Source organism: Micromonospora sp. NPDC047793, assembly GCF_040642635.1.
In the GTDB taxonomy this organism is placed as follows: Bacteria; Actinomycetota; Actinomycetes; order Mycobacteriales; family Micromonosporaceae; genus Micromonospora.
The window spans coordinates 168,607-281,333 of the sequence record NZ_JBEYSG010000002.1; the positions used below are offsets into that span (position 1 = coordinate 168,607).

Annotated in this window: 117 protein-coding genes, 1 tRNA gene and 2 pseudogenes (2 of these 120 only partly in view); 50 read left to right on the plus strand and 70 right to left on the minus strand. The window is 72.0% G+C overall.

What is annotated here, in order from left to right:
• The 43 genes from ABZ738_RS05445 to ABZ738_RS05655 form a co-directional block, all read right to left on the minus strand.
• Positions 1-210: the start of a hypothetical protein gene (locus ABZ738_RS05445; protein WP_357211241.1), read on the minus strand. The gene continues 306 nt to the left of window position 1, outside the view; 210 of the gene's 516 nt are visible here — the first part of the coding sequence; it begins with the start codon at positions 208-210; its stop codon lies beyond the left edge, outside the window.
• Between the two features lie 3 nt (positions 211-213).
• A complete protein-coding gene (locus ABZ738_RS05450) occupies positions 214-1,494 on the minus strand; it encodes a metallophosphoesterase family protein (RefSeq protein WP_357211243.1) in 1,281 nt (426 codons plus the stop codon).
• A gap of 1 nt (position 1,495) precedes the next feature.
• Entirely contained in the window at positions 1,496-3,427 is a 1,932-nt protein-coding gene (locus ABZ738_RS05455; RefSeq protein ID WP_357211246.1) for a hypothetical protein, read from the minus strand.
• Between the two features lie 164 nt (positions 3,428-3,591).
• Positions 3,592-5,712: a hypothetical protein gene (locus tag ABZ738_RS05460; protein ID WP_357211249.1), complete on the minus strand. Its 2,121-nt coding sequence runs from the start codon at positions 5,710-5,712 to the stop codon at positions 3,592-3,594.
• Between the two features lie 2 nt (positions 5,713-5,714).
• Entirely contained in the window at positions 5,715-5,885 is a 171-nt protein-coding gene (locus ABZ738_RS05465) for a hypothetical protein (RefSeq protein ID WP_357211252.1), read from the minus strand.
• A 17-nt stretch (positions 5,886-5,902) separates the two neighbouring features.
• Positions 5,903-6,280: a hypothetical protein gene (locus tag ABZ738_RS05470; protein ID WP_357211255.1), complete on the minus strand. Its 378-nt coding sequence runs from the start codon at positions 6,278-6,280 to the stop codon at positions 5,903-5,905.
• 3 nt (positions 6,281-6,283) lie between these two features.
• Entirely contained in the window at positions 6,284-6,796 is a 513-nt protein-coding gene (locus tag ABZ738_RS05475; protein WP_357211258.1) for a hypothetical protein, read from the minus strand.
• A gap of 3 nt (positions 6,797-6,799) precedes the next feature.
• Positions 6,800-7,213: a radical SAM protein gene (locus ABZ738_RS05480; RefSeq protein WP_357211260.1), complete on the minus strand. Its 414-nt coding sequence runs from the start codon at positions 7,211-7,213 to the stop codon at positions 6,800-6,802.
• A 13-nt stretch (positions 7,214-7,226) separates the two neighbouring features.
• The gene (locus tag ABZ738_RS05485) at positions 7,227-7,961 is read right to left on the minus strand and encodes a hypothetical protein (protein ID WP_357211261.1); all 735 of its coding nucleotides are present in this window, start codon (positions 7,959-7,961) and stop codon (positions 7,227-7,229) included.
• A 3-nt stretch (positions 7,962-7,964) separates the two neighbouring features.
• Positions 7,965-8,306, minus strand: a complete 342-nt coding sequence (locus tag ABZ738_RS05490) for a hypothetical protein (RefSeq protein WP_357211264.1) — start codon at positions 8,304-8,306, stop codon at positions 7,965-7,967.
• Position 8,307: 1 nt separating this feature from the next.
• Entirely contained in the window at positions 8,308-8,730 is a 423-nt protein-coding gene (locus ABZ738_RS05495) for a hypothetical protein (RefSeq protein ID WP_357211266.1), read from the minus strand.
• On the minus strand, positions 8,730-9,608 hold the full coding sequence (locus ABZ738_RS05500; protein ID WP_357211269.1) for a hypothetical protein: 879 nt from the start codon (positions 9,606-9,608) through the stop codon (positions 8,730-8,732). Before ABZ738_RS05500 ends, ABZ738_RS05495 begins: the two co-directional genes overlap by 1 nt.
• Entirely contained in the window at positions 9,601-10,689 is a 1,089-nt protein-coding gene (locus ABZ738_RS05505; RefSeq protein ID WP_357211272.1) for a hypothetical protein, read from the minus strand. Before ABZ738_RS05505 ends, ABZ738_RS05500 begins: the two co-directional genes overlap by 8 nt.
• 10 nt (positions 10,690-10,699) lie before the next feature.
• Positions 10,700-11,113, minus strand: coding sequence for a hypothetical protein (locus ABZ738_RS05510; RefSeq protein ID WP_357211275.1), 414 nt, complete (start codon positions 11,111-11,113; stop codon positions 10,700-10,702).
• Entirely contained in the window at positions 11,070-11,831 is a 762-nt protein-coding gene (locus ABZ738_RS05515) for a hypothetical protein (protein ID WP_357211278.1), read from the minus strand. Before ABZ738_RS05515 ends, ABZ738_RS05510 begins: the two co-directional genes overlap by 44 nt.
• Positions 11,824-12,552, minus strand: a complete 729-nt coding sequence (locus tag ABZ738_RS05520) for a glycosyltransferase family A protein (RefSeq protein ID WP_357211281.1) — start codon at positions 12,550-12,552, stop codon at positions 11,824-11,826. Before ABZ738_RS05520 ends, ABZ738_RS05515 begins: the two co-directional genes overlap by 8 nt.
• Positions 12,545-12,790, minus strand: coding sequence for a hypothetical protein (locus ABZ738_RS05525; RefSeq protein ID WP_357211283.1), 246 nt, complete (start codon positions 12,788-12,790; stop codon positions 12,545-12,547). The genes ABZ738_RS05520 and ABZ738_RS05525 overlap by 8 nt, the downstream gene beginning before the upstream one ends.
• An 86-nt stretch (positions 12,791-12,876) precedes the next feature.
• Positions 12,877-14,322 (minus strand): phage major capsid protein, encoded by a 1,446-nt coding sequence (locus ABZ738_RS05530; protein ID WP_357211286.1) that lies wholly within the window; start codon positions 14,320-14,322, stop codon positions 12,877-12,879.
• Complete coding sequence (locus ABZ738_RS05535; protein WP_357211288.1) at positions 14,319-15,137, minus strand: HK97 family phage prohead protease; 819 nt, start codon at positions 15,135-15,137, stop codon at positions 14,319-14,321. Before ABZ738_RS05535 ends, ABZ738_RS05530 begins: the two co-directional genes overlap by 4 nt.
• On the minus strand, positions 15,115-16,461 hold the full coding sequence (locus ABZ738_RS05540; protein WP_357211290.1) for a phage portal protein: 1,347 nt from the start codon (positions 16,459-16,461) through the stop codon (positions 15,115-15,117). The genes ABZ738_RS05535 and ABZ738_RS05540 overlap by 23 nt, the downstream gene beginning before the upstream one ends.
• Positions 16,458-16,625 (minus strand): hypothetical protein, encoded by a 168-nt coding sequence (locus ABZ738_RS05545; protein ID WP_357211293.1) that lies wholly within the window; start codon positions 16,623-16,625, stop codon positions 16,458-16,460. Before ABZ738_RS05545 ends, ABZ738_RS05540 begins: the two co-directional genes overlap by 4 nt.
• Positions 16,622-18,022, minus strand: a complete 1,401-nt coding sequence (locus ABZ738_RS05550; RefSeq protein WP_357211296.1) for a hypothetical protein — start codon at positions 18,020-18,022, stop codon at positions 16,622-16,624. The genes ABZ738_RS05545 and ABZ738_RS05550 overlap by 4 nt, the downstream gene beginning before the upstream one ends.
• Positions 18,023-18,059: 37 nt before the next feature.
• Complete coding sequence (locus ABZ738_RS05555) at positions 18,060-18,491, minus strand: hypothetical protein (RefSeq protein WP_357211298.1); 432 nt, start codon at positions 18,489-18,491, stop codon at positions 18,060-18,062.
• A gap of 168 nt (positions 18,492-18,659) precedes the next feature.
• The gene (locus tag ABZ738_RS05560) at positions 18,660-18,959 is read right to left on the minus strand and encodes a hypothetical protein (protein ID WP_357211300.1); all 300 of its coding nucleotides are present in this window, start codon (positions 18,957-18,959) and stop codon (positions 18,660-18,662) included.
• Positions 18,960-19,428: 469 nt separating this feature from the next.
• Positions 19,429-19,653 (minus strand): hypothetical protein, encoded by a 225-nt coding sequence (locus ABZ738_RS05565; RefSeq protein WP_357211302.1) that lies wholly within the window; start codon positions 19,651-19,653, stop codon positions 19,429-19,431.
• A 70-nt stretch (positions 19,654-19,723) separates the two neighbouring features.
• Positions 19,724-19,906: a hypothetical protein gene (locus ABZ738_RS05570; RefSeq protein WP_357211305.1), complete on the minus strand. Its 183-nt coding sequence runs from the start codon at positions 19,904-19,906 to the stop codon at positions 19,724-19,726.
• A 59-nt stretch (positions 19,907-19,965) separates the two neighbouring features.
• On the minus strand, positions 19,966-20,328 hold the full coding sequence (locus tag ABZ738_RS05575; RefSeq protein WP_357211307.1) for a hypothetical protein: 363 nt from the start codon (positions 20,326-20,328) through the stop codon (positions 19,966-19,968).
• 33 nt (positions 20,329-20,361) lie between these two features.
• The gene (locus tag ABZ738_RS05580) at positions 20,362-21,021 is read right to left on the minus strand and encodes a hypothetical protein (protein WP_357211308.1); all 660 of its coding nucleotides are present in this window, start codon (positions 21,019-21,021) and stop codon (positions 20,362-20,364) included.
• A gap of 10 nt (positions 21,022-21,031) precedes the next feature.
• A complete protein-coding gene (locus tag ABZ738_RS05585; protein ID WP_357211310.1) occupies positions 21,032-22,264 on the minus strand; it encodes a hypothetical protein in 1,233 nt (410 codons plus the stop codon).
• A gap of 10 nt (positions 22,265-22,274) precedes the next feature.
• Positions 22,275-22,712, minus strand: a complete 438-nt coding sequence (locus ABZ738_RS05590) for a hypothetical protein (protein ID WP_357211312.1) — start codon at positions 22,710-22,712, stop codon at positions 22,275-22,277.
• The gene (locus tag ABZ738_RS05595; protein ID WP_357211313.1) at positions 22,709-23,017 is read right to left on the minus strand and encodes a hypothetical protein; all 309 of its coding nucleotides are present in this window, start codon (positions 23,015-23,017) and stop codon (positions 22,709-22,711) included. The genes ABZ738_RS05590 and ABZ738_RS05595 overlap by 4 nt, the downstream gene beginning before the upstream one ends.
• A 166-nt stretch (positions 23,018-23,183) precedes the next feature.
• The gene (locus ABZ738_RS05600) at positions 23,184-25,979 is read right to left on the minus strand and encodes a hypothetical protein (protein ID WP_357211315.1); all 2,796 of its coding nucleotides are present in this window, start codon (positions 25,977-25,979) and stop codon (positions 23,184-23,186) included.
• A 79-nt stretch (positions 25,980-26,058) separates the two neighbouring features.
• A complete protein-coding gene (locus ABZ738_RS05605; RefSeq protein WP_357211318.1) occupies positions 26,059-26,706 on the minus strand; it encodes a hypothetical protein in 648 nt (215 codons plus the stop codon).
• A 32-nt stretch (positions 26,707-26,738) separates the two neighbouring features.
• The gene (locus ABZ738_RS05610) at positions 26,739-27,815 is read right to left on the minus strand and encodes a hypothetical protein (protein ID WP_357211321.1); all 1,077 of its coding nucleotides are present in this window, start codon (positions 27,813-27,815) and stop codon (positions 26,739-26,741) included.
• Positions 27,812-29,200 carry an AAA family ATPase gene (locus ABZ738_RS05615; protein ID WP_357211323.1) on the minus strand — a complete coding sequence of 463 codons (1,389 nt, stop codon included), beginning with the start codon at positions 29,198-29,200 and terminating at the stop codon, positions 27,812-27,814. Before ABZ738_RS05615 ends, ABZ738_RS05610 begins: the two co-directional genes overlap by 4 nt.
• Entirely contained in the window at positions 29,197-29,592 is a 396-nt protein-coding gene (locus ABZ738_RS05620; RefSeq protein ID WP_357211326.1) for a hypothetical protein, read from the minus strand. Before ABZ738_RS05620 ends, ABZ738_RS05615 begins: the two co-directional genes overlap by 4 nt.
• Positions 29,589-29,750, minus strand: coding sequence for a hypothetical protein (locus ABZ738_RS05625; protein WP_357211329.1), 162 nt, complete (start codon positions 29,748-29,750; stop codon positions 29,589-29,591). The genes ABZ738_RS05620 and ABZ738_RS05625 overlap by 4 nt, the downstream gene beginning before the upstream one ends.
• Positions 29,747-30,091, minus strand: coding sequence for a hypothetical protein (locus tag ABZ738_RS05630; protein WP_357211331.1), 345 nt, complete (start codon positions 30,089-30,091; stop codon positions 29,747-29,749). Before ABZ738_RS05630 ends, ABZ738_RS05625 begins: the two co-directional genes overlap by 4 nt.
• Positions 30,088-30,363 carry a hypothetical protein gene (locus ABZ738_RS05635; protein WP_357211333.1) on the minus strand — a complete coding sequence of 92 codons (276 nt, stop codon included), beginning with the start codon at positions 30,361-30,363 and terminating at the stop codon, positions 30,088-30,090. Before ABZ738_RS05635 ends, ABZ738_RS05630 begins: the two co-directional genes overlap by 4 nt.
• Positions 30,360-31,094, minus strand: a complete 735-nt coding sequence (locus ABZ738_RS05640) for a hypothetical protein (protein WP_357211335.1) — start codon at positions 31,092-31,094, stop codon at positions 30,360-30,362. The genes ABZ738_RS05635 and ABZ738_RS05640 overlap by 4 nt, the downstream gene beginning before the upstream one ends.
• A gap of 102 nt (positions 31,095-31,196) precedes the next feature.
• Positions 31,197-31,661 carry an HNH endonuclease signature motif containing protein gene (locus ABZ738_RS05645; protein ID WP_357211338.1) on the minus strand — a complete coding sequence of 155 codons (465 nt, stop codon included), beginning with the start codon at positions 31,659-31,661 and terminating at the stop codon, positions 31,197-31,199.
• Positions 31,658-31,861, minus strand: coding sequence for a hypothetical protein (locus tag ABZ738_RS05650; protein WP_357211340.1), 204 nt, complete (start codon positions 31,859-31,861; stop codon positions 31,658-31,660). The genes ABZ738_RS05645 and ABZ738_RS05650 overlap by 4 nt, the downstream gene beginning before the upstream one ends.
• Positions 31,858-32,106: a helix-turn-helix transcriptional regulator gene (locus ABZ738_RS05655; protein ID WP_357211342.1), complete on the minus strand. Its 249-nt coding sequence runs from the start codon at positions 32,104-32,106 to the stop codon at positions 31,858-31,860. The genes ABZ738_RS05650 and ABZ738_RS05655 overlap by 4 nt, the downstream gene beginning before the upstream one ends.
• Before the next feature lie 102 nt (positions 32,107-32,208).
• On the opposite strand from ABZ738_RS05655, the gene ABZ738_RS05660 reads away from it, so the two are divergent.
• The 8 genes and pseudogenes from ABZ738_RS05660 to ABZ738_RS05695 all read left to right on the plus strand — a co-directional run bounded on the left by ABZ738_RS05660 (position 32,209) and on the right by ABZ738_RS05695 (position 38,359).
• On the plus strand, positions 32,209-32,766 hold the full coding sequence (locus ABZ738_RS05660) for a helix-turn-helix transcriptional regulator (protein ID WP_357211344.1): 558 nt from the start codon (positions 32,209-32,211) through the stop codon (positions 32,764-32,766).
• 26 nt (positions 32,767-32,792) lie between these two features.
• A complete protein-coding gene (locus ABZ738_RS05665) occupies positions 32,793-34,220 on the plus strand; it encodes a recombinase family protein (protein WP_357211346.1) in 1,428 nt (475 codons plus the stop codon).
• 19 nt (positions 34,221-34,239) lie between these two features.
• Positions 34,240-35,229 (plus strand): annotated as a pseudogene (locus tag ABZ738_RS05670) (TadA family conjugal transfer-associated ATPase); the annotation flags it as partial.
• Positions 35,226-36,431: a hypothetical protein gene (locus ABZ738_RS05675; protein WP_357211349.1), complete on the plus strand. Its 1,206-nt coding sequence runs from the start codon at positions 35,226-35,228 to the stop codon at positions 36,429-36,431. The pseudogene ABZ738_RS05670 and the gene ABZ738_RS05675, both read left to right, overlap by 4 nt.
• Positions 36,432-36,586: 155 nt before the next feature.
• Positions 36,587-37,396: a type II secretion system F family protein gene (locus ABZ738_RS05680; RefSeq protein ID WP_357211769.1), complete on the plus strand. Its 810-nt coding sequence runs from the start codon at positions 36,587-36,589 to the stop codon at positions 37,394-37,396.
• 62 nt (positions 37,397-37,458) lie between these two features.
• On the plus strand, positions 37,459-37,587 hold the full coding sequence (locus ABZ738_RS05685) for a DUF4244 domain-containing protein (RefSeq protein WP_155217386.1): 129 nt from the start codon (positions 37,459-37,461) through the stop codon (positions 37,585-37,587).
• Between the two features lie 47 nt (positions 37,588-37,634).
• On the plus strand, positions 37,635-37,952 hold the full coding sequence (locus ABZ738_RS05690; protein ID WP_176095624.1) for a TadE family type IV pilus minor pilin: 318 nt from the start codon (positions 37,635-37,637) through the stop codon (positions 37,950-37,952).
• Complete coding sequence (locus ABZ738_RS05695) at positions 37,949-38,359, plus strand: Rv3654c family TadE-like protein (protein ID WP_357211352.1); 411 nt, start codon at positions 37,949-37,951, stop codon at positions 38,357-38,359. Before ABZ738_RS05690 ends, ABZ738_RS05695 begins: the two co-directional genes overlap by 4 nt.
• Before the next feature lie 254 nt (positions 38,360-38,613).
• Here ABZ738_RS05695 and ABZ738_RS05700 read toward each other — a convergent pair whose 3' ends face one another.
• The 3 genes from ABZ738_RS05700 to ABZ738_RS05710 all read right to left on the minus strand — a co-directional run bounded on the left by ABZ738_RS05700 (position 38,614) and on the right by ABZ738_RS05710 (position 42,124).
• Positions 38,614-39,192 carry a hypothetical protein gene (locus ABZ738_RS05700; RefSeq protein ID WP_131057193.1) on the minus strand — a complete coding sequence of 193 codons (579 nt, stop codon included), beginning with the start codon at positions 39,190-39,192 and terminating at the stop codon, positions 38,614-38,616.
• A gap of 71 nt (positions 39,193-39,263) precedes the next feature.
• Positions 39,264-39,470 (minus strand): hypothetical protein, encoded by a 207-nt coding sequence (locus ABZ738_RS05705; RefSeq protein WP_131057191.1) that lies wholly within the window; start codon positions 39,468-39,470, stop codon positions 39,264-39,266.
• A 107-nt stretch (positions 39,471-39,577) separates the two neighbouring features.
• On the minus strand, positions 39,578-42,124 hold the full coding sequence (locus ABZ738_RS05710; protein ID WP_357211356.1) for a DEAD/DEAH box helicase: 2,547 nt from the start codon (positions 42,122-42,124) through the stop codon (positions 39,578-39,580).
• A 138-nt stretch (positions 42,125-42,262) separates the two neighbouring features.
• On the opposite strand from ABZ738_RS05710, the gene ABZ738_RS05715 reads away from it, so the two are divergent.
• The 6 genes from ABZ738_RS05715 to topA all read left to right on the plus strand — a co-directional run bounded on the left by ABZ738_RS05715 (position 42,263) and on the right by topA (position 50,320).
• Positions 42,263-42,604 carry an STAS domain-containing protein gene (locus ABZ738_RS05715; RefSeq protein ID WP_131054046.1) on the plus strand — a complete coding sequence of 114 codons (342 nt, stop codon included), beginning with the start codon at positions 42,263-42,265 and terminating at the stop codon, positions 42,602-42,604.
• Positions 42,601-43,038, plus strand: coding sequence for an ATP-binding protein (locus ABZ738_RS05720; protein ID WP_131054045.1), 438 nt, complete (start codon positions 42,601-42,603; stop codon positions 43,036-43,038). Before ABZ738_RS05715 ends, ABZ738_RS05720 begins: the two co-directional genes overlap by 4 nt.
• A 383-nt stretch (positions 43,039-43,421) precedes the next feature.
• Complete coding sequence (locus ABZ738_RS05725) at positions 43,422-45,803, plus strand: sodium-translocating pyrophosphatase (RefSeq protein WP_131054044.1); 2,382 nt, start codon at positions 43,422-43,424, stop codon at positions 45,801-45,803.
• Positions 45,804-45,918: 115 nt separating this feature from the next.
• The gene (locus ABZ738_RS05730) at positions 45,919-46,461 is read left to right on the plus strand and encodes a hypothetical protein (protein WP_131054043.1); all 543 of its coding nucleotides are present in this window, start codon (positions 45,919-45,921) and stop codon (positions 46,459-46,461) included.
• Positions 46,452-47,165 (plus strand): hypothetical protein, encoded by a 714-nt coding sequence (locus ABZ738_RS05735; protein ID WP_357211359.1) that lies wholly within the window; start codon positions 46,452-46,454, stop codon positions 47,163-47,165. The genes ABZ738_RS05730 and ABZ738_RS05735 overlap by 10 nt, the downstream gene beginning before the upstream one ends.
• A gap of 302 nt (positions 47,166-47,467) precedes the next feature.
• Positions 47,468-50,320, plus strand: a complete 2,853-nt coding sequence (topA, locus tag ABZ738_RS05740) for a type I DNA topoisomerase (protein ID WP_357211772.1) — start codon at positions 47,468-47,470, stop codon at positions 50,318-50,320.
• A gap of 115 nt (positions 50,321-50,435) precedes the next feature.
• On the opposite strand, the gene ABZ738_RS05745 is transcribed toward topA, so the two are convergent.
• Positions 50,436-51,770 carry a D-arabinono-1,4-lactone oxidase gene (locus ABZ738_RS05745; protein WP_357211361.1) on the minus strand — a complete coding sequence of 445 codons (1,335 nt, stop codon included), beginning with the start codon at positions 51,768-51,770 and terminating at the stop codon, positions 50,436-50,438.
• Positions 51,771-51,993: 223 nt separating this feature from the next.
• Here ABZ738_RS05745 and ABZ738_RS05750 point away from each other — a divergent pair, with 223 nt between their 5' ends.
• Positions 51,994-52,641: a TetR family transcriptional regulator gene (locus tag ABZ738_RS05750; RefSeq protein ID WP_176095627.1), complete on the plus strand. Its 648-nt coding sequence runs from the start codon at positions 51,994-51,996 to the stop codon at positions 52,639-52,641.
• 121 nt (positions 52,642-52,762) lie between these two features.
• Here ABZ738_RS05750 and ABZ738_RS05755 read toward each other — a convergent pair whose 3' ends face one another.
• Positions 52,763-53,971 carry an amino acid deaminase/aldolase gene (locus tag ABZ738_RS05755; RefSeq protein WP_131056974.1) on the minus strand — a complete coding sequence of 403 codons (1,209 nt, stop codon included), beginning with the start codon at positions 53,969-53,971 and terminating at the stop codon, positions 52,763-52,765.
• 402 nt (positions 53,972-54,373) lie between these two features.
• On the opposite strand from ABZ738_RS05755, the gene tmk reads away from it, so the two are divergent.
• From tmk to ricT, 6 genes are all read left to right on the plus strand, one after another.
• On the plus strand, positions 54,374-56,470 hold the full coding sequence (gene tmk / locus ABZ738_RS05760; RefSeq protein WP_131056976.1) for a dTMP kinase: 2,097 nt from the start codon (positions 54,374-54,376) through the stop codon (positions 56,468-56,470).
• A complete protein-coding gene (locus ABZ738_RS05765; RefSeq protein WP_357211364.1) occupies positions 56,470-57,729 on the plus strand; it encodes a DNA polymerase III subunit delta' in 1,260 nt (419 codons plus the stop codon). Before tmk ends, ABZ738_RS05765 begins: the two co-directional genes overlap by 1 nt.
• 159 nt (positions 57,730-57,888) lie before the next feature.
• On the plus strand, positions 57,889-58,218 hold the full coding sequence (locus ABZ738_RS05770; RefSeq protein ID WP_357211367.1) for a YbaB/EbfC family nucleoid-associated protein: 330 nt from the start codon (positions 57,889-57,891) through the stop codon (positions 58,216-58,218).
• Position 58,219: 1 nt separating this feature from the next.
• On the plus strand, positions 58,220-58,525 hold the full coding sequence (locus tag ABZ738_RS05775) for a type VII secretion target (RefSeq protein WP_176092378.1): 306 nt from the start codon (positions 58,220-58,222) through the stop codon (positions 58,523-58,525).
• A complete protein-coding gene (locus ABZ738_RS05780; RefSeq protein WP_131054207.1) occupies positions 58,525-59,220 on the plus strand; it encodes a hypothetical protein in 696 nt (231 codons plus the stop codon). The genes ABZ738_RS05775 and ABZ738_RS05780 overlap by 1 nt, the downstream gene beginning before the upstream one ends.
• Positions 59,221-59,543: 323 nt before the next feature.
• Positions 59,544-60,410, plus strand: coding sequence for a regulatory iron-sulfur-containing complex subunit RicT (gene ricT, locus ABZ738_RS05785; protein ID WP_176092380.1), 867 nt, complete (start codon positions 59,544-59,546; stop codon positions 60,408-60,410).
• 81 nt (positions 60,411-60,491) lie between these two features.
• On the opposite strand, the gene ABZ738_RS05790 is transcribed toward ricT, so the two are convergent.
• Positions 60,492-62,234 carry a metallophosphoesterase gene (locus ABZ738_RS05790; protein WP_236145827.1) on the minus strand — a complete coding sequence of 581 codons (1,743 nt, stop codon included), beginning with the start codon at positions 62,232-62,234 and terminating at the stop codon, positions 60,492-60,494.
• 221 nt (positions 62,235-62,455) lie between these two features.
• On the opposite strand from ABZ738_RS05790, the gene ABZ738_RS05795 reads away from it, so the two are divergent.
• Positions 62,456-62,529: transfer RNA gene (locus tag ABZ738_RS05795), tRNA-Thr, on the plus strand.
• Positions 62,530-63,602: 1,073 nt separating this feature from the next.
• On the opposite strand, the gene ABZ738_RS05800 is transcribed toward ABZ738_RS05795, so the two are convergent.
• A complete protein-coding gene (locus ABZ738_RS05800; RefSeq protein ID WP_131054203.1) occupies positions 63,603-63,857 on the minus strand; it encodes a hypothetical protein in 255 nt (84 codons plus the stop codon).
• A 292-nt stretch (positions 63,858-64,149) separates the two neighbouring features.
• Here ABZ738_RS05800 and ABZ738_RS05805 point away from each other — a divergent pair, with 292 nt between their 5' ends.
• Entirely contained in the window at positions 64,150-64,569 is a 420-nt protein-coding gene (locus tag ABZ738_RS05805) for a VOC family protein (RefSeq protein ID WP_176092388.1), read from the plus strand.
• Here ABZ738_RS05805 and ABZ738_RS05810 read toward each other — a convergent pair.
• On the minus strand, positions 64,557-65,177 hold the full coding sequence (locus ABZ738_RS05810) for a pyridoxamine 5'-phosphate oxidase family protein (RefSeq protein ID WP_357211373.1): 621 nt from the start codon (positions 65,175-65,177) through the stop codon (positions 64,557-64,559). The genes ABZ738_RS05805 and ABZ738_RS05810 overlap by 13 nt on opposite strands.
• A 168-nt stretch (positions 65,178-65,345) precedes the next feature.
• On the opposite strand from ABZ738_RS05810, the gene ABZ738_RS05815 reads away from it, so the two are divergent.
• From ABZ738_RS05815 to ABZ738_RS05825, 3 genes are read left to right on the plus strand one after another with little or no spacing between them, the layout of a single operon-like run.
• Positions 65,346-65,852, plus strand: a complete 507-nt coding sequence (locus ABZ738_RS05815; RefSeq protein WP_131054201.1) for a DUF2231 domain-containing protein — start codon at positions 65,346-65,348, stop codon at positions 65,850-65,852.
• On the plus strand, positions 65,849-66,367 hold the full coding sequence (locus ABZ738_RS05820) for an Hsp20/alpha crystallin family protein (protein WP_357211376.1): 519 nt from the start codon (positions 65,849-65,851) through the stop codon (positions 66,365-66,367). Before ABZ738_RS05815 ends, ABZ738_RS05820 begins: the two co-directional genes overlap by 4 nt.
• A gap of 9 nt (positions 66,368-66,376) precedes the next feature.
• On the plus strand, positions 66,377-67,483 hold the full coding sequence (locus ABZ738_RS05825; RefSeq protein WP_131054199.1) for a glycosyltransferase family 9 protein: 1,107 nt from the start codon (positions 66,377-66,379) through the stop codon (positions 67,481-67,483).
• Between the two features lie 58 nt (positions 67,484-67,541).
• Here the strand turns inward: ABZ738_RS05825 and ABZ738_RS05830 are convergent, their stop codons facing one another.
• Both ABZ738_RS05830 and rfaE2 read right to left on the minus strand, forming a co-directional pair.
• Positions 67,542-68,408, minus strand: a complete 867-nt coding sequence (locus ABZ738_RS05830; RefSeq protein WP_131054198.1) for a glycosyltransferase family A protein — start codon at positions 68,406-68,408, stop codon at positions 67,542-67,544.
• A gap of 257 nt (positions 68,409-68,665) precedes the next feature.
• Positions 68,666-70,396 (minus strand): annotated as a pseudogene (gene rfaE2, locus ABZ738_RS05835) (D-glycero-beta-D-manno-heptose 1-phosphate adenylyltransferase); the annotation flags it as partial.
• A gap of 137 nt (positions 70,397-70,533) precedes the next feature.
• On the opposite strand from rfaE2, the gene ABZ738_RS05840 reads away from it, so the two are divergent.
• Complete coding sequence (locus tag ABZ738_RS05840) at positions 70,534-71,082, plus strand: type 1 glutamine amidotransferase domain-containing protein (RefSeq protein WP_131057131.1); 549 nt, start codon at positions 70,534-70,536, stop codon at positions 71,080-71,082.
• 114 nt (positions 71,083-71,196) lie between these two features.
• On the plus strand, positions 71,197-72,873 hold the full coding sequence (locus ABZ738_RS05845) for an MDR family MFS transporter (protein ID WP_357211381.1): 1,677 nt from the start codon (positions 71,197-71,199) through the stop codon (positions 72,871-72,873).
• 86 nt (positions 72,874-72,959) lie between these two features.
• On the opposite strand, the gene ABZ738_RS05850 is transcribed toward ABZ738_RS05845, so the two are convergent.
• The 6 genes from ABZ738_RS05850 to ABZ738_RS05875 all read right to left on the minus strand — a co-directional run bounded on the left by ABZ738_RS05850 (position 72,960) and on the right by ABZ738_RS05875 (position 78,364).
• Positions 72,960-73,451, minus strand: coding sequence for an NUDIX domain-containing protein (locus ABZ738_RS05850; RefSeq protein ID WP_131056843.1), 492 nt, complete (start codon positions 73,449-73,451; stop codon positions 72,960-72,962).
• Positions 73,452-73,692: 241 nt separating this feature from the next.
• Positions 73,693-74,703 (minus strand): NADPH:quinone reductase, encoded by a 1,011-nt coding sequence (locus ABZ738_RS05855; RefSeq protein WP_176092393.1) that lies wholly within the window; start codon positions 74,701-74,703, stop codon positions 73,693-73,695.
• Positions 74,704-74,830: 127 nt separating this feature from the next.
• On the minus strand, positions 74,831-75,484 hold the full coding sequence (locus ABZ738_RS05860) for an HAD family phosphatase (protein WP_131056847.1): 654 nt from the start codon (positions 75,482-75,484) through the stop codon (positions 74,831-74,833).
• Positions 75,485-75,618: 134 nt separating this feature from the next.
• On the minus strand, positions 75,619-76,437 hold the full coding sequence (locus ABZ738_RS05865) for a hypothetical protein (RefSeq protein ID WP_357211775.1): 819 nt from the start codon (positions 76,435-76,437) through the stop codon (positions 75,619-75,621).
• 48 nt (positions 76,438-76,485) lie between these two features.
• The gene (locus ABZ738_RS05870; protein WP_357211385.1) at positions 76,486-77,133 is read right to left on the minus strand and encodes an FKBP-type peptidyl-prolyl cis-trans isomerase; all 648 of its coding nucleotides are present in this window, start codon (positions 77,131-77,133) and stop codon (positions 76,486-76,488) included.
• 193 nt (positions 77,134-77,326) lie between these two features.
• Positions 77,327-78,364 (minus strand): Ku protein, encoded by a 1,038-nt coding sequence (locus tag ABZ738_RS05875; protein WP_131054480.1) that lies wholly within the window; start codon positions 78,362-78,364, stop codon positions 77,327-77,329.
• A gap of 87 nt (positions 78,365-78,451) precedes the next feature.
• Here ABZ738_RS05875 and ligD (ABZ738_RS05880) point away from each other — a divergent pair, with 87 nt between their 5' ends.
• Positions 78,452-79,393: a non-homologous end-joining DNA ligase gene (ligD, locus tag ABZ738_RS05880; protein ID WP_131054481.1), complete on the plus strand. Its 942-nt coding sequence runs from the start codon at positions 78,452-78,454 to the stop codon at positions 79,391-79,393.
• Positions 79,383-80,297 (plus strand): non-homologous end-joining DNA ligase, encoded by a 915-nt coding sequence (gene ligD, locus ABZ738_RS05885; RefSeq protein WP_357211388.1) that lies wholly within the window; start codon positions 79,383-79,385, stop codon positions 80,295-80,297. Before ligD (ABZ738_RS05880) ends, ligD (ABZ738_RS05885) begins: the two co-directional genes overlap by 11 nt.
• A 52-nt stretch (positions 80,298-80,349) precedes the next feature.
• Here the strand turns inward: ligD (ABZ738_RS05885) and ABZ738_RS05890 are convergent, their stop codons facing one another.
• Positions 80,350-81,258 carry an aminoglycoside phosphotransferase family protein gene (locus ABZ738_RS05890; RefSeq protein ID WP_357211391.1) on the minus strand — a complete coding sequence of 303 codons (909 nt, stop codon included), beginning with the start codon at positions 81,256-81,258 and terminating at the stop codon, positions 80,350-80,352.
• A 49-nt stretch (positions 81,259-81,307) separates the two neighbouring features.
• Between ABZ738_RS05890 and ABZ738_RS05895 the strand changes: the two genes are divergently transcribed.
• A complete protein-coding gene (locus tag ABZ738_RS05895) occupies positions 81,308-82,060 on the plus strand; it encodes a TIGR03089 family protein (protein WP_357211393.1) in 753 nt (250 codons plus the stop codon).
• A gap of 74 nt (positions 82,061-82,134) precedes the next feature.
• On the opposite strand, the gene ABZ738_RS05900 is transcribed toward ABZ738_RS05895, so the two are convergent.
• Positions 82,135-83,814: a DNA repair helicase XPB gene (locus ABZ738_RS05900; RefSeq protein ID WP_357211395.1), complete on the minus strand. Its 1,680-nt coding sequence runs from the start codon at positions 83,812-83,814 to the stop codon at positions 82,135-82,137.
• Positions 83,815-84,261: 447 nt separating this feature from the next.
• Between ABZ738_RS05900 and ABZ738_RS05905 the strand changes: the two genes are divergently transcribed.
• Positions 84,262-84,501, plus strand: a complete 240-nt coding sequence (locus ABZ738_RS05905; RefSeq protein ID WP_357211398.1) for a hypothetical protein — start codon at positions 84,262-84,264, stop codon at positions 84,499-84,501.
• 34 nt (positions 84,502-84,535) lie between these two features.
• Here the strand turns inward: ABZ738_RS05905 and ABZ738_RS05910 are convergent, their stop codons facing one another.
• Positions 84,536-87,007 (minus strand): helicase-associated domain-containing protein, encoded by a 2,472-nt coding sequence (locus ABZ738_RS05910; RefSeq protein WP_357211400.1) that lies wholly within the window; start codon positions 87,005-87,007, stop codon positions 84,536-84,538.
• 83 nt (positions 87,008-87,090) lie between these two features.
• Between ABZ738_RS05910 and ABZ738_RS05915 the strand changes: the two genes are divergently transcribed.
• Positions 87,091-87,714 carry an HAD family hydrolase gene (locus tag ABZ738_RS05915; RefSeq protein WP_131052568.1) on the plus strand — a complete coding sequence of 208 codons (624 nt, stop codon included), beginning with the start codon at positions 87,091-87,093 and terminating at the stop codon, positions 87,712-87,714.
• A gap of 28 nt (positions 87,715-87,742) precedes the next feature.
• Positions 87,743-88,129: a cold shock domain-containing protein gene (locus ABZ738_RS05920; protein WP_131052567.1), complete on the plus strand. Its 387-nt coding sequence runs from the start codon at positions 87,743-87,745 to the stop codon at positions 88,127-88,129.
• Here ABZ738_RS05920 and ABZ738_RS05925 read toward each other — a convergent pair.
• A complete protein-coding gene (locus tag ABZ738_RS05925) occupies positions 88,090-88,938 on the minus strand; it encodes a 1,4-dihydroxy-6-naphthoate synthase (protein WP_131052566.1) in 849 nt (282 codons plus the stop codon). The genes ABZ738_RS05920 and ABZ738_RS05925 overlap by 40 nt on opposite strands.
• A gap of 728 nt (positions 88,939-89,666) precedes the next feature.
• Between ABZ738_RS05925 and ABZ738_RS05930 the strand changes: the two genes are divergently transcribed.
• Positions 89,667-90,590: a GNAT family N-acetyltransferase gene (locus ABZ738_RS05930; protein WP_357211404.1), complete on the plus strand. Its 924-nt coding sequence runs from the start codon at positions 89,667-89,669 to the stop codon at positions 90,588-90,590.
• A 65-nt stretch (positions 90,591-90,655) separates the two neighbouring features.
• On the opposite strand, the gene ABZ738_RS05935 is transcribed toward ABZ738_RS05930, so the two are convergent.
• On the minus strand, positions 90,656-91,306 hold the full coding sequence (locus ABZ738_RS05935) for a futalosine hydrolase (RefSeq protein WP_357211407.1): 651 nt from the start codon (positions 91,304-91,306) through the stop codon (positions 90,656-90,658).
• A complete protein-coding gene (locus ABZ738_RS05940) occupies positions 91,303-92,976 on the minus strand; it encodes an MFS transporter (protein WP_131052564.1) in 1,674 nt (557 codons plus the stop codon). Before ABZ738_RS05940 ends, ABZ738_RS05935 begins: the two co-directional genes overlap by 4 nt.
• 87 nt (positions 92,977-93,063) lie before the next feature.
• Here ABZ738_RS05940 and ABZ738_RS05945 point away from each other — a divergent pair, with 87 nt between their 5' ends.
• A complete protein-coding gene (locus ABZ738_RS05945) occupies positions 93,064-93,900 on the plus strand; it encodes a DUF3027 domain-containing protein (RefSeq protein WP_131052563.1) in 837 nt (278 codons plus the stop codon).
• 43 nt (positions 93,901-93,943) lie between these two features.
• Here ABZ738_RS05945 and ABZ738_RS05950 read toward each other — a convergent pair whose 3' ends face one another.
• Positions 93,944-94,186: a DUF2530 domain-containing protein gene (locus ABZ738_RS05950; protein WP_201272337.1), complete on the minus strand. Its 243-nt coding sequence runs from the start codon at positions 94,184-94,186 to the stop codon at positions 93,944-93,946.
• 86 nt (positions 94,187-94,272) lie between these two features.
• On the opposite strand from ABZ738_RS05950, the gene ABZ738_RS05955 reads away from it, so the two are divergent.
• From ABZ738_RS05955 to ABZ738_RS05970, 4 genes are all read left to right on the plus strand, one after another.
• Positions 94,273-95,748, plus strand: a complete 1,476-nt coding sequence (locus tag ABZ738_RS05955; RefSeq protein ID WP_176092410.1) for an NCS2 family permease — start codon at positions 94,273-94,275, stop codon at positions 95,746-95,748.
• 130 nt (positions 95,749-95,878) lie between these two features.
• On the plus strand, positions 95,879-96,328 hold the full coding sequence (locus tag ABZ738_RS05960) for a MarR family transcriptional regulator (RefSeq protein ID WP_131052561.1): 450 nt from the start codon (positions 95,879-95,881) through the stop codon (positions 96,326-96,328).
• Positions 96,329-96,404: 76 nt separating this feature from the next.
• Positions 96,405-97,682 (plus strand): MFS transporter, encoded by a 1,278-nt coding sequence (locus ABZ738_RS05965; protein WP_131052560.1) that lies wholly within the window; start codon positions 96,405-96,407, stop codon positions 97,680-97,682.
• A 93-nt stretch (positions 97,683-97,775) separates the two neighbouring features.
• Positions 97,776-98,285 carry a hypothetical protein gene (locus ABZ738_RS05970; RefSeq protein WP_131052559.1) on the plus strand — a complete coding sequence of 170 codons (510 nt, stop codon included), beginning with the start codon at positions 97,776-97,778 and terminating at the stop codon, positions 98,283-98,285.
• A gap of 177 nt (positions 98,286-98,462) precedes the next feature.
• On the opposite strand, the gene sepH is transcribed toward ABZ738_RS05970, so the two are convergent.
• The 3 genes from sepH to ABZ738_RS05985 all read right to left on the minus strand — a co-directional run bounded on the left by sepH (position 98,463) and on the right by ABZ738_RS05985 (position 102,443).
• Positions 98,463-99,542, minus strand: a complete 1,080-nt coding sequence (gene sepH, locus ABZ738_RS05975; protein ID WP_131052557.1) for a septation protein SepH — start codon at positions 99,540-99,542, stop codon at positions 98,463-98,465.
• A 260-nt stretch (positions 99,543-99,802) separates the two neighbouring features.
• A complete protein-coding gene (serC, locus tag ABZ738_RS05980) occupies positions 99,803-100,930 on the minus strand; it encodes a phosphoserine transaminase (RefSeq protein WP_176092413.1) in 1,128 nt (375 codons plus the stop codon).
• A 406-nt stretch (positions 100,931-101,336) separates the two neighbouring features.
• Entirely contained in the window at positions 101,337-102,443 is a 1,107-nt protein-coding gene (locus ABZ738_RS05985) for a citrate synthase 2 (RefSeq protein ID WP_131052555.1), read from the minus strand.
• A gap of 278 nt (positions 102,444-102,721) precedes the next feature.
• Between ABZ738_RS05985 and pdxH the strand changes: the two genes are divergently transcribed.
• From pdxH to ABZ738_RS06020, 7 genes are all read left to right on the plus strand, one after another.
• The gene (pdxH, locus tag ABZ738_RS05990; protein ID WP_357211778.1) at positions 102,722-103,348 is read left to right on the plus strand and encodes a pyridoxamine 5'-phosphate oxidase; all 627 of its coding nucleotides are present in this window, start codon (positions 102,722-102,724) and stop codon (positions 103,346-103,348) included.
• A complete protein-coding gene (locus ABZ738_RS05995; RefSeq protein WP_357211415.1) occupies positions 103,345-104,685 on the plus strand; it encodes an MFS transporter in 1,341 nt (446 codons plus the stop codon). Before pdxH ends, ABZ738_RS05995 begins: the two co-directional genes overlap by 4 nt.
• 11 nt (positions 104,686-104,696) lie before the next feature.
• Positions 104,697-105,626 carry an aldose 1-epimerase family protein gene (locus ABZ738_RS06000; RefSeq protein WP_357211418.1) on the plus strand — a complete coding sequence of 310 codons (930 nt, stop codon included), beginning with the start codon at positions 104,697-104,699 and terminating at the stop codon, positions 105,624-105,626.
• A 19-nt stretch (positions 105,627-105,645) separates the two neighbouring features.
• Positions 105,646-106,248 carry a nitroreductase family protein gene (locus ABZ738_RS06005; protein WP_131052552.1) on the plus strand — a complete coding sequence of 201 codons (603 nt, stop codon included), beginning with the start codon at positions 105,646-105,648 and terminating at the stop codon, positions 106,246-106,248.
• A gap of 191 nt (positions 106,249-106,439) precedes the next feature.
• Entirely contained in the window at positions 106,440-106,745 is a 306-nt protein-coding gene (locus ABZ738_RS06010; RefSeq protein ID WP_131055140.1) for a type II toxin-antitoxin system VapB family antitoxin, read from the plus strand.
• Positions 106,746-106,783: 38 nt separating this feature from the next.
• Positions 106,784-107,935, plus strand: coding sequence for an acyl-CoA dehydrogenase family protein (locus tag ABZ738_RS06015; protein WP_357211421.1), 1,152 nt, complete (start codon positions 106,784-106,786; stop codon positions 107,933-107,935).
• A gap of 114 nt (positions 107,936-108,049) precedes the next feature.
• Positions 108,050-108,802 (plus strand): DUF4230 domain-containing protein, encoded by a 753-nt coding sequence (locus ABZ738_RS06020; protein WP_176092415.1) that lies wholly within the window; start codon positions 108,050-108,052, stop codon positions 108,800-108,802.
• A 289-nt stretch (positions 108,803-109,091) separates the two neighbouring features.
• On the opposite strand, the gene ABZ738_RS06025 is transcribed toward ABZ738_RS06020, so the two are convergent.
• On the minus strand, positions 109,092-109,298 hold the full coding sequence (locus ABZ738_RS06025; RefSeq protein ID WP_131055146.1) for a PspC domain-containing protein: 207 nt from the start codon (positions 109,296-109,298) through the stop codon (positions 109,092-109,094).
• 533 nt (positions 109,299-109,831) lie between these two features.
• Between ABZ738_RS06025 and ABZ738_RS06030 the strand changes: the two genes are divergently transcribed.
• The 3 genes in view from ABZ738_RS06030 to ABZ738_RS06040 are tightly spaced (at most 57 nt apart) and all read left to right on the plus strand, a layout consistent with a single transcriptional unit that may run on beyond the window.
• Entirely contained in the window at positions 109,832-111,208 is a 1,377-nt protein-coding gene (locus tag ABZ738_RS06030) for an L-serine ammonia-lyase (protein WP_176092416.1), read from the plus strand.
• 57 nt (positions 111,209-111,265) lie between these two features.
• Positions 111,266-112,093: an ABC transporter permease gene (locus ABZ738_RS06035; protein ID WP_131055150.1), complete on the plus strand. Its 828-nt coding sequence runs from the start codon at positions 111,266-111,268 to the stop codon at positions 112,091-112,093.
• On the plus strand, positions 112,093-112,727 hold the 5' portion of the coding sequence (locus ABZ738_RS06040) for an ABC transporter ATP-binding protein (protein WP_131055152.1). 112 nt of this gene lie beyond the right edge of the window; the window shows 635 of its 747 coding nt (coding positions 1-635); its start codon is at positions 112,093-112,095; the stop codon falls past the right edge of the window. Before ABZ738_RS06035 ends, ABZ738_RS06040 begins: the two co-directional genes overlap by 1 nt.

Below are 112,727 nucleotides of genomic sequence, written 5' to 3' on the forward strand. Positions count from 1 at the left end.
CCAGCGCATCCCGCCCGCCAACGACGTCCATCTGGCCGAGAGGCGGATCTCGGTCGGCCCGTCGACGGGGCAGATGATCGAGCTGTCGGCGACGATGGCGGTGCTGGTGCGGCTGACCGGGTTGGACTGCGTGACGTAGCCGACCGCCAGGGCCAGGAGGTCGTCCGGGCGCAGCACCTGCCCGGCCAGGAAATCAATGGTCACGATCACCTCTCACAGGGCGAGGACGTTGGCGGGTGGCCCCGCCTCGATGCGGGTGGCGCCGCCGGTGTTGACGGTCAGCCAGGAGATGGCGCGGTTGCGGCGCCACAGAGTGGTGGTCAGCGCGATGTCCCCACCGGCGTCGTCGACGCGCACGGTGGCGTACTGCTCGCGGCCAGGCCACATGCCCATGTCGTACTGACCGGTCCAGGTGTGCGGACTCGCGTCCAGCGACGCGCAGAGCGCGACGGGGAAGCCGCCGTGCGGGTTACCGGCCACGCTGGACATCGCCAAGCAATGCGCATCCGCATTGATCATCATCATGCGGCGTGGCCAGTCGCCGGCCGTCAGCCAGCCCGCGATCGTGGACCGCTCGGTCGGGAAACCGGCCCACGTGTCCGCGCCGAGGCCCAGCCACGGGGTGGGCATCAGCCAGATCAACGCGTCCGCCGTACTGGTGGCCAGCTGGTCCTCCAGCCACGCGAGCTGGGTCGCGCCGAGCATCGTGCTCCCGGGCACCCGGTCGGCCCGGGTGTCGGAGGCGATGATCAGCACCCGGCCGAACTGCGTGCTGTGGAAGATCGGATTGCCCGACCCGGCGCCGAGCGGGTAGTGCGGCAGCCGCTCCCGATACATGGCCAAGAAGTTGTTTCGGCCGGGCGACGACGAGTCGCTGTCGTTGGGTCCGAACTCGTGGTCGTCGGGCAGCATCAGCGTCGGCACCGACCGGTACAGCTCATGCTGGCGGGGCTGAAGCATGACGTCGTCGAACATGCCCCGGTACTGCGCCAGGCTCGCCGTAGCGCTGAGCCCGTGGTTGCCGCTGCCCAGGTCGTAGTAGCACCAGTCGCCGTCGTGGGCGAGCATCTGCCAGTCCTCGGCCAACGCCCGGATCCGGATCGTGTCGAAGATCGGGTGGTTGCTGAGCCGGTTCGGCGCGGCACCGCCGACCCCCGGCACTACCGGCGTGATCCCCGCGTCGCCGACGCAGCCGATCGTGAAGGACATCGGCGAGCCCGCCGCTACCGGAGCAGTCCGGAACTGGCCGGTCACCGCCGCGTCGACCACCCCGGCGTCCTCGACACGCCACCAGTAGCGGGTGCCCGGCGTCAGCCCGGTCAGCGACACCTTGGCGTGGTTGTTGCTGGTCGCCGTCGCCGACGACCAGGTCGGCGAGCTGAAGTCCGCCGACGTCGACCGGCCCACCCTGACGTTCCCGCTCCCGGTGACCTTGACCGAGGTCACCACCGACGTGTCGGTCACCGCGCCGACCGTCATCCACGTCACCGACATGTCACACCCCCCACCGTGCGACCCGCACCCGCGTGCCCGCCGGATGCTCGATTCCGAGACCGGAAACCGCCCTGGTCACGCTGAACGTCTGCGGCGAGCTGGTGCCTGCGATGTCGTCGACCTGCACCACCTCAGCCCCCACGTTGACGTGCAGCGGAAAGTCCGCTGGCCGCTCGGCGCTGGTCATCCACCGGCGGCGGCCCGGGTCCGTCGCCACCAGCAGCGTCGTGTCCGACGAACCTGCCGCCAGCGCCAGCTCCGACCCGGCCGTATCCAACCGGCCTCTCTCGGGATCACCCAGCACGAACACCCTCCACGGTGAAGCCGGGGCCATCGACGCCGTCACCACCCACGCGTGAGTGGTGAGCACCTCGGTGTAGCCCGCGATCGACTGATCCATGGCGCCGCCACCCAGCGGCTCCGGCACCCCGGTCACGACGACCCGCGATCCGATGTCGCACGCCAGCCACTGCGGCAGCAGCGGCTCCGTCTCCGGCGCATGCAGCAGCAACGTCACCACCGGATAGCGCATGTCCTCGACCGTGCCCATGTGCACCAGCCACTGGGCCCGCCTCGACAGGGTGCGCAGGTCAGTAACGTTGAACTCGACCTCGTCGTCGTACCGCCCGAACCGGGCGATGTGCGCCGCGTCCTCGTAGTAGGCGGGATCGATACCGTCCGCCGTAACCAACGCCGCGTTGCGGGTGAACCGGTCGTCGTCCGACGCCTCCAACGGCGGCGCCAACTGCCCATACGACAGGGTCATCGACGGCTCCTGGTTGTACCGGTCCACGCGTCCCAGCCACGCCATCCTGCCCAGACGGTCCTCGTACAGCACACCGCCCACGTCGGCCTGCTCGACATCACGCAGCACATCGAGCAGGCCGGACTGCGGGCTCGGCCCCATCCGCACGACCGTCGTGGTTGGAGGAGTGACCGGCGCCATCGGCACCCCCGCCGCCTCGGTGACCCGGGTCAGCCGAGACTGGGCGTACTCGCGTGCGTGCCCGGCGGCCGGCCATTGCGTGCTGGGTGGGGTGTCCAAGGTGTTGACCACGCTCATGTGCGAGAACGCGCCGCCCAGCGCCTCGACCTGCGAGATGCCACCGAGGCCCATGGTGCCGGAAACCGTAGTCGAGTACGGGATCCACGACAGCTCGCCGACGCCGTGAACGGATGTGCGTAGCCGCACAGGCGCAATGAGGCCAGGGCGCTCAATCTCGACGCGGATGCCGAGCCAGTCGCCCTCCGTCGGATCGCCGGCCGTCGGCCAGAACGCGAACACGTCGCCGAGGTCGGTGCCGGCGGCGTCGAAGGCCACCGTGTTCAGCCCGGCCTCGTTCGCGCGGACCACCACCGTCGCGATCAAGTCGGACTGCAGGGTGATCCGGGCGATATCCACCGGTGTCGCCGACAGTGGCTCGATCGACGTCCAATACCAGGACGCGCTGCACGCCTGGTCGCTACCGACACCGATCTGGTCGCCGGCGGACACCGGCATGATGATCCGCGACGTCGGCTGCTCCAGGCGGGCCACTGACGACGCACCCGGCAATCCCCGGTCAACCTGACCGAACTGCACGTTGACGCCGGTGGCGCGGGGCTGCCCGGTGATTCCGACAGCCGGGTTCCGGGCCGTCACCGAGTCCTCCAGCGACAGCCACGCCGCCAGGACCGTCGAGCCGCCCAAGGCGATCGACAGCGGAGACGGCAGGTGGGCGCCCTTGAGGAGACGGTGCATCGGGCCGCTCGCGTGTACGTCCACCACGTACGGGTTGACCCCGTCCGCGTCGACGCCGTCCTCGATGAGACGTGGCGCGAGATGAAAGATCACCCCGGTCACCCGCGTATGCCAGACCCCGTCGACCCACACCTGGAAGCGCACCGGCCAGCCTCGCTGCACCGCCCTGGGGGTGTAGTCGACCGTCGCCACGAACCGCGCCGGCTGCGTGTCGGACGCCTCATCGGTGCGGCCCCGCGTGATCCGGATACCGGGCCGCACGGTCGACGGTATCGTCTCCCACGTCCAGCCGTCGGGATCCGACGTCGGGTCCACCCCGCGCACCGCCTGCACCCGGGTCGTGAGTGGAAACGCCGTCACCGTGTCCCCCTGGATCCCAGCACGGCCTGGACGTCCCCGCCGCCGATCTCGATCTCCTGACGCAGCCCACGCAACAGACCGGTGCCCTCGATGACCACCAGGTGGCGTTGCACTGGCGCCTGAGCGGCCCCGTAGAGCGGCGCCGCCCCGGCTGCCACGGTGCTCCCACCGAACGGGGCACCGCCGGAGCGGATCACCTGCCGCAGCCGATCGAACCCAGCCCGGCCGCCCAGCTGGTCCACCTCGCCCGCCGTCAGGATGCCCTCGCCCGGGGCGACCTTCGCCCACTCGCTGTCGACGCCCTTCGCACCGACGCCATCCACGTAGCCGCCGCGGCTGAACTCCCGGTTGCCGCCCCGGGCGGTGCGCTCTTCCGCGACCCGCCGAACCGTGATCGTCGACGTCTTGTTGAGGTTCTGGCTGGCCAGCCACCGCCGGTAGTCGGCAACCTGCGACCGCGCCGCATCGGTGTCGACCCTGATCTTGCGTTCGACGTTGGGGATACGGAACAGCGAGTTGGCCAACGCCACCGCCTCGCTGCGCTCCGCGCCCATCGCCTCAGCGGCACGCAGGAACTCCGCCCGGGCCTGCCGGGTGACCTCCGCCGCAGCCTGGTGGTCGCCACTGGTCTTGCGGATCGCGGCAGCGTTCGCGTTCGCGGCGGTCGCCGCCTCGATCAGGGCCGCCCGGTTGCGGCTACCCGCCTCAGTGGACTCGTCGATGCCCTTACCGGCGTCTTCCCGGGCGGCTTGGCCGAGCTGCCGAAACGCGTCAGCCATACGCATGCTGGCCTGCTCAGATTCCACCACCCGCGACACGGACTCGCCGACGAGGTCGTACCAACTCTGCACCTTCCGGGCCGATTCGTCGGCAGCGTCGCCGGCCCGCCGGAACCCGCCCGCGATCTTGTCGCCAGCCTCCGACCCGGCGTCGCCGGTGGCCCGCAGCTCGTCCCGCGATTGGCGCCACCGCTCGGCCGTCTCCTTGATCTCGTCACCGAGCAGCGGCGCCCACCCGAGCAGCGTCTCGCCCGTCTCGGCCGCCGCCACACGCACGTCCAGCAGCGTCAGGTACAGCGAGCCGAAACCGGCGATCAGGTCACCGACGATCGTCACGCCGACGTCGATGACGCCGAACAAGAATCTCAAGCCAGCGGCGGCTTCCTCCGGATCGATGTTGCGGAACAAGTCGCCCAACGTCTTGCCGAGACCGACGAGACCGCGCTCCAGCTCCGCCACCACCGGGCCGGCCTTCGCCACCCCCTCGCGGAGGCCCGGCACGAACTCCCGCACGAGCCCCACCAGCCCGCGGCTGATCGGCTCGACGAAGCGGGCAGCTTCGCGGGCAAGGCCGTCGACATCGCCACGCATGGCCTGCCAGCCCTGCCGGATCTCCCGGATACCGCCCAGCGTCGGCTCCACCAGCCGCGCGCCGACGGTGTTCTCCAGGTCGGTGAGGACCGAGCTGCCGAGCTCCTTGCCGGCCGCCTGGACGCGCGAGTCGCGGGCGGCGACCACCACGCCGCCTGCCACCGCAGCCGCCACACCAGCGCCCAGGACCACGCCGCCAGCACCCGCCAGCAGACCCGCCACGAGGCCGGTGGCCACCAGACCGCCCGCACCGACACCGGCCCTGACCAGCTCCGGGCCGCCGATCTGCTCGCGGAAGTTCCGCACGAACCGTCGGCCGGCGCTCTCGCCGGACCGATCCCCGGCACGCTCGGCTTCCTCCACCAGACCGTCGAGCAACCCCCGCGACCGGGTCAGCCGCCGCAGCTCGGCCTGCTGGGCACGCATCGCCTTCGCCAGGTCGACACGCTGGGCGGCGTCGTCGGTGTTGCCGAACTGGATCGCGAGATCCTTCAGGCTCTTCTGCGCCTTGTCGATCTCGACGTCCAACTTCCGGGCGCCCTCGGCGGCATCCCGCAGCCGAGGGTCGAGCTTTCCGAGCCGGTCGTTGGCCTTGTCGGTCTCGTCGCCGAGGCCCTTCGCGCTGTCGGCCGTGTCGTCCAGCTTGTCGCTGAACCTGTCGGCCGCCCGACCCGCCTTGTCGAAAGCTGGGCTGACCGTCTCCCGACCCAACAGGTTGATCAGGATGTCGCGCACGCTGCCCGCCATCGCTACCTCCGTCGCAGTGCCGGGTGCTGCCGCATCCGCGCCTCACGCTCATCCACCGGGGCCGCCTCGGCCGGGGCGAGAGCGTCCAGGTGCGCCTGGATCTCCCGCAGCGTCATCTCCCGCTGCGCCTGCGGCGAGCAGGCCACGTAGTGCCGGCTGAGAATCGGCCCCACCGTGTCGAGCAGGGCCGCTACTCCTCCGGGGTCGCCGCAGGCGATTCGGAGGAGGTCATGGCCGGGGGGTCGGCATCGACCTCCGGCTCCACCGTGACGATCTCGGCGAGCATCGGCAGCGGGTCGAAGTCGGCCAGCTTGTCCACCTCGCCGGACAGTCGGCGAGCCAGCCACATCACCGCCAGCGCCCCGGCGTTGTCGCCGCGCAGGAAGCTCTCCAGTGAGGTGATCACGTTCAGGCCCAGCTCGGCGCGCAGCTCCGCGTCGAGGATCATCAGCTCCCGGGCGCGCAGCCCATGAAGCTCCGTCTCGTCGAATACGTGCCAGGCGTCGCCGTACTTCTCCCGGTCCGCCTCGGCAAACCGGAACTTGATCGGCGGCAGTACTCGCGCCATCTCTCAGCCCTTCGTGATCGTGTCGGCGACCCAGTCGACGACGGTCTGCATCTCGCGTGCCACGTCCGGGCCCAGCCGGTCAGCGGGCCGGTCCACGAAGCCGCGCCGCACCCGCTGCGCCACCCACGGATTCGCCTGCGACGTCGCCCGGTGCTGGGCGTGACGCCGCAACCGGCGAGTACGCCCGAACACCGGGTGCCGCAACACCCCGGCGTTGATCCGGTTCACATCCCGCTTCTCCACCGCGCCCCGGGCGGTGACCGTCAGGTGCACCGACGCCGCGCCACGCTGCTCCCGCGCCGCCGCCCGCACCCGCACCGACCTGGACATCAGCGGCCCGTACCCCGACGGCAGCACCGCCAGGGCGGACGCCTTCACGGCCGGTTGGAGCGGCTTCGCGGCCCGCTGCAAGGCCCGCGCCATCTGCTGCGAGAGGCGACGGTCACCGGCCGCCCGCAGCTGCCGGCGCACGGCGGTCAGGTCCGCACCACCGGTGACGGTGAGCTGGAAACCCACCGGTCACGCGGTATTGCGCGCGACGCCGTCCGGGTCGGACAGCGGCCACGACACCTGACGCGTCGCCAGCTCGCCCACCGAGTTCCCGAACGGGTTGTGCTGGTTCACCAGGTAGCTGGCGACGTACTCCGGGTTGGTGGCGCTGATCGACCCCGACGTGGGGCGGACCTTCACCACCACGACGGTCCCGAACGCCGCCCAGAGCGTCGCGTCGACCGCCGACGCGGCGAAGTCGTCGTTGAAGTTGATCCCCAGCGTCGAGTCCTGGAGGCCAGCCTGCCGGGTGCGGGCCACCTGGCCCATCGCCGTGTTCTCCAGCGCCTCCAGCTCCACCGGCAGTGTCACCGAGGTGACCCAGCCCGACAGGTCGACGCTGTTCACTTCGACTCGGGCATCGACCAGTGCGAAGGTTCCCATCCTCGCCCCTCCTCTACTTGATGCCCGCGACGCAGGCGATGTCGGCGGTGCCGGTCAGCGCGGTGACCCGCAGCCGGTACCACTCGTCGGTGATCGGCCCGGCTACCCGGGTCGCCCAGTAGCCGCCCGCCACGGTGATCGGGCCGAACGTGGCCCGCGTCGTCGCGCTGGCGAAGTCGTCGTCTTCGTCGCTTTCGAGCACGGCGGTGATCGTGGTGCCCGGATCGGTGACGTGCAGCGCCGCGTACAGGTGCTGGCCGCTGGCCACCTCGCCCAGCTCGAACGGCGTGCCGGCCGCGCCGGTCGCATCGACCTCGCCGAGCGTCTTCAGCACGACGCCCCGGATCACTCCGGGGTTGCCGTTGCCCTTCGCGCCCTGCGCGGTGAGGCTGAATGGCACCAACTGGCCGACATCACCGAACAGCTGGTACGAGAACGTCGACGCCCGGTAGGAGTACGCCGGGCTGCCCTCGGCGCCGTCGTGCGAGTGCGTGATGACCTGCACCCCGCCCAGCGCGGCGAACACGGTCTCGTCCAGGCCCTCGTCGGCCTGCCAGAACCCGGCCACCTGACTCGACGCGTCCTCCAGCCCGGCCTTGCGGGAACGGGCGGTGCGCTGCCCGACCGGCCCGAACACCGTCGAGTCCAACGCCTCCCGCTCCAGCGGCATGGTGGTCTGCGACAGGTCGGTGGTCATGTCGTAGCCGCCGAACCACGTCGTGATGTTGTTCGCGGCGAACGTCTCCACCGGTCAGCCCGCCTTCCGGCCCGGCTTCGCGGCGGGGGCGTCGTCGACCGCCAGCGGGGCCGGCTCCGGCACGGGCTTCGGCAGCACCCTGATGTGCCGCGCGTACACCAGCTGCACGACCGCCGTCTCCACCGGATCCAGCTCGACCACACCGCCCCGGCCGACCGACTTGCCCGTCCGCACGTCCGTGATCTCGACGTCACCGATCACCTCGGCGCGCACGATCTCGTCGGCGATGGCCTCCAGGTAGTGGGGTCGGCAGTGCAGGATCGGCCGCTTGCCGGTGCCCACCGCCGGCTCGTAGCAGTCGCCACCAGCGGCCGGCTTGCAGGTCTTGATGTTCATCTCACGCTCCCGATGCGTAGACACGGACGCCGAACACGCCGCCGTAGTAGCTGCCGTAGCCGACCGGCTCCAGCCCTTCCGGGTCGAACGAATCCACGACCAAGTCGTGGACGAGGCCGCCGAGAGTCCGGTCACCGTCCGACAGCGCGGCCCGGATCGACCGGGGGCCAGTCGGGTTCGCGAACCGGGCCAGCGCCGGCTGGCCGATCCGGTCGAGCTGCGCGCTCACCAGCACCACCACCGAGAAGGAGAGTTGGTAGGTGCCGCGTTTCATCGCCAGTTGGTACGAGGGGATCGCCGGGACGAGGGGGAACGCGCACGGCACCGGCAGGCCGTCCGGGGCGTACCCGAATCCGCGCAGCTCGTCGACCGTGTCCAGCCGCTTGCCGAGGGCCTCCATGATGGCGGCGAGGTCGGCGGCCATCACGCCACCTTGACCGGCATGCGCTGGTAGGCGCCCAGCAGCGCCTCCACGATCGGGTTCGGCCGCGCCCGGACCGCGCCGTACTCGCCGTAGCCCGCGATCCCGAACGCCATCGTCCCGAGCTTCAGCAGGTCGGTCGCCCAGATCGCCGCAGCCTGCCGCACAGGCTCCGGCACCACCGGCCACCCGAACACCCCGGTCACCTGGATCCGCTGCTCCCGGCCCGACGTACATACCGGGAAGGAACGGCCACCGACCGCCTTGATCGCGGTGAACGGCGACTCCTCGGGCCGCAGCGTCAGCGGGCTACGCAGCACCTGGAAGTCGCCCGGCGCCCACGGCGTGCCGTAGACGCCCGACCCGGCGTCGTCGGTGGCCAGTGCCGTCACCTCCACCAGATCGTGCACCGCCAGGCGCAGCGGGCCGGTCGCGTCGTAGGTGCGCGTCGCGGTCCGCCGGTAGAACACCCGCTCGCAGTGGTCCTCGATCCACCTGCTCACCGCAGTGACGGCCCCGAGGATCTCCAGGTCCGACATGCTGTCGTTGATGCTGACCCGGCTCTTCAGCTCCTCGGGCGTGCAGTAGAGCTGGCCGAGGTTCGCCGCCTGGACCGTCCACGTGCCGGCCGCGACGTCAGACGCGGTGCCGGTGCCGATCCACACGTACGTCCACACGCCCGGCGTGGTGCACGGCACGTCGAGGCGGTACGCGCCGGTGCCGGTCCTCGTCAGGTCGCCGACGCCGTGGGTCGTCGCCGTACCGGTCGGGTCGGTGATGACCAGGCTGACCGTCGTCGGGTCCGCCGGCGTGCCGTCGACCGTGAACAGGTTGCTGACGGTCGCCAGCTCGGCGGCATCGGCGAAGAACACCTCAGCCACGGGTCACCTCCGATCGTGATGCATGCCCGGCGGACACCACTGCCGCACTGCGCCGCCGCCCGGCGACGTCGGACGCTGATTGGGCCTTGGCTGGCCCCGTATCGGCTGACCTGCCCGCGATCGCCGCCACCATGGGCAGCAGGTCGGCTGCGACCAGTCCGGCAGCCCGCGCCGACCCGACGGCCCACACCGAGACGGCAGGCAGGCCAGCCGCCAGCACACCCGCCGAAGACGCGCCACCGACCAGGGCGACCGACGCGGCAGGCAGCGACACCGAGGCCGCCCCCGGCGCCCGCGCCGCACCCGTCAGAGCAGCCGACAGGCCCGGCAGCAGCACGGTGGTCGCACCCGACGAGCGGGCCGACCCGGCGGCGGCCACTGACAGCGGCGGCAGAGACGCGGCCAGCGCCCCGGAGGTCGTCGGTGACGTCGCCGGCCCGAGCGGCGCGGTGTCCGACCATCCGACCTCGTCGAGTCGCAGCGCGATGTTGGCCGCGCTGTTCGTCTGTCCGTACCAGATCTCCCTGGTCGGACCGCCGAAGTTGACCGCGCTCAGATCGCCCGAGTCCTGCGACGGCGTCGTGGCGTCACCGGCGTAGACCCAGACCCGGCCGGTCGACGACGTGGTGCCGCCGACCATCACCTCCACACGCCACTGCTGGCCCGCCGACAGCGCCGTCGACGACCAGACGGCGCCGTTGGTGTTGTTGTGCAGCGACACCACACCCGCCGCCGTCACCTGCAACCGCCAGCGCTGCGCACCAGACCCGACGTTCATGCCCCGCGCCGGGCTGGTCGTACCCGACACCGACCCGGGGTCGACGTACAGACGCAGCCACTGCGAGGTGGTCGAGTCGGCCGCGTTCACCGACCATCCGCGCCGCACCGCGCCGCCCGTCGCGCCCAACGTCACCGCCATGCAGCGGGAGCCGTGCGACGGACCGGTCGCCGAGTACGTGCACGACCCGCCAGCGGTGTCGCCGGTCAGCGTCCACGCGTCGCCGGACGATCCGCCGCTGTTGCCGGTGGTGATGGTGTCGCCGGCCGTCCCGCCCTCGAACGAGTTGGTCAGGGTCGCCACGTCGCACCCCCTAGCTGGCGGGCATCGCCACCGTGCCGGACGTCAGCTCCACCGTCAGGCCGATCGACACCGTGGTGGTCGACAGCTCCAGGTCCCCGCCGCCGCCGGTCGCGGTCACGGAGCCGTCCAGCACGTTCGCGCCGGTCGAATCCTCAGCCCGGAACCACCCGGCAGTTCCTGCCGCCGCGCCGACCGCCGACAGCGGCGTACCCGCCAGCGACGCCACGCCCGAGCTGGCCGCACCAAACGCCGGATCCGCCAACTCGAATTCGACCAGCAGCGTGCCCGACTCGGCGTCGTTCGCTGTAGCCGGCTGCGAGCCGGAGTACACCTTGATCGTGCCCGCGCCCGACCCCGCGTCGAGAAGTCCGGCGATCGCGTCAGCCGCTGCCGACCGGGCTGCCGTGGAAATTCTGGTCGCCACACCCGCTCCTCTCGCTGAGTGCCTTCACCGCGGCCACGTCGTCGGGCATCCGCTCCACCCGCCACCGCTCGTACGCGGCCCGGTCGCGGGCGTACTGCCCCGGATGATTGACGCGCCGATACTGGTCGTCCCAGGCGGCGCGGCCGGCGAGCGGATGCACGTGCTCGATGACCACATCCGGCAGATACCGCAGGCATCTGGCGGCCCGACCCAGGTCGGCGATCGCGTCGTCGCAGTACAGGTGCTCGACGTCGGCGGGCACCATGCGGCCCAGAGTGCGCACGATGTCGCTGGTCGTCGCCCACTGGGTGGGGAGACGCGCGCCCTGGATCCGGTCGTCGCCGTAGACGATGCCAGTGCCCATCTGGCGCATCTCGTCGAGGTACCTCCGAGCCCAGCCGGGCGTGCGCGGCAGGTGGTCGTCGCCGGCGAACCCCAGCGCGGGCAGGCCCGGCACCGCCGCCAGAACGTCGACCACCGCTGCGTTGAGTTTGTGCACCATCGGTACCCACTCACGGGCCGTGAATGTGCCCAGCGCTCCCGGCCTGCACCGGCCGATCTCGGCCATGTAGGCCGGGTACGTCGGGTCATCCGCGTCGACCGCGAACATCAGCTCAGCGCCGTCGTCATAGGCCCCCGTGGCTTGCCACGCCTCGACGAGCCTGGCCACCGACTCCGGCCGACCCCGGGACGGCACGATCACCAGCAGGTCAGCCATGACCCGGCTCGACATCCGGCTGCACGTAGTCCAGGTCCGAGATCCACACCTGCTTGTGGTGCGTCGTCTTGACCCCCGTGTGCACGTGCACCGGGAAGCCGGCCGACCCCACCCGGGCGCAGAACGACAGATCCTCCGACACCATCTGCCCGTCCCCGTACCGCGACTGGTCGAACCACCGGTCGCCGTGCTCCGCGCGCAGCTTCTCCGCCACCGTCCGGTGGATCAGGATGCACGCCGCACCCGTGCCGGCCACCCGCAGCAGGGTGTCCTCCGGGAACCGCCACTGCACCTGGAAGCCGTGGTGCCCGGCCGGGGTGACCGCCGGCATCAGGATCGTCGGTACGGGGGTCACCCGCCGCCCACCGAACCCGTCGTAGGCGACCTCTCGCAGCCCGAAGCAGAGCGCCCCCACCACCGGACGGTCGACCGGGTCGGCGGCGTCCACCAGCCGGTCCACGGTGTCCGGCAGGAAACCCATGTCGGTGTCGATGAACCACAGCCACTCGTGCTCGGTTTCGTCCAACCAGCGGCGGACAGCCAGGTTGCGGGACTCGACCAGCCCACCCGAGTCGCAGCGGATCATGAACGGGCCGCCGGTGCCGACGATGCGCCCTTCGTGGGCGGCATCGTGAGCGACCAGTCGCATCATGCTCTCGTGCCACGAATGGCTGACCTCGTGCGCGTGGAGGTAGGCGACCTGGACGAGACCGTCACCCACGGCGGGTCTGCCGCTTCTCGCCCGGCGCCCGCGTCGCCCGCTCCACCGGCGCCGCCTCGGGGGCCAGCTCGGGGGCCTTACGCGGCACCGACAGGTGCGCGGCCGGCGTCTCGTCGGTGAACAGGTCCGGCCGCTCCAGCACCAGCGGGTGGTCGTCGTCGGCGGTCGTCACGCCAGCCGACAGGACCGTCGAGCCGCCCGACCAGCGGACCAGCCCTGAAACCTTCGCGTACTTCACGATCTTCTCCTCTGCGTCCGGAGGGTGATCCGGGCGGCGGCATCGACGCAGGACACCGCCGCCCGGAGAAGGTGGAACCGCCGCCGTCAGGCGCTGCGGTTGGTGAGCAGCCGGAACCCGGCCTGGTTGACGACTCCGCCGCCGACCCGCGCCCACGCGAACCAGCCGCGCTGCCCGGTCGGACGGTTGTTGGTGACGTCGAACAGCATCGGGATGAACTCGACGGTCATGCCGGCCCGCTGCGCCACCACGTAGCCGCGGAAGTCACCGACCACGAGCAGCGGCTGAGTGCCGGTGCCCGCCGGGTCGTTGGCCATGAAGTCGTTCATCGGGTACTCGCGGCCGAACAGACGGGGGATGGCCTCCTGGGTGATGTTCACCGTGAAGTTCGGATCCACGGTGCCCAGCTGCCGGATGCTGTTCTGCACGTCCGTCGAGGACATCCACGCGCAGTTCTGCGCCCGACGGAACCGCTGCGGCAGCGCATCCCACGTCGCGTAGACGTCGGAAGCGGCGATCACGCCCGCCGACGCCACCTCCCGCTTCACCGCGCTCACCGCGGCGAGGCTGGAGATCAGGCCGTTGGGCTCGTTGGACCCCGACGTGCCCGTGGTGAGCTTCTCGGCCAGCAGTTCGTCGTAGCCCTCGGCGAGGAGCATCGACATCTGCTCGGCGAAGCCGGGCCAGTCCATGCCGACCTCGATGGAGAACGGAATGAAGCCGTCGGCCCGCCTGGTGGGCACCTCCGGCTGCGCGACGCTCGGGGAGTCGTCGGTCGCCGCCGCCGCCTCGGTCTTGAACGACCACGACACGCCGGCCGAGGACAGGCCACGCCACGTGTCGTTGGTGATCGTCTCCACCCGGGCCAGCCGCAGGATGTCGTTCGGCGACCCCTGCGCGGTCATGATGATCGTCGGGTCGATCAGCACCGGCACGGCGAAGCCGCCCGCACTGTCGACACCGATGGACATCGCCCGCTTGATGAGCCGCACCTGCTCGATCGCCCGCGACTCCTCGGCGGTGAACGCCGGGGTCGCGCTCGCGGCCACCTTCTGGAACGCCGACCGGTAGTGCGGGTTCTGGGTGGCCAGCAGCAGCCGCGCCACCAGGTCCCCGTCGAGGTCGCCGTTGCGGGTGCGCAGCACCTTCTCCAGGTGGACCTTCTGGTCGTCGCGCAGGTGGCTGTTGTGCTCCTTGTCGTCGAGCACGCGGCGGGCCCGGCTGTGCGCCTTGCCCTCCTCGAGGATCCGCACGTCCTCGGCGAACGGGTCGTCCTTGCGGACGAACGCCGGGGCGCCGCGGTTGCCGTCGGCGGGCTCGGACGAGCCGCGCTCGGCGATCTCCCGGATCCGCGACTCACGCTTCTCCCTGGCCTCGATGTCGGCCAGGACGAGCTTGCGGGCCTCGTCCAGCTCGTCGAACTCGGCCTGCTGCTCGTCGGTGAACGGCTTGTCACCGGCGGCCTTGTCGATGCCGCGCATCTCCGACTCGATCTCACCGAGCCGGGCACGCAGCTGCTCCAACGGATTCACTGGTCCCCCTTCAGGAACGGGTAGAGACGCCGGCGGCGCTCGCCTGGCGTCAGGCCGCCCGAGTGGCCCCTGGCCGGGTCGGTCGGTGCTGTGGACGCGGGTCCCGAGGCGGCCAGTGCCGGAGTGGCGGGTGGCTCACCGTTGGGAGTGCGGGATGCGCTGATGCGCGAGCGCAGCTCGTCGACCCGCTTCGGGTCGCGGCTGCGAAGCTGTGCGTAGTAGGCGTCCGTCCCGGCAACGCACCGCAGGGAAGACGTGGCGTCCGGGTTCGCCGGCCAGGTGACCGGCCCGAACTCGAACAGGCGGACCTCGCGGATCGTCCGCTCCGGCAGGCCCTCCGGGTTGTACTCGGACGCCTTCGGCTCGTTGTCCCACGAGTCCTTGACCACGCGGAACATGAAGCTCGACCCGTAGCCGCCTCGGCGCAGGCCGGGCAGCAGGTCACGGTTGTACGAGGTGTCATCGAGTGCCACCACACCCAGCGGCGAATCCGACTCCTCGGTCAGTGAATCGATGCCGCCGAGCAGCTTGTCGCCGATGTGGAAGTCGTGGCCGTGGTTGAACAGCACCTTCACGCCAGCGGAGTCGGTCTTGCGGGACCTGTGCGCTGCGATCGTGCGCTTGAAGGACCCACGGGCGGTCCGCTCCAAGAACCGGCCCTCCCACCACGAATCGATCTCGTACCAGACGTCGAACATGGAGAACCGCACCTCCATGGTCGCCAGCCGGCCGTCATCGGCCTGGTCCTCGTCGGCACGCGCCGGCAGATGCCAGGTGCGGACGATGTCCAGGTCAGGCAGCGTCAGATCCGTCATCACCACTCCCGCTCCCGTCACCCGCACCACTGCCGGGCGGCTGCAACTGCACGCTCAGGTTCCCGGTGTGTCGCAGCAGCGACATGTCCTCAGACTCGATCGCGTCGATCACCGACTGCGGCTCGAAGCCGCCATCCACCAGCGATCGCATCGCCTGCGCCTGCCGGAACTGGATCTCCGCGACGTCCTTACGGTCCTCACGCAGCGCCGGCACATCGCGCACGTCGTACCAGAGCCTCGCCCCCGCAGGCGGTGTCACCAGCGGCGCCAGCGCCGACGCCGCCGCCGACCAGAGCGGCGCCAGCGTGATGTCCGCGAGCCGTCGCCGCACCTGCGAGTAGTTGCCCGCGTTCAAGCTGCTGCCCTGCAAGCCCTCCGAGAGGCCCAGGATCACCGGGTGCACACCCGCAGCCGCGGCGACCCGCGTCTCCGACAGCCCGGAAATCGACCGCAAGTCGAGGGCCTTGAAGTCCGACCCGACCGGTGTGGCCTTCGCGCCCGCCAAGTACAGCGTCTTGTACGCGTTCACCGCCGACCGATGCTCCGACTCCAGCAGCTCCTTGAACTGGCGGACCTGCTCCATCTTCATCGTCGGCTCGAACGAGATGACCATGTTCGGTGTGGCACCGTTGCGGAAGAACGCCAGCCGGTGCTCCGTCGCCGCCGAGTCCGCCTGCAACTCTCGCAGGATCGCGATCAGCCACGACGAGCCCCGCCACCAGGCGATCGGGTCCGGCATCGGCGCGAACACCGCCACCTCGTCCGCCAACACCACCTCGACGCGGCCACCCGGCGGCTCGTAGATCACCCCGAACAACTCGGCGTCCAGTGGCGGCGCCGCCGCATCCACCGGCTCGTCACGGCTGGCCAGCACCAGCGTGCACCAGTCCGGGCGCATCCGCGCCAACCGGTCCGGCCCGCGCCGCGCCACCAACCCCGTCCCGGCCAGATCCGCGTCGAGCATCATGCGGATCAGCAGATCCCGGGTCGTCCCTCGCGGCCACGGCCGCTCGAACAGGCCGAGCGCCGGGGTACCGAACAGGCGGTCCGGGCGTCCACGCGTCACGCTCTGCCACGCCAGGCGCGCCTCGGAAAACAGCTGCGCCCGCACCGCCAGGGACGCCCACACCACACCCGACTGCTTCATCGCGTGCTGGGCCGCAGCGGTGAAGGACGTCTCCATCCGCTCCTCGGTGCCCCACGACGCCTGCGTCTGCAACAGCGTGTACGGATCCGAGCCGATCAGACCCAGCAGCTGGTTCAGCGGGATGCCGCCGGAGCGGGTCGACGGCGACCGGGCAGTGATCCTCGACAGCAGGTTCACCCGCCACCACCACCGTCATCCACCAACAGCAGCCCGTACACCACCGACAGGACCCCGAGCACGATCAGGCCAAAACCAGCACCCGCCACCACAGCGACACCACCGGCGATGCCAGCGCATCCGCCCGCCACCAGTGCGGTCTGTAGCCGCCGGGCAACCCTCATCCGAAGAAGAACCACGGGTCTCCCTCCTCTGGTCGATGGATCCGCGGCGTGCAATGCCCGAACAGAGCCAGGGACACGGCTGCCAGCGGCGTCACGTCCACCGCCAGGTCCCGCCGCGCCCAGGCCCACGACCCGCCCACGTCGCGCCGCACCGCGCCGCGCACCGCAGTGGTCAGCTCGGCCTGGGCGATGTGCGTGATGTCCCGACCCGCCGGATCTTCACCGGCGATGCCGTCGTACAGCAGCTGGCAGCCCGTCACCACGTCCACGACGTTGGCCCGATGCACCACCAGTTCGGCCGCTTCCGCCTCCTCGGCCAGGGCCTTGTCGTCGATGACCACCACCGACGGCCCGTTGCGCTCCAGCTCCTTCAGGCGCGGAATCACCCACGCGACGCCCGGCCGGTAGTCGAGCACCTCACCGTCGCCCGCCACCTCGATATGCCGGCCACCACCCACCCGGGCGCCAGCGATACCGATCGCCGCGTACGAGCGGTCCGGTGGCACGTACACCCCGAACGCCGGGCGGCCCTCGAGCTCGGACGTCGAATCCTCGGCGTCCGACCACAGCGTCTCGCCGATCACCTGCCAGCCGTCCGCCTCGCCGCCGGCGTACGGCAGCCACATGCCCAGCCGCTCCGGAGCGAAGCCCTCCCGCAGCCGGGACAGCTCGTCCTCGCAGAACTCCTCGGAGATGCGGATGCCCAACCCCGGGTTCGCCTGGTACCACAACTCCCGGTCGGCATACGCCGCTAGCTGCTGCTTCACCCCGACCGTCGGGTCGACCTCACCCAAGCCCCAGTCGAAGTACGCCAGCCGGTCCTTGCCAGCCTCGCCGTCCTGCCGGATCCCGTATACCCATGCGGCCGGGTCCTCCGGTGGAGTGCCCAGGTACCAGATCTGCGGATTGCCGTGCATCGACCTGGCGCTCATCGTGCTGAACAGGGCCTTCATCTGGAGCAGGTTCAGCTCCTGCGCCTCGTCCAGGATGATGCAGTCGCCGGAGAACCCGCGACCCGAGCCCCGCGACCGGGCGATGAACTTCAGCCGCTGCCCGGTCGTCAGCTCGATGCCCTGCTCCCCGGACCCCTCCCAGTACCGCTTGACGAGCCGGTTGAACTCCGGCGCCGCCTGGATCAGCTCCCGGATCCGCAGGAACCCCTCCTGCGCCGTCTTGTACTCGTGCGCCGACCAGAGGATCTTCTTCTCGCCGAGGTAGAACAGGCCAGCGAGCACGCGGGCCTCGATGATGGCGCCCTTGCCGTTCTGGCGCGGCACCCACACCGCCACCTCGCGGGCTGCCCACTTCCCATCCCGGTGCTCGCCCAGGGCGTGATCCAGCACGTACCGCTGCCACGGGTCCAACATCAGCCCCGCCACCTCGCACAGGTCCGCCACGTCCGGACCGGAACTGTGCTGGGCCTGCGGAAACGAGCTAACCCGAGGCGTCTGCGAGCCGCGCCTTACGTCGAGCAGCGATCTCGTCAAGGATCCCGCCTCCCGTCGCAGGCTTCCCGGCACCACCGGCCGCCCGCAGTTCCGCCGCGAGCTGCTTCAACGCCAACTGCTGCTGCCGAGACTCCGACAGCACCTTGTCGACGACCACCTGGACTTCACCGTCGTCGCCCATCTCCAGCGACAACCACGACCGGTCCCGGCCGTTGAGGATCGCGTCGAGCCGGTCGAGCCGGTCGACGAGCCGGCACGCTTCCTCGAGCACCACCCGGTTGGCGCCGGTCAGGGTGTCGCCACCCTCGTCCTCCCACAGTCGGCGGCCACGCGACCGCAGCCGGGGCCGATCCGGGGCCGACGGCTGTGACTGTGACGTGACGGGCGTCGTGCCGTCACACCGTGTCGGGTCACACATCGAGTGATCGCCCTTGCGGTGCCTGCGCGACCGCCGAGCCCGCTCAGCGTCACTAGCTGCCATCGGGCACCTCCACGATCTGCCGCACACAGAAAAGCCTGACGGAAGGCGCAGGGTCAGGGAGCCTCACTGCCCGTGACGACCCCACCCCCCTACCGTCGCCCTCCGTCACCACTTGCGTGAGTTGACGACGACGTTCGTGGTTCGTTGGCGCTGAGCTCGTCGTGTGCGCATGCGCTGCTGAGCGATGGCTTGACCAGCGCTGCGGTTGCATGTGCGGTGGGCCAGGCCACGGTAGGTGCGTCGGTCGTCGGTGTGGTCGAGGTCGAGCAGCTTGGCCTCGCTGCGATACATCGGCTTGCCGCAGCGTGGGCAGGGCTGGCCGTCGTGCAGCTGGTGGAGGGCTCGGGTCCGTGCCTGCTGGTGGGCCCAGCCGTAGCCCCGCTGTGTGGTGGTGCCCCTGGTCAAGATGCCCACCCCCTTGTTGTTGCACCCCCTGTTTCGGTGTGCCCTCTTCGGTGGCCCGGGGTGTGCCGGTTCGGTGGTACCGATCAACTGCGGAGGGTGTCCACGATGGCCGGATGCATCCTCACGACCCGCACCAGCAGCAGCCTCGTCCGTCGCACCAGTACCCGCCTCAGCCGCCACCGGTGGTGTATGTGCAGCAGCCGAGCAAGGCGGCAGCGGTGGGTGTGTGGGCGATCTTCTTGTGGATCGCGGCGCCTGCGATTTTGATCGCGCTGTGCTGCGCGGGGTGCCTGTTGGCGGGGTCGCTGAGGTGACCGTGGTGTGCGGGCGGGCCGGAGCACCACTTCCGGCCCGCCCGCTCTTCCCCGCACCCCTGCGCCTCGTCCCAGAACGCAGCCAGCCCGGGAGCCGTGGGGGGCTCGACCGGGCTGTGGGCACACTCCGCCTGTAGCGGTGTGTGAACAAATGATCAGGCTGCGGGCTGGCCTGCGTCAAGCCGACGTGGTCGTCCTCGCGGGTTGAGTCGGGTGGCCCGTTCGATCCGGGCCGTCTCGTCGAGCGGGCTGTAGCCGGCGCGGGTGGTGAGGCCCTTGCGGTCGCGCCAGCGGCGGACCATGGCCTCGGTGACGTCTGCGCCGAGGGCTGCGGCGAGTTCGGCGGGGGTGCCCCACTCGCGTCCGTCGATGGTGATCACTCGGGCCTCCTCCTGGTGACGGGTTAATGAGCGGTATCGGGTCCGGCCCAGAACGACACTTCTGGTGGCATCAGCGCTCGGTCGGGTCGTCGCCGGGCCGGTAGCGGATCACCGCGAACGACCACGGGCCGATGCGGAACAGCCGCCGGTACGTCGAGGCGTGGCCGCCCCGGACGTGCGTCCTGCGGAGTAGCTCGGAGGCGACGCGGGGCTTGCTCGGCCCGTTGATCCACCAGTGCGGGGGGAGCTTCACGGTCGGTCCTCTCGGTTGGGGTGGCCCGGGGCGCGTGCACACCCCGGGCCGGGAACAGGTCAGGCGGTCCAGTAGGTGACCGGGAAGGCGCCCGGCGTGGTCGGCTCGGTGCGCTCCAGGCACCACTCGTCCAGGTCGTCCACCGTGTTGACCATCCAGACGTGCGCGATGGCGTCGGTGATGTCGGTGAGGCTGCGGCGCGACGTCGGCATCGGGTCGGCGATGTCGTCGCCCCACACCTCCCGGGCGTGGCGACGCAGCGCGGCGGCCATCCGGTGCGTGCCGACGTGGCCGAGGGCGATCACGTCGCCGTCCTCGCCGATGTCGGAGATCGGGACGCCGTAGTAGGTGCCGAGCATGTCGAGCGGGGGCGTGGTGCCGGTGGGTAGGTCCCAGGGCGCGGGTGCGGTGATCGTGGGCATGGCGCTCTCCTTCGGTCAGTCGGTGCGGGTCGGTCAGTTGGTCGGGCTCGGCGTGGCCCCCGCGACCGCGCCGATGACGGCGGCCCTGGGCCAGATGTGCGGCACACCCTCCACCGCCCCGGGCTGCCCGCACCGGCAGCCGACACCGGTGCAGCGGCAGTCGGCGGCACACACCACCGTCCAGGCGTCGGCGGGGCCGAGGGTCTGCTCGTAGACGAGCCGGTGCCGGCAGGCCGGGCATTCCACCCCGGTGAGCAGCCGGCGGGCCGGGCCGATGCGCAGGTGCATGCGGACCCGGTCGTCGAGACGAACGAGCAGTCGGGTGAGGGCGGCGGCGGTGCCGGGCAGCATGCCGGGGATCGCGGCGGTTATCCGGTCGAGGGGGTCGCCGTCGCCGGGGAGGTGACCGGCGGGGAGTGCGAGCCTGCGGGTGATGTCGTCGGCCAGCGTCGCCGCCTCGTTGACCCGCTGCCCGCCGGTGATGCCGGAGGCGAGCACGAGGGTGCCCACGGGGTCGCTGTGGCCACCGAGGGCGTGTCGGGAGCCCCAGACCGGGGAGCGGAGCCCGTCGTAGGCGCTGAGGCCACCTGAGGCGTTCTGGGCGGCCTCGTCGGTGGCGTGCTGGGTGAGGGTGCCGCGCGCCTGGTGCAGGGCCCAGGCGGCGGCGGTGGCGTGCCAATGGTGCGGGGTCAACGGTGCTCCCTCAGGCTGTGCGGGTGGCGGTGCTGATCGCGGTGTTCTGTGGCGCGCTGTGGTGCTCCTGTGTGGCGTTGTGTGACTCCCGCGCGGGCTGGTCCGGGTCGGACTGGTCGCCGGTGTCGCACGTCCAGCAGAGCGGATCCTGTCCGGCGGGCAGGGTGCGCGGGTAGGTGGCGCCGCACTGGCGGCAGCGTCCGCCGGCTCCGGCGAGGCCGGCGTCGATGACGGCGCGCACGGCGGTGATGGCGATCTGCTCGGTGTGGACGGGGTCCTCGGCGAGGTGACCCCACGCGGCGGCGAGGGCGGCCTGGACGGCGTCGATGGCCTGCTGCTCCCAGTCGGCGGGGCGGATCGGCTCGTCGGCGGCCGGGCCGATGATGCGACGCAGCTCGTCGAGCGCCTCACCGAGCGTCATCCGGGCGCTGACCGCCGACGCGACCACATGCCCGGACACGAGCTGGCCGCGGTCGCCGTGGTGCAACTGGCGGGCGACGATCTCGTACCCGGCCTCGTCGAGGTTCGGCTCCTGCGCGGGCGCGAGCGGAACCGGGGCGACGGCGTCAGCGGCGCGGATGGCGTCTTCTGCGGTGTCGTAGAGGGCTCGGGGGTGGGCGGTGTTGGTGCGGTCGTCTTCCCAGCCGAGGGACTCCATGGCGGCTAGGACGCGGGCTTCGGGGACGGCGGGCGTTTCTGCGTCGGTGGTCGACGTCTCTTCGGCGGCGTCGTAGGTGTCGAGGGCGTCGCAGAGGGCGTCTTCTTCCGGGGTGGTGTCGTCCATGAGGCCAGCGAGGGATGCTCGCCAGGCCCGGCCTGCTGTGATCACCGCTTCCGTCACCAGCCGGTCACGCTGCTGCTGGAGTCGGGTTACCTCGTGCCGAAGTTGAGCTACCTCGACGGTCAGCTCCATGTTGGCGCGGGTGAGGCTGCGGTGTTCGGCGTGCTGGGCGGCGCGTGCACCCCACTGCGCGGCGTCGGTTTGGGCGGCGTCGCGGGCTGCGGCGAGGCGGGTGATGTGGTCGGCGGCGGTGGCGGGCCCGGTCGCGCCGCTGGCGTTGAGGGCGTGCCACACGTCGGTGAGGGTGGCGAGGGCCTCGTCGCGCTCCTGCTCGGCGCGGGCGGCGCGGGCGTCGAGCTGGTCGCGTTCGACGGCCGTCATGTAGGCGGCGAAGCTGTGGGGCTGGGGGTGGGCCGTCTCGGCGAGGACGGCGTCGCGGCTGGTGGTCTGCTCGGTGGTCATGGCGGGCTCCTCAGGCGGCGTCGGCGGGCAGGTGGACGTCGACGATCGGCCGGTCGAAGGCCGGTTCGTCGCGGTGCGGGCGGGTCGGGGTGGTCTCGATCGGCGGCGGGGTGATGTAGCCGGCGTCGACCAGGAGGCGGATGAGGTTGTCGCCGGTCATGAGGACGTAGGCGTCGCCGGGGCTGGTCTTGCCGCGTCGCTTCACCCAGGCGAGGCCGATGCGGGCGCCGTCGTTGGCGCGCTCGGTCTCGGCTTCGGTGACGTAGCTGGCGAGGGTGGCGGTCTTCTCGTTCTTGCATTCGATGACGACGCCGGGGATGCCGGCGATGTCGCCTCGGTCCTTGGCTCCGTTGAGGGTGCGTCGTTCGGCGTGCGGTACTCCGTGCTGGCGGAGGAATTCGGTTACCGCGCTTTCCCAGGCGGTTCCTTTTCGTTTGCTGGCGCTCATTGGTTTCCGATCAGGTCGTCGAGGGTGAGTTGGATTGCGCCGGTGCATTTGTGTTCGGCGTGGATGGTGCCGGTGAGGGTGTTGGCGGTGATTCGGGCGGCGTCGCGGTGGATGAGGTGTCGGTTGGTGGTGTGTGTGTAGGTCCAGCGGCCTTCGAGTAGGGCGGCGATTTCGGCTTGGCGGTCTGGGAGTGGGGTGGCGTCGACTCGGGCGGGGATGCCGTCGTCGAGGGCGGTGATGACGGGTCGGCGGCAGCGGGGGCAGGTGCCGGGGGTGGCGGTGGTGGAGATGAGGTGTCGGGTCATCGGGGTGGCCTCGGTGGGCGGGGTGCGGGGTTTAGGGCTTTGCCGGGTTTCTGGCGGCCATCTGCGTGTGCCCGCCCCACGAATCCGTGACGCTGTGTAGTCGCTTCGTCATTCGCGGGCGCGCGGGGGACGGAAACAAACCCGGCAAACCCCCAAACCCCGCAACTCACGTCCCGCTCCTGTCCGACTCCGTCCTGATCTGCCACTCTTTGACCCCGTCGCGGTCCTTGCCGACGCAGCGGACAGCCAGACCGCCAGCCCACCGGCCCTCCCGGTTGGCGAGCCACCGCCCGAGCGACTTCGCGATGCCCACCGGACCCTTGGCGGCCTTGGCGGCCTTGGTCGCCAGCTCGTCCGGCAGCGCGTCGGCGGGGATCAGCCCGGGTGCGATGAGGTTGCCGGTGTCGACGTCGCCGAGCAGTTCCTTGGCGGTCCACGACCGGTCCTTGTACGCCTTGTAGGCGGCGGCGAGGAATATCGCCCATTCGTCGTCATCGGTGCCGACTTCGACCTGGGTGGACGCGTGGTCGAATTGGCCTTCGATTCCGGCGACCGAGAGAATGCCTTCGACGGTGCGGACCCATCGGGCGTAGCTGTCGCTGGCCCGCTCGACCGGCAATGGTTTCCCGGCGGCGACCCATGCCCGCACGAGGGTGAGGAGTGCGCAGAGCAGATCGCCGCGTCGCTCTTTCACCCACGATTCCAGATTGGCGATGGCGAAGCCGGTGCGCAGTTCCGGGTTGGGCCGTCCGGGGTCGATGACGGTGCGGATGGTGCGGCGTGGGAGGTCGCCGCCGATGCTGATGTTGTTGCCGGTGACGGTCCACAGGCGGTCGTTGGTGGAGCGGGTCCAGGCGGTGGAGCCGAGTGGCCGGTCATCCCAGAGGTCGGTGGTGAGCAGACCGGCCAGGGTGCTGCTCTTCAGCGCACCGGAGACGTTGTCGAGAACGACGACGGGGCCGGTGGTGATGGAGAGGATGGCGGTGATCTGCTTGCGCAGCTCGGTGTCGTCCTCGGGCATCTCGGCGCGGAACACACCGCCGTGGATCATCCGGGCGAGGTTGGCGAGCAGAGTCTTGCCGGAGCCGGGTTGGTGGGCCTCGATGGCGTGCAGCTTGTACGGCGGCGGCGTCAACGCCCGCAGGAGCGGGGTGAGCAGGGCACCGAGGTAGTTGGCCCGGTAGTGCGCGGACACGAACGGGAACCCGTCGATCATCTCCAGGAGCAGCTTGACGGCGTCGCGGACGTCGCTGTCGGTGGGCTCGTCGGGGACGCGCGGCACGATCAGGCCCGGCTCGGGCAGGTGCAGCAGGCCGGTGGCGGGGTCGTATCCGGGCGCTTCCAGGAGGCTGCCGTCGGGGCGCACGATCGGGGTGTGGATGACGCCGCGCAGCGTCCGCAGGTTGGGCAGCATGTCCGGCACGTCCAGGGGGATGCGAGCCGCGCTGCGGGGGAAGGTGGCCTGGACGGGCTCCCAGTCCTCGCCCTTCTTGACCATGCGGTAGCAGCCGTACGTGTAGGTGATGCGTGAGGCGAGGGAGCTGTCGTTGACGGGGCGGACCTGGGCCGGCCCGTCGGAGTCCAGCTCGCTGTCGGACAGCGGCACGTACCCCTGCTCGCCTTCGCGGGGGGTGTGCACGACGGCGTCGAGGCGGCGGAACAGTCCGGCGAGGCGTCCGCGTCCGGCTTCCTCGCGGAGCCAGTCGGCGGAGATGGCGGGGTTGGTGACCTCGATCTCGGGTGCCCAGATCCGCACCGGACCTGAGGTTGCGGGGGCGGCCGGCGGCGCGGTGGCGGGTTGCGCCGGTGCCGGGCTGGCCGGTGAGGCGGCGGCGGGGCCGAGGATGTCGCGGATCAGCTGGGCGTTTTCGACGGCCGGGTCGGGTAGCGGCGTGCCGTAGCCCTGTTTGCCGAGGGCCCGGGCGGCGGCGGCGTGGTCGGCTCCGAAGTGCAGGGCGGCGTACGCGCCGAACTTCGAGTAGGACTCGCCGCCGTCGAGCGGGGCCGCGCCGGTGGTGAAGACGTGCAGCCGGTCGGTGCCGAGCGCGTTGGTGCTCGCGCTGATGCCGGTGGGCTTGCCGGGGCGGGTCCAGTAGGTGACGTCGTCCTGGGCGTAGTGCTCGCGCCAGCCGGCGGGGGTGAGGATCTGCGACCACTCGGTGCGGGCGTTGAAGTCCTCCCCTGGGGCGAGCTGGCCCGGCGCCCGTGACGTGCTGGTCGCGGTGATGCTCGGGTCGAGTGCCGGGGTCGGCAGTGCGGGTGGGGCGATGCGCTGCATGGCGGCGGCGAGAGCGTCCCGCAGCTGCTCGACGGTGTACCGGTGGGGGGTGGCGTGGGTGATCTGGCAGGGGCGGGTGAGGCCGGCCTTGCGGTTGACCGTGCCGGGGATGCGCAGGACGCGGGCGAGGTCACCGACGCCGCGCCCGTACCGCCATCCCTTGGCGGCGGCGGCGTGTTCGATGACCCGCTGCCAGTCCCGGGCGAGAGCCTTGGCCTGGTCGAGGTTCTCCGCGGTGATGACGTGGGGCTCGGTGAGGAGCCAGATCGGGTACAGGCCGCCGCCGGAGTGCACCCAGATGGTGGGTTCGGGCAGGCCGGTAGCGGCGATGATGTCCTGCCCGGCCTGCGGCGTGGGCGGCAGGTCCTGTTCGGCGTGGCCGGGCCCGGCGAGGTCGACGTCGGCCCAGAGCGCGGGGAGCGCGGCGCTGTCGGCGGCGCCGCCGCGTCCGTTGGTGGGCCGGTCGGTGCGCAGGCTGGTGATGCGCACGTAGATGCCTTCGCGGCCTTCGGCGTCGAGGCGGGTGACGTACGTGGTGGCGGCGTCGAGGTCGCTGAAGGCGCGGCCGTTCCAGTCGTCGGTGGAGCAGATGTGCACGTGGCCCGGGGAGTCTCCGTGGAGGATGCCGAGCCAGCGGCGGACGGCGGCCGGGTCGTACATGCCGCTCGGTCCGGTGACGGTCATCGATGCTCCGATCTTGGTGGGGCCGGCCCCCACCCCGGGCAGGGGCGGGGGCCGGTGACGAACGGTTGAGCGGGGTGGGTCAGAACGGTGCGGGTGCGGTGGGGGCCATGGCGGCGAGGACGGCCTGCTTCTGCACGTCGGGCAGGGCCGCCCACTTGACCGGGTCCATGCCGGGCGGCGGCGGGATCTCGACTGCCGTCTGCTGGATGCCGAGGGACGCGGCGGCGGTCGGCGGCGGGCTGGCCGGCGCGGCGGGCTGGGTGAGCATCGGCGCGGCCGGCTGGGCCGGGGTACCGGTGTCCTTCATCAGGCTGGCCGGGTCGAGGGTGGGCCGGGCGTACTCGGCGGCGAACTCGAACGGGGACCCGGTGGCGCCGGTGCCGCCGGTGCGGCGGACCGCGAGCCGCCCTCCCACCTCCAGGCCGGGGCCGTTGACTCGCTGGATCGCCTCACGGACGGGCCGCATCATCCGCGGCGGGATGTGCAGCTTCCGCTTGCCGTCGTCGAGGGAGTCGGACGGGTCGCGCAGCTCGGTCTGGATGGTGACGACGATCTGCATCTTCGGGTCACCCGACGGCCAGAAGTCGAGCTCGGTGCTCTCGAACTTGGTCATCTGCTCGGCCTTGGGCGGGTCGACGATGGTGCCGAGGACGGTGTAGCCGATCGGCTCGTCCTTCCACTTGATCGACTTGATGCCGCCGCTCATGAGCAGGTCGTTGGCGTCCATTGCTGGCGTTCTCCTTGGTTGGGTTGGTGCGGTCAGGCGATGAGGCCGGACAGCTGCTTGTTGATCTTTTGGTCGGTGTCGCCCGGGCACCCGGTGGCGTCGGCGGGGCCGCCGACGCGACGAAACGGGCACCAGTCGCAGGCCTTGCCCGGGGCGTCCGGGACGGCCGTCCACAGGTCGGGGTTGGCGGCGACGTTCAGGCCGTGGGTGCCGATGAGGTCGTGGGTGGCGAAGTACCGGTCGACGGCCCAGTCGGCGATGTCGGGCCGGTACTCCTCGGTCCACTCGGCGGAGTCGGAGTAGTCGTGGCTGCGGGCGAGGAACACCAGCCGCACGAACCGCACCGGTCTGCCGGCCCGTTCGTGGCCGCGTCCGTAGAGGTGGGCCTGGACTCGGTACTCGGGCTTGACGAGCTGGTCGTTGGGGACGGTGCTGCGCTTGACCTGCCGCAGGGCGGTGACGCCGGTGTACTTCCAGTCGACGACCATCTGGGCGTCGAGGTCGTAGGCGTCGCCGTGGCCGGTGATCGGTTCGACGCCGGGCAGGCCCGGGTCGACGGTCAGCTTCTCCTCGACCAGCCACCGCTCCCGCCCGAGCTGGGCGTTGTGGAAGCGCAGTGCCTCCTCCATCAGCCCGTGCATGGCGGTGCCCTGCATGGGTGCCCACGGTGGCCGCTTGTCCTCCGGCTGCCGGACGATCCCGGCGAGCTTCATGGCGATCTGCCGCTGGCAGGGGGTGCCGAGCTCGGACGGGCCGAGGCGGGTCTGCCGGCTGCGCGGGCGGGACGCGTCGAGTTGGGCGAGGACCTCGCGCATCTCGCTGACGGTCGACGGGGGCGGCCCGGCCGGGCGAGTAGGGCGGGTGGTGTCGGGGTCGCCGCAGCATCGGCCGAGCCATCCGCCGTCACCGTCGGCGCGGATGTCGTCCAGCTCCTCGGTGCGGCTGCCGCAGCCGGAGCAGGTACCCCGGTAGGCGGCGGTGATCCACGGACCGAGCCGGGACGCGCTGTCATCGAGCACGGGCACGGCGGCCGGCGGCGGTTCGGTGGTCGGGGTGCGAAGGTCGGCGATGAGCGCGGCCAGGGCGGCGTCGGAGACGGCGGAGGTCATGCGGTCACCAGCCCGTTGAGGCGGGGAACGATGACGGCCTGCTCGGACGCCCGCGTGACGGCGGTATAAAGCCACCGCTGGCCGTTGACGTGCCCCTCGATCGCCGCGCCGGCCGCGCCGAGGGCCTTGACGTGCTCTCGGTAGGCGGCGCCGTAGAAGACGGACGACTCGTCGACGACCAGCACCCGGGGCCACTGGCTGCCCTGGCTCTTGTGGGTGGTGATGGCCTGGGCGAAGGTGGCGGCGACGATGGTGCCCCGGCCGTCCCGCTTGGCCTGCTTCTCGCCTTCGAGGTCGCGGAACCCGGCGGCCCAGGCGGTGAGGTGGCGGGTGTTGCCCTCGTCGTCGCGGACCACGAGGTGGTGCCGGTCGGTGCGGCCGGTCGCGTCTTCCTGGCAGTCGAGGACGTCGAACTGCTGCCCGTTGAACACCTCCGCCTCGGACGAGTTGGCGAGGCAGATGATGCGGTCGCCGGCCTGCGGCGGACCGAACAGGCCCCGCAGGGCACGGAGCAGGTGCACGGCCTGCCAGCGGGTGGCGTTGCGGCCGACGAGGACCTGGTCGAAGGTGAGTAGCTGCTCGACGCTCATCTGCTCGATGCGGCCGGAGTCGCCGTCTCGGCCGCCGATGCCGTAGTCGCGTTGGCCGGGTGCGCTGTTGCGGATGGTGGTGGCCATCCGGGTGACCGGCGAGTCGAGGGCCGACCGGTGGATTTCGGTGAGGAGGTGGTCGGGTGCGGCGTTGATGAAGTAGCCGCCGCCGTCGACCGGGGGAAGCTGGGCGGGGTCGCCGAGGCACAGGATCGGCCGGTCGTAGCCGAGCAGGTCCCGGGCCATCCGCTCCCCGACCATCGACACCTCGTCGAGGACGAGCAGGTCGGCGTCTTCGAGCTCGGAGCTGTCGCGCAGGATCCAGTCCGGCGAGTCGACCTTCGCCTGCTCGTGGCGGATCTCCTCGCCGAGTCGGAGCCGCTCACCCGGGTCGACGGTTTCGGCGAGTTCCTTGCGGAGTGCGTCGAGCTTCTTCCGGACCTTTTCCACAGGTTGGTAGATGAGGCTGTGGACAGTGGAGGCGTTCTCGCAGCCCTTGCCGCGCAGCACGTAGGCGGCCTTGCCGGTGAACGCGGCGTAGAGGACTCGCTGGACGCCGAGCTGTTCGACGATGTGGCGGGCGAGGGTGGTCTTGCCGGTGCCGGCGTACCCGAACAGGCGGAACACCTGCTGCCGCTCGTCGTCGTCGCGCCCGTACCAGTCGGTGATCTTGTCGATGGCGTGTTCCTGCTGTGGCGCGAACTCCAGGCCGCGGGTTGGCACCGGGGGTGGGGTCGGGGGCGGCTCGGTGCCGACCAGGTCGGCGAGCCGGTACTCGGTGTCGAGGTCGGTCACGTGGGGTCCTTCGTGGTCTCGATGGCGGGCGGCTCGTCGGTGCAGGCGGGCAGGATCTCGGTGGGTGCGGTCTGGTCCATGTCGTCGCGCAGCGCGGCCAGCACCTCGGGCCAGGTGGGCGGCTGCCCCTGGATGGGGGCGCAGGCCGCCTTCAGGGCCGCCCGGTCGAAGTGGGCGGTGGGCTGGTCGACGCCGGCGGGGAGCGCCGTGTCGGCGTAGTGGTGCGGGGCGAGGTGCTGGCGGGTGGCGGGGGCCAGGGGCGTCCAGTTGGCGGCGACCGTGCGCTCCTCGCGCTCCTCCGGGGTGGCGTCGGCGCGGTGTCGGCCGACGTACTCGTCGGGGCGCTGGTTGCGACGGTCGCGCAGCGCCGACAAGGTGATGCCGGTCTTCACGGCTTGTCCTTCCGGGCGGTCTGGGCGATGCGCAGGTCGGCGTGGCGGTCCACCTCGCGGCGAGCAGCGGCACGGCGGCGGGCGGGCGTGGTCAAGAGTGCGGCGGCCAGCGCGGCGGCGGCGTCGGCCGCCATGCGCAGCCGGGACGGGCGGCTCATGCGCCGTACTCCCGGTCGTGGGTGGTGGGCACCTCGGCCAGCCAGGCGTACATCTGCTCGGCCATCGACGGCCTCGGCGTGGTGGCGTCGATCTGCCGTTGGGCGCAGCGGCGCATCCGGGCGATCGCGGCCGTCGTGATGTCCAGCTCGTCGCGCAGCTCCTCCAGGCGGTGGGCCTTGTGGCGGAGCTGGCGCTGCCGGGTGCGGATCCGGGCTGCCTGCCGGGCGCTGCGGGCCGCGTACCGGATGCTGCGGGCGGCGTGCTGCCGGGCGGTACGCCGCTCGACGAGGGCCCACGCGACGGCGGCGGCCAGGGCGACGGCGAGGACGGCGGCGATCACGCGGCACCTCGCAGGGCCGGGTCGACCAGCGGGGCCAGGCCGGGCGCGTGGGGCAGCAGGTGCGCGTACTCGCCACCGGCCAGGTACGACTCCGGCGGCGGGTACACGCCCTCGGCGACCCCGGCCCAGTAGGCGCAGTCACCGTCGTGGAGGTCGCCATCCAGGTGTCCGCACGGCAGATCCGGCACGGTGACGGTGAGCGTCTGGGCGGGGAACACGGGGGTGGTGCGGGGCTGCCAGGGGCCGGGCAGCGGCTGCGGCGGGTGCGTCATGCCACACCACCGGCGGCCTGCGCCTCCAGCTCGGCGATGCGCGCGAGCAGTGCCGCCTTCTCCGCGTCTTCCGGGGCCGGGATCTGGGCGTACGGGTGGACCCGCACAACACCGACCTTGGCCGTCGCGACGCGCTCCCAACTGCCGCCGGACTTCCGGTCCTCGGCCGACACGCCGAACGTGTCGGCGATGGCGTCCACCACCGGCACGTGCACCTCGTGGCCGGCCAAGGCCCATAGGCCGACCGCGATGTGCAGCGTCGGCCCGATCTGCGGTGCGGGGGTACCGGCGAGGGTGGCGAGCTTGTCGGCGACGGCCCGCAGGTCGTCGGCGAGGGTCAGCCAGTAGTCGCTCTCGTGCGGGTTGCAGTTCGGGCACTGCTCGGAGTTGTTGGCGCAGTAGCACTCGGTCGGCTCGTCGGCGGTCAGGCACGCCGCCACGTCGCGTGCCACCTCGGCCGGGCTGCCAGCGGCGATCGGCCACTTGCGGTCCGGCGCCTGGGTGTTGGTGTCGCCACCGAACTCGTCCCAGTGGCGCAGCAGCCAGCCCTCGGTGTCGCGCCAGGACAGGACCGTGGCCGGCATGCCGTCGGCCAGCTCGACATCGGTCAGCCAGACGTCGATGGCCGTGTCGCCGTCGGTTTCGCTGTAGTGGACCTCGATGCCCTCGGCGGCGAGAGCGGCGAGGATGCGGTCGACGCCCTTGTGGCTGAGGTCGATGGTCTGGGGCATGGGATACTCCTCAGGATCTGGCGCTCCGCCTCGTCCTTGTCCGGGATGGCGGGGCGCCGTTCGTGTCCGGGGCCGGATGGCGCCGGGGTGGTGCTCAGGCCGCTACGCGGCGAGCCGTTCACGTCGGCAGGTCTTGCACTCCCGTCGGGCGTAGCCCTTCGCGGTCCGCCGGCTGTACGTGTTGGCCGCCGTGTACTCGTGACCGCGGGGGCAGTGAGTCTTGGCTGCGTTGTGGTGCGGCATCGTGTGCGGGCTGCGCAGCAGGTTCTCCCGCTGCGTCACCGCCTCCAGGTGCGCCGGGTTGACGCACAGCCGGTGGGCGCAGGTGGTGCCGCCCGGGCAGGTGGTGTCGGCGTTGTGGCACTGGTGGTCGACGGTGAGTCCGTCGGGGACGGCCCGGACCATCAGCTCGTAGGCGACCCGGTGGGCGCCTTCGGACTGCTTGCCGAACCGGCCGTACCCGTCGTCGTTCTTGTGGCCGCGCCACGTCCAGCAGGCGTCGGGTCCGCCGGTGGTATCGACCTGAGCGATGAAGGCCCGGAGCCGCAGCGGGTTCACGGTGATCACGCGGCGCTCCGCCGGGTGTCGGCGACCTGCTGGTCGGCCTTGCGGCGCGTGATGGCCAGCTCGATCTCGGCGAGCACCTGGGACAGGTCGGCGGTGACCTGGAGGCCCTCGGGGCTGTCCGGATCGAGGGGCGTCACCTGCGGCACCCGGGGGCCCGACGGCGAGGTAGGGGTGTGCGGTCCGGACGGGGGATGCGTCATGCCGTCACCTCGAACAACTCGTCGACCGTGGTGCCGAGGAGTGAGGCCATCCGCATGGCCACGTCGAGCGTGGGCGTGACCCGCCCGGTCCGGATGCGCCAGAGGGTGGCCCGGTCCAGGTCGAGGGCGTCCGCCCGCCCCTGCTCCGTGTCGGCCAGGCGGCCGGCGAGCGTGTCGAAGACGTCGGTCCGCAGCCGGATCGGCGACTGTGTTGCACTATCGCCTCGGGTCTGTGCTGCATTCATGCAGCAGACGGTACGCCCCTCGCGGCTGATGTTGCAACCATGCAACACATCGTCCGTTCGGCTGATTTGAGGACGGCCCGATTGGCACCTACCGTTGCACCCATGCAACGCGGAGAGAGCAGCTTTCGCCTATTGCGCCGGCGCCGTAGAGAACTGCGGCACGACCGCCGCACCACCCACCCTGATCCACTGCGACCTGCGGATATCCCCGGCTCAGTGCTCTACGGTGTGCACGTGGGCACGTCTCCAGCACCCGAGCGCGGCACGTGGGCCGCATACGTGAAGGCAACCCGCGAGCACGTCGGGATGAACAAATCCGAGCTGGCCCGCCGCCTCGGAATCGACCGGGGAACCATCACCCGGTGGGAGTCCGACAAGAACCGACCCGAGGACGCGACGGTCGTCGAGTCCTTCGCGACCCTCTTCGGCCTCGACCCTGACGAAGCCCTCACCGCCGCCGGACTCCGCAGCGGCCAGATCGCCGACCGACCGGCCCGCGACGTGCCGCTCGACCCCGACCTGCGGATCATCATGCGGCGGCTGACCGACCCCACCGCCAGCGAAGCGGAGCGAGCTACCATCCGGGCCACACTGCGCTACCTCGCCCAGGTCGCCGAGCAGCAGGAGCGCGGCAGCGAGCCCGGCCGCGCTGCTGGCTGATGGCCCGGCGACGCCCACTCGCCGCGGTGCCCGACCGACCCACCCGCGTTGTGCTCTACGTCCGAGTCAGCGCGCTCATGGGGCGCGGCGGCGACGACTTCCACAGCCCCGAGGTACAGACCTCCGCGATGCGCCGAGCCACCACCGGCATGCGCGAGATCGGCGTCATCGACGACATCGACGTCACCGGCACCCACTTCTCACGCGAGGGCATCGACCGCATCCGGGTGATGGCTCGCGACGGGGCGATCGACGCCATCGCCGTCTACGACATCTCGCGCTTCGGTCGTGACGTCCTTGAGAGCCTGCTCGTCCTCCGCGAACTGGCCGAGTCCGGCGTCACCATCATCAGCGCCTGCGAGCACATCGACACCAGCACCCCTGCTGGCGAGATGATGCTCATCAACATGCTCAACCTCGCCCAGTACCGTTCGCGGGAGATCGGCCGATCCTGGTCGGGTGCCATCGCCCGCCGGGCTGAGCAGGGGCGCCACCATGGCCGCCCGCCGACCGGCTATCGGCGCGGCAGTGACGGCCGCCTGGAGATAGACCCGACGCTCGGCCCGGTGGTCGCCCAGGTCTTCGTCGACTACGGGGCCGGTGCGCCCGTGCGGCAACTACGCATGCGCCTCCAGATCGCGACCGGTAACCCCAAGCTGGCCGCGAACAGCATGAAGAAGCTGCTGGCCAACCGCACCTACCTGGGCATCGTGCACAGCCGAGGGGCGGCCGGTGCCGTCGAAACCCCCGACGCGCATCCGCCGCTGGTCGACCCGGAGACGTGGGCGCGCGTCCAGGCGCGCATCGCAGCCGATCGCGTGGTGCATCCGCGCGTCCAGGAGGCTCGGTACAGCCTGTCGGGGCTGGGTCGCTGCGCGGCATGTCAGGGGCACACGAACATCCGTCCCAACCGGAACGGCCCGGAGATGTACTGCCGTGGCCAGTTCGAGAGCGTGAGCCCGTGTGCCGGCTGCGGGCGCCTGCGGCTGGCCAACGTCGAGGCCGCAGTGTTGGACCGGGTGCGGGCGCGCATCGGGCTGCTGCGTGGCGATGTGGCGGCGCGCCGGGCGCACCTTGCCCGGTCGGTGCGGGCTGGCGCGGACGCGGACACGCTCGGGCGCGAGATCGAGGCGACGCGGCGGGCCATGGCCCGCACCACGCAGCGGTGGGCGCGCGAGCAGCTCGATGACCGCACCTACGAGGACACGATGGCCGAGTTCCGGGCCGTCGAGGCTCAGCTGGTGGCCAATCTGGCCGACGCTCGGTCGGTGGTGGAGACGGCCGACCCAGACTCGGTCGTGGCGCTGGGGGAGAAGCTGCTGGTGCTGTGGCCCGACATGACGTCGCCCGAACGCAACCGCTCGCTGCGGCAGGTGCTGGTGACGGTCACGATCCGCCCGGCGGCCTTCTACCGCGAGCCGGCAGGCGACCGCGTTGAGGTGCTCTGGCGCTGACCGACGTTTGGTAGCCAGTACCGACGTGCTGGTGAACGGCGTACGCGTGTGGGTCGACCGAGGTCAGGGGCTGCACCAGGTCCCGGTGCCGGTGGGCACCGTGGACGACGTACGCCGGCTGGCGCAGCGGCTCGCCGCCGGAGCCGGACGCCGGCTCGACGACGGTGCGCCGTGCGTCGACGCCCGGCTGTCCGACGGCACCCGGATGCACGCCGTGCTGCCACCGGTGGCGACCGACGGGCCCTACCTGTCGTTGCGGACCTTCCGGCAGCGGCCGTTCACCCTGGACGAGCTGGTCGAGCAGGGTGCGGTGGCCCGGCCGGTCGCGCCGATACTCGCCGCCGTGGTGGCGGCCCGCCTCGCGTACCTGGTGATCGGCGGCACCGGCTCCGGCAAGACGACCCTGTTGAACACGCTGCTCTCGCTGGTGCCGGGCACCGAGCGGATCGTGCTGGTCGAGGACGCCGCCGAGCTTCGGCCGGTGCACCCGCACGTGGTGGGGTTGCAGGCCCGTACGGCCAACGTGGAGGGCTCCGGCGCGGTCGGTCTGAGTGAGCTGGTCCGGCAGGCACTGCGGATGCGGCCCGATCGGCTGGTCGTCGGCGAGTGCCGGGGCGGCGAGGTGGTGGACCTGCTCGCCGCACTCAACACGGGCCACGACGGTGGCGCGGGAACACTGCACGCCAACGCCCCGTCGGACGTACCCGCCCGGTTGGAGGCGTTGGGGCTGCTCGGCGGACTGCCCCGTCCGGCGTTGCACGCCCAGGTGGCGGCGGCCCTCCAGGTGGTGTTCCAGATTCGCCGTACGCCGCAGGGGCGGCTGTTGGAGTCGGTCTGCCTGCTTCTGCCGGAAGGGCCGGATCGGCTGGTGACTGCGGTGCCCGCCTGGATCCGGGGTCGCGGGCTCGGGTTCGCGGGGCGGGCGCTCGGCACCATGATCAAGAATCGGGACGTCGCGGTGCCGCCGATCCTGTCCGAGCCATGGCCCGGGTCTGCGGGTCCGGCATGAGCGGCGGATACCTGTGGGTGGCCGGGATACTGCTCGGGCTCGGCGTGGTCGCGATCCGGCCGGTGCGCACCCGGATGTTCCCGGGCCGATCGCGCGACAGGCGGGCCGACGACCCGCTGATCGACTGGGTGGCCACACTACGGTCGGTGGGCGAGCCGGCCCCGCTGAGCGACACGTCCTGTGTGGTCCCGCCGCCGGCTTCCCTGCGACCTGCGACGACGCGTCCCAACCCACCGAACTCGGTCGTGGCGTCCCGCCCGCCTGGCCGCAGTGACGGGCGCCGACCGATCCGCCCCGACAGCACGCCGTCACCACCACCGGCAACGCGACCGGGCGATGCATCGCTCCTGATCGGGGCCGGAGTGACCCGGTGGCCGGTCGACGCGACGGCGGACCGGGACGACGGATCCGCACCGGCGGCGGAGGCGACACCCGCCACGCACCGGATGGGCCCGACCGGCGAGGGGCAGCAGGGCCGCAGGCGGCACACGCCGCGCGCTCGCCTGGCCGGGATGTCGTACCCACGGGTCCTCCTACTGACCGTGCTGCTCGGCGCGACGGTGGGTGGTCTGCTCGGCGGTCCGGTGGCGGCGGTCGCGGTGGCCGGTTACGGCGCCGTGGGCGTACGGGCCCTGCTGCGGCACCGCGCCACGGCCCAGCAGGCACAGGCGCAGCGGGAGCGGTTGGACCAGCTCTGCGCCCTTGCCGCCGACCTTCGGGCCGGGCTGCCGGTCCCGGTGGCCGTGGCGGCGCTGCGCCCCACCGGCCCGGTTCGGGTCGGCATCACCACAGGACGGGCGACAAGCGACGGCACGAGCGGCGCCGGGGGCCGGGCCACCGGGGGAGTGGATCTCCTCGACGATCGACCGGGACGGCTGGCCCAGGCAGCGGTGCGGTTGGCCGACCGGACCGGCGCGCCGCTGGCCGAGCTGGTCGAGCGGATCGAGGCCGACGCCCGGTCGACGGACCGGGGACTGGCTGCGGCGGCGGCCCAGGCAGCCGGGGCCCGCGCCACCGCCTGGCTGCTTGCCGCCCTGCCGGTCGGTGGCATCGCTCTCGGCTACGGCATCGGGGTCGACCCGCTCCAGGTGCTGCTGCACACCCCGATAGGTGGTGCCTGTGCGGTCGCGGCCGTCGTGCTCCAGGCGGTCGGACTGCTCTGGGCGGACCGTCTCGGCGCCACGCCGGCCGGAGCAGGCTGATGCCCCGCCCGATCGCTGCCGCCCTGACCGGCAGGACGTTGGACCTCGCCCACAGCACGCTCGACACGGCCCACCGCACGCACGACCGCGATGCCGGCACGGTCGCCCTGACCGGTAGCGCGTTGGACCTTGCCGACAGCACGCTGGTGGCGGCGATGCTGGTCGGTGTCGTCCTGGTCGCCGTGGTCCTGGTCGGCCGGCATCGACCTCGGCGGCGGTTGCGCCGGTTGGCCGGCGCGAGCCCGTCCACTGCCGTCCACCGTCGTCGTGGCGCCGACCGTCCGGGCGGACCTGTGGGCGCTGTGGGCTCGTCGAGGTCCGATGTGCAGGTGATGACGGGGCCAGCAGCCGCCGGTGCCGCATCCGGCCGTCGGGTGGACCGGGTGCGACTCATGGCCGGACTGGCGGGTGTGGCCGTGGCCGTCGTGGTCGGGGGATGGCCGGGCCTGGTGGCGGCGCTACCCACCGCGCTCCTGCTGGATCGCTTGCTCCGGCGGATCGAGCCGCCGGCGGACCGGAACCGGCGACTGCGGGCCGTCGCCGATCTTCCGCTCGCCGCCGACCTGCTCGCCGCCGCGCTCCGGGCGGGCGCACCGGTGGAACGCTCGGTGCTCGCGGTGGCGGACGCGCTGGGTGGTCCGCTCGCCGACCGGCTCGGCCGGGTCGGCCGCACGCTGCAACTCGGCGGTGGGCCGCAGGAAGCCTGGGCACACCTGGCGACGGTGCCGGGTGCCGAGCGGGTCGGTGCCGCCGCGATCCGCTCGGCCAGCAGCGGGGCCGCGCTGGCCGGTGCCCTCACCCGGCTCGCCGACGACCTGCGCGCCGACCGGGCCATCGCGATCGAGTCGGCGGCTCGCCGCGCGGGCGTCCTGATCGTGCTGCCCCTCGGCCTCTGCTTCCTGCCCGCCTTCATTCTCGCCGGTCTGGTGCCGGTGATCGTCGCCGTGCTCGGCGACGTGCTGTGAACACATCGAGAAGGGACGAACACGTGCGCAGAATCCTCGCCCGCCTTCGCGGGGACGCCGGGATGAACACCGCCGAGTACGCCGTCGGCACGCTCGCCGCAGTGGCCTTCGGAGGTGTCCTGCTGAAGGTGCTGACCTCCGACAGCGTGCAGTCCGCGTTGACCGCCGTCATCGACCGGGCCCTGAAGTGACCGGGCGCCGGCCGGCCGGTCGTGACCGGGGGTCCTTCACCGCCGAGATGGCGGCCGGTCTGCCGGCGCTGGTGCTACTCCTGCTGGTCGGGCTGACCGCGGTCAACGCGGTCAGCACCAGGGCGGCCTGCCTGGACGCGGCCCGGGAGGCGGCACTCGCCGCCTCCCGGGGCGAACCGGGCGAGAGCGCCGCTCACCGGTACGCGCCTCCCGGCGCGGAGGTGGCCGTCGTCGTGGACGACGAGGTGGTCCGGGTGACCGTGCGCGCCCCGGTGCGTGCCCTCGGCACCGACCTGCCCGCGATCGTCGTCGTGGCCACGGCGGTGGCGGCCGTCGAGCCCGGAATCCCGGAGCCGAGGCCGTGACGGTCGCCCGGCGCCCGAACCCTTTCGCCGGGGCATCGTCTCGGTGTGGGCGGCGCGTCGGCGGGCGGGACCGAGGCGGGGCGACCGTCTGCCTGCTCGCGGTCGGGCTGATCTTCGTGATCAGTGGGATCTTCGGCGCGGGCATCGGCGCTGCGCGGGTGGCGCGTCACCAGGCACGGGTCGCGGCCGACTTCGGTGCGCTCGCCGGAGCGGGCCGGGCGCTGCACGACGAGTCGCAGGCGTGTGCCCGAGCCGCCGAACTCGTCGTCGCCAACGGTGCCAGGCTGGTCCGGTGCCGGGTCGACGGGATCGACGTGCTGGTCACCGCCGAGGTGGCGGTGCGGCCGCTGCCCGGGATCTCCCGGATCGCCACGGCCACCTCCCGGGCCGGCCCGATGCGGGGGTGAGCGGTTCCCGCCCCGGGCGGGAACACGTCGGGAGCACGCTGGCCGGGGAGCCGGTTCGCCACCGGCGGACGGCGAACCGGCTCGCCGTCCGCCGAGAGCGATGACGACGAAACCCCGACGACGGGGCTCCACGCGCCAGCTAGGCCCGCACGACGACGAGGCCCGCACGACGACGAGGTCAGGGACGCGCGGACCCGTGAAGCCGAGGCCCGTGGCGCGAGCGCCCGTGCCGCCGCAGGGCCACTACGTCGAGGTCAGCGGCCCTGGAGCGCGTCGAGTGCGACGGCCATGGCGATCACCAGACGGCGGTCGATCTGCGGGTGGTGGATCTCGACGACGTAGCGGTCACGCAGGCCCCACTTCTTCACCACCGAGAAGACCGGCTGGCCGCCGGCGACGAAGTCGAAGTGGTAGGGCAGCCAGGACAGCGACTCGGCGAACCTGCGCAGCACCGCCACCGGCATGCTGCGCTCCTGGCCGACGATGTTCGGCAGGCCGGCCTGCTCGACGTGCCACGTCGAGCGGAGCAGGGACTGCGCGAAATCCTTGCGGAACAGCCCGATCGGGGTGCCGGCGTGGTCGGTGACGTCGTACGTGGCACCGAGGTCGAGACGCTGACGGGCCTTGAACCCGAGCAGCGGCTGCTGCTTGGAGTCGTCGGTGTAGATGGTCACCTGTTCCTTGAAGGCGAGCCGCTTCTGCTGCGCGAAGGCCAGCAGACCGCCCTCGGAGCCGTCCGGCGCGACGCTGTGCACCTCGTACTGGTTGACCATGAAACGCAACCGCTGGCGGATGTGGAACTGGTGCTGCGCCTGCAGGCTGTCGAGCTGCATCAGAATCTCCTCGTTCGTGGTGCGCCGGAGTGTCGCACAGCTCGGCAAGCGGCCCGGCGCTGAGTGTCAGGTCAGCGGACGCCGTCGACAGCCGACCGGTGGGTCCAGGTGGTGAGGAGCTGGTGGATGGTACGCAGTCGCTCGTTGATCTGGTCCAGCCGTTCGGCCTGGGCCAGGGTGGCGAGCGCCGTACCGAGGGCGATCTGCTGGTCGATGTCGAGTTGCTCCTGGTCGATGGTGTAGAGCAGCTCGACGGTCTCGGCGATGGTGTCGGCCACGGCTCCTCCTCCATGTGCGGCGGCGACGACGGACGATGATCACGGCGCTCGATGGAAGCGCTCCCAGCCATCAATGCCCGAAGCGGCCGGATCTCATGCCTGCCCGGTCATTCCGGCAGGTTCGCCAGCACCACGTTCAGCACCGTGACCGCGTCCGGCTTGGAGAGCGGGTTGTTGCCGTTGCCGCATTTCGGCGACTGCACGCAGGAGGGGCAGCCGTGTTCGCAGCCGCATTCGGCGATCGCGTCCCGGGTGGCGCGTAGCCAGGACGACGCCATGCCGTACGCCCGCTCGGCGAAGCCCGCGCCGCCGGGGTGGCCGTCGTAGACGAAGACCGTCGGGGCCTCGGTGTCCGGGTGCACCGCCGTGGACAACCCGCCGATGTCCCACCGGTCGCAGGTGGCCACCAGCGGCAGCAGCCCGATCGCGGCGTGTTCGGCGGCGTGCAGCCCGCCCGGCACGTCGGCCGGGTCCACCCCGGCTGCCGCCAGCGACTCGGGGGAGAGGGTGAACCAGACCGCGACGGTACGCAGCTCCCGCGCCGGCAGGTCCAGCGGACGGGTGTCGATGACCTCGCCGGTGGCGATCCGCCGCCGCTGGTACGACACCACCTGGCTGGTGACGTCCACCTCGCCGAGGAACAGCCCGACCGGTCCGGCGTCGACGTACGAACGCACCGACACCACCGACAGTGAGGTGACGTCCCGCGCGTGGGTGGACCAGTCCGGCTCCTCGGGGTGCACCAGCGCGCACCCGTCGTCCAGATCGAGCGAGTCGACCACGTACGACACGCCCTGGTGCAGGTAGACCGCCCCGGAGTGCAGCAGGAAGTGCGCCGAGCCGCCGTCGACGGTGCCGAGCAGCCGACCGGTCGCCGCCTCCACCACGCAGACAGGTGCGCCGCCGTCGCCGCGCAGGTCCACCTGGGGGCGCTCGCGGTGCCGCCAGTACCAGCCGGTCGGCCGCTGCCGCAGCGCGCCCGCCTCGACCAGCGCCGCGACCGTCTCCTTCGCGCCGTCACCGAAGAGTGCCAGGTCGGCGTCGGTCAGCGGGGCCTCGGCCGCGGCGCAGGCCAACTGCGGCCCGAGCACGTACGTGTTCGCCGGGTCGAGCACGGTGGCCTCCACCGGTGCCCCGAACACCGCTTCCGGATGGTGCACCAGGTAGGTGTCGAGCGGGTCGTCCCGGGCGATCAGCACGGCGAGCGCCTCCTGGCCGGATCGCCCGGCCCGTCCGGCCTGCTGCCACAGCGACGCCCGGGTGCCGGGATATCCGCAGATCAGCACCGCGTCCAGGCCGATCAGGTCGACGCCCAGCTCCAGGGCGTTGGTCGAGGCGAGCCCGAGCAGGTCGCCGTGCAGCAGCGCGCGTTCCAGTTCCCGGCGTTCCTCGCGCAGGTAGCCGCCCCGGTACGCGGCGACCCGGTCGCCCAGCCCGGGGACCGCCTCGTCGAGGCTGCGCCGGGTGCTGGTGGCGACCACCTCGGCCCCTCGGCGGGACCGGACGAAGGCCAGGGTGCGTACGCCGGAGGCGACGGTGTCGGCGAGCAGGTCGGCGGTCTCCCGTAACGCCGACCGCCGGACCTGGGTCAGATCGGCCGCCTCGTGGAGCGGCCCGCCGGAGGGCGACCCGGCGGGCGTCGGGTCGCCCGAGGCGGACCGGGCAGGCGTCGAACCGTCCGCGCCAGAGCCGGCGAGGGACCGGCCCGTGAGGGACCGACCGGCGGGAGGCGGGCCGCCGGCAGCGGAGTCGGCGGGTGCCGCACGTGAGGCGGGTGCCGGGCGGGGGGCGGGGATCGCGGCCGGGTCGGGCGGGAGCAGGGGCGGCTCCCAGAGCGCGAAGGTCACCCCGGCTCTCGGCGAGGTGTCCTCGGTGACCGCCGTCACCGGCAGGCCGGTCAGTCGCCCGGCTGCGGCGGCGGGGTCGCCGGAGGTGGCCGAGGCGAGCACGAACGTCGGGCCGGGGTCACCCGTGGCGGGGCGGTAGCGGGCGCACTGCCGCCGCAGCCGCCGCAGTACGTGGGCCACGTGCGAGCCGAACACGCCCCGGTAGACGTGGCACTCGTCGACCACCACGTACGCCAGTCGGCGCAGGAAACCCGACCACTGGGCGTGGCCGGGCAGGATGCCGTGGTGCAGCATGTCCGGGTTGGTCAGCACGAACCGGGAGTGCCGGCGGATCCACTCCCGTTCGGCGCGCGGGGTGTCACCGTCGTAGCAGGACGGGCGTACGCCCTCGATCTCCAGCGTGGCGACGGCGCGTAACTGGTCGGCGGCGAGCGCCTTGGTGGGGGCCAGGTAGAGCACCGTGGCGCGCGGGTCGGCGAGCAGGGTGGCCAGCGCGGGCAGTTGGTACGCCAACGACTTGCCGGACGCGGTGCCGGTGGCCACCACGACGTGCCGCCGGTCGTACGCGATCTCGGCCGCCTCGACCTGGTGTCGCCAGGGCGTCGTCACCCCCCGCCGGGCGTACGCGGCTCGCAGCTCCTCCGGTGCCCAGTGCGGCCACGGCACCGCGATCCCGGAGCGGGGTGGCACCCGCTCGATGTGGGTGATCGGGTCGGTGGTGTGTCGCTGGCGCAGCCGGCGCAGCAGCTCGCCCGGCGGCGGTCGTTCCGGGCCGCCGCCGGCGGACACGGGAACTGCCGGGGTCACGTTCTGCACTCTCGCACTGGTGTTCGGAAATGGGAAATCGTCGCGTCTGCAGGTCGGGACCGGCCCCGTGAGTCGTCAGGCGCCTTCGGGGGTAATGGTTAGATGCCAGAGAGCTTACGGCTGTGCGAGGGAGGACCGATGGAGCTGTCGCTGGCGACCCGCACCGTGGGGGAGCACACGGTGCTCGAGGTCGGCGGTGAGGTGGATGTCTACACCGCCCCCCGGCTGCGTGAGCGGCTTCTGGAGTTGATCGACTCTGGGGCCCGGCACGTGGTGGTCGACCTCGGCCGGGTGGACTTCCTCGACTCCACCGGCCTGGGTGTGCTGGTCGGCGCGCTCAAGCGTCTGCGGACCGCCGACGGGACCTTCTCGCTGGTCTGCGACAAGGAGCCGCTGCTCAAGATCTTCCGGATCACCGCGCTGGACCAGGTATTCCCGCTGCATCCCACGGTCGAAGCGGCGACCGGCACCGGCGCGTGATGGCGACGGTCCGGCTCTCCTTCTCTCCGGCGCCGGTGCACGTGCGCACCGCCCGCCTGGTCGGCGTGGCGGTGGCCCGGCGGGCCGGAGTCCGCGAGGACCTGCTCGACGAGGTGCGCCTGGCCATCGGTGAGGCGTGCACCCGTGCGGTCGCCCTGCACCGCCAGTACGGCGTGCCCGATCCGGTGCTGGTCGAGATGTCCGACTCCGGGTCGTACGCGGTGCGGGTGGTGGACCGCGCGCCGATCGAGGCGAGCATCGGTCTCGCCGCGCTCGACGCCGACCAGTTGGCCAATGAGTCCCTCGACGAGGACGACCTCACCACCGGTGTCGGGTTCGCCCTGCTCGCGGGCTTCGTCGAGGATCTTCAGGTGCGGCCGGTCGACGACGGTGTCGGGACCGAGGTGCGGATGGTCTGGCCGGTCGGTCGCTGACCCGTCGGCGCCGCCGGTGACCGCGCATCACGTCAGCGCCGCGTCATGCGGCATTCGTGGCGCCGAGTCTCGATTCATCGGGGCCGTATTCCCTGTGCTGGGAATGCGGCCCCGTTGGCATGGACCCGTTCCTATATCAGATTTCTTTTCATAACACAGCGACGAAGATCATCGGCCGATGGTGCCACCTCGGTGTGACCTCGAACACTGCGGAGGGCTACAGTACCCGGGTTGTCAGCAAGTGATCCACCGGGCAGCCAGCGCAGATGGGCGTCCGTCGCCGGTTCTCGCCGGGTGGGTGGCGCGCACTTGCGAATTCGCATACAGGCACCGGCCGGTGCGTCTCCATCGGCCGGTGCGTTGTTCGGCACAGGAGGACACAGATGTCCGACACCTTGGCCGCCGAGGGCGGCGGGATCTCCCTAACCGGAGCCAATGTCACGTACGTCGTCATCGCCGCGGTGATCGCGTTGGTCGCGCTCGCCTTCGCCGCCGCGCTGACGAAGACCGTGTTGGCCGCCGGCAAGGGCACCACCAACATGCAGGAGATCTCGGGGGCCGTGCAGGAGGGCGCCTCGGCCTACCTGATCCGGCAGTTCCGGACTCTGGCGATCTTCGTGGTGATCGCCGTGGTCCTGCTGTTCCTGCTGCCGGTGCACAACACCGAGGGCAGCGAGACCGCGGTGAAGATCGGGCGCTCGCTCTTCTTCGTGGTCGGCGCGCTGTTCAGCGCCTTCATCGGTGGCGCCGGCATGTGGCTGGCCACCCGGGCCAACCTGCGCGTGGCCGCCGCCGCCCGGGAACGCGAAGGCGGCCGGGAAGCGGCCATGAAGATCGCCTTCCGGACCGGTGGCGTGGTCGGCTTCCTCACCGTCGGCCTCGGCCTCTTCGGTGCCGCGCTGGTCGTGCTGGTCTTCCGGGGTGACGCGCCGACCGTGCTGGAGGGCTTCGGCTTCGGTGCCGCCCTGCTGGCCATGTTCATGCGGGTCGGCGGCGGCATCTTCACCAAGGCGGCCGACGTCGGCGCCGACCTGGTCGGCAAGGTCGAGCAGGGCATCCCCGAGGACGACCCGCGCAACGCCGCCACCATCGCCGACAACGTGGGCGACAACGTCGGTGACTGCGCCGGCATGGCCGCCGACCTGTTCGAGTCGTACGCGGTCACCCTGGTCGCCGCGCTGATCCTGGGCCGCGCCGCGTTCGGCAGCGACGGCCTGGTGCTCCCGCTGATCATCTCCACGATCGGCGTGCTCGTCGCCATCATCGGTGTCTTCATCACCCGGCTGCGCGCCTCGGACCGCAACGGTCTGACCGCGATCAACCGGGCCTTCTACCTCTCCGCGGTGATCTCGGCGGTGCTGGTCGCGATCGCCACGGTCTTCTACCTCCAGCCCACCTGGGCCGCGCAGCTCGGCGACAACTGGCGGGAGAGCCTCGGGGTGGACGGCGGCGACCCGCCGTTCGGCCCGCGCGGCGTGGTGATCGGCGCGGTCGTCATCGGCATCGTGCTCGCCGCCGCGATCCAGGCGCTGACCGGCTACTTCACCGAGACCGACCGGCGTCCGGTGCAGGACATCGGCAAGAGCTCGCAGACCGGTGCGGCCACCGTCATCCTCGCCGGCATCAGCGTCGGCCTGGAGTCGGCGGTCTACTCGGCGCTGCTCATCGCGGGCGGTGTCTTCGGCGCGTTCCTGCTGGGCGGCGGCTCGATCACCCTGTCGCTGTTCGCCGTGGCGCTGGCCGGCACCGGTCTGCTGACCACCGTCGGCGTGATCGTCGCGATGGACACCTTCGGCCCGATCTCCGACAACGCCCAGGGCGTGGCCGAGATGTCCGGTGACATCGACGAGCACGGCGCCCGGACGCTCACCGAGCTGGACGCCGTCGGCAACACCACCAAGGCGATCACCAAGGGCATCGCGATCGCCACCGCCGTGCTGGCCGCCACCGCGCTGTTCGGCTCCTACACCGACACGCTGCGCATCGCGTACGCCGACGCCGGGGTGACCGACGTCGGTGCCGAGATCCTCAACGCGCTGAACGTGGCCAACCCGCAGAACCTGGTCGGTCTGATCATCGGTGCGGCCGTGGTGTTCCTCTTCTCCGGCCTGGCCATCAACGCGGTCTCCCGCTCGGCCGGCGCCGTGGTGATGGAGGTCCGCCGACAGTTCCGCGAGCTGCCCGGGATCATGGACGGCACCCAGCGCCCGGAGTACGGCAAGGTGGTCGACATCTGCACCCGGGACGCCCAGCGTGAGCTGCTGACGCCGGGTCTGCTGGCGATCCTGGCGCCGATCGCGGTCGGTTTCGGCCTCGGGCCCGGCGCGCTGGCGTCGTACCTGGCCGGTGCGATCGGGGCGGGCACGCTGATGGCGGTCTTCCTGGCCAACTCCGGCGGTGCCTGGGACAACAGCAAGAAGATGGTCGAGGACGGCGCGTACGGCGGCAAGGGCTCCGACGCGCACGCGGCGACCGTCATCGGCGACACCGTCGGTGACCCGTTCAAGGACACCGCCGGCCCGGCCATCAACCCGCTGCTCAAGGTGATGAACCTGGTCTCGCTGCTGATCGCGCCGGCCGTGGTGGCCTGGAGCATCGGCGAGGACCGCAACGTCGGCCTGCGGGTCGGTGTCGCGCTGGTGGCGACCCTGATCATCGTCGCGGCGGTGGTGTTCAGCAAGCGCAAGAGCGTGGCGATGGACGAGGGCAACGACAGCGGTGGCACCGGCACCGCTGACCCGCGTCCGGAGGCGATCAAGGCCTGACGCCCGTCGGCACCACGGTCCCCGGTCGGTTCGTCGCCGACCGGGGACCGCTCGCCTGTACGGCCCGTACACCTGACCGGTGCCGACGGCGAGGAGAAGCCGTACCCTGCAACGCATGCGTACCTGCCGGGCGGCGACCGCCGGAAAGCTCACGGTGGTCCTGGCTACGCTGGTTCTGCTGGCCGCCTGCGGCTCCAGCGGTCCGAGCCCTCGGGCGTGGGCGGCGTCGGTGTGCACCGCGCTGAGCCCGTGGCGCGCCGAGATCAGCAAGTTGACCAGCAGCACCAACGAGCAGATGACCGCACAGACCACTCCCGCGCAGGCCAAGGAGAACCTGGTCCGCCTCTTCGCCGGTGCCGAGGAGGCCAGCGAGACCGCGCGGCTCAAGGTGGAGCAGGCCGGCGTACCCAAGGTGGAGCAGGGCGAGGAGGTCTCCGCCGGCTTCCGGGCCGCGCTCGCCTCGATGCGGGACGCCTACGGCCGGGCCCGCACCACCATCGACGGGCTCGGCATCGGCGAGGCCGGCACCTTCTACGACGGCGTCCGGTCGACGGTGGAGACCCTTCAGCAGGAGTACGACGCCAGTGCGCTGGACACCAGCCGGCTCAACTCGGAGGAGTTGAAGCGCGCCTTCGACGAGGTACCTGAATGCCGTTGAGCGGTTCCGGAGAGACACCGGCGGCACTCCCGCTGCCGGTGACCTTCCCGGTGCCCGACCCGGCGACACGCCGACGCGGCGAGCCGGCCGAACGCCCCACAGCGCCCGAGCGGGGTGCCACCGGCGAACGGCAACTGGTCTTCTTCGGCGCGGAGACCGGGGAACCCTCCGTGGCCGACCTGGCCGGGCTGCTCGCCGGGCCGGGCGAGGTGCACCGGATGGGCGGGACCGCCCGCCTGACGGTGGAGGTGGACGCCGCCTGGCGGGTGCACGTGCTCGTCACCGAGTTGGGTCGTCGGGGCGTACGGGCGACCTGGGAACCGACCGGGGACCGGCGGTACGCGGTACGGACGGCGTACACCCGGACGATCGTGCCGCTGGCGGCGGCCTGGCTGCGCGGCCCGACCCAGTCGCCGCCCTCGGGTTTCCAGCTCGACGGCCGTCGGCTGCGGCTCTGGCTGGCCGCCGCCGGAGTGGCCGAAACGCCCGACTTCGTCCTTCGTCTCGGCGGCACCGATCCCCGCCGGTGGGCGGTGGTCGGCGCGGCGCTGCACGCGGCCGGGCTCACCGGCGACCTGCTCGCGCCGGATGCGGGCGGGCCGGCGTACCGGATCGCCGGTCGACGCCGGTCGTCACGCCTCGCGGAGCTGGTGGGTGAGCGTCCGGACGCGGCTCCGCCCGGCACCTGGCCGACCCGCGACTGATCCGCCGCCGGCTGTCCGATCGAAGACAGCCGGGCGTCGGGAAACACAGGGAGAATCGGCCGGGTCGCACCTCCACCGAGGGGCCGCCCTGATCACAGTGACCCGTTCCATGCCCTACTCAGGGTGTACGGTGACGCCGTCCGGCGCGACCACAGATCGTCCCGGGCGAATTGCCGCCCGCGAAACCCGAAACACGGACGGCGCGTTACGTTGGACATCCGGACCGCTGGGTATCGGTGGGGCGAGTGCGCCCGGAACCGGGCGATGGCGCGGCCATGAGCAGGAAAGAGGTCGAAGCAGACGTGCCGAGCAACGCTGGAACCACCCGTCTGGTCATCGTCGAGTCTCCGGCGAAGGCCAAGACGATCTCGGGCTACCTCGGCCCGGGGTACGTCGTGGAGGCCAGCTTCGGGCATGTCCGCGACCTGCCGCGTAACGCTGCCGACGTGCCCGCCCGGTACAAGGGCGAGTCCTGGGCCCGGCTCGGCGTCGACGTCGACAACGGCTTCCACGCCCTCTACGTCGTCTCCGCCGACCGCAAGCAGCAGATCAGCAAGCTGACCAAGCTCGCCAAGGAGGTCGACGAGATCTTCCTGGCGACGGATGAGGACCGCGAGGGCGAGGCGATCGCCTGGCACCTGGTCGAGACGCTCAAGCCGAAGGTGCCGGTCCGGCGGATGGTCTTCCACGAGATCACCAAGCCGGCGATCCAGGCGGCGGTGGCCAACCCCCGGGAGATCGACCGCGACCTGGTCGACGCCCAGGAGGCCCGGCGCATCCTCGACCGCCTCTACGGCTACGAGGTCTCCCCGGTGCTGTGGAAGAAGGTCATGCCGAGGCTCTCGGCGGGCCGGGTGCAGTCCGTGGCGACCCGGATCGTGGTCGAGCGGGAGCGGCAGCGGATGGCCTTCCGCACCGCCGAGTACTGGGACATCCTGGCCACGCTCGCCGTGACGAACGCCGGTGAGGGGCCGCGCACCTTCAACGCCACCCTGGTCGCGCTGAACGGCGACCGGATCGCCACCGGCAAGGACTTCGAGCCCACCACCGGCCGGGTCAAGCCCGGCGCCGGCGTGGTGCACCTCGACGAGAGCGGAGCGCGGGGGCTCGCCGCCCGCCTCGACGGGCGGCCGTTCACCGTCACCCGCGTCGAGGAGAAGCCGTACCGCCGTCGCCCGTACGCGCCCTTCATCACCTCCACGCTCCAGCAGGAGGCGGCCCGCAAGCTGCGGTTCTCGTCGCAGCAGACGATGCGTACCGCGCAGCGGCTCTACGAGAACGGCTACATCACCTACATGCGTACCGACTCGGTGAGCCTGTCGGAGACCGCCATCGCGGCGGCCCGCCGGCAGATCGTCGAGCTGTACGGCGAGCGCAGCGTGCCGCCGGAGCCGCGCCGTTACACCGGCAAGGTGAAGAACGCGCAGGAGGCGCACGAGGCGATCCGCCCGGCCGGGGACAACTTCCGCACCCCGGGCGAGGTGGCCAAGGAGCTGTCGGCCGAGGAGTTCAAGCTCTACGAGCTGATCTGGCGGCGCACCATCGCCTCGCAGATGACCGACGCGGTCGGCTCCAGCGTCTCGGTCCGGATCCGGGCCACCACCGTCGGCGGCGAGGAGGCCGACTTCGGCGCCACCGGCAAGACCATCACCGACCCGGGCTTCCTGCGCGCGTACGTCGAGTCCAGCGACGACGAGAACGCCGAGGCCGAGGACGCCGAGCGCCGGCTGCCCAACCTGGTCAAGGACCAGCCGCTGACCGCCGACCAGTTGGCGGCGCAGGGCCACCACACCCAGCCGCCCGCCCGCTACACCGAGGCGTCGCTGGTCAAGGCGCTGGAGGAGTTGGGCATCGGTCGCCCCTCCACGTACGCGTCGATCATGCAGACCATCCAGGACCGTGGGTACGTGGTCAAGCGCGGCCAGGCGATGATCCCCTCGTTCCTCGCGTTCGCCGTGATCGGGCTGATGGAGCGGCACTACCCGCGCCTGATCGACTACGACTTCACGGCCAGCATGGAGAACGAGCTGGACGAGATCGCCGGTGGTGACCACGCGGCCGTCGACTTCCTCACCGCGTTCTACTTCGGCACCACCAACGGTGCCGGTGACCAGGACATCGCCCGTTCCGGTGGGCTCAAGAAGCTGGTCACCGAGAACCTCAGCGACATCGACGCGCGCAGCGTCAACTCGATCCCGCTCTTCAGCGACGACGAGGGACGCGAGGTCGTGGTGCGGGTCGGCCGGTACGGGCCGTACCTCCAGCGTCGGGTGCCCGGCGAGGAGCAGGCACCGGCCGCCGAGGGCGAGGAGGGCGCGGCCCCGGGCGACCGGGCGCCGATCCCCGAGGGCATCGCGCCGGACGAACTGACCCCGGAGAAGGTCCACGAGCTGTTCCTCGGCGGCGGGGGCGAGCGCAAGCTCGGCGACGACCCGGCGACCGGCGAGCCGATCGTGCTCAAGTCCGGCCGGTTCGGCCCGTACGTGGCCAGTGGCGAACGCAAGTCCTCGCTGCTGCGCTCGCAGTCCCCGGACTCGCTCACCTTCGACGAGGCGCTCAAGCTGCTCAGCCTGCCCCGGGTGATCGGGGTGGCCCCGGACGGCGCGGAGGTGGTGGCCAACAACGGCCGCTACGGCCCGTACGTCAAGCAGGGCGACGAGTTCCGTTCGCTGGACTCCGAAGACAAGATGTTCACCGTCACGCTGGACGAGGCGCTGGCCCTGCTGGCCGCACCGAAGAACCGGCAACGACGGGCCGCCGCGCCGCCGCTGCGGGAGATGGGTGCCGACCCGTTGACCGAGAAGCCACTGGTCATCAAGGACGGTCGGTTCGGCCCGTACGTCACCGACGGGGAGACGAACGCGTCACTGCGGCGTGGCCAGACCCCGGAGGCGCTGACCCTGGAGGAAGCCTCCGAGATGCTCGCCGAGAAGCGGGCGAAGGGTCCGGCGCCGAAGAAGAAGGCCGCTGCCAAGAAGGCACCTGCCAAGAAGGCCCCCGCCAAGGCCGGTGCCGCCAAGACCGCCGCCTCGAAGTCCGCCACCAAGGCCACCGCCTCGAAGACGGCGTCGAAGGCGGCAGCCTCGAAGGCCGCACCGAGGAAGGCGGCGCCGAAGAAGGCCACCGCCGCCAAGAAGGCCCCCGCCGCCGACTGACCCCGTCCACCGACGGACTCGCCCCACACCGCCGGGGCCCCACCGGAGTTGACCAAGGGGTTTGCACCCTCGGACCTGCCCCCTCCGTGACCAAACTCCTTGATCGACACGGGGGTCAGGGGGTGGGGGTGGGGTGGGGGCCCAGGAGGGTGTCTAGGTAGGGGGTGGTGAAGGTGCGGTGCGGGTCCAAACGGGCGCGCATCTGCTGGAACTCCTGCCAGCGCGGGTAGGCGTCGGCCAGCGTCGCGGCGTCGCGCCAGTGCAGTTTGCCCCAGTGCGGGCGTCCGGTCAGGCCGGTCGCCACCTGTTCGAAGGCCCGGAAGTACGGCTCGTACGGCATCCCGACGTACTGGTGCACCGCGATGTACGCCGACTCGCGACCGTACGAGTGCGACAGCCAGATGTCGTCGGCGGCGGTGAAGCGGACCTCGACCGGGAACAGCACCTTGAACGACAACCCGTCGATGATCCGGCGCAGCGCGTCGAGTGCCTCGCCGACGGCGTCGCGCGGCAGTGCGTACTCCATCTCGGTGAAGCGGACCCGGCGCGGGGTGCAGAAGACCGTGTCGGAGCGTCCGGTGTAGGCGCGTTCGCTGAGCACCCGCGCGCTGACGGCGCTGATCGGTGGGGCCAGGGCCGGTGCGGCGCGACCGAGCCGGCAGGCGGCGGCGAAGACGTTGTTGGCCATGAAGTCGTCGTCCAGCCACCGGCGCCAGCCGGGTAGCGGTCGGTCGTCGGCGGCCGTCCGGTCGTTGGTCTTGAGCTGCACCCTGGTGGTGTACGGGAACCAGAAGAACTCGACGTGGTCGTGCCGGTCGATCAGGTCGGGCAGCCCGGCGAGTACGGCGTCGAGGTGGGCGGGGCGTTCGTGGGCCCGCAGCACGAAGGCGTCCACGCAGCGCAGGGTGACCTCGACCAGGACGCCGAGGGCGCCGAGCGAGATCCGGGCCGCGTCGAACACGTCGGGGTGCTGGTCGGCGGAGCAGTGCAGGACCTCGCCGGTTCCGGTGACCAGGGTCAGCGCCTCGACGAAGGTGGCCAGTCCGCCGTGTCCGGCGCCGGTGCCATGGGTGCCGGTGGAGATCGCGCCGGCCACGGTCTGCGCGTCGACGTCGCCGAGGTTCGGCAGCGCCAGGCGGTGCGTGGCGAGGAGCGAGTTCAGTTCCCGCAGCGTCATCCCGGCCGGTACGGTGACGAGACGTCGATCGGTGTCCACGCGTACGTCGACGGCGAGTCGGCTCAGGTCCATCCGCCGGTCGTGGGCGACCGCGACGGCGGTGAAGGAGTGTCCACTGCCGACCGGCCGGATCCGTTCACCGGCGGCGGTGGCGGAGCGTACGTGCTCGGCGACCTCTCCGACGGATGTCGGGCGCAGGACGCCGGTCGCCACGCTGTGCTGGTTGCCGCCCCAGTTGGACCAGGAGGTGGGGGTGCGTCCGGTGCCGGCCATGGCGTGCTCCTCAAGATGAATATGAACCGAGTTCATATCAGGAACGTTCTTCCTGGTAAATACCGCAATCGAGGTCCGCTCGTTGTACCGGTAGTCACGAACTCGTGACGTGCAGATATGTTCATCCGTCGAAGGGGGGTGGCGAGTGTCAACTTCAGCCGCCACGACCGGCCCACTGCGTCGCGTACCAGTGCAGGGTCGTAGTGTCGCGCGCGTCCAGCGAATGCTGGACGCCTGCGCTGAACTCGTCGACGAGGTGGGGTACGAAGGACTGACCACCACCCTGCTCGCCGAGCGGGCCGAGGTGGCGATCGGATCGGTCTACCAGTTCTTTCCGGACAAGCGGGCGATCGTGCAGGCGCTCACGCTGCGCACGATGGAGTCCTACCTCCAGCGGCTCGACGAACGCTTCGCCTCGGACGACCTGACTCACTGGTGGGACGGGGTCGACGCGGGCATCGACGAGTACATCACGATGCACCGCACCGTTCCCGGCTTCCGTACCCTGCACTTCGGCGACGTGGTCGACCTGCATCTGCTCGATGAGCAGCGCGACAACAACGGGGTGATCGCCGACCAGTTGGCCCGGGTGCTCACCGAACGGTTCGGGCTCGCCGACGTTCCCGACCTGCGTTTCCACCTGGAGATCGCAGTAGAGGCGGCGGACTCCCTGATCAAGCTCGCGTTCCGGCGCACGTCGGACGGCGACGACCGGGTGCTGGCCGAGGCGAAGGCGCTGATCCGGGAGTACCTGCACCGCCAGATGGAGGCGCGGGGCGACACCGGCCGCCGGCCGGTCGGGCAGCCCGCGAAGCCGGGCGACGACCAGATCGCCGAGGCCGCCGAGCCGCCGGCCACGCAGCGCGCCTGACCTCACCCGACCCGGCGACGCAGCCCGCGGGGAACCCGCCCGGCCCGCCGGACCGGTGGCACCGAGTGCACCACGCCACGACCACGGCGGAGAACCACGCCGTGGTGTCGGTGCGGAGTGCTCAGAGGAAGGCGTGTCCCTCGCCCCGATAGGTCGGTACGGTGCCCACCACGTGGTCGCCGTCGACCAGGTGCAGCTCGTTCACCCGTTCGCACAGCTCGCCGGACTTGGCGTGGCGGAACCAGACCCGGTCTCCGACACGCAGGGTGGCGGCCGGCGCGCCGGTCAGCGGGGTCTGCACCTCGCCGGCACCCTCGGCGCCGAGCAGCTTCAGGCCGGTCGGCAGCCACGGGCGGGGCAGCCGGCTGTCGGCGGCGGAACCGGAGGCGATCCAGCCGCCGCCGAGCACGGTGGCCAGGTCAGGTGCCGGCCGGCGGACCACCGCGCAGGCGAAGAACGCCGCCGGGGTGGGCCGCCAGGTGCGGTACGCGTCGAAGAGCGTCGGTCCGTACAGCCCCGATCCCGCGGTGACCTCGGTGACCGCGGGATCGGCGCTGGTGGCGGCCACGCTGCCGGTCCCACCGCCGTTGACGAACTCCAGGTCGGCGTGTTCGCGTACCGCAGCCACCGCCGCACCTCGGCGGGCCAGCAACTCGCGGTACGACCCGCGCTGGGCCACCCGGATCGCGGCGCCGAGCATCGCCTGCCCCGGCGGGGCGTCGCCCAGGCCGGCGATCTGCGCCTCGTACGACATCAGGCCGACCAGCCGGTAGCCGGCCCGCCGGGCGACGGTGGCGGCGAGTCGGCCGGCCGCCCGGGCGGTGTGCACCGGTGAGCGGCGGACCCCGACGTGCACCCGGCCGCCCAGCAGTCGCCACGAGGCGTCCAGGTCGAGGCAGACACGCAGCTCCGGGCGGTGGCCCGGGGCGGTCACCGTGTCGTAGAAGTCGAGCTGGCCGGGGTCGTCGACCATCAGCGTGATCGCCGCCGCCAGCGCCGGATCGGCGGCCAGCTCGGTCAGCGCCCCACGGTCGGCGGTGGGGTACGCCACCAGCACGTCGGCGGTGACCCCGGTCCGGACCAGCCAGATCGCCTCGGGCAGCGTGAACGCCATCACCGACCGCCAGCCCGGGCGGGCCAGCGCGCGGGCGATCAGGTCCCGGCAGCGCAGCGACTTGCTGGCGATCCGCAGCGGCTTGCCGATGGCCCGCGAGGTCAACGCGGCGGCATTGTCGTCGAAGGCCGTGAGGTCGACCACCGCGTACGGAGGGTCGAGGTGCGCGGTCGCCCGGTCCAGCCGGTGGCGCAGGTTATCGCTGTCGGTGGCCACGTGTGCACGCTAACTGTGAAACGGTGAATGCGAAATACCCTCGCATCTGGCGGCCGGGGTCGGGTTGGCAACCGCGTCCTAGGCTCGGCGAGCAGGTGATGCGCGACGGGGGGAGGTCCCCGTCGGGACTAGAGTGTTCCACCGGGGGTGCCCAGCGATGGGCCGGCACGTGGAGGTACGGCCATCGAAAGCCAGTTCAACGGCGAGTCGTCCGGCGTGTCGCCGTCCGCGGACCAGCCCGCCGGGACATCCGGCCGGGACACGACCGGCTTACCCGGCGGCGGTGCCGCCGGCCAGCCCGCCGATCCCAAGAGCCCACCGGGCGCGCCCACCGACCCGAAGAGCCCACCGAGCGGGCCCGCCGCCCAGGCCGACCTGTCCGGCTACGGCGCGATCCGCTCGGTGCTGCGTATCCGCCCGTTCCGCCGGCTCTGGATCGTGCTCGGCGCCGCCTCCTTCGGCGACTGGCTCGGCCTGCTCGCCACCAGTGTCTTCGCCGCCGCTCAGGTGGAGGGGAACACCGCCAAGGGCGCTGCGTTCGGTGGCGTGATCGCCATCCGGCTGCTGCCCGCACTGGTCCTCGGCCCGTTCGCCGGGGTGCTCGCCGACCGGTTCGACCGCCGCTGGACCATGGTCATCTGCGACGTGCTGCGATTCCTGCTGTTCGCCTCCATCCCGCTGTACGCGCTCACCGGCGCCAGCGGCGCCCGGGTGGTGAGCTGGGCGGCGATCGCCACGTTCCTGATCGAGACGGTCACCCTGCTCTGGATCCCGGCCAAGGAGGCCGCGGTCCCCAACCTCATCCCGCGAGCCCGGCTGGAGACCGCCAACCAGCTCACGCTCATCACCACGTACGGCCTGACCCCGATCGCCGCCGCGATCCTGCTCGCCTCGGGCGACGGCATCGTCCGGGGTGTGACCGGCGGCGAGATGCCCGCCTGGGCCGAGCCGGCCCAGCTCGCGCTCTGGTTCAACGCGCTCTCCCGCCTCGCCACCGCCCTGGTGGTGGCGTTCGGCATCAAGGAGATCAGCCAGGCGCAGACCGCCGAGGGGGAGCGCACCGAGCAGAGCATGCTGCGCCAGTTCGCCGAGGGCTGGCGGTTCATCGCCCAGACCCCGCTGGTCCGCGGCCTGGTCCTGGGCATCCTGGGTGCCTTTGCCGGCGGCGGCATCGTGATCGGCACCGCCCGCTTCTTCGCCGCCTCGCTCGGCGCCGGTGACGCCGCGTTCTATCTGCTCTTCGGCGCGATCTTCCTGGGCCTGGGGATCGGCATCGGGCTCGGCCCGATGATCGTCCGGGACATGTCCCGGCGCCGCTGGTTCGGCATGAGCATCGTGCTGGCCAGCGCCTCGGTGATGACGCTGGCCTTCGCCTTCCACCTGTCCATGGCCCTGCTCGGCGCGATCCTGGTCGGCGCCGGGGCCGGGATGGCCTTCCTCTCCGGCACCACGCTGCTCGGCGGCGAGGTCGCCGACGAGGTACGCGGTCGGGTCTTCGCCGTGGTGCAGATCGGTACCCGGCTGGTGCTGATCCTGGCCATCGCGCTGGGCAGCCTGCTCGCCGGCGTCGGCGGCTCCCGGACGTTCGAGATCGCCGACCTGGGCATCTCGGTCTCCTCGACGCGGCTGCTGCTGCTCGTCGCCGGTGCCGCCGGGATCTTCGCCGGGATCAGCGCGTTCGGGCAGATGGACGACAAGAAGGGCGTGCCGGTCCTGGCCGACCTGTGGGGATCGATCCGGGGTCGCCCGCTGATGCCGGCCGAGCCGTTCGTCTCGGCCGGGCTCTTCGTGGTCTTCGAGGGTGGCGAGGGCGCGGGCAAGTCGACCCAGCTCGCCCAGCTCGCCGAGCGGTTGCGCGGCGACGGGCGGGACGTGGTGGTGACCCGGGAACCGGGTGCGACCGCCGTCGGCACCCGGATCCGGTCGATGGTGCTGGACACCACCGGGGACGAGGCGCCCTCGCCGCGCGCCGAGGCCCTGCTCTACGCCGCCGACCGGGCTCACCACGTGGCCACCGTGGTCCGTCCCGCCCTGGTCCGGGGCGCGGTGGTGATCAGTGACCGGTACGTCGACTCCTCCCTGGCGTACCAGGGTGCCGGTCGTACGCTGCCGGTCGACGAGGTCTCCTGGCTCTCCTCCTGGGCCACCGGTGGGCTCAAGCCCGACCTGGTGGTGCTGCTCGACGTCGACCCCCGGACCGGGCTGTCCCGGGTGGCCGCACGGAGCCAGGCCGCCGACCGGCTGGAGGCCGAGTCGGTGGGCTTCCACGAGCGGGTCCGGTACGCCTTCCTCGACCTGGCCGCCGCCGACCCCAAGCGGTACCTCGTCCTCGACGGCTCCCGCCCGGCGGAGGAGATCGCCGAGCAGGTGGCCCGCCGGGTGGAGGAACTGCTCGGTGCCCCCGGCGGCATCTCGCACCCGGACCCGGCGAACGGCCCGGACACCTCGGTCCAGCCCGAGTTATCCCCATCGGAGCTGGTGACGACGGAGCGAAGTTGATGCCGGACGCCTTCGCCGACCTGGTCGGGCAGGACGACGCGGTGGAGACGCTGCGCCGTGCGGCGTCGGCCGCCGCCGCGGTGCTGCGCGCCGTCGACGGCCCGGACACCGGGCCGACGGCGTCCCCGGACGGTCCGGACGAGGGCGACGGTACGTCCCCGGGGGGCGACCCGGGCGCGGGGATGACCCATGCCTGGATCTTCACCGGGCCGCCGGGCTCGGGACGGTCGGTGGCGGCACGTGCCTTCGCCGCCGCGTTGCAGTGCGTCCACGGCACCGGCTGCGGCACCTGCCCGGGATGCCACACCACGCTCGCCGGCACCCACGCCGACGTGCGGCTGGTGGTGCCCGAGGGACTCTCCATCGGCGTCAACGACATGCGGGCGCTGGTGCTCCGCGCGGCCAGCACCCCGTCCGGCGGGCGCTGGCAGGTGGTGATCATCGAGGACGCCGACCGGTTGACCGAGGCGGCCGGCAACGCGCTGCTCAAGGCCGTGGAGGAACCGCCGCCGAGGACCGTCTTCCTGCTCTGCGCGCCGTCCACCCACCCGGACGACATCTCGGTGACCATCCGGTCGCGCTGCCGGGTCGTACCACTGCGGCAGCCCTCGGCCGAGGCGGTCGCCGAGGTGCTGGTCCGCCGCGACGGCATCGCGCCCGACGTGGCCCGGTGGGCGGCGGCGGCCACCCAGGGACACGTGGGGCGGGCCCGGCTGCTGGCCAGCGATCCACAGGCCCGGTCGCGGCGGGACGCGGTGCTCGCGGTGCCGCGTCGGCTGACCGGGGTGGGTGCCGCGTTCGACGCGGCGTCCGCGCTGATCGAGGCGGCCGAGGCGGAGGCCGAGGCGTCCGTGGCCGAGCTGGACGCGGCGGAGCGTGCCGCGCTGGAGACCGCGCTCGGGGCGGGCGGCACCGGCCGGGGCGCGGCGGGGGCCGCCCGGGGCTCCGCCGGCCAACTGAAGGAGCTGGAGCGCCGCCAGAAGTCCCGGGCGACCCGGGCTCAGCGGGACGCGCTGGACCGGGCCCTGGTCGACCTGGCCGCCTTCTATCGGGACGCACTCGCCGTGGCATGGTCGGCGCCGGTGGCGCCGGTGCACACCGACACCGTCGACCTGGCCGACGCCGGTGCCCGTAAGTGGCAGGCGGAGGGGGCGTTGCGGCGGCTGGAGGCGGTGCTCACCTGCCGGTCCGCGATCGAGGCCAACGTCAAGCCCCGGATCGCGGTCGAGTCGATGATGCTCGCCCTCTGGAAGGGCTGACCCCGGCCCGCGTCCCACCGGATGCCGCGTCCTGACGGAGCGGTCGGCTCCGGGATCCGCGCAGGCATCGACACGCCCGATTCTGGTGCGGTACGGTCCGGTGTGCCGTGGTGACGGCGGCGGTACGCACAGTGAGGGCGACTGGGGAGGAGTCCGCTGATGCCTCGGGGCGAGATCGACGAGGCGTGGATCGAGGAGGCGGTCCGACGCTACCGTCGGATCGAGTCCCTCCAGGCCGAGTTCGACCAGGCCGTGGCGACGGTCGAGGTCACCGTCCGGTCGCCGGACGGCCTCGTCGAGGTGGTGGTGACCGCCGATGGCCGGATCACCGACGTGCGTTTCCTCGGCCCGCTGCACGCCCGCCAGCCGCGTGACGTCGCGGGTTCGGTGCGGGCCGCGGTGGTCGCCGCGGCGGACGCCGCCCAGTGGGCCCGGGAGAAGCTGCACAACGAGACGTTCACCGCCTACCGGCCACTGACGGGGGCGTGACATGGACACCCTTCGTGCCCTGGCCGCACGGATCGACGAGGCGAGCGCCACGTTGACCGCGCTGTCCCGCTCGGTCACCGCCGCCGACCCCGCGCAGGTCTCGTTCGGCGCGGACGCGCCGGGGAGACCCGGCGAGATCGGGCGGGCGCTGCACCGGCAGTGGATCACCGCCACCGGTGACCGGGCCCGTGAGGCGCACGCCGCCGCCGCGCAGTTGACCGCCACGGCGGCCGCGCTGCGCCAGGCCGCCGACCGCTATTCCGACACCGACTCCGCCGCCTCCCGCCGGCTGGCCGGGGAGAGGTGATGGACGCCCTGGACCGGCTCGCCGAGCCCGGGATCGACCTGCTGCGCCGGGTCGACACCCTGCTCGCCGCCGGGGCTCCGGAGGGCCACCGGGTCTGGCCGTTGCTGCGTCGGATGCAGGTGCTGCCCGGCGACGCACTGCGCAGCTTCCTCGACCTGCGGGCGGCACCGTTGGCCGGTGCCGGGCACACGGTGCGCCGGCACGTGCACGGGTACGACCACGCCTGCGCCACGCTGACCGATCCGCTGCTCTGGTCCGGGCCGGCCGCCGCCGCGTACGGGCAGTCCCGCACGATGCTGCTGCGCCACCTCGACGACGGCCCGGAGAGTCTGGTCGGGCGTCTGGAGGCCACCGCCGGCTACGCCGACGCCCTCGCCGACTGGGTGGAGGGCAGCCGGCTCACCGTCGCCCGCACCCTGGCCGAGGTGATCGGCTCGGCCGAGGCGGTCTCGGTGGTGGCGGCCACCTCCATCACCCGCGAGCCGCCGCACTCCGGGCCCTCGTCGCCGGGCACTGCTGCCGCCGCCGAGATCGCGGCCCGGGTGCTGGCCGTGCTCTGCGTCGCGTACGACGGGGCGGAGACGCTCCTGCGGCAGTGGGCGCCGAGCCTGGCCGAGTCCCCGTTGCGGACGACGTCGACCCGGTTCCGCCCCGGCACCGCCCCGGGCGGGACGACCACCCGCGTCGGCTGGTAGCAGCACGGCCGGACGTCCCGGCCGGGCTCGGCCGGTGAGCGGGGCGCGCTGGCACGCAGCACGGCGCCGCACACGGGAACCCGATCGGGCCCACGCGGCGGCGCCGTGACTTTCCTGCACCCCCCGCAGGTCTGTCCCACACTCAACGCTGTCGAGCCCCGTTTGTCCCGTCCGTGACGGAGTATTCAGCCGTCCGGTCGCCATCGTCGTACCGGTCGGTGACACGGGATCGGTCGAGTCGACAGTCATGGATGATTACGCGGTGCGGTCACCCGTCACGCCGGCCCGACGGAAATCCGGCGGCGCGTCGTAGGGTGAGGAGCATGGGCATGCTCTGCGCGGTCAGCTTCCAGCGGTACGGGCGTCTCTACTACCTCGACCCGGGTGACTTCCGACCGCAGGTCGGCGACAAGGTGCTGGTGCCCACCGACGACGGGCCCGAGGTGGCGGAGTGCGTCTGGGCCGCGCAGTGGGTCAGCGACGACACCGAGGGCTTCCCCCGGCTGGCCGGGCTGGCGCAGGAGGAGGATCTGCGCCGGGACGAGACGCTGCGGCGCCGCAAGGCGGAGGCGAAGGTCGCGGCGAAGCGGCTGATCCGCGAGCACGGCCTGCCGATGAAGGTGGTGGCGATCGACCACGTGCTCGGCAGCGCCGACGGCGGCGGCGAGCGCAGCACCGTCTATTTCACCGCACCGCACCGGGTGGACTTCCGCTCCCTGGTCCGCGATCTCGGGGCGACCCTGCACTGCCGGGTGGAGTTGCGCCAGCTGTCGGCCCGCGACTCGGCCCGGGTGCAGGGCGGCATCGGCTCCTGCGGGCGTGACCTCTGCTGCGCCACCTTCCTGAACGACTTCGAGCCGGTCACCATCCGAATGGCCAAGGACCAGGACCTGCCCCTCAACCCGCTGCGCATCTCCGGTGCCTGCGGCCGGCTGATGTGCTGCCTCAAGTACGAGCACCCGCTCTATCAACGCTTCCAGGAGTCGGCGCCGGAGGTCGGTAGTCGCGTCTCCACCCCGAAGGGGGAGGGCCGGGTGGTTGGCCACAGCGTCCCGCGCGACGCCGTCACCGTACGCCTCGACACCGACGGCTCGCGCTCCCTCTGCTCCCGCGCCGACGTGTGCGGCTCACGCCAGGCGTACGACAGCCGTGACCAATCCGGCCCGGAGGGCGTGACGCCCCGGCGCTGACCGTTCGGGACGCTGCTCGCCGTGCCCCGCTGGTTGTCCTGCGGCGATGGGTGTGCGGTTCACCGAGCTGCGTGGGGCCGGTCAGCGCAGGACGACGGGAGGTTCGGCCAGCCGGGGACGCAGCGGGCGGCCCGGGGCGAGCCAGGATGCCTCGGGCGATTCGTCGGGGTTGACGCGCCACCGGCGGCCCACCCGGTCGACCGCGATCGGATAGAGGGTGAGCGTGCCGTCCGGGTCGATGCGCATCCGCACGAAGCCCTTGGCGTCCTCGATGCCCTGACCGGCGAAGAGTTCGTTGACGTTTACCCCGAAGGCGCTCGCCACCAGCAGGTACGCGGCCACCAGTTGGCTGGCCACCAGGCCGATCACCGGCAGATAGATCGTGGCGGCGGCCACTGCGGGCAGCGGCCACGGCCAGTCGTGGAACGGCAACGACACCCACGCCCAGGTGCCGGCGGCGGCCAACCCGACGTGGGCCAGCCCGTGCCCGACACCCAGCAGCCAGTGCCGGACGTGCCGTTTGCCGCTGGAACTGGGCGGCTTCGCGAACAGGGCCGCCGCGAGCACGGTCACCAGCACCATCATCACCAACGGCACGCTGAACAGTCGCTGCTCCGAGGCTTCCGCACGGAAGTCGGTCACGCCGGCCATGGAGAGCATCAGCAGGGTGTGCAGGATGCCCAGCAGCGTCGAGAAGCCGGGATTGCGCAGCGGCAACCGGCCGAAGATCCCCCAGCCGTACCGGCGGGAGCGGGCCGCGTCGGGGTAGCGGGCGGCCAACTCGTACGCGCGAGAGGGGCTGGAGCGGCGGGCCAGGGTGTCCCGGGGCGGCACCTCGATCTGCTCGGGCAGCTTGTGCGTCGGGTAGAGGTACGCCCCGCCGCTGCCCGAGGTGACCAGTTGCCGGCCGTCCGGCCCGGTGTAGCGGGCGTAGTGGTGCAGGTCGCCGGAGATCAACAGGCGTACCTGGGCACCGGTGGGCGCGACGATGGTCCGGATGAAATAGTCGATCGAGTCGTACGCGGTGGGCTGGTCGACGGCCTTCACCCAGGCCGGAGCCGGCACCGCCAGGATCACCCTGCTCTGCGGGCCCAGTTTCTCCGCCACCGCGTCGAAGTAGGTGAGCTGCGGGTCGTCGACGTACGAGCCGGACTGGTCGTCGAGCCCGAGCAGCCACCAGTCGGCGGGCAGTTCGGCGGCGAAGTACGAGCGGGACTGGCCGGTCCGCCAGCCGCCGAAGTGACGGTCCCGGGTCCGGACGAACAACCGCAGGAACGCGGTCAGCCCGTCGTACCAGTCGTGGTTGCCCGGCACCGCGAAGATCGTCGGCTGCTCCGGCGGCGTGGTCGGCAGCGCCGCCTGGTACGGACCCTTGCACCGGTCCTCGTACGCCTCGTACGCCGCCGACGGGTAGACCTGGTCGCCGCCCATCACCAGGGTCTGCGCCCGGGGCAGCCGGTGCCCGTCCACCTCCAGCTCGCGCTGCGCGAGCAGGTACGCCACCGAGTACGTGGCGTTGAAGCCGTCGCCCAGGTCGGCCACGTAGTCGAGCCAGAGCCCGCCGTCCGGCCCGACCTGGCGGGCGACCTCCGCGTCCAGCGCCTTCTGGAGTTCGCGCTTGTCCAGGTACGCCCCGAACAGCATCGCCAACAAGGTCCGCAGACCGGTGCTGATCAGCAGGAACGGTGCGAGCCACGGCACCGGCTTGCGCGGCGTGAAGCCCAGCTCCAGCGGATCGGTGCTGCGCGGCCGTCGCGCCGCCCGCCCTCCGGAAGCCTCCTCGGCGTACGTCCCGAGTGGCGCCGCCCGGCCGCCGGCCGTCACCGGCTCGGGCGCGTGGTGGCTGTCGGCCTCGGGACGCGTACCGTCACCGGGCAGGGGGTCGAACGGTTCGTCGCGGGGGATGTGGTCGTCGGTCACCCGCCGGAGCGTAGTGCCGCGCGGTGTGCCGTGCCGAGCCCGAACGCGCCCGATGTCCGGTCCGTCGAGTCCGGGGAATCCCGCTCCGCCCCGGCCTGGTGCGTGCCGTACACTTGGCGATCGTTGCCGCCTTAGCTCAGTCGGCTAGAGCGACGCACTCGTAATGCGTAGGTCGACGGTTCGATTCCGTCAGGCGGCTCGGATAGCGAAGGCCCTGGTCGGCACCACTGACCGGGGCTTCTCGCATCTGCCGACAGATCAGCTCGCCCGGCGCTCAGTTGCACCATCCCGTTGCAGTAGCGCCGCGAGGTTGCCGTCCATCAGCGCGCTGACGGCCCGGTCGACCGCCTCGCGCTTCGTCCGCTGAGTCCGAGGAGCCACCGGGCGGCCTGCTGGCTGCCACCGCATGATTTGATCACTCGGCCGTACAGGCGGAGTGTGCCCAGGGCGCGGACGGAGATCCACAGGGTCCGCCGGGCTGTCGCGTTTCCAGTGGGACGACCGGCACGCGGCGCAGCGGGGTTAGCGGACAGGCCGGAAGTGTTGCTCCAGCCTGCCCGCAACCGTCGCTACGGCGTAGGTGAAGGCGAACTCCCGCCGTAGTCGCCGCCCAGGAGCGCCCCGCCGAAGATCGAAAACAAACAGCCCGCGCAGCAGAGTGCAAGCAGGACCGGCCCCGCGATCCAGAAGAAGATCGCCCACACGCCCGTCGTTGTCGCCCGGTTAGATCGCTGCTGAACGAACACCACCGGCGGTAGCTGTGGCGGGTGCTGCTGCGGCGGGTAGCGCTGCTGCTGGTGAGGCGGCTGCCGGTACGGGTCGTGAGGATGCATTCGACCATCGTGACCACGCTTCGCAGTTGATCGGTACCTTCAATCGGATCGATGCGTGCCCCCGAAGCTGGCGAGGTGAGCGGCCTGTGAGGTGACCGAGGAATCCCGGGAGCCAGAGGCCTTTTCTCTATGCAGATCGAGGTGCACTACCCCGTCTTCGCCCTCATCGTCGTCACCCCGAGCGGGCCCCACATGCTCCTCATCGCCAGCGGATCACGTCGGCAGGCCACCCGCAGGCGATCTGCTGTGGCCTGCCGACGCCGAGCACATCCGCCCGCCACGACCCGCTCGCGGGCAGGCCGGAAGTGGCGCTCCGGCCTGCCCGCCCCGAAGCGACGTAAAGCAGCAGGTAGCTCGCTGGGCTCCCCAGCCCAGAGGCCCTTTCCTATGCCTTCACGCAGAGGTCACCGGTTGAAACCCGGGAGTCGCCACCACAGCACTACGAATTCGACACGCCCTCGTTGAAGCCTTCGTTGAAACCCTCCATGAACGCCGAGAAAGACCCGGTCAGCAGGCACCCCGCACAGCACAGCGCGATCAGAATCGCCGGCACCGCGATCCACAAGACGATCGCCCACCCTCCCAGCCCAGCTTTGTTCGGCTGCTGCTGGACATACACCATCGGCGGCGGCTGAGGCGGGTACTGGTGCGGCGGATAGTGCGGCTGCTGCTGGTACGGGTCGTGAGGATGCATCCGGCCATCGTGACCACGCACCGACTCGCGCGGTACCACCGATCGGTACATCCTGGATCACCGAAGAGGGCACACCGAAAGGCGGGGAGCGCAACAACGAGGGGAGTCAAGAATCCGCACGAGCCGCCGCGGGCCGACGACGGCGAACCCACGGGTCGGCAAGCCGCTGGCTGCTGCCCGCAGCGGCGGGTCACCGGTCCGACTCCCCGACGGCGGCTCCCACCCCCTGTCACAGGTGGCGCCCATACTCGACGGCATCCCCACGATCGCGATGCCAGCCGGAGGTCCCGCCGTGCCGTACACACCAGTCGTCGTCAGCCTGCCGATCGCCGACCGGCAGGTCTCGCACGACTTCTACCGGGCCGTTCTCGGTCTGGCCACGATCGGTGAGCCGGCCGGGGACGGCCTGCCCGAGCCGTTGCAGTTCGAGGTCAACGCCGGGTTGCGCCTGATGCTGGTGCCGACCGGTGGCTTCGGCTGGGTGCTCGGCGGCCGGGAGGTGGCCGACCGCCGGCACAGCGAGTGCGTACTCGGGTTGACCGTGGACGGCCCGGCCGAGGTCGGCAGCCTGGTCTCCCGCGCGCGTGACGCCGGTGCGGAGGTGGTCACCGAGGCGGGGCCGCAGCCCTGGGGATACGCGGGCACGTTCGCGGACCCGGACGGCCACCTGTGGATGGTCACCGCCGCCGGTGCGGCCGGTCAGGAGGAGTAGAGCCTGCGGGCGTACTCCGGTCCGTAGTGGCGCTCCAGGTCGGCCAGGGTCTCCACCGGGTTCTGCACCTCCTTGATCAGGCGGGCGGTGCTGGGCAGGGGGTCCGCCGGCCAGCTCTCCGGCTTCCACAGCGCGGAGCGGAGGAACGCCTTCGCGCAGTGGAAGAAGATCTGCTCGATCTCCACCACCACGGCGAGCACCGGGCGGTGGCCCTTGACCACCATCTGGTCGAACCAGGGCGCGTCGCGTAGCAGCCGGGCCCGCCCGTTGATCCGCAGCGTGTCGCCACGCCCCGGGATCAGGAAGATCAGCCCGACGTGCGGGTTCTCCAGGATGTTGCGGTAGCCGTCGGCGCGCTTGTTGCCGGGGCGCTCCGGGATGGCGATGGTCCGGTCGTCCAGCACGAGGGTGAAGCCGGCCGGATCACCCTTGGGCGAGACGTCGCAGGCGCCGTCCGCCCCGGCCGTGGACACCAGACAGAACGGCGACGCGGCCAGCCACTGCCGGTCGCGCTCGTGCAGCGTGGTGCGTTCCTTCTCGGCGGCGCGGGGTGTCGGGGTGCCGAGCAACTCGCGTAACTCCACCACCGAAGTGATCTCTGCCGTCACTGTGTGCCTCCCCGTGAAGTTGAACCCGGTGGCGGCATCCAGGCGGGAAACCGCCACGGCCAGTGTAGGCGCGCCTACTGTGATGAGCTGTCTCCCCTGATGGGGGAGGGTGTGACCGCAGCACGAGCCGTCGACGGCGAAACGACCCGAGCAGTGGAGGCCCGGAGCATGGAGAGCCGACTCAAGGTACTGGGTCATCCGGTGCATCCGATGCTGGTCATGTTCCCGGTGGCCCTGCTGGTCACCACCGTGCTGTTCGACCTGATCGACACGCTCGGCGGGCCACGGTTCCTCGGCGAGGTGGCGTACTGGAATCTCACCGTCGGGTTGGTCGGCGGCCTGCTGGCCGCGGTCGCCGGGGCCTTCGACCTGCTGGCCATCCCCGCCGGGACCCGCGCGAAGCGGGTGGGCATCACCCACGCCGTGGCCAACCTCGCGGTGATCCTGCTCTTCGCCGCCGTCTGGGTGGTACGCCTCAACGCCGAGTCCCGGGCCGCCGGTGGCGCGCTGATCGCCATCGAGGTGGTGGCGCTGGGCATCCTCGGCGTCAGCGCCTGGCTGGGCGGGGAACTCGTCGACCGGCTCGGCGTCGGGGTCGACCGGGACGCCCACCTCGACGCGCCGAGTTCGCTGCGGCCGGCGTCGGCCGGACAGCCGACGGGAGGTGTGCGATGACCAGGAACTGGCGCGGCGGTCAGCAGGGCTGGGACCCGATGGGCGAGTTGCAGTCGCTGCGTGCCGAGCTGAGTCGGCTGCTCGGTGGCCGTCCCGGGCCGCCCGAGGTCGAGTTGGGCGAGATCCCCGACGGCTGGGAGGTGGTGGTCAGGCTGCCCGGCGTCGCGCCCGAAGAGGTGGCGGTCGAGTTGGACGACCGCGAACTGTGCGTACGGGCTCGGACGGAGGCCGAGGTCAACGCCGATCACGGCATTCCCGGAGGTTTCGAGACGCGCGGCTTCGAGTACCGCATACCGCTGCCGTCGCGGGTCGACCCGGAGGGCATCGACGCGGTGATGGACCACGGCCTGCTGCGGGTACGGCTGCCCCGGGCCACCCGGCCCGCGCCCCGCACCATCACGGTCGGCCGCACCGGGCCGTACCCGACCGCTGCGGGTACGCCCCGTGGTGCCGACCCGGCGGCGGACCGGGAACTCCACCAGCCGGACGTCGCCCCCGGCGAGTACGAGCGGTAATCCCCTGCCGTGGCCGCTCCGGACCTGCTCGCCCCGGCCACCGGGCTGGTGCCCGACGTGGCCCGGATCGCCGTACTGCGGGCCAACGCACTCGGTGACTTCATCTTCGTGCTGCCCGCGCTGGACGCGTTGCGGACCGCGTACCCGGGGGCGGAGATCGTGCTGCTCGGCGCGCCGTGGCACGCGGAGCTCTGGACCGACCGGCCGGGTCCGGTCGACCGGGTGGAGGTGGTGCCGCCGGCCCCGGGCATCCGGGCGGCGGGCTCCGGCGAACCCGAGGCGAGCATGGTCGAATTCCTGGCCGCCGCCCGCGAACAGCACTTCGACCTGGCGCTGCAACTGCACGGAGGCGGGGCGAACTCGAACCCGCTGGTCGCCGCGCTCGGTGCCCGGGTCACCGCCGGACTGCGCGCCGAGGACGCCCCGCCGCTGGACCGGTGGCTGCGGTACGTCTACTACCAGCCGGAGGTGATCCGCTACCTGGAAGCGGTGGCGCTGGTGGGTGCCTCGGCGACCACGATCACCCCGACGTTGGCGGTGACCGAGGCGGACCGGGCCGAGGCCCGCAGGGTGCTCGGCGAGCCAGCTCGCCCCCGGGTGGCACTGCATCCGGGTGCCACCGACACTCGGCGTCGCTGGCCCACCGACCGGTTCGCCCGGGTGGCCCGGATGCTGCACGCCGACGGGTACGAGGTGCTGGTCACTGGTACCCCGGCCGAGCAGGAGGTGGTGGACCAGGTGGTGGCGGCGGCCGGGGTGCCGGTCCGGCCCCAGGTGGGCACGCTCAGCCTGGGCGGGCTCGCCGGCTGCTACGCCGACTGCGAGTTGGTGATCTCCAACGACACCGGCCCACTGCATCTCGCCGGTGCGGTCGGCACGCCCACGGTCGGCGTCTTCTGGGTCGGCAACCTGATCACCACCGCCACCGGACTGCGTGGACGGCACCGACCGATCACCTCGTGGACGGTGCACTGCCCGGTCTGCGGGGTGGACTGCACGCCCGGGATCTATCCGCACCGCCCCGGCGACGGCGACTGCCCGCACCGGGACTCCTTCGTCACGGACGTACCGGTCGTCGAGGTGCTGGAAGCCGCCCGCGAGCTGTTGTTCCGCTAGAGACGGATGTAAGGAGGGGACCCCTACTAACGCCTGGTGTATAGGAAGGGTCCCCTCCTTACATCCGGGGGTCGGCGAGGACCACTTCCCACGCCTCGACGTCGCGTTCGGTGACGGTGGTCGGTGACTCCAGGTGGTAGGCCCCGCTGGGCAGGACACCGGCGCCGCCGTGCCGCGCCATCACGGTGATCTGGGCGGCGACGTCCTCGCCCTGATGGCGCTCGTGCACCCGCCGCCAGAACTCGAAACCGCCGCACTCGACCAGCTTGGCGCGGTCGTACAGGACACAGCCGCCGACCCAGGAGACCTGGTACGCCCGCCAGCTCCCCGGCGGCAACTCCAGCGCCTCGGTGACGTGCAGCAGGTTCGCCGCCGAGTGGATCTGCGCCCGGTCCCATTCGGGAGTGCCCGGGCGGACGTGTTCGGGCACCGGTCGGCCGGTCCACTCCCGGTAGTGCCGGTGCGTCTGCGGGCGTACGTCGTCCAGGTACGACAGTCCGTGCACCGCGTTGCCGACGAAACCGCAGCCCAACTCCTCGATCGCGGTGACCAGCCGGGCCAGTGTGCCGGGTTCCAGCCAGACGTCGTCGTCGAGGAAGAGCACGTACCGGGCGGTGGACGCGGCGAGCAGGGCGGCCCGGTGTTCGGCCAGCCCGCGTCGGGGCAGCCGACGGGTCAGCAGCACCGGATGTCCGCGATAGCGCAGGGCACGGACCATGGTGGCCGCGGCCGGGTGGGCGTACCCGGGGTCGCCGTCGGACTGGTCGCTGACCACCACCCCGAACCCCGGCACCCCCTCCTGGGCGGCGAGCCCGGAGAGGGTGACGGCGAGTTCGGCGGGCCGGTCCCGGGTCGGGACCAGGACGTCGAGCAGACGGTCGGCGCGGAAGGCCGCGTGGTCGCCGGTGTCGAGCGGTCGGTTCACGGCGCCTTGCCGGTGGTCGGCGGGACACCCGCACCGGGCGCGGTGACCGGCTGGCCCACCTCGACCGCCTGGCCCGAGCCGACCGCCTGGCCCGAGCCGACCGCCCGGCCCGCATCGACCGAGTCGACCGAGTCGCCCGCCTGACCCGCGTCGACCGAAACGGCCGTGTCGACCGAGCCGACCGTGTCGACCGAGCCGGCCGTGTCGACCGAGCCGGCCGTGTCGACCGAGCCGGCCGTGTCGACTGCGGTGCCCTGGCCGTGGGCCCGGATCCGCTCGATGATCGCCGAGGTGGAGCGGTCCGGCACGTATCCGAGCGTGCGGACCTGCCCGCCCAGTCGCTGCACCAGCGGTGCCTCGGGTACCAGGTCGGGCGGGTAGTCGCCGCCCTTGACGTAGACGTCCGGGCGGATGGCCTCGATCAGACCGGCCGGTGAGTCCTCCTCGAAGACGACCACGTGGTCGACACAGGAGAGCGCGGCGAGCAGGGTGGTGCGGTCCTCCACCGGGTTGACCGGCCGGTCGGCGCCCTTGAGTCGGCGTACGCTGTCGTCCGAGTTGACGGCCACCACCAGCAGGTCGCCGAGGGCGCGCGCCTGCTCCAGGTACCGCACGTGGCCCCGGTGCAGCACGTCGAAGCAACCGTTGGTGAACACGATCGAGCGCCCGTTCCGCCGATGCTCCGCGATGATCCCGGTCAGTCCCTCGGTGCCGACCAGCGCCGAGTCGCCCGGCGTCGGGTGGCCGAGCGCGGCCAGCAGGTCGTCGCGGCGGCACACGCAGGTGCCGGTGCCGGCGACGGTGCTGGTCGCGGCGAGTTGGGCGAGCTGCGCGGCGGTCGGCAGCGGCGCGCCGGCGGCGAGTGCGAGCGTCATGGTCGCCAGGTACGCGTCACCGGCACCGACCGCGTGGCTGGCCGGTACGGGTGTGCTGTGGCTGCGGGCGGGCTCTCCCTCGGCACCGCCCACCACCGCACCGTCGGTGTCCAGGGTCACCGCGACCACGTCGGCGCCGGTGTGTGCGCGCAACTCCGCCAGCCGGGACCGGGCCAGGACGGCCCGGTCGACACCGGCTCCGGCGTCGGCGTTCACGGTCACCCCGGTGCCGGTCACGCTGAGCCCGTCGCGGGTCATCGCGACCCGGCTCTCGCCCGGGGTGGGCTCACCGGTCGGTCCGTCGGTGCGCCGCAACCCGCCCGGGGCGGTGCCCACGGTCAGCTCCGAGGGTCCGTCGCCCAAGTCCATCTCGGGGTGTTCCAGGTGCAGGTCGGTCGGGGTGTCGGCGGCGGCCAGCCCGGCGGTACCGGCACGGGCGAGCAGCCGGCTCGCCTCGGCGAAGCTCGGCGTCACCACGGTCGGGGCGAGGCCACGCCAGTCGGCGAGGTCGTGCGCGTCCAGCGCGACGGTGGCGTACCGGCTGCGATGGGCGACCAGCCAGGCGCGTACCGGCGCAGGTAGGGCACCCAGGCCGTAGTCGCAGATCACCAGCGTGGGAGCCGCGCCCCCGGCGGCGGCCCGCAGTTCCTCGGTCGCGCAGTCGAGGGCGGTGAGCAGGCAGTCCACGCCCACGTCGGTGAGTGGGTCGTCCGGGTCGCCGGAGTCCTCGCGGAGCAGGATCTGGTCGCCGGCCAGCATCCGCCGCTTGACCGGGGTGGGGCGGCCGGGCTGGTTGACGGTCCGGTCCCAGACGCCCGCCCGGTCCAGACAGTCGTGCAGCTCGTCGCCGGCCACGTCGGCGCCGACCGGTGCCACCAGCACCGACCGGCCGCCCAGGGCGGCGACGTTGACCGCGGTGTTGGCCGCGCCGCCCGCCGCCGAGATGCGCCGCCGCAGGGTGAGGACCGGGGCCGGGGCTTCCCGACACAGCCGGTCGGAGTCGGCGAACCGCCATTCGTCGAGCATGGCGTCGCCGATCACCAGGACCGGGCGCCCGAGCCAGCTCTGCACGACGTCGGCGAGCCGGAGCTGTTCCGCTGCTGCTCGTGCCATGCCGGCGGATCCCCTTGCCGCTCCGGGTCAAACCTGTCCGACCGGCGGCCGGTGCGGGCTGGGTCACGCACCTCGGGGCGTTTCGGGCGTTCGGGGCCGGGCAGGTTTCCCACTGACCCATGGAGAGGAGATGCAGCATGGCAGCCACGTTGCAGGGCAAGCGAGTCGCCTTCCTGGCCACCGACGGTGTGGAGGAGGTCGAGTACGTCCAGCCGCGCGAGGCGGTCGAGCAGGCCGGTGCCACCGCCGAGCTGGTGTCGATCAAGCCGGGCCAGATCCGTGCCTTCGACCACCTGGACCCGTCCCAGACGTACGACGTCGACGTCAGCGTCTCCGAGGCGGACCCCGACCGGTACGACGCGTTGGTGCTGCCCGGTGGGGTGGCCAACCCGGACTTCCTGCGGGCCGACCCGGCGGCGGTGGCCTTCGTGCGGTCGTTCTTCGACGCCGGTAAGCCGGTCGGCGTGATCTGCCACGGCCCGTGGACCCTGGTCGAGGCGGACGTGGTGCGGGGCCGCCGGCTGACGAGCTGGCCGAGTCTGCGTACCGACCTGACCAATGCCGGCGCGACCTGGGTGGACGAGCAGGTGGTGACCGACAACGGCCTGGTCAGCAGCCGCAACCCGGACGATCTGCCGGCCTTCTGCGCCACGATCGTCGAGGAGTTCGCCGAGGGCCGGCACTGACCCGACCACCGGCACCACCCGTGGCCGGTCCGCCCGACACGCCCGCCAGGGCTCCGGACGGACCGGCTTCGTCCGTCCCGGGCATGTTTCCGGTGGTACGGGAAAACGGGCGCAATGACCACGGAGAGCCACCCGGAGCCGGTGCTGAGCAAGGGGCAGCTCCGGCTGCTGATGTTCGGCCTGATGACCGGCATGCTGCTGGCCGCCCTCGACCAGACCATCGTCGGGACCGCCCTGCCCACCATCGTCGGCGAGCTGGGCGGGATCAGTCACTACTCCTGGGTGGTGACCGCGTACCTGCTCGCCTCCACGGCCTCGACCCCGCTGTACGGCAAGATGGCGGACCTGTACGGACGCCGTCCGGTGTTCCTGTTCTCGATCGGGACGTTCCTGCTCGGCTCGTTGCTGGCCGGGCTCTCCCAGGACATGACCCAACTGATCGTCACCCGGGGTGTGCAGGGTCTCGGTGCGGGCGGCCTGATCACGCTCGCCTTCACCATCATCTCGGACGTGGTCTCGCCTCGGGACCGTGGCCGCTACCAGGGCGTCTTCGGTGCGGTGTTCGGGATCGCATCGGTGGCCGGGCCGCTGGTCGGCGGGTACTTCGCGGAGACCAACTGGCGCTGGATCTTCTATCTGAACGTGCCGCTGGCGATCCTCGCCATCGTGGTCTGCTCGCGGGTGATCCGGCTGGTGCCCTTCACCCGCCGCAAGCACTCGATCGACTGGCTGGGCGCTCTGCTGCTGGTCGCCGGGGTGAGCAGCCTGCTGTTGGCGCTGAGCTGGGGCGGCAACACCTACCCGTGGGGCTCGGCGGCGATCATCGGCCTCTTCGTCGCCGGTGCGGTGCTGGCCGTCGCCTTCGTGCTTCAGGAACGCCGGGTGGCCGAGCCGATCCTGCCGCTGCGACTGTTCCGCAGCGCCACCTTCGCCCTGGCCAACGGCGCCGGGTTCGTGCTCGGTCTGGTGATGTTCGGGTCGATCATCTTCATCCCGCTCTACCTTCAGATCGTCAAGGGCGCCTCACCGACCCGCAGCGGTCTGCTGATGCTGCCGATGATGGCCGGCATCATCGTCACCTCGGTGCTGACCGGCCGGGCCATGAGCCGGATCGGCCGGTACAAGTGGTTTCCGGTGAGCGGCTCGGTGGTGCTGCTGGTCGGCATGCTGCTCTTCACCCGGTTGCAGGTGGACACCTCGCTGTGGGTGGCGTTCGGGTTCATGACGGTGATCGGCGTGGGGCTGGGACTCTGCATGCAGTCGCTGGTCCTCGCCGTGCAGAACTCCGTCTCACTGCGGGACCTGGGTGCCGGCACCTCGTCGGCGACGTTCTTCCGGTCGCTCGGCGGCTCCTTCGGGGTGGCCATCCTCGGCGCGGTCCTCTCCGCCCGGCTGGCCGCCGAGATGGCCGACCGGCTGCCCGCGGCGGTCGCCCGACTCTCCCCGGAGCAGCGGGCGGCAGTGGGTCCGACCGGTGGTGCGGGAGTGTCGGTGGACGACCCGGCGACGATCCTGGCCCTGCCCGCCCCGGTCCGCGCGGCGGTCCAGGTGGCGTTCGTCGAGTCTTTGCACCTGGTCTTCCTGACCACCGGGCTGATCGCGATCGTGGCGGTGCTGCTCACCCTCGCCCTGCCGAACGAGCGGCTGCGCGGCGCCGGCCCGGAGGGGGCCACCGGCGGCACCGACGGTCTCGGCGGCGAGGGCCCGGCCCCCGGCGGCAAGCCGCTGGACCGCTCCTCGAAGCCGGAGGCCGCCGCCGAGATGGAGGCGAAGTCCCAGACGATGCTCTGACGTGTATCAGGATCGTGGCGGCGTGGCTGTTCGTGCGTCGGCGTGTCGAACAGCCACACCGCCACGATGAGGGGTCTCCCGGCCGGTCACTTGAGGATCAGGCGGTTGGTCTGCTCGAAGACGTCCAGGTCGGCGAGGGTCTCCAGGACGCTCGCGGAGAGCGGCTGCGGCAGCGCCTCGCGGTGGAAGAAGGCGGCGTCGGTGGTCTCCTCGGTGACCCGGGCCAGCCGCCCGTCCCACTCCTCGACCCGGAACGCGGTGGTGAAGATCTGGTACGTGTGGCCGTACATGTTGGTGTTGGTGCGGTCGGGTCCGGTGTAGAGGGCGAACGCGCTGACCCGAAGCGCCCGCAGTCCGGTCTCCTCGCGTACCTCCCGCACGGCGCAGTCGGCGATCGACTCGCCCAGCTCCATCGCGCCGGCGGGCATCGCCCACTGGCCGTTGTCGGAGCGGCGGATCAGCAGGATCCGTGCGTCGCTGTCGCGGACCACGGCCCGCGCGCCGACGAACATCAGCGTCCGGTCACCGGCCAGGGCGCGTAGCTGCCCGACGTACGAATCAGCCCAGGAGATGCTCACCCGGACAAAGTACGGGGGTTCTCGCGATGGATGTGTCGGAACTGGCCACGCCGTAACGTTTCCGGGCGCATCATCGCCGTTAGGAGTGGGCGGCTCTCGAAGACCTCACTCCCGGTGGGTGGCCCCGGCGTTCGCACCGCGCCGGGGCCACCCGTTCCTTTGCGGGGCGACCCGCACAGTCAGTATTGCGAAACTTGTTCGCATCTGTCCCCGTGATGGGGAAATAATCCCAGCTCAGGCGCTATTCGCTGGTGTCGACCAGGACCTTCCCGACGACCGAGTCCTCCACGGCGCGATGCGCGTCGGCGGTCGCCGACAGCGGAAAACGGTGCAACGGCAGACCGGCCTCCTCGCCCACCCGGATCCCGCCCTGGGCGGCAGCCGCCGCCACGTCCACCACCGCCTGCGCCTTCGCCGCCTTCGGCACGGTGTAGACCAGCACGAACTGCCACCGGGCGTTCGGCACCAGCAGCGGCCCGATCGGTAGGGTCACCTCGCCGCCACCGTCGTCCGCGTACACGCAGACCACCCCGCCGGGCCGCAGCAGACGTACGTCGGTGGCGGCGTTGCGGGCCGGGGCCACCTCGACGATGCCGTGGACCCCGTCGGGCGCGACCTTGCGGACCTCCTCCACCACGTCCTGCTCCCGATAGTTGATTACTACCGAGGCTCCGGCCGCTGCGGCGAGCTGGGCCTTCTCCGCGCTGCTGACCGTGGCGATCACGCAGGCGTCGGCCCAGGACGCGAGTTGGATCGCCGCGTTGCCGACCGCACCCGCCCCGCCCTGCACCAGCACCGTGTGATCGCTCAACGCGCCCGGACCCAGGCTGTCCGGCAGGTACTCGCCGGAGGTCAGGCAGCGGTGCGCGGTCAGGAACGGGATACCCAGGCAGGCACCCAGCTCGAACGAGGCGTCGCCGATCCGTACCGCCTGCCGCACCGGCACCACCGTGTACTCGGCGGCGGTGCCCCAGGGCCGCTGCCAGGCGGCCTCCCAGACCCACACCCGCTCGCCCACCAGCTCCCGGTCGACGCCCTCGCCGACCGCCTCGACCACCCCGGCGCCGTCCTGCCCGGGCGTCTGCCAGCCCGCCGGCAACGGGCCCTGGCGGCGGGCCTTCCAGTCGGTCGGGTTCACCCCGGCGCAGGCGATCCGGACCAGCACCTCGCCCCGCCCGGGTTCCGGCACCGGCCGATCCACCACCTGGAGCACCGTCGGGTCGCCGGTGCGCTCGTACACGACCGTCCTCATCGCGCCCTCCTCGACTCGGCGTGGGCGCCGTTGGCGTTACCCGACCCGGCGGCACCCATGCCGACGGAGGTCAAGCAGCCGTTCCGAGCACGACCTTCGCGTAGGCCGGAGAGCGGTCGGTGCCGGTTCAGCCGAGCCGGTCGACGAACTCCGGGGTCAGCTCGCCGACGGAGTCGAGCACCGCCGCCGCCATCCGCTGCGCGTCCGGATCCAGCGGGTACGACCCGTGCGGCACCGCCACCACGATCATCCCGGCGGCGGCGGCCGACCGGATGCCGTTGGAGGAGTCCTCCACTGCGACGCACCGGGCCGGGTCGACCCCGAGGCGTTCCGCAACGGTCAGGTACACGTCCGGCGCCGGCTTGCCGCGTGCCGTCTCCTCGGTCGACAACGTGCTGCCGAACTCGCCGGTCAGGCCGGTGGCGGTCAGCGCCGCCGCGATCAGCCGGGTCGGCGACGAACTCGCCAGCCCCAGCGGCCATCGCGCGGCCACCCGGCGCACCACCTCGTCCGCCCCGTCGATCAGCGGTACGCGTTCGGCGTACCGCCGGCTCATCTCCTCGACCACCTCGGTGGCGACCTGCGCGGCGGTGCGCCGTACGCCCAGTTCACCGCTGAGGTACTCGGCCCACTCGCCGGTGCTCATCCCCATCAGGCGGCGCTGGGTGTCCGGCTGCCAGGTCCCGCCCTGCGTCGCCACGTACGCGCGGCGGACCTCCTCCCAGACCGGCTCGGAGTCCACGATCACGCCGTCCAGGTCGAAGATCACCGCATCCACCACGACACCATCCTGCCGCACCCACCGCCGCTTGAAAGGAAGGGCCCCCTGCTAACGCCTCGTGTATAGGAAGGGACCCCTCCTAACATCCGAGCCGCGACGCACCCGGCGGCGTCGGTCGGGCGGTGCGCTGCCGCCTACCGGGCCGGCAGGCCGATCGGGCTGTCCGGCGGGATGACCCGGTGGGCGGCCACGGCGATCGGGTCGAGCAGTTCGCGCAGTCGTTCCGTGAGCGTCGGGCCCAGCGCCTGCCAGGGGCGGGCGGCAGCGTGGTCGGTCGCCTCCTCGACGGCCCGGAAACCGGCGCGACCACGGTCGGTGGGCTTGCCGTCGGGCGTCAGCCAACCCCGGTCGGCCAGCCGCTTCCGCGCCTGCGCCCACTCCTGCTCCGACCAGCCCCGGCCGAGCAGGTTGGCGGGCGGCATGTCGACCGCGACCCGCCAGGCCAGCGCCTCCACCGGATCGAGGTCGGCGGCGACGAGGGCCGCCACATGCCCGTCACCGCGATGCTCGCGCAGGGTGGTGGCGGCCTGCCAGAGCCGGGCCAGCGGGTACTCACCGCGCGGCAGCGCGGCGTTGGCCGAGCCGAGCACCCGACCGGCGGTCCCCGCCTCGTCGGCGGCGGCGGACAACAGCTCGGCGGCCTCGGCCAGGTGCTGCTCGGGCAGCTCGTAGACCAGTTCGGCGAGGGCCTGCACCGCCCCGGTCAGGCGGGAGCGCAGTGCCTCCTCGGGCCCGGCCAACTGCCAGACGGCGGGCAGGGCACGCGCCACCATGTGCGGGGCGAAGGTGAAGAAGGCCGCGACCACCGGGGCGGGACCGGTCGGCCCGAGCGGGGCGGCCCGACCGGCGAAGTACCCCCGCCAGTACCCGCGCAGCCCGACCGCCTCGTAGGCGGCGCGGGCGCGCGGGTGGAAGTAGGTGACGGCGTGTACCGGCTCGTAGTGCGTCCACATCAACCGGGCCGTCCGCCCGGGCTCGTCCGCCGTCGCCACCGTCATCTCCTACTGGGCGGCGAGGATGTCCACCACGAAACGCAGCGGACCGGCTGGACGGCCACCCGCGGCGTCGTTGCCGTACGCCTGCTCGGCCGGGATGTCGAGCTGCACCCGGCTGCCGACCTTCACCCCGACCAGGCCCTTGTCCCAGCCCTCGATGACCTGTCCGACGCCGATCGGGAAGGTGGCCGGCTCGCCCCGCTCCCAGGAGGAGTCGAACTGCTCGCCGTTGGCGAAGAGCACGCCCACGTAGTTCGTGGTGATCGACTGCCCGGCGGTGACGGCCGGTCCGGTGCCCTCGATCAGCGGGGTCACGGTGAGCTTGGTCAGCTCGCCCTCGCCCGCGGCCACGGTCGGCTTGGTGCCGAGCGCCGGGTCCGCGCCCTCGGGCAGCTGCGGGGCGGGTGGGGCCCCCGGTGCGCCCGGCTCGGTCGTCGCCTCCGCCGGCGCCGACGGCGCACCGGCGACCTGGTCGGGAGCGTCGTCGCCGCCGCGCTGGCCGACGATCACGAAGACGGTGATCAGCACCGCGACCACGGCGATTCCGGCGAACCCGCCGGCCCAGGCCTGCCGCCGCCGCTTGGCCTCGGCCGCCTTCTGGGCCGCCAACTGTTCGGCCAGTCGCCGTCGCGCCTTGGTCTCCTGCTCGCTCACGTCCTCGACTCCCCTGCTGAGAGGTGTGGGTGCGTCCGGCTACAGACGCCGTCGCCGACACACGGTACCTGGTGGCAGAGGCAGTTCCGACCATCGATCGTGACCCGTGGGAATTGTGCGGCAACTGGGACACCGGGCCACGGCTGCGACCGGTACGAGAAGATCGCCTCGACCGGTTCGAGGAAATCGCCGGTCAGGCCGACTTGCGGGGAGTCGTCTTCTTCGCCGGAGCCTTCGCGGCCTTGGTCGCCTTCTTCTCCGCGGTCTTCTTGGCCGGCTCGGCCTTTTTCGCCGGGGCCTTCTTCGTGCCGCCGGCCTTCGTACCGGTGGCCTTCTTCTCGGCGGTCTTCTTGGCCGGCGCCTTCTTCTCGGCGGTCTTCTTCTGCGCGGAGCGGGCGGAGGTGATCGGGGTGGGCTCTCCGGCGCCACCGCCGGAGGCGCCGCCGCCCTCGCCTCGGGCCGCGCGGGCCCGCTCCACCGAGGCCTTCAGCGCCGCCATCAGGTCGACGGCGGCGGGCGGTGCCTCCTCGACCTCCTCCGGCTGTACGACCTCACGGCCCTCCACCTTCGCGTCGATGACCTCCTGGAGGGCCGCCCGGTAGTCGTCGGTGAACTCGTCCGGATGGAAGTCACCGGCCATCGAATCGACGAGCGAGGTGGCCATCGCCAGCTCCGGCGGCCGGACCTTGAGATCCTCGTCGAGGAAGCCGAAAGCCGGCTTACGGATCTCGTCGGGCCAGAGCATGGTGTTCAGCAGCAGCACGCCCTCGCGTACCCGCAGGGTGGCCAACTGCTCCCGCTGGCGCAGTGCCACCTTGACGATCGCCACCCGCTCGGAGTCGGTCAGGGCGTCCCGCAACAGGAGGTACGGCTTGGTCGCCGTGCCCTCCGGCTCCAGGAAGTACGCCTTGTTGTAGAGGATCGGGTCGACCTGTTCGGCCGGGACGAACTCCAGCACGTCGATCGCGTGGGAGGTGCTCAACGGCAGTTCGGCGAAATCCTCGTCGGTGAGGATCACCATCTCCCCACCGCCGATGTCGTACCCCTTGGCGATGTCGTCGTAGGTGACCTCCTCGCCGCAGACCTGACAGGTGCGCTTGTACCGGATCCGCCCGCCGTCGGACCGGTGCACCTGGTGGAACCGGATGTCCTTCTCCTCGGTCGCGGAGTACAGCTTCACCGCGATCGAGACAAGGCCGAACGACACGGCCCCTTTCCAGATGGCCCGCATCCTGCACCTTCCTTCCCCGATATCGACCATGCTCGCATCAGACGGAACCGGGCGCGACGTGTTCGGCCTGCTACTACAGTCGGTTTCGTGCCCGGCGCGCCACTGAGGCCGATGCTCGCGGTGACCGGGCAACTGCCTGCCGGCGCCGGGTGGGCGTACGAGTTCAAGTGGGACGGCGTACGCGCACTGGCCGACATCGCCGCCGGACGGCAGCGCCTGTACGCCCGCTCCGGGGTGGAGATCACCACCGCCTACCCGGAGCTGATCCCGCTCGGCGAACAGGTCGACGACGCACTGCTCGACGGTGAGGTGGTCCTCTTCGACCGGGCCGGTCGACCCTCGTTCACCGCCCTGGCCGAGCGGATGCACGTACGGGATCCGGTCAAGGCGGCCCGACTGGCGGCGAGCGTCCCCGTCACGTACATGATCTTCGACCTGCTGCGGCTGCGTGGCACGGACCTCACCGGCTGGCCGTACGCCCGGCGTCGGGAAGCCCTCGACGAACTCGGACTGGGCGCGGCGCGGTGGACGGTCCCACCGGTCTTCCCGGACGGCCCGGCCACCTACGACGCCGCCGGTGAGCACGGCCTGGAAGGGGTGATGGCCAAGCGGGCGGACTCCACCTACCGGCCCGGCGTGCGGTCGCCGGACTGGGTGAAGGTCAAGCTGGAGGTGACCGGCGACTTCGTGATCGGCGGCTGGCGACCCGGTGCCCGCCGGATCGGCGGCCTGCTGGTCGGGGTGCCCGGGGCCGGTGGGCGGCTGATCTATCGGGGGCGGGTCGGCGGTGGGATCGGGGCGGCCCTGGAACGCGAACTGTTGCGGGAGTTGGAGCCGCTGCGCACCACCACCTCCCCGTTCGGCGGCGACGTGCCCCGGGAGGATGCGCGGGGCGCGATCTGGGTAACCCCCCAGGTGGTGGTGGAGGTCAAGTACGGCCAGCGCACGCCGGACGGGCGACTGCGGTTCCCCCGGGTCCTGCGGCTGCGGCCGGACAAGGCGGCCGAGGAGGTGGCGGATGCCGAGTGAGCGGCTCCGGGTCGACGTCGCCGGACGCACCCTGAAGCTGTCGAACCTGGACAAGGTCCTCTACCCGAAGGCCGGCTTCACCAAGGGCGAGGTGATCGACTACTACACCCGGATCGCGCCGGTGCTGCTGCCGCACCTGCACGACCGCGCGCTGACCCGGATCCGCTACCCGAACGGGGTGGAGGGCAACTCCTTCTTCGAGAAGAACGCCCCGGCTGCCACACCGTCCTGGGTGCACGTCGAGACGTTGCCCGCGCCCGGCTCGACGAAGGGCCGGGAGACCATCGACTACGTGGTCGCCGACGACCTGCCCACCCTCGTCTGGCTGGCCAACCTCGCCGCCCTGGAACTGCACACCCCGCAGTGGAAGGTCGGCGCACACCCCGACCTGATGGTGGTCGACCTGGACCCGGGTCCACCGGCGGCCCTGCGGCAGTGCTGCCGGGTGGCGCTGCTGCTGCGTGAACGGCTGGCCGCCGACGGGGTGGACAGCTATCCGAAGACCTCCGGCAAGAAGGGCATGCAGCTCTGCTGCCCGATCGCGGGTACGCAGTCCGCCGACGACGTGTCCGGGTACGCCCGGCGGATCGCCCAGGAGTTGGAACGCGAGCACCCGAAGCTGATCGTGTCGAAGATGGCGAAGAACCTCCGGCCCGGCAAGGTGTTCATCGACTGGAGTCAGAACAGCGCGGCGAAGACCACGGTGGCCCCGTACTCGCTGCGGGCGCAGCAGATGCCCTCGGTGTCCGCGCCGCTGACCTGGGACGAGGTGGAGGCGGGTGCGGCGGGCAGACGACCGTCGTCGAAGCCGTACACGGCCTCGGAGGTGCTGGAGCGGGTCGAAGAGTACGGCGACCTGCTCGCCCCGCTGCTCGAACCCGGCCCTGCGCTGCCTGCGGCGTAAGGAAGGGCACCTTGTTAACGCCTGCGGTATAGCAGGGGACCCCTGCTAACAGCTATCCCAGCCCGTCCCGCTCGGCCAGCACCTCGGCGATCACGCGGTGGTCGTCGACGGCCAGGGCGGGATCGGAGTCGAGGTGCTGCGCCAACAGCAGCATCGCCTTCCACAACGCCCAGCCCCGCGCCCGTGCCCAGGTGCCCTCGTCCTGCCCGACCGTCTCCCGGAAGGCGCGGCGGCTGCTGCCGGAGAACAACGTCCAGGCGATCACCAGGTCGCAGGCCGGGTCACCGACGCCGGACGTGCCGAAGTCGATCACCGCAGCCAGCTTCCCGTCCACCACCAGCAGGTTGCCGACCGCGATGTCCCCGTGGAACCACACCGGACTGCCCCGCCACTCGGCAGCCAGGGCGGCCTCCCACACCGCAGCGGCCCGCGCCACGTCGACCTGTCCGGCCAGGAGGCTCAGCAGATGCCGGGTCTCCTCGTCGTAGTGCCCCGGCGAGGCACCCCGGAAGAAGCTGTGTTCCCCGGCAGCCGGGCCGCCGGTCGCCTCGCAGGACTGTAGGGCCAGCACGAACTCGCCCACCGCGACGGCGAGCCGCACCGGGTCGTCGACGCGGGCCAGGTCCGCCGTCTCGCCCGGCAGCCAGCCCCGCACCGACCAGGGGAAGGGGTACCCCTCGCCGGGGACCCCGACACCCAGGACCGGCGGTACGGCGACCGGCAACTCCGGCGCGAGCCGGGGTAGCCACTCGTTCTCCTTCGCCACCGCCGGGACGTACCCGGCCGCAGTCGGCAGCCGTACGGTCATCGTCTCGCCCAGCCGGTATGTCCGGTTGTCGTGGCCGTCGCGTTCCACCGGCGTCACCGGTAGGTCGGCCCAGTGCGGGAACTGCGTGGCGATCAGGCGTCGGACCAGCCCGGCGTCGATTCCGGCACGGCCGTCGGGAGCGGTCGAAGGCATCCCGCGATCCTCATTCCGTCACCCTGCGTCGGCAAGGGATTATCGACGGATGGAAACTGCGCTGCCCGTACGTTCCGTCACCGGCCTCGCCGCGCGGGACCGGCCGTTGATCACCTGCCTCGACCACCGGACGGGTGCCCGCCAGGACCTGACCGCCGCAGAGCTGGGCGAGTGGTCGGCGCGCGTCGCCGGCCTGCTGCGGGACGGGTGCGGGCTGAGGCCGGGCAGTCGGGTGGCGGTGCTGCTGCCGCCGCACTGGCGTACCGCTGCGGTGTTGCTCGGGGCCTGGTCGGTGGGGATGACGGTGTCGTTCCGGCCGTGGGCCACCGCCGGGTTGCCGGTGCTGGAGCCCGGCGGCGACCGGCCGTACGACGGCGTGCTGGTCACCCCGGAACGCCTCGACGACTGGCTGGAGGACGTGCCGGAGGGGCTGCACCGCTACCTCGTCGGCACCGGGCCGGAGCCGCTGTCCGAGGTGCCCGCCGGATGGCTCGACTGGTCCGTGGAGGTGCTGCGGCACGGTGCGGCCCCGACCGACCGTCCCGTGCTGCACGCCGGGGACGCGGCCAGCCCGGACGGCACCAGCTACGCCGAGTGGGGTGCGGTCGCGAAGGTGGTCGCCGAGCAGCTCGATCTGCGGGTCGGTGACCGGCTGCTGGTCGACGTGACCGAGCACGACCAACCGTTGAAGTGGCTGCTCGCGCCGCTCTCCGCCGGTGCCTCCGTGGTGCTCTGCACCAACCTCGACCCGGAGCACAGGGACGCGGTCGTCGCCGCCGAGCAGATCACCCGTGTCCTGTGAACAGCCGCCGCCGAGATGTTAGGAAGGGACCCCTGCTATACCGGAGACGGTAGTAGGGGGCCCTTCCTTGCACCTCAGTCGACGGTTGGTAGGGGTGGGCCGAGGACGTCGTCGGCGTCGACGATGGTGTACGCGTACCCCTGCTCGGCGAGGAAGCGCTGCCGGTGGGCGGCGTACTCGGTGTCGATGGTGTCCCGGGACACGACGGTGTAGAAGTGCGCCTGCCGACCGTCGGCCTTCGGGCGCAGCACCCGGCCCAACCGTTGCGCCTCCTCCTGACGCGAGCCGAAGGTGCCGGAGACCTGGATCGCCACCGCCGCCTCGGGCAGGTCGATCGAGAAGTTGCCGACCTTGGAGATCACCAGCGTGCGGATCTCGCCGGAGCGGAACGCGTCGAACAGCCGCTCGCGTTCCTTGTTGGTGGTCGAGCCCTGCACGATCGGGGCGTCCAGGTATTCGCCGAGCTGGTGCAACTGGTCGATGTACGCGCCGATCACCAGCGTCTGCTCCTCCGGGTGCCGCTCGACCAGGGCGCGTACCACCGGCAGCTTGGTGCGGGCGGTGGCCGCCATCCGGTAGCGCTCCTCGGCCTCGGCCGTCGCGTACGACATCCGCTCGGCGTCGGTCAGGGTGACCCTGACCTCGGTGCAGTGCGCCGGGGCGATCCAGCCCTGGGACTCGATGTCCTTCCACGGCGCGTCGTACCGCTTCGGGCCGATCAGGCTGAACACGTCACCCTCCCGGCCGTCCTCGCGGACCAGGGTGGCGGTCAGCCCGAGGCGGCGGCGGGCCTGGAGGTCGGCGGTGAACCGGAAGATCGGCGCGGGCAGCAGGTGCACCTCGTCGTAGACGACCAGACCCCAGTCGCGGGCGCCGAACAGGTCCAGGTGGGTGAAGGCGCCGCCGCGCCGCGAGGTGAGCACCTGGTACGTGGCGATGGTGACCGGCCGGATCTCCTTGCGCTCGCCGGAGTACTCGCCGATCTCCTCCTCGGTCAGCGAGGTGCGGGCGATCAGCTCCCGCTTCCACTGCCGACCGGCGACGGTGTTGGTGACCAGGATCAGCGTGGTCGCCTTCGCCTCGGCCATCGCCGCCGCGCCGACCAGCGTCTTGCCGGCACCGCAGGGCAGCACCACCACGCCCGAGCCGCCCGCCCAGAACGCCTCGACGGCCTCCCGCTGGTACGACCGCAGCGTCCACGGCCTACCGCCGTCCTCGCCGCCCTGGGCCAGCTCGATCGGGTGGGCCTCGCCGTCGACGTACCCGGCGAGGTCCTCCGCCGGCCAGCCGAGCTTGAGCAGGGCCTGCTTGAGCCGGCCGCGCTCGGACGGGTGCACCGCGATGGTGTCGTCGTCGATCTTGTTGCCGAGCATTCCGGCGAGCTTCTTGCTCTTGGCCACCTCGACCAGCACCATCCGGTCGAGGGCGCGCAGGACGAGGCCGTGTCCCGGGTCGTTGGCGAGCTGGAGCCGGCCGTACCGGTCCATGGTCTCGGCCACGTCCACCAGCAGGGCGTGCGGCACCGGGTAGCGGGAGTACGTGATCAGGGCGTCCACCACGCCCTCGGCGTCGTGGCCGGCGGCGCGGGCGTTCCAGAGCCCGAGCGGGGTCAGCCGGTAGGTGTGCACGTGCTCGGGGGAGCGCTCCAGCTCCGCGAACGGCGCGATGGCCATTCGGCAGGACTGGGCGTCGGGGTGGTCGATCTCCAGCAGCAGTGTCTTGTCGGACTGCACGATCAGTGGTCCACCGCTCACGCGGAACCCCCTCCTCGGTACGGCTGATCGGCCCGCTCCGGCAGGTGGCTGACCTGCGGACGGGCGACCATCCAGTGTTGCACGTGCGGCCGGGTGACAAGAAAACCGTCGACGAGCTGCAACCCGGCGGGTACCTCGGTGCGTCTTGCACTGGGGAGACGAGTTGTCGAGGGCCGCCACTGGCCCACGTCGACCGTCACGCCGGTCGGCGTCGGCGCGCGTCCGCGCCGCGACGAGTGGGGCCAGCTAGCGGGGGCCGGGTCCCGTCGTCGCGGACGGCCAGCGGGGGCGAGCGCGTGTCCGAGCCGCACCGGCGACCCCGTCCACCGTTTCCCCGTCGCCTGCTCCGGGGTATGAACCCGCCGGATCGTCACGTGATGGTGCTGGTCGGTTGCGCTCCGGGGTGTCACCCTGGACGGCAGAGCCGGACCGTACGGGGGAGGGCGCATGACCGTTGACCAGGAAATGATCCTCGACCGCGAGCAGGCACAGTCCGCAGAACCCGTCTCCACCGCCACGGTGATCGCGTACGCCGCCCTCGGGGTGGCGCTGTTCGGCTGGTTCCTCTTCGGCTGGCTCGTCCTCCAGCAGGGCTTCGTGGACTCGGTCGGCGAGGCGCTCGGCACCGGATTCGCGTTGCTGCTGGTCGTGGCGATCGTCGGATCGGTCCGGCGCAGCCTGCGCTGACCGGTCACCGCCCGAGCACCGAGGCTGTGCCGGGTCACCTCTCCAGCACGGCGGCGGTGATCCGGTGCAGCGCGAACGTGTGCAGCATCTCGGTGCGCTCGTCCTCGGCGCGCAGGTAGCCGGCACCCAGCGAGACGGGTCGGACCAGTCGGGACGCCGTCGCCCCGTGCGCGTCGACGTAGCCCACCCAGACCAGCGCCTTGTCGCGTACCGCCTGTTGCAGCACGGCCAGGGCCTCGCTGTGGCCGGTCGCCGGGGTGGGGCCGTCCGGCGTACCGCCGCGTACCGCCGCCGGTGCCCGCCGTGCCGCCCGTGCCGCCGCGTCACCCCGGCGGATCTGCTCCACCACACCGAGCAGGCGCGGCAGGGGCAGACGCGGGGTGGCCAACGGGTCGAGGGCGCGGGTGGCGACCGAGACCCGGGCGGGTGCCCGCCGGGCCTTCGGCCGGGAGAGCACCGCCGAGCCGGTGGCGTCCTCGGCCACCGGGGCGAACCCCGCCTCCCGCAGGACGGCCAGCATCCGCCCGGCCTGGTAGGGGGTCACCAGCACGGTGGGCGCGAGTCGACGCAGCGCCAGCGCCTCCACCCGGCGGTCCGCCAGCACCTCGGCGAGCAGCGCCTCGTCGTCGCTGCGCAGGTACGCCCCGGCGGAACCGACCCGCAGCCCGCCGTGTTTGCGGGCCACGTCGTCGACCAGGTACGTCAGGCCCTGCGGCACCGGGGTGCGGGACCGGCGCCGGAACAGGTCGTGCAGGTCGTCGGCGGAGTAGCCGGCGTCGAGTGCCCGACGGACGCTGGCGGTGGTGATCCGGTGCACGCTCGCCCCACCGGCGGACTCCGGCTCGGCGACCACCTCCAGTTCGGCGGCGAGCGCCGGCTCGGGCGGGCCCGGCACCACCACCGTCAGGTCGGCCTGCACCAGGAAGTGGTCCACCGGGGCGGGCAGCAGCGCGTCCAGTGCCCGCACGGCGGTGCCCGTACCCTCGTCGGCGTCGGCCCGGAGCCCGAGCGGGTCGTCCGCGTCGCGATCCTCGCTCGCGGTCGCCTCGGCCAGCAGCAGCCGCCCGTACGAGGTGAGCGCCCCCAGCCCCGTCACGCCCAGCGAGGCCGCCTCGGTCAGCACCTCCCGGTGCGCCGCCTCACGCCCCCGGCTGCGACGCGGTGCGCGCCAGTCGAGCAGCGTCAACACCTCGTCGGCGGTGGGCGCGCTGCCCGGTTCCAGGTCGGCGAGTACGCCGAGGACAGCCCGGCGGGCGGCGGGCGCCCCGGCGCGTTCCGCCTCGGCGGAGAGCACCGTGATCGGGCGGTCCCGGTCGTCCCGTTGCCCGACGAGCCCGACCTGCCGGGTCATGGTCAGCCAGGCACGGGCCACCTGCTCCCAGCGCTGGGCCAGCGAACCGGCCCGCCACATCTCGTATCCGGCCGTGGGCATCACCTGCTGGTCGGCCCCGTACCGGCCGGCTGCGCCGGGCAGCTCCACCTCACCGGTCAGCCCGGCCGCGTACGCCACCTCCAGCAGCAGCGCCGCCGTCGGCTCGTCCAGGCCCGCGGTACGCGCCAACCGGCGCAGGTCGCGCACGCCCAGGCCGCCCGAGCGCAGCACCGGCGCGGGTTCGGCGGCCAACTGTTCCAGCAGCGCCTCGGTGTGGCGTACCACCTCCATGGTCTGCCCGGCCCCGGCGGAGTCGGCGGCCTTCGGCTCGCGTGGGGTGCTGGCGACCGCCGGAGGGCTGGTGCGCAGTGGACCGAGCGGCCCGGTGTCGCGGCGCAGCAGCAGCCCGACCTCCCGGGGCAGTTCCACCATGCCGGCGGTGCCGCCCTTGCCGCCGGCGACCCGCACCAACAGCCGGTGATCGACCAGCCAGCGGACCGGCGAACCGGTCGCCGCCCCGCCGTTGGTGTCGTCCGGCGGCAGGTCGTCGTCGGTGCCGACCGCCGGGGCCCGCAGCGCGCCGACCGGCACGCTGCCGACCGGCGGCCCGGCCGCCAGCCGGTCCAGGATCGCCCGCGCGGACGGCGGTGCGGCGAGCAGCGTGCGGCGCAGCTTCGCCGGGTCCGCGCAGAGTGCGGCCGTGCGCGGGTCCAGCTCGGTGGCGGGCCGGCCGAGTCCCGCCGGGTACGGGGAGATCTCGTCGACGCCACCGACCAGGCGCAGCTCGTGGTCGGGGCCGTACAGCAGGAAGAGGGTACGCAACCGGTCGACGGCGGCACGGACGGCGGCCGGTGCGGGCGGGTGCGGGCCGGTGGTGGCCATCGTGAGGACCCCGTCGACCGTGGTGGTGCCGTCGACCGGGTCACGGGTCAACCGGGCGGCATCCATGATCAGCAGGGTGAACTGGTCCAGCGCGTCCAGCGCGCGCGACACCGAGACCCGGGACTGGGCCCGGATGGCGAGGGCGGCGACGTCGGCGGGCACCGGCACGACGAGGTCGGGCCGCGCCTGGAGCAGCGCGGCGAGCGACTCGTCGGGCAGCGCCCGCAGGTGGTCGGCGAGTGAGGTGCTCATCGTCGTTCCACGCTAGCCCGGCCGGGGCCGCTCGCGCCCATCGGACGTCCCGGCTGGTCTGGCTGGCCGGGTAGCTTCGCAGCATGCGCCAACTGACGGTCGGTTTCGACCTCGACATGACCCTGGTCGACTCGCGCCCCGGCATCGCCGCCACCTACCGCGCGTTGACCGAGCGGACCGGCGTACCCGTCGACGCCGAGGTCGCCGTGTCGCGGCTGGGTCCGCCGCTGCGGACCGAGATCGCCCACTGGTTCCCGCCGGAGCGGGTCGACGAGGCGGTGCACGCCTTCCGCGAGCTCTACCCCGCGTACGCGATCACCCCGACCGTGCCACTGCCCGGCGCCGTGGCCGCCCTCGACGCGGTACGGCAGCGGGGCGGCCGGGTGCTGGTGGTCACCTCGAAGCTGGGCCGGCTGGCCCGACTGCACCTGGAACACCTGGGTCTGACGGTCGACGAGGTGGCCGGCGACCTCTTCGCCGAGGGGAAGGCGACGGCGTTGCGGGAGCACGGTGCGACCCACTACGTCGGCGATCACGTGGCGGACATGGTGGCGGCGCAGGCGGCCGAGGTGCCGGGGATCGCGGTGGCGACGGGCCCCTGTTCGGTCGACGAGCTGAGGGCCGCCGGGGCGGCGACCGTGCTGGCGGATCTCACCGGATTCCCGGCGGCGCTCGACGACATGATCCGGCTAGCCTTGAGGCAGTAGACGGTTCAAGCGAAGCAGGGGTTCTCAGGTGCCTACGGGTCGAGTGAAGTGGTACGACGCGGCCAAGGGATACGGGTTCGTCACCAGTGACGAGGGTGGCGACGTGTTCCTGCCGAAGGGCGCGCTACCGGCGGGTGTCACCGACCTCAAGGGCGGCCAGCGGGTCGACTTCAGCGTGGTGGACAGCCGACGCGGCGCGCAGGCGATGGGAGTGAAGCTGCTCGACGCCCCGCCCTCCGTGGCGGAGTTGCGGCGCCGACCCGCCGAGGAGCTGCACGGTCTGGTCGAAGACATGATCAAGGTGCTGGAGGCGAAGGTGCAGCCGGACCTGCGCCGGGGCCGCTTCCCGGATCGCAAGACCGCCCAGAAGGTCGCTCAGTTGGTCCACGCGGTCGCCCGCGAGCTGGAGGTCTGAGGCACGAGCCCGGCGTCGGCGGCCCGGCCGAGCAGCGCCTCCACGGCAGCGAACCCCGCGTCCCCCAGGTCGGCGGTGAACTCGTTGACGTAGAGGCCGATGTGCCGGTCCACCACGTCGGGCTCCATCTCCTGCGCGTGCGCCACCACGTACGCCCGACTGGCCGCCGGGTCGGCCCAGGCCCGCGCGACGGAGTCCCGGATCCATCCGGCGGCCTGCTGCGGGTCGACCGCGCCGCGCCGCGCCAGGATGGCACCGAGCGGGATCGGCAGCCCGGTGTCGGACTCCCACCACTCGCCGAGGTCGACCAGGGCGGTCAGCCCGTGGCGGGGGTAGGTGAACCGCGCCTCGTGGATCACCAGCCCGGCGTCGTACCGTCCGGCGCCCACGCCGGGCATGATCTCGTGGAACGGCACCACCTCGATGCGGCGCGGCGTCCGGCCGGCGGCCCAGAGCCGGAACAGCAGGTACGCGGTGGTCCGGTCGCCCGGCACCGCCACCGTCGCGTCACTCAGGTCGGTCCGGTCCGGCCCACCGTCCCGGTCGGCCCGGGTGAGCACCAGCGGCCCGCAGCCGCGCCCCAGCGCACCCCCGCAGGGCAGCAGGTGGTAGTCCGCCAGCAGCCAGGGCAAGGCGGCGTAACTCACCTTCACCAGGTCGAACGCGCCGCGCTCGGCGGCCGTGTTGGTGACGTCGACGTCGGCGTACGTCACCTCGACCGGCGGGGCACCGGGCACCTGCCCGTGCACCAGCGCATGGAAGACGAACGTGTCGTTGGGGCAGGGCGAGATCGCCAGCGAGAGCGCCACGACTCCACCGTAACCCCGCCCCCACCGCCCGCCACCCGCCGGTACGCCGACCGTCGGCCAGCCCACACCCGCCACCACGCCCACTGACCGTCCTCACCACCCGGACCACCCCACGGCTCTCGCCGCCGTTCCACCGTTCGATCTCACGCTGGGCCGCCGGTACCCGGCACAGACCCCAGCGGCTCATGTGCCGGCCCTGGCGGTTTTGGCGCGGGATCTGGCGGCTCCGGCGCGGACCGTGGCGTTCGGGCGCGGGCCCTGGTGCTCCGGCGCGGGCAGGTATTCACCCCAGCGAACACCAGGGACAACGCGCCTGGCGACGTAGTCGCCGGGCTTCCCCGACGCTGACGCCGTGTCCACTGCGGCCCCTTTCGAGCTGACTGCAGCGACGGATCGGACCTCGCCCCAACGGACCTCGCCTCGCCACAAAGTGCACCTGTTCGGCAGCCACGGAGGCGATAGCACCAACGGTTCAGCTCGAAAGGCGGCCAAGGGGAGTACGGGAGGCGCGACCTGCCGGGGTCACTGCACCGGCCACCAGCAGGTGCAAGAGCCTGCCTGCAGAGTTATCCACAGGCGTTGTCCACAGGTTCGTCGGGCGGGTTGAGCGGGCCGCCCGGTTCGGTCAGCATCGATGGTGCGGGTCAGCGACGGCATGCGTTCAGCGATGGCATGGGCCAACGACGGCACGGGGGACAGCGATGGTGGGGGACGGTAGTGGTGAGGGCATGGCCGGCGGTGAGGGCATGGCCGGCGATGACGGAGTGGCCGGCGGTGACGGTGCGGTGGCTCGGGTCGGACGGACCCGAGCCGGCAGTTCTGGTGAGCGGCTGACGGACGTGGGGGAGATGCTGCGGGTGTTGCGGCGACGGGCCGACCTGAGTCAGCGGGAACTGGCTGCGTTGTCCGGGGTGCCGCAGTCGACGGTGGCGCGGATCGAGTCGGGGCGGGGTGCTGACCCGCGCTTCCGGACCGTGCAGCGGCTCGTCCGTGCGGCGGGCGGCACGGTGGGCCTCGTCGCGGGCGGTGCCCTTACTGTGGGGGACGCCCTTGCTGCGGGGGCGGGCGAGGTGGCTTCGGACGACGGCTGGCGGGACGCGGCGGGGCGTCGCTATCCGGCTCATCTCGACGCTCGCCGGGTCCGCACGCTCAGGGACTGGCCGGGGGCCTGGTGGGCGGACTGGTACACGTTGCCGCCCGAGCGGTGGCCGTTACGGGTACCCGAGGTGACTTTCGACCTGAACCGGCGGTACCGGGACGAGCGGAGACTGCGTGAACGGTTGCTCGCCGGGGTGCGGGTCCGCCGCGTCACCGACGGCGTGCCGGAGACGTGCTGGCGCCTGGTCGCCGAGTTGCCGGACGGTGATCTGGTCGGCGAGTTGCGTGCGCATGAGCGCAGCCTCGACCTGCGGTACGGCGTGGACCTGGGCGACCGGCGTGAGGTGGTGCTGGACGGTGTGCTGGTTGCTCCCCAGTTGCAGCGGCTGGGCATCGGACGGCGTCTGGTGGGCCGGCTCGTCGAGGAGACGCGTCTGGTGGGCCCGCACGCGGTGTGCGCCATCGCCGAGTCGGCTGGCGTGCAGTTCCTGATGGCCTGCGGCTTCCGGATCGAGGGGAGCAGGCCCATGGCGCTCCGCCTCGAACACCGATGACGGCCGCATCAGCGCGGGAACGGCGGGAACGGCGGGAACGGCGAGGCTGGTGTACGGCTGGGTGGCTAGCGCAGGGCGGCGGCGGCGGCGGTGAGGGCGACGAGCGCCTCGCGCATCCGCCAGGCACCGCGGTCACGGGGGCCGATCGGGTTGGAGACGGTGCGCAGCTCCGCGAAGGGTACGCCGGCGTGGGTGGCGGCGACGGCCACGCCGTACCCCTCCATGGCCTCGGCCACGGCGTCCGGGTGACGCCTGCTCAGCGCCTCGGTGCTGGCGGCGCTGCCGGTGACGGTGCTGACGGTCAGCACCGGCCCGACGGTGGCGTCCGGTAGCGCGTCGCGCAGGCGGGCCAGCAGGGCAGGGTCGACGGCGACGGAGGTGCCACCACCGAGCAGTTCCGCCGGCATGCCGAGGTCGTCGAGGGGGATGAAGCCGTCGGGTGACTCGGCGCCCAGGTCGGCGGCGACGGCCCGGGTGCCGAGCACGGTGCCGCCGACCGGCACTCGGCCCGGGAAACCGCCGGCCACGCCCGCGCTGATCACCCCTCGGTACGGCCGACCGGCGCCCTCGGCGAGGGCGAGGAGACGTGCGGTCGCGGCTCCGGCGACGGCCGGGCCCACGCCCACCGGCACCACCGCCACGGTGGGGTCGGCGAGACCGGCCTGGATCGCCTCCGCCTCGGCGGGGACGGCGGTGACCACGAGCAGGCCGGTCACGGGAGCGGCCCCGGCGAGCTGCGTCGGGTCTCGTCGTCGCTGCCGCCGGAGCCGGTGACCGCCGACGACGGACGGTAGATGTGGAAGCCGGGCGGTGCCAGGTCGCGCTCGTCGGTCGTACCCCCCTGGTAGGGCGCGGGTGAGGTGGGCGCGGCGGCGGCCTCGGTGGCCTTCGCCTGCTCGGCGGCTTCGGCCTGCTCGGCTGCCTTCTTGTCCCGGGCAGCCTGCTCCGTGGCGGCCTCTTCGTCGGCGGCCCGTTCCTCGCTGGCCAGCTCGTCGTCGGTCAGCGGCCGGCCGCGCAGCCGTTCGGTCCGCAGCCGGCGGGCCATCACCATGCCGCGCATGGCGGCGAGCGTGCCGACACCGGCGGCGACCGCGATGCCGATCCGGCCCTCGAAGGGTACGAGTCCCAGCCCGCCACCGGCGACGAAGGCGAGCATCAGGGCCGTCTCGGAGTGCGCGAAGGAACTCGCCCGCAGCCGTTCCGGGATGCGTTCCTGGATCGAGGCGTCCACGGCCAGCTTGGCGATGCCGCTCATCATGGCCGCGACCACGCAGAGCAGGGCGACCATCGGCAGGGAGAAGTTCAGGACGGTGAGTATGCCCACCCCGGCCACGATGATCATGCCGCTGGACTGGAGTGCGGCCGGCCGGTGGATGCGCAGTCGGGTGCCGATGGCGGTGGCCAGGAAGGTGCCGACGGCAAGGGCGCCGCCGACCACGCCGAGTGCTCCCTCGTCACCCAGTTCACGCCCGAACACCACGGTGGTCAGGTCGCCCGCCTTGATGCTGAAGGCGAGGAAGAGCAGCAGGAAGCCGTAGATCGCGCGTAACGTGGCCGCGCCGACGAGGTTGGAGATCACCAGCCGCCCGGCGGGTCGACCCCGGCCGAGTGGTCGGTCACCGGTACGGCGCAGCAGCGCGCGCAGCGGGCGGGGAACCCGTTCCGGTGGCTCGGAGTCGGCCTTCGGCGGCAGCCGGAGCGCCACCACCATGCCGACCAGGAAGATGACCGAGGCGACCCGGAGCGGCCACTGCGGCCCGAACCAGAACGCGGCCAGTCCGATCGGGGCGACCAGGGCACCGGCCACCGTGCCGTAGACGCTGGCACGGGCGCCGACCTGGGAGAGCCCGAGCCCTTCGGGTAGGAGTCTGGGCACGGCGGCGGATCTGGCCACGCCGTACGCCCGGGAGAGCGCGAGTACGCCGAACGCCGCTGGGTAGAGCCCGAAACCGTGGATGTAGTCGGAGATCAACCAGGCCAGGAAGGCCCGACCCAGCATGGTCGTGGCCAACGCGTACCGCCGACCGTGCCGGAAGTGGTCGAGCAGCGGGCCGACCACCGGGGCGAGCATGGCGAACGGCACCATGGTCACCAGCAGATAGAGCGCGACCTTGCTGCGCGCCTCGCCGAGCGGCACGTTGAAGAAGATCGTCCCGGCCAGGCCGATGGCGATCAGCGTGTCCCCGGCACAGGAGACGGCGTGCAGGTCGAACATGCGGACCATGCCGGTCTCGCCGCCGGCACCCCGGGACCGGGCCCGGGCGGCACTGCGCGTCACCCAGCGTCCGCTGCTCACCGAGCCGCGCAGCAGCAGCCGGACGGCCCGGATTCCGGTGCCGACGGTCCGCCCGAGGAGGGACCTCTCGGAGCGGGAGGACAGCGGCATGGCACCCATCCTGAACCATCCGGCCGACACTTGGCGCGTCACCGCCGGAGAACACCTCTGGGGAGTGCCTCACAGTCGGAGCCGCGCATGGGTGACAATGGTTGGGTGACCAGGCCCGCCTCCGCCCGCGCCGCTCGTCTCGACCAGGTCTGCGCCGCCGCCGTCGAGGTGGCCCGCGCCGGCATCACCGAGGTGGATCCCGACGATGTCGGCGACCACCTGCAAGTCGTGGCCGAGGGTGACCGACTCGTCACCCACTACTTCGAGTGCCGTCAGGCCGGATATCGCGGTTGGCGGTGGGCGGTCACCGTCACCCGGGTGCCGCGCAGCCGGACCGTGACGATCTGCGAGACGGTGCTGCTGCCCGGACCGGACGCGCTGCTCGCGCCCGGCTGGCTGCCCTGGCAGGAGCGGCTCAAGCCGGGTGACCTGGGCCCCGGTGACCTGCTGCCGACGCCGCCGGACGACGAGCGGCTCCAGCCCGGTTACCTGCTCTCGGACGACTCGGCGGTCGAGGAGACCTCGTGGGAGCTGGGGCTCGGTCGGCCCCGGGTGTTGTCGAGGGAGGGTCGGGCCGAGGCGGCACAGCGCTGGTACGACGGCGACCACGGTCCGACGGCGCCCATCTCGACCGCCGCGCCCGCCGCCGCCCGGTGCGGCACCTGCGGCTTCTATCTGCCGCTCGCCGGCAACCTGCGGCTCTGCTTCGGCGTGTGCGGCAACTTCTACGCCCCGGACGACGGCCGGGTGGTCAGCGCCGACCACGGATGTGGTGCCCACTCGGAGACCCTGGTCGACGCCGAGACGCCGGTGGACGAGATGCCCACGGTGTACGACGACAGCGCGATGGAGCCGATGACGGTCAGCCGTGCGCCCGGGTCCGTGGAGTCCGGCGAGCCGGCGGAGCCGTACGGCCACTCCTGATCGGCAGGAGGCGGACCGCCCCGGCGACGCCCGGGCGGTTCGCTCAGCCGGCGGCGCGTCGTCGCCGTCGGTGGGCGTCGTGGCGCATCATCACCGCGAGACCGGGGAAGCCCCACAGAAAGCCGGCCAGGCAGATCCAGAGCCAGTTCTCGTGACCGCTGTCGATCAGCCGGTCCCGGAACGGCAGCAGCACCAGGCCGGCGACCGCCCAGGCCACGATCCCGGCCAGCGCGAACGGCACCATCGGCGGGTCGAGCGGCTCGGGGCGGGGCTGCTGCTTCGGCACCTGGCCAGGGTACGTGACGCTTTTCCACCGCCTCGGGTTCTGCGACGATGCGCGCGACAACCCGATGATCTGCTGTGAGGTTCCTGATGGCAGTAGCGCCGCCCGACGAGGGCACCCCACTCGATCCCGGCCGTCCCCGCAACGGCTTCGATCGGTACTTCGAGATCTCGGCCCGCGGCTCGACGATGAGCCGTGAGGTACGCGGTGGCCTGGCGACCTTCTTCACGATGGCGTACATCGTGGTGCTCAACCCGCTCATCCTCGGCAGTGCCGCCGACGGCGACGGCAACACGCTGCCGATCCCGGCGATCGCGGCGGCCACCGCCCTGCTCGCGGGTCTGTTGACCATCCTGATGGGGGTGGTCGGCCGCTTCCCGCTGGCGGTGGCCGCCGGTCTCGGGGTCAACGCGCTGGTGGCGTACGAGATCGCTCCGGAGATGACCTGGGCCGACGCGATGGGCCTGGTGGTGATCGAGGGTGTGATCATCGCGGTGCTGGTGCTGACCGGGTTGCGTACCGCGGTGTTCCGCGCGGTGCCGACCCAGATGAAGACGGCGATCGGCGTCGGCATCGGACTGTTCCTGACCATCATCGGGCTGGTCGACTCCGGTTTCGTCCGGCGACTCCCCGACGAGGCGAACACCACCGTCCCGGTGGGGCTGGGCATCGGCGGCAAGCTGGTGAGCTGGCCGATGCTGGTGTTCGTGGTGGGTCTGCTGCTGACCCTGGTGCTGGTGGTGCGCCGGGTACGCGGGGCCATCCTGATCGGCATCTTCGCCTCGACGCTGCTGGCGATGGTGGTCGAGGCGCTCGGCAACATCGGCCCGTCGATGGTCAACGGCGTGCCGAACCCGAAGGGGTGGTCGCTGAACGTCCCGACGCTGCCCAGCAACCCGTTCGACGTGCCGGACCTGTCGCTGCTCGGCAAGTTCAACGTGCTCGGGTCGTGGGAGCGGGCCGGTTGGCTGGTCGTGCTGATGTTCATCTTCACGCTGTTGATCACCGACTTCTTCGACACGATGGGCACGATGGTGGCCGTCGGTCAGGAGGGCGGCATGCTCGACGACCAGGGCACCCCACCCCGGACCAAGGAGATCCTGCTGGTCGACTCGATCGCCGCGGCGAGCGGTGGTGCGGCCAGCGTCTCCAGCAACACGTCGTTCGTCGAGAGTGCCGCCGGTGTAGCGGAGGGCGCCCGGACCGGCGTGGCCAACCTGGTGACGGGCGTGTTGTTCCTACTGGCGATGTTCCTCGCGCCGCTGGTCGTGGTGGTGCCGTTCGAGGCGGCGTCGGTCGCGCTGGTGGTGGTCGGCTTCCTGATGATGACCGCGGTACGCACCATCGACTGGTCAGACCACGAGATCGCCATCCCGGCGTTCCTCACCATCGTGCTGATGCCGTTCACGTACTCCATCTCCAACGGCATCGGTGCCGGGCTCATCGCGTACGTGGTGATGAAGCTGGCCAAGGGCAGGGCCCGGGAGATCCACCCCCTGCTGTACGGGGTGGCGGTGCTGTTCGTGGTGTACTTCCTGCGCGGCCCGATCGAGTCGCTGTTCTGACGCCGGCCCCGGGTCGGGCGTGCGTACCGCGCACAACGCGGGCGCAGCCCGGCCCGGGATCGATGATCACCCGGGTGAGCGTGGTCATATTCGCTGCCGACTTCGGGTCTCATTAGCTAGGCTAACTAACGTGACGGAGCGGACGGTGACGGCTCAGAGCATGCCACCGGCGCAGCTGGCCCATCAGCTGCGAGATGCGATCACCCGGCTCAACCGGCGGGTCCGCCAGGCCCGGCCGGTCGGTGACCTGACGGTCACCCAGTTGTCCGCGCTCACCAGCCTCAAGCTGGCGGGCGCGCTCACGCCGCGGGAACTCGCCGACGTCGAACGGGTGCAGCCACCGACGATGACCAAGATCGTCGCGAAGCTGGAGGAGCGCGGCCTCGTGCAGCGCACGCCCCACCCGACCGACGGCCGGCAGGTCATCCTCGCGGCGACCGAGGGGGGCCGGGCCGTGCTCGACCAGTTCGAGCGGGTACGGGACGAATGGCTGGCCCACCGGCTGGCCGAGCTGAGCGATGCCGACCGGGAGACGCTGCACCACGCAGCGGAGATTCTGCAGCGAGTCTCCCGAGCCTGACACCGCACACCGGGTGTGCGCCGTGCCGTGCCGTCCGTCGTTGATGACGCGTACGACGCGAGGAGGCGCACCAAGAGTGCAGGCGAGGCTCAGCACGATGTTCCAGTCCCTACAAGTCCGCAACTACCGGCTCTTCGCCTCCGGGCAACTGGTCAAACTGATCGGTGTCTGGATGATGTTCATCGCTCAGGACTGGCTGGTTCTTGAGCTGTCCGGCGATTCGGCCACCGCGCTCGGCGTGGTCGTCGCCCTTCAGTTCACCCCGGTGCTCCTGCTCACGCTGATCTCCGGGCGGTTGGCCGACCGGTATGACAAGCGGATGCTCCTCTTCGTCGCCAACGCCTTCTGGACGGTGTTGTCGTTGGCGATGGCGCTGCTGGTGCTCACCGGTCTGGTCCAGCTCTGGCACGTCTTCGTCTTCGCCGCCCTGCTGGGCGTGGCCAACGCGGTGGAGACCCCGGTTCGCCAGGCGTTCGTCTCCGAGCTGGTCGGCACTCCGCTGCTGCCGAACGCGCTCTCGCTCAACGCGGCCGTGTTCAACTCGGCCCGGATCGTCGGCCCCGCTGTCGCCGGTGTCGCCATCGCCCTCTTCGGCGTCGGACCGGTCTTCCTGTTCACCGCGCTCAGCTCGATCGGCCCGCTCATCACGGTGATCCAGATGCGTACCGCCGAGCTGCACCGGGATCCGCTGCCGCCGCGCGACGAGCGGGCCTCGGCGACCGTCCTGGACGGGTTGCGGTACGTCAGCCGACGCCCCGACCTGGTGCTGCCGATGGCCGTGATGTCCGTGATCGGCATGGCACTGTTCAACTTCCAGCTCACCCTAGCGGCGCTGGCCAAGACCGTGTTCGAGACCGGGGCGGCCTCGTTCGGCCTGTTCAGCACCACGCTCGCGGTGGGCGCGCTGGTGGGTGCGCTGGCCGGCACCGGGCGGCGCAGCCGTCCCTCGGTGTGGCTGGTGCTGGGTGCCGCCGTCGCCTGTGCCGTGTTCGGGACGCTCGTCGGCCTCGCGCCCACGTACTGGATGGTCGTGGTGTTGCTGGTGCCGACCGGCTTCTTCATGGTCTTCTTCGCCCAGGCGGCCAACCAGCGGGTCCAGCTCGGCACCGACGCGGCCTTCCGGGGCCGGGTGATGGCTCTGTGGGTGCTGGTGTTCCTGGGCACCAACCCGGTCGGCGCGCCACTGATCGGCTGGGTCGCGGAGACCTTCGGAGCCGGGGTCAGCATCTGGGCCGGTGGGCTGATCTCCCTGGCCGCCGCCCTGATCGCGCTGGCCTGGCAGCTTCGCCACGACGGCGCCCGGCTGCGGTTCCGGATCCTGCCGATGCCGCGCTTCTACGTCACCCAGGTCTGAGCCCACGGTGCCGGGTGCCCGCGTGGTGGGGTGCCCGGCGCGGATACCGGAAAATCGGTTACATCACGCTCCGCATCGGCATAGCTTCTTTCCGTGGAGGTCCTGCGCTCGCTGCTGCTCGCCCTGTCGCTGACCGGCGTTGTCCTCCTGCCGGTACTGATCGTGCTGGTGGTCGGTGCCGACGACATCATCGGCCGGACCACCTACGGGTGCGCGCAGTGGCGCGTACGGCGTCGGGAACAGCGGCTGATCGTCGCGTTGCGCCGGTCGCTGGCGGCCGACGGGCACGCCGTACGGGCCGACCTCGACGCTCTGGACCGGCACGACCGGCGTCCGTTGGAGCAGATCGCGGCCGACCTGCGGTGCCTGCGGCGGGAACGGGTCGGCGGTGCCGGGGCGGCCGTGGTGTGGCACAGCAGCGTGCTCGACGCGTACGACGACCGGCTCCGGCTGGCCTGCCGGGCACTCGGCGTGACCGAGCACCTGGCCGAGTTGACCGGCGTCGACCGGCAGATCGAACGGGTCCGGGTGGAGAGTGAGCTGGACGCCGCCGGGCTGCGACTGCCGGCGACCCGCCCCGGGCAGCGCGAACGGCACCGGTAGCTGCGATCCTTCACCCGGTGCGACTCTTCACCGCGATCCATCCGCCGACCGAGGCGGTCGCGCACCTGACCGACCGGGTGGCCCGGCTCCGGCTCGGTGCCGCCGCTGACGCCGGGACCAACGTCCGACTGCTAGCTCAGCGCCCTCGGCGGGCACCGGCGCGTGGCCGGTGCCCGGTCAGGAGGACTCGCGGGCCGCAGGACCGCTGCCGAAGAGGACGTCGTCCCAGCTCGGCAGCCGCTTACGCGGCTTGGCGCCGGCCTCGGTCGACTCGTTGGTCGAGGCGGCCGGGGCACCCGTACGGCGCGGTCGCAGCACGGCCAGCGACGGCACGGCCGGGACCTCCTTGGGCGCGTCGGCGTCGTCGTCGAAGGCGGAACCCTGACCACCGCCGAGCAGCGCGGCTGCGCCGCCACCGACGGCCCGGCGCGGCGTGTCCTGGCCACCGGCGAGCGCGGCCGGCGAGCGGGGCTCGAGACCACGGCCCGAGGTGGAGCCGAGCGGACGGTCGAGAGAGGCGAGCAGCGCGTCGCGGCCGGCCCGGATCGGGTCCCGACCGGAGCGACTCGGGTCGGCCGGCGAGGGCAGCCCGTGCCCACCCCGGCTCGGCTCACCGCGCGACGGGCCGGGCAGCGCGTGCCCGCCACGCTCCGGTGCCGGCTCCTGGCCGAGGAGCGGCGCGGGACGCTCGGCGCAGAGATACTGCGCCATGTCGTCGTGCGGGGCCACCGACTGCCGGGTCTTGTCCAGATCCCAGACCGCCTGAGCGGTGGCCTTACCGGACGGCCAGGTGGCGACGATCCGCCAGGTGCCGTCGTCGCGGCGCCACGCGTCCCAGGAGATCTTCTCGGTGTCGATCCCGTGCTGGGCGAGCCGGCCGTTGACCACCTCGGCGAGGGGCGTGGGCTTCTCGGCGCCCTTGAGTCGGGTACGACGGGCGTGCTGGGCGAGCATCGCCCGCTCCTGGAGCACCGGCCCGGCGTAGCGGAGCACCCGGTCGACCGGTACTCCGGCGATCCGGGCGACGTCCTCGGCGGACTCGCCGGAGCGGATCCGGGCCTGAATGTCCCGAGGGGACAGCGACGGCACCGGGTCTGCGGTGGACGGTGCCACCGCGAGCGTGGGCGCACCCGGCTCGGCGTGCATCGCCCCGGCGATACGCTCGTCGATGGGGAGGGCGAGCAGTCGCCCGACCTCGTCGGCGAGCACCAGGGCCTGGCCGTCCTCGGAGAGGGCGACGAAGCGTACTGGGCGCATCGCGTTGCCTCCGTCCCGCCTCGCTGGCCGTTACGCCACGAGCCGGCCACCCGGGGCGTTGCGCTCCACGGTACGCCCATCCGCAGCCTGGTGGGAGACGCCACGCCCGGGCAAGTCGAGCTGAGCAGCCTAATTCCCCGCTGCTGAGCGCTGTGCGGCGGGTCAGTGTTACGAGTACGACAGTGGCGATGGTCGGCGTACGGCGCGGGCCCGGCGACCACAGTGGGTCGGCCGGGCCCGCAGGGTCACCGCGAGTTCACTCAGAGTCGCTCGACCACGTAGTCGATCGAGGCGGTCAGCGCCTCCACGTCGGCCGGCTCGACGGCCGGGAAGAGCGCCACCCGGAGCTGGTTACGGCCGAGCTTCCGGTACGGCTCGGTGTCCACGATGCCGTTGGCGCGCAGTGCCTTGGCGATCGCGGTGGCGTCCACCCCGTCGGCGAAGTCGATGGTGGCGACCACGTTGGAGCGCAGCGCCGGATCGGTGACGAACGGGGTGGCGACGGTCGAGCGCTCGGCCCAGCCGTACACGGTCGCGGCGCTCTCGGCCGTCCGCTTGGCCGCCCAGGCCAGCCCGCCCTGGGAGTTCATCCAGTCGGTCTGCTCGGCGGCGAGGAAGATGGTGGCCAGCGCCGGGGTGTTGTAGGTCTGCTCCAGCCGCGAGTTGTCGATCGCGGTGACCAGGTCGAGGAAGGCCGGGATGTACCGGCCCGAGGCCTTGATCTCGGCGGCCCGCTCCAACGCGGCCGGCGACATCAGGGCCAGCCAGAGCCCGCCGTCGGAGCCGAAGCACTTCTGCGGGGCGAAGTAGTAGACGTCGGTCTCGCCGACGTTGACCTCCAGGCCACCGGCACCGGAGGTGGCGTCGACCAGCAGCAGCGAGCCCGGGTCGGCACCGGCCACGCGGCTGATCGGCACCGCCACACCGGTCGAGGTCTCGTTGTGCGGGGTGGCGTAGACGTCCACGCCGGCCTCGGCGGTCAGGGTCGGCGCGCTGCCCGCGTCCGACTTGCGGATCGTCGGCTCGCCCAGGAACGGCGCGTCCTTGACGGACTTGGCGAACTTGGCGCCGAACTCGCCGAAGCTGGCGAACTGGGCCCGGTCACGGACCAGGCCGAACGTGGCGACCTCCCAGAACGCGGTGGTGCCGCCGTTGCCGATCACCACCTCGTACCCCTCGGGCAGCGAGAAGAACTCGGCGATGCCGGAGCGCAGTCGGGACACCTGGTCGCGGACGGTCTTCTGCCGGTGCGAGGTGCCCAGGTAGCTGGTGGCCACCTCGGCGAGTGCGGAGACCGCCGCCGGACGGACCTTGGACGGCCCGCAGCCGAACCGGCCGTCGGCGGGCTTGATCTCGTCGGGAATCCGGATGGTCGGTGCGTCAGCCACGGTCGTAAAGATCCTTCCGCATGGGTCGGTGCCCGGGTGAGCAGGTGGGGCGGACCGGCGGCGGGCGCGTGCGGGTGCACGGTCGAAGCCGGGGTCCAGCCCATCGGGCGGCGCTGCCGGAATTCATCCTTGCACCCGTCGACGCCCCGCCGGGTGCTGGTCCCAACCCCAACCGTGAGGCGTCCGCCACAGGCCGTGGCGTCGCCCACACCACCACCCGCCACCGGCGCGTACCCGCCCTCCGCGCCGTGCCGTCCAGCGCCGCGCGTCCGTGCCGTGCCGTCGTCCAGCGCCGCGCGTCCGTGCCGGGTGCCGGGCCTGGATGTTAGGAAGGGACCCCTGTACTACCGGAGACGGTAGAAGGGGTCCCTTCCTTACACCGCAGACGTCGGGCGGCGCCTAGACCTCAGACGTCGTGGGGGACGGCGTCCCAGCCCTCGACCTCGTTCGGCTTGCGCGGGCCGTGGCCCACGTACCGGGCGGAGGGGCGGACCAGTCGCTGGAGCCGCTTCTGCTCCAGGATGTGCGCGCTCCACCCGCCCATCCGGGCGCAGGTGAACATCGAGGTGAACATGTGCGCGGGCACCTCGGCGAAGTCGAGCACCACGGCGGACCAGAACTCGACGTTGGTGGCGAGCACCCGGTCCGGGCGGCGGGCCTGCAACTCGGCCAGCGCGGCCCGCTCCAGCGCCTCGGCGACCTCGAAGCGCGGCGCGCCCAACTCCTTGGCGGTGCGACGCAGCACCCGGGCACGCGGGTCCTCGGCCCGGTAGACGCGGTGGCCGAAGCCCATCAGCCGCTCGCCCCGGTCGAGCACACCCTTGACGTAGCTCTCCGCGTCGCCGCTGCGCTCGACCGCCTCCAGCATGCTGAGCACCCGGGACGGTGCGCCGCCGTGCAGCGGGCCGGAGAGCGCACCGATGCCCGAGGAGATGCAGGCGGCGGCGTCCGCGCCGGTGGAGGCGACGATCCGGGCGGTGAAGGTGGAGGCGTTCAGGCCGTGCTCGGCGGCCGAGATGAAGTACGCGTCGACGGCCTTGACGTGCCGGGGGTCGGGCTCGCCGCGCCACCGCTTCATGAAGCGTTCGACGATCGTCTCCGCCTTGTCGATCTCCTTCTGCGGCACCGCCGGCAGCCCGAGGCCACGGGCGGACTGGGCGACGAAGGAGAGCGCGGTCACCGACACCCGGGCGAGGTCCTCCCGGGCCTGCTCGTCGGAGATGTCCAGCATCTGGTCCAGGCCCCAGTACGGTGCGAGCATCGCCACCGCGGACTGCACGTCGACCCGGATGTCGCCGGAGTGCACCGGCACCGGGAACGGCTCGGCCGGCGGCAGGCCGGGGCCGAACCGGCCGTCGACCAGCAGCGCCCAGACGTTGCCGAAGGAGACCTGGCCGATCAGATCCTCGATGTCGACCCCGCGGTAGCGCAGCGCGCCACCCTCGCGGTCCGGTTCGGCGATCTTGGTCTCGAACGCTACGACGCCCTCGAGTCCGGGTTTGAAGTCGGCCATTCACTTCTCCTGGTGTGTGTCGGTGCGCCCGCCCGGCTCGGTGCCCCGGCCCCGGCCGGGTGAGCGCCTCAGGCGACCCTCTCCGGATGTGTGTTCGTGACATCTTGCCTGCTGGTGATCGGGTATGCGACCCGTCTCGGATGTGCTGCTGACGACATCCCCGACGGCAGGTGCCGTGGGGCTCTCGGTAAGACTGGCCCCGACGGGCTGGTCGCGGGGGCGGGCAGCCTGATCCAGAGGGAGGAAACGTGACGGGCGACACACCGCCACCCGCGGGGATGCGTCACGAGTACGCCGCGGACACCGGCCTGATCGAGGCCGACCTGGCGGCGCAGTGGCACACGCAGTTCGACAGGTGGTTCGCCGACGCGGTCGCCGCCGGGCTGCCCGAGCCCAACGCCATGGTGGTCGGCACCGCCGACGCGCAGGGGCGGCCGAGCGCGCGGACTGTGCTGCTCAAGGGCTACGACCCGGCGGGCTTCGTCTTCTTCACCAACCACCGCTCGCGCAAGGGTGTCGAGGCGGACGTCAACCCGTACGCCAGCCTGGTCTTCCCGTGGTTCCCGATGCAGCGGCAGGTGATCGTCGCCGGCCGGGTGGAACGGATCGACCGGGCGGAGACCGAGGCGTACTTCGCCAGCCGGCCGCGCGGCTCCCGACTGGGTGCCTGGGCCAGTGCCCAGTCGTCGGTCCTGCCGGACCGGGCGGCGCTGGACGAGGCGTACCGGGCGGTGGCGGAGCGGTTCGCCGACGTGGAGCCGATCCCCGCCCCGCCGCACTGGGGCGGGCTGCGGGTCCGGCCCGATTCGGTGGAGTTCTGGCAGGGCCGGGCCAGTCGGCTGCACGACCGGCTGCGGTTCCGCCGCGACGCCGACGACTGGGTCGTGGAGCGGCTGGCCCCGTGACCTCGACCGAGACAGACCGGCCCCGCGAACGGCGGCGCTGGGCCATCGACCTGCGTCCGCTGCGGGTGACCGCGTACCGGCGGCTCTGGCTCGGCAACGGCATCGCCATGTTCGGCTTCCAGTTCACCGCGGTCGCCGTACCGGTGGAGATGTACGCCCTCACCCAGGACTCGCTCTGGGTCGGGCTGCTGGGTATCGCCGCCTTCGTGCCGCTGCTGGTGTTCGGGCTCTGGGGCGGGGCGGTGGCCGACGCCATCGACCGTCGGCTGGTGCTGACCGCCGGCTCGGTGCTGCTCTGGGTCGCGGTGGCGGGACTGCTGGCGCAGGCGCTGCTGGGGGTGGGCAGCCCGCTGCTGCTGCTCGGGCTGGTGGCGCTCAGCTCGGTCGCGTACGCGATCAGTGGGCCGGCCCGCAGCGCGCTGGTGGCCCGGCTGGTCCCGGCCGAGCTGGTGCCCGCCGCGACCACGCTGAACTTCACCACCGCGATGGCCACCTCGGTCCTCGGGCCGTTGGCCGCCGGCCTGATCCTGGCCACCTGGCACCTCGACGTGGCGCTGCCGATCGCGTACGCGGTGGACGCGGTGTTGCTCGTCGCCCTGGTCTGGGCGGCCCTGCGGCTGCCCGCGATGCCGCCCGAGCCGGACCCGGACGGTACGCCCCGGCAGGCCGGGTTGCGCAGTGTCGTCGACGGGTTCCGGTATCTGGCCGCCAGCCCGGTACTGCTGCTCTCCTTCGCCATCGACCTGATCGCGATGGTGTTCGCCTTCCCCCGGGCGCTTTTCCCCGAGGTCGCCACCGAGCGGTTCGGCGGGGGTGCGGCGGTGGGCTGGCTCTACAGCTCGATCGCGATCGGCTCGCTGCTCGCCGGGCTCGTCTCCGGCTGGATCGGCCGGGTACGCCGCCAGGGGCTGGTGCTGGTGCTCGCCGTGGTGGGCTGGGGCCTGGCGGTGGCGCTGGCCGGGTTGGCCCGGCAGCTCTGGCTGGTCATCGCCCTGCTGGTGCTGGCCGGGGCGGCCGACCTGATCAGCTCGGTGGTGCGGCAGTCCATCCTGCTGATCTATGCGCCGGACCGGATGCGCGGCCGGCTCCAGGGCGTCAACACCGTGGTGGTGGCCGGTGGGCCGCGCCTGGGCGACCTGCGGGCGGGTGCCATGGCGACCGGCTTCGGCAGCGGCGTCGCGTGGGTCGGCGGCGGTCTCGTGGCGGCGGGGCTGGCGGTCGTTCTCGCGGTGGCGTTCCCGGCGTTGCGGCGGTACCGGCCGCCGGTGACGGCGACCGCCGAGGGCGCTTCCGAGGACCACCCGGCACGGCGAGCGGAGAGCGGTTCCGGGGGCTAGGGTCTGGCGACATGAGCAGCAGCGAGCCGCGTCCCCTGTCCGGGGCACAGTGGACCATTTCCGCCGCAGGTCACGAGGCGGTCATCGTCGAGGTGGGCGGCGGGGTCCGCACCTACCGGCAGGACGGGGTGGAGCACCTCGACGGGTACGCCGCCGACGAGTTGTGCCCCGGCTCGGCCGGGCAGGTGCTGGCTCCCTGGCCGAACCGGATCCGCGACGGCGTGTACCCCTTCGACGGGCAGTCGTACCAGCTCCACCTCACCGAGCCGGAGCGGCACAACGCCATCCACGGCCTGGTCAACTGGGCCCGCTGGGAGTTGGTCGAGCAGCGGCCGGACGAGGTCGTCGTCGGGCTCGACATGCCGGCGCAGCCGGGCTACCCGTGGCCGCTGCGGCTGCGTACCCGCTGGAGCGTGGGGGCCGACGGGCTGCGGGCCGCGCACGAGGTGACCAACGTCGGCGTGGAGTCGGTGCCGTTCGGCTTCTCCGTGCACCCCTACCTGCGACTGCCCGGGGTGGCGGTGGAGGACGTGGTGATGCGGGTGCCGGGGGAGACCCGGCTGCTGCTGGACGGGCGGCTGCTGCCGGTGGGCGTGGCCAAGGTCGCCGGCACCGAGTACGACTACACCGAGCCGCGCCGGATCGGCGACGCGGTGCTGGACCTGGCCTTCGGGCAGGTGATCCGGAACGCCGACGGCGGCTCGGCGGTGACGCTGAGCGCACCGGACCGTTCGCACGGCCTCGAGATCTGGGCCGACGCCCAGTTCGGCTGGTGGCAGGTCTACACCGGTGACACCCTTATCGGGGAGCGTTTCCGCCGGTCGGTGGCGGTGGAGCCGATGACCTGCCCGCCGGACGCCTACCGTTCGGGTCGGGATCTGATCACTCTGGCGCCTGGCGACACCTGGCGCGGAGACTGGGGCGTCCGGCCGGGCAACTGAGCCGGCGAGGAGGTACGACGTGGAGTTCGCAGAGGTCGTCCGGCGGCGCCGCATGGTGCGCAACTACGACCCGGACCGTCCGGTCCCGCCGGAGGTCGTGGAGCGGCTGATGGACCACGCGGTCCGCGCGCCGTCGGCCGGCTTCTCGCAGGGCTGGGGTTTCCTGGTGCTGGAGGAGCCGGCGGACCGGGAGCGGTTCTGGGCGGTCAGCACCCCGGAGGACGGCGGTACGGGACGCTGGCTGACCGGGATGCGGCGGGCTCCGCTGATCGTGGTGCCGCACGCGAACCGCTCCGTCTACCTCGAACGGTACGCCGAGCCGGACAAGGGCTGGGAGGACCGGTCGACGGACCGCTGGCCGGTGCCGTACTGGTTCGTCGACACCGGATTCGCCGCGTTGCTGATGATGCTGACCGCCGTGGACGAGGGGCTCGGGTCGTGCTTCTTCGGCATCCCGCCGCAGCGGTTGTCGTCCTACCGGGAGGCGTTCGGCGTGCCTGAGGCGTACCACCCGATCGGCGCGCTCACGATCGGTTACCGTGCCCCCGACCACCGGTCACCATCTTTGCGTCGGGGACGCCGTCCGGTCGACGAGGTCGTCCGTCGGGGCCGGTGGAGCTGACCGAAAACGCCGGTTCGTCCGGTGCGGAACTGGACGACCGGTGGCGAAACTGGCATCAAGGAGCAGAACGTGGGGTGCGTGCTGCGGCTACGCTGGCACGGTCACGGGCGCCGCGGCACGCGGCGCCCCGCCGCGACCCGGCCCGCGAGGGCGTCGTGGTTCGGCCCGACCAGGGGGAGGAGCGTGCCGTCGTGATCTTCAGAGCGGTCCGGGACGGGTGTCCCTACCCGCAACACAATCTGACCCTCAAGCAGTGGGCGGAGATCCCGCCCCGGCCGCTGCGGCTGGATCAGCTCATCACCACCAAACGGGAGTTGGCGCTGGACAAGCTGCTCGCCGAGGACTCCACCTTCTACGGTGACCTGTTCCCGCACGTGGTGCAGTGGAACGGCGGCCTCTACCTGGAGGACGGCCTGCACCGCGCGTTGCGCGCCGCCCTGCAACAGCGCAACCAGATCCACGCCCGGGTGTTCGTCCTCGCCGAAGCGATCGAGTGACCCGGCACCTCCTGCTGAGCCTTCGTTAGGGTGTGGGCGTGGACCTGCTGGACCTAAACTCGTCGCTGACCGAGGAGGAGCGGCAGATCCGCGCCGTCGTGCGGCGGGTGGTGGACGAGCGGGTACGCCCGCACGTCGCCGGCTGGTACGAGGCCGGTGAGGTGCCCGCCCGCGACCTGGCCCGCGAGTTCGGCGCCCTCGGTCTGCTCGGCATGCACCTGACCGGGTACGGCTGCGCCGGCTCCACGGCCGTCGCGTACGGGCTGGCCTGCCTGGAGTTGGAGGCCGGCGACTCCGGCGTCCGCTCCCTGGTCTCGGTGCAGGGATCGCTGGCCATGTACGCCATCTGGCGCTACGGCAGCGAGGAGCAGAAGCAGCGTTGGCTGCCCGCGATGGCGTCCGGCGAGGCGATCGGCTGTTTCGGGCTGACCGAGCCGGACCATGGCTCCGATCCGGGGTCGATGGCCACCCGGGCCCGCCGCGACGGCGACGACTGGGTCCTCCACGGCACCAAGATGTGGATCACCAACGCCCCGATCGCCGACGTCGCGGTGATCTGGGCGCGCACCGACGACGGCGTGCGCGGTTTCGCCGTACCCATGGACACGCCAGGGGTCACGGCGCGCGAGATCGGCCGGAAGATGTCCCTGCGCGCCTCGGTGACCGGGGAGATCGCGCTCGACGACGTCCGGCTGCCGGCGGACGCCCGGCTGCCCGAGGCCATCGGGTTGAAGGCGCCGCTGGGCTGTCTGACCGAGGCCCGGCACGGCATCGTCTGGGGTGCGCTCGGCGCGGCCCGGGACTGCCTGGAGACCGCCCTCGCGTACGCGACCACCCGCACCCAGTTCGGTCGCCCGCTGGCCGGTTTCCAGCTCACCCAGGCCAAGCTCGCCGACATGGCGGTCGAGTGGCACAAGGGCTACCTGCTGGCGCTGCACCTCGGCCGGCTCGCCGACGCCGGTCGGTTGCGTCCCGAGCAGGTCAGCGTGGGCAAACTCAACAACGTCCGCGAGGCGCTGGCCATCGCCCGCCAGTGCCGGACCATCCTCGGTGCCAACGGCGTCTCCGGCGACTATCCCGTCATGCGGCACGCCAACAACCTGGAGAGCGTCCTGACGTACGAGGGCACCTCCGAGATCCACCAACTGGTGATCGGGCAGCGGCTCACCGGCGTCTCCGCGTTCACCTGATCGCTCACGCTTCTGACCTGCGGAAACACGCGTTCGGGTGACTCGACGAGCGGCTGTCGTACCGGGGGCTTACCGTCATCACAGACAACGCGTCTGACAAGGACGGTGAGGGCGATGGCACGCGACAGCGACATCAACGAGCCCACCAGCACGTTTGCCGACCACCAGCCCGACGAGGAGAGCACGGGCCGGCCGGATGCCCCGCCCGTGCCGCCGGGCGGCGGGGGTGGTGCCGCGCGGGCCCTGCTCTGGGTGCTCGGTGCCGCGGCGATGGCAGTGGTGGTGCTGCTCGGCGTCCAGACCACCGGGCTCCTGCCGGAGTTCCGCAACCCGTTCAGCAAGGAGCAGACCGACCGCACCCAGCCGGCGCTGCTGGAGTCGATGCAGGACCTCAGCCGCTACGTGGCCGCCGAGGGTAACTTCCAGGTGGTGGTCGACCTGGAGAACGACCGGCGCAACGTGCCGGACTGGCTGCTCAACCAGCGCACGCTGTTCGTCGGGTCGGGCAGCGTCGAGGCGTACGTCGACTTCGGCACCCTCGGCGAAGGCGCGATCGTGCAGTCCGCCGACGGCAAGTCCGTCGAGGTCAAACTGCCCGCCCCGCAGCTCGCCAAGACCAACCTCGACCTCGACAAGAGTTACGTCTTCGCGGAGGAGCGCGGGCTGCTCAACCGCGTCGGCGACCTGATCGGCGGCGACCCGAACCGGCAGCAGCAGGTCTATCAGCTCGCCGAGGACCGGATCACCGCCGCCGCCCGGGACAGCGGCCTGAACGCCCGTGCCGAGGAGAACACCCGCAAGATGTTGACCGGCCTGCTCGGTTCGCTCGGCTTCGAGCAGGTCACCATCACCTACACCGCTCCCTGACCCACCGCACTTGCCCCGCCCCGCCGGCTGTCGCCTAGACCTGCTGGCGGGGCGGTCGGTCGTCCCCTCCAACCCCTCCGACGGGAGGGGGCGAGGCAGCAATTTCATGGTTGTTGCTGCCTCGCGGGTGGTGTGAGGCAGCACTATCCATGAAGTTGCGTGGACAGGGCCCGGGGCCGCCCCGCCGGCGACCGGGTCGGACGGGGCGTCGCGGACGGGGCGGGACCGATCAGTGGCCTGCGGCCCAGTGGCCCGGGACTCGGCGGCCTGGGACTCGGTGGTCTGCGGTTCAGTGGCCTGCGACGAGGTAGCGGTCCTCGTTGGGCATGATGATCCAGAGTGCCAGGTAGATGACGACCTGAGTGCCGGGCAGCAGCAGCGACAGCAGGAACAACAGCCGGATCATTCCGGCGGAGGTGCCGAAGCGCTGGGCCAGGCCCGCGCAGACTCCGGCGAACATGCGCCCCTGCCGGGGCCGGACCAGTTTGCGACTCATGGTGGTACTTCCCCTCTGCGGCGATCCGCCGCTCCATGCCATCAACGCTAGGAGCGGATGACCCCCGCGCCCTCGCCCGCGAGAACGAACCTCACCGCGCCCACCCGTAGGTACTTACCCGCGACCGCACCGACCACCCCTCCCCGAGCAAACCCCGACCCCCGCGTCGATCAAGGACCCGTGGCGAGGCTGCCGTCGTGGTGCGTCCCGTCGTGGTGCGTCCCGTCGATCAAGGACCTGTGGCGAGGGTTCGTCGATCAAGGAGTTGTGGTAGGCGCGAAAGGTGCAAACCAGCCCGAAACCTCGACCACAAGTCCATGATCGCCGGGCCGGGCCGGGCCGGGCCGGGGAGGGGAGGGGAGGGGAGGGCAGGGCCGGGCGGTGGGGTGGGGTGGGGGGAAGGCGGTGGGGGTACGGTCGGTGGGTTGGGCGCTCTTACCAGGGCGTTTGGCGGGCCGCGTCCGGATGGAGGGGCGGCCTCTTTCGGCGGGCCGCTGACCGGTGATCCCGGGGCAGGGCGAGGAAGTGCAGTCATGATCAGTGTGTTCGACCTTTTCAGCGTGGGCATCGGGCCGTCCAGCTCGCACACGGTGGGACCGATGCGGGCGGCGCGTACGTTCGTCGCGGGGCTCAAGGCCGATGGTCTGCTCGCGGACGTGGCCCGGGTACGGGCGGAGCTGTTCGGGTCTCTCGGTGCCACCGGGCACGGGCACGGCAGTGATCGGGCGGTGCTGCTCGGGTTGACCGGTGAGTCGCCGGAGACGGTGGACACCGACGGGGTCGACGCGCGGGTGGCGTGGATCCGGGAGCAGGGTCGGCTGGCGCTGCTCGACACGCACGAGATCGACTTCGAGTGGGACCGGGATCTCACGTTGCACCGGCGGCGGTCGTTGCCGTACCACCCGAACGGGATGGTCTTCGCGGCCTTCGACGCCGGTGGGGCCGAGGTCCGGACGCGGACCTACTACTCGGTCGGCGGCGGGTTCGTGGTGGACGAGGCGGCGGCCGGGGCGGATCGGATCAAGCCGGACGGTACGCCGGTGCGGTATCCCTTCCTGACCGGCGCGCAACTGCTCGACGTGACCGCCTCGACGGGGCTGTCGATCAGCGAGGTGATGCTCGCGAACGAGGTGTCCTGGCGGGCCGAGGCGGACGTACGAGCCGGGCTGCTGGACATCTGGCGGGTGATGCGCGAGTGCGTGGAGCGCGGCTGTTCCCGGGACGGCACGCTGCCGGGCGGGTTGAAGGTGCGCCGCCGCGCGGCCGAGCTGCGCCGCAGCCTGGAGACCGACACGGTGGTGCCGGACGGGGATCCGCTGCACGTGATGGACTGGGTGACGCTGTTCGCGCTGGCGGTCAACGAGGAGAACGCGGCCGGCGGCCGGGTGGTGACGGCGCCGACCAACGGTGCGGCCGGGATCATCCCGGCGGTGCTGCACTACTACACGCGGTTCGTGCCGGGAGCCTCCGACGAGGGGGTGGTGCGGTTCCTGCTGACGGCCGGGGCGATCGGCGTGCTGTTCAAGGAGAACGCGTCGATCTCCGGGGCCGAGGTGGGCTGCCAGGGCGAGGTCGGTTCGGCGTGTTCGATGGCGGCGGCCGGGTTGGCTGAGGCCCTGGGCGGTACGCCGGCCCAGGTGGAGAACGCCGCCGAGATCGGCATGGAGCACAACCTCGGGTTGACCTGTGACCCGGTCGGGGGCCTGGTGCAGATACCGTGCATCGAGCGCAATGCGGTGGCTAGCATCAAGGCGATCACCGCCGCTCGGCTGGCGTTGCGCGGTGACGGGGTGCACGCCGTGTCGCTCGACAAGGTCATCAAGACCATGCGCGAGACCGGTGCCGACATGAAGGTCAAGTACAAGGAGACGGCGCGCGGCGGCCTCGCGGTCAACGTGATCGAGTGCTGAGCGCACGACCTTCACCGGCTGCTAACCTGTCGTCCGTTCAGCAGGCGGGAGACGGCGGTGACCTCTGGCGTGGGGGCGTTGTGGTCGCACCGCAATTCGCTGCGCATCCTGGTCCGGCGTGATCTCGCGGTCAAGTACCAGCAGTCCGTGCTGGGGTATCTCTGGTCGTTGATCGAGCCGCTGGGCATGGGGGCGATCTATTGGTTCGTCTTCGGCGTCCTCTACTCCCGGGACACGAACCGGCATCTCGGCGAGGCAGCCGGGTCGTACCCGCTGTTCCTGATCACCGGGATCTTCGCCTGGATGTGGACCAGCTCGGCGTTGAGTGAGGCGACCAACGCGCTGACCGGGCAGTCCCGGTTGATCACCACGATGAACGTGCCCCGGCAGGTCTTCCCGATCGGTCGGGTCACCGGGCGTTTCGCCGAGTACGCCGCCGGCCTGCCGATCCTCGGCGCCATCGCGATCTGGTACGCGGCCGACGGCAAGATCGACCCGGGGTGGTCGCTGCTCGCCCTGCCGTTGGCGGTGCTGGTGCAGGCCACCCTGCTGGTCGGGTTGGCGCTGCTGCTGTCGGCGGCGAACGTGCTGATGCGGGACGTGGAGCGGTTCATGCGTCTGGTCATCCGGGTGCTGTTCTACGCCACGCCGATCATCTATCCACTGAGCCTGGTCCGCGATTCCGGCCTGCCCGGTTGGCTCAAGCTGGGTTACGAGCTCAACCCGCTGGTCGGGATCTTCCAGCTCCACCACTCGGTGTGGTATCCGGACGAGTTCCCGGAGGCCCGGATGCTCGCCACCACCGTCGGCATCAGCCTGCTGGTCCTGGTGGTCGGCTGGTGGACGTTCCGTCGGCTCGAACCCGCCGTGCTCAAGGAACTCTGATGGCTGACGCGATCATCGAGGCGGAGGGCCTCGGCATCCGGTTCGTCCGCAACCGCCGTCGGCAGTTGCGGCTCCGCGAGCTGTTCATCCACCGGGGTACGCGTGGCGCCTCCGACGGCCGGTTCTGGCCGCTGCGGGACGTCTCCTTCTCGGTCGCGCCCGGCGAGACGCTCGGGGTGATCGGCCGCAACGGCACCGGCAAGAGCACCCTGCTGCGCCTGATCGCCGGGGTGTTGATCCCCGACGAGGGGCGGATCCGGGTCCGGGGCGACGTCGCGCCGCTGCTGGAGCTCTCCGCCGGTTTCTCCAACGACCTGACCGGCCGGGAGAACCTGTACCTGGTGGGCGGGCTGCACGGGCTGTCGTCGGGTTACCTGAAGCGGCACTTCGACGAGATCGTGTCGTTCGCCGGTGACCAGGTGGAACGGGCCATCGACACCTCGGTGCGGCACTACTCGTCCGGGATGAAGGTCCGGCTCGGGTTCGCGATCATCTCTCATCTGCCGCATCCCGTCCTGCTGATGGACGAGGTGACGGCGGTGGGCGACGCCGAGTTCCGCAAGAAGTGCTACACGACCATCGATCGTCTGCTCGGGGAGGGGCGCACTCTGGTGCTGGTCTCACACAACGAAAA

Coding starts and splice junctions, on each gene's coding strand:
- ABZ738_RS05450 (WP_357211243.1), bottom strand. CDS start 1,494: ATGTCGGTGACGTGGATGACGGTCGGCGCGGTGACCGACACGTCGGTG.
- ABZ738_RS05460 (WP_357211249.1), bottom strand. CDS start 5,712: ATGGCGGGCAGCGTGCGCGACATCCTGATCAACCTGTTGGGTCGGGAG.
- ABZ738_RS05470 (WP_357211255.1), bottom strand. CDS start 6,280: ATGGCGCGAGTACTGCCGCCGATCAAGTTCCGGTTTGCCGAGGCGGAC.
- ABZ738_RS05480 (WP_357211260.1), bottom strand. CDS start 7,213: ATGGGAACCTTCGCACTGGTCGATGCCCGAGTCGAAGTGAACAGCGTC.
- ABZ738_RS05490 (WP_357211264.1), bottom strand. CDS start 8,306: ATGAACATCAAGACCTGCAAGCCGGCCGCTGGTGGCGACTGCTACGAG.
- ABZ738_RS05495 (WP_357211266.1), bottom strand. CDS start 8,730: ATGGCCGCCGACCTCGCCGCCATCATGGAGGCCCTCGGCAAGCGGCTG.
- ABZ738_RS05515 (WP_357211278.1), bottom strand. CDS start 11,831: ATGGCTGACCTGCTGGTGATCGTGCCGTCCCGGGGTCGGCCGGAGTCG.
- ABZ738_RS05535 (WP_357211288.1), bottom strand. CDS start 15,137: ATGACGGATCTGACGCTGCCTGACCTGGACATCGTCCGCACCTGGCAT.
- ABZ738_RS05545 (WP_357211293.1), bottom strand. CDS start 16,625: ATGAGGGTTGCCCGGCGGCTACAGACCGCACTGGTGGCGGGCGGATGC.
- ABZ738_RS05555 (WP_357211298.1), bottom strand. CDS start 18,491: ATGTGTGACCCGACACGGTGTGACGGCACGACGCCCGTCACGTCACAG.
- ABZ738_RS05575 (WP_357211307.1), bottom strand. CDS start 20,328: ATGCCCACGATCACCGCACCCGCGCCCTGGGACCTACCCACCGGCACC.
- ABZ738_RS05585 (WP_357211310.1), bottom strand. CDS start 22,264: ATGACCACCGAGCAGACCACCAGCCGCGACGCCGTCCTCGCCGAGACG.
- ABZ738_RS05590 (WP_357211312.1), bottom strand. CDS start 22,712: ATGAGCGCCAGCAAACGAAAAGGAACCGCCTGGGAAAGCGCGGTAACC.
- ABZ738_RS05595 (WP_357211313.1), bottom strand. CDS start 23,017: ATGACCCGACACCTCATCTCCACCACCGCCACCCCCGGCACCTGCCCC.
- ABZ738_RS05600 (WP_357211315.1), bottom strand. CDS start 25,979: ATGACCGTCACCGGACCGAGCGGCATGTACGACCCGGCCGCCGTCCGC.
- ABZ738_RS05605 (WP_357211318.1), bottom strand. CDS start 26,706: ATGGACGCCAACGACCTGCTCATGAGCGGCGGCATCAAGTCGATCAAG.
- ABZ738_RS05610 (WP_357211321.1), bottom strand. CDS start 27,815: ATGACCTCCGCCGTCTCCGACGCCGCCCTGGCCGCGCTCATCGCCGAC.
- ABZ738_RS05625 (WP_357211329.1), bottom strand. CDS start 29,750: ATGAGCCGCCCGTCCCGGCTGCGCATGGCGGCCGACGCCGCCGCCGCG.
- ABZ738_RS05635 (WP_357211333.1), bottom strand. CDS start 30,363: ATGACGCACCCGCCGCAGCCGCTGCCCGGCCCCTGGCAGCCCCGCACC.
- ABZ738_RS05640 (WP_357211335.1), bottom strand. CDS start 31,094: ATGCCCCAGACCATCGACCTCAGCCACAAGGGCGTCGACCGCATCCTC.
- ABZ738_RS05650 (WP_357211340.1), bottom strand. CDS start 31,861: ATGACGCATCCCCCGTCCGGACCGCACACCCCTACCTCGCCGTCGGGC.
- ABZ738_RS05655 (WP_357211342.1), bottom strand. CDS start 32,106: ATGAATGCAGCACAGACCCGAGGCGATAGTGCAACACAGTCGCCGATC.
- ABZ738_RS05660 (WP_357211344.1), top strand. CDS start 32,209: ATGCAACGCGGAGAGAGCAGCTTTCGCCTATTGCGCCGGCGCCGTAGA.
- ABZ738_RS05675 (WP_357211349.1), top strand. CDS start 35,226: ATGAGCGGCGGATACCTGTGGGTGGCCGGGATACTGCTCGGGCTCGGC.
- ABZ738_RS05680 (WP_357211769.1), top strand. CDS start 36,587: ATGCTGGTCGGTGTCGTCCTGGTCGCCGTGGTCCTGGTCGGCCGGCAT.
- ABZ738_RS05685 (WP_155217386.1), top strand. CDS start 37,459: ATGAACACCGCCGAGTACGCCGTCGGCACGCTCGCCGCAGTGGCCTTC.
- ABZ738_RS05690 (WP_176095624.1), top strand. CDS start 37,635: ATGGCGGCCGGTCTGCCGGCGCTGGTGCTACTCCTGCTGGTCGGGCTG.
- ABZ738_RS05700 (WP_131057193.1), bottom strand. CDS start 39,192: ATGCAGCTCGACAGCCTGCAGGCGCAGCACCAGTTCCACATCCGCCAG.
- ABZ738_RS05715 (WP_131054046.1), top strand. CDS start 42,263: ATGGAGCTGTCGCTGGCGACCCGCACCGTGGGGGAGCACACGGTGCTC.
- ABZ738_RS05725 (WP_131054044.1), top strand. CDS start 43,422: ATGTCCGACACCTTGGCCGCCGAGGGCGGCGGGATCTCCCTAACCGGA.
- ABZ738_RS05730 (WP_131054043.1), top strand. CDS start 45,919: ATGCGTACCTGCCGGGCGGCGACCGCCGGAAAGCTCACGGTGGTCCTG.
- ABZ738_RS05735 (WP_357211359.1), top strand. CDS start 46,452: ATGCCGTTGAGCGGTTCCGGAGAGACACCGGCGGCACTCCCGCTGCCG.
- ABZ738_RS05745 (WP_357211361.1), bottom strand. CDS start 51,770: ATGGCCGGCACCGGACGCACCCCCACCTCCTGGTCCAACTGGGGCGGC.
- ABZ738_RS05750 (WP_176095627.1), top strand. CDS start 51,994: ATGCTGGACGCCTGCGCTGAACTCGTCGACGAGGTGGGGTACGAAGGA.
- ABZ738_RS05765 (WP_357211364.1), top strand. CDS start 56,470: ATGCCGGACGCCTTCGCCGACCTGGTCGGGCAGGACGACGCGGTGGAG.
- ABZ738_RS05770 (WP_357211367.1), top strand. CDS start 57,889: ATGCCTCGGGGCGAGATCGACGAGGCGTGGATCGAGGAGGCGGTCCGA.
- ABZ738_RS05775 (WP_176092378.1), top strand. CDS start 58,220: ATGGACACCCTTCGTGCCCTGGCCGCACGGATCGACGAGGCGAGCGCC.
- ABZ738_RS05780 (WP_131054207.1), top strand. CDS start 58,525: ATGGACGCCCTGGACCGGCTCGCCGAGCCCGGGATCGACCTGCTGCGC.
- ricT (WP_176092380.1), top strand. CDS start 59,544: ATGGGCATGCTCTGCGCGGTCAGCTTCCAGCGGTACGGGCGTCTCTAC.
- ABZ738_RS05800 (WP_131054203.1), bottom strand. CDS start 63,857: ATGCATCCTCACGACCCGTACCAGCAGCAGCCGCACTATCCGCCGCAC.
- ABZ738_RS05815 (WP_131054201.1), top strand. CDS start 65,346: ATGGAGAGCCGACTCAAGGTACTGGGTCATCCGGTGCATCCGATGCTG.
- ABZ738_RS05820 (WP_357211376.1), top strand. CDS start 65,849: ATGACCAGGAACTGGCGCGGCGGTCAGCAGGGCTGGGACCCGATGGGC.
- ABZ738_RS05840 (WP_131057131.1), top strand. CDS start 70,534: ATGGCAGCCACGTTGCAGGGCAAGCGAGTCGCCTTCCTGGCCACCGAC.
- ABZ738_RS05845 (WP_357211381.1), top strand. CDS start 71,197: ATGACCACGGAGAGCCACCCGGAGCCGGTGCTGAGCAAGGGGCAGCTC.
- ABZ738_RS05855 (WP_176092393.1), bottom strand. CDS start 74,703: ATGAGGACGGTCGTGTACGAGCGCACCGGCGACCCGACGGTGCTCCAG.
- ABZ738_RS05865 (WP_357211775.1), bottom strand. CDS start 76,437: ATGTGGACGCACTACGAGCCGGTACACGCCGTCACCTACTTCCACCCG.
- ABZ738_RS05875 (WP_131054480.1), bottom strand. CDS start 78,364: ATGCGGGCCATCTGGAAAGGGGCCGTGTCGTTCGGCCTTGTCTCGATC.
- ligD (WP_357211388.1), top strand. CDS start 79,383: ATGCCGAGTGAGCGGCTCCGGGTCGACGTCGCCGGACGCACCCTGAAG.
- ABZ738_RS05890 (WP_357211391.1), bottom strand. CDS start 81,258: ATGCCTTCGACCGCTCCCGACGGCCGTGCCGGAATCGACGCCGGGCTG.
- ABZ738_RS05895 (WP_357211393.1), top strand. CDS start 81,308: ATGGAAACTGCGCTGCCCGTACGTTCCGTCACCGGCCTCGCCGCGCGG.
- ABZ738_RS05905 (WP_357211398.1), top strand. CDS start 84,262: ATGACCGTTGACCAGGAAATGATCCTCGACCGCGAGCAGGCACAGTCC.
- ABZ738_RS05910 (WP_357211400.1), bottom strand. CDS start 87,007: ATGAGCACCTCACTCGCCGACCACCTGCGGGCGCTGCCCGACGAGTCG.
- ABZ738_RS05915 (WP_131052568.1), top strand. CDS start 87,091: ATGCGCCAACTGACGGTCGGTTTCGACCTCGACATGACCCTGGTCGAC.
- ABZ738_RS05930 (WP_357211404.1), top strand. CDS start 89,667: ATGGCCGGCGGTGAGGGCATGGCCGGCGATGACGGAGTGGCCGGCGGT.
- ABZ738_RS05940 (WP_131052564.1), bottom strand. CDS start 92,976: ATGCCGCTGTCCTCCCGCTCCGAGAGGTCCCTCCTCGGGCGGACCGTC.
- ABZ738_RS05945 (WP_131052563.1), top strand. CDS start 93,064: ATGGGTGACAATGGTTGGGTGACCAGGCCCGCCTCCGCCCGCGCCGCT.
- ABZ738_RS05955 (WP_176092410.1), top strand. CDS start 94,273: ATGGCAGTAGCGCCGCCCGACGAGGGCACCCCACTCGATCCCGGCCGT.
- sepH (WP_131052557.1), bottom strand. CDS start 99,542: ATGCGCCCAGTACGCTTCGTCGCCCTCTCCGAGGACGGCCAGGCCCTG.
- ABZ738_RS05985 (WP_131052555.1), bottom strand. CDS start 102,443: ATGGCCGACTTCAAACCCGGACTCGAGGGCGTCGTAGCGTTCGAGACC.
- pdxH (WP_357211778.1), top strand. CDS start 102,722: ATGCGTCACGAGTACGCCGCGGACACCGGCCTGATCGAGGCCGACCTG.
- ABZ738_RS06000 (WP_357211418.1), top strand. CDS start 104,697: ATGAGCAGCAGCGAGCCGCGTCCCCTGTCCGGGGCACAGTGGACCATT.
- ABZ738_RS06020 (WP_176092415.1), top strand. CDS start 108,050: ATGGCACGCGACAGCGACATCAACGAGCCCACCAGCACGTTTGCCGAC.
- ABZ738_RS06025 (WP_131055146.1), bottom strand. CDS start 109,298: ATGAGTCGCAAACTGGTCCGGCCCCGGCAGGGGCGCATGTTCGCCGGA.
- ABZ738_RS06030 (WP_176092416.1), top strand. CDS start 109,832: ATGATCAGTGTGTTCGACCTTTTCAGCGTGGGCATCGGGCCGTCCAGC.